The organism is Rothia sp. P6271 (assembly GCF_048512995.1).
GTDB lineage: Bacteria > Actinomycetota > Actinomycetes > Actinomycetales > Micrococcaceae > Rothia.
Genome location: NZ_JBLXXV010000001.1, coordinates 402,847 through 512,373 on the forward strand (window position 1 = coordinate 402,847; position 109,527 = coordinate 512,373).

97 protein-coding genes and 5 tRNA genes are annotated in these 109,527 nt (G+C 47.7%); 31 read left to right on the plus strand and 71 right to left on the minus strand.

Annotation, left to right across the window (positions count from 1 at the left end; all coding sequences use genetic code 11):
• Window positions 1–192: 192 nt before the first annotated feature.
• Window positions 193–789 (minus strand): TetR/AcrR family transcriptional regulator, encoded by a 597-nt coding sequence (locus ACN08X_RS01845; protein WP_419101021.1) that lies wholly within the window; start codon window positions 787–789, stop codon window positions 193–195.
• 148 nt (window positions 790–937) lie between these two features.
• On the opposite strand from ACN08X_RS01845, the gene ACN08X_RS01850 reads away from it, so the two are divergent.
• Window positions 938–1,555, plus strand: coding sequence for a GNAT family N-acetyltransferase (locus tag ACN08X_RS01850; protein WP_419101022.1), 618 nt, complete (start codon window positions 938–940; stop codon window positions 1,553–1,555).
• Here ACN08X_RS01850 and rlmC read toward each other — a convergent pair.
• From rlmC to ACN08X_RS01875, 5 genes are all read right to left on the minus strand, one after another.
• Complete coding sequence (rlmC, locus tag ACN08X_RS01855; protein ID WP_419107731.1) at window positions 1,528–2,703, minus strand: 23S rRNA (uracil(747)-C(5))-methyltransferase RlmC; 1,176 nt, start codon at window positions 2,701–2,703, stop codon at window positions 1,528–1,530. The genes ACN08X_RS01850 and rlmC overlap by 28 nt on opposite strands.
• Before the next feature lie 61 nt (window positions 2,704–2,764).
• Window positions 2,765–3,574 carry an oxidoreductase gene (locus ACN08X_RS01860; protein WP_419105711.1) on the minus strand — a complete coding sequence of 270 codons (810 nt, stop codon included), beginning with the start codon at window positions 3,572–3,574 and terminating at the stop codon, window positions 2,765–2,767.
• Window positions 3,575–3,765: 191 nt separating this feature from the next.
• Window positions 3,766–5,388, minus strand: coding sequence for a chaperonin GroEL (gene groL, locus ACN08X_RS01865; protein WP_419101025.1), 1,623 nt, complete (start codon window positions 5,386–5,388; stop codon window positions 3,766–3,768).
• A 265-nt stretch (window positions 5,389–5,653) separates the two neighbouring features.
• Window positions 5,654–6,202 carry a LytR C-terminal domain-containing protein gene (locus tag ACN08X_RS01870; RefSeq protein ID WP_419101026.1) on the minus strand — a complete coding sequence of 183 codons (549 nt, stop codon included), beginning with the start codon at window positions 6,200–6,202 and terminating at the stop codon, window positions 5,654–5,656.
• 117 nt (window positions 6,203–6,319) lie between these two features.
• Complete coding sequence (locus tag ACN08X_RS01875; RefSeq protein ID WP_419107732.1) at window positions 6,320–6,586, minus strand: DUF3263 domain-containing protein; 267 nt, start codon at window positions 6,584–6,586, stop codon at window positions 6,320–6,322.
• A 122-nt stretch (window positions 6,587–6,708) separates the two neighbouring features.
• Here ACN08X_RS01875 and ACN08X_RS01880 point away from each other — a divergent pair, with 122 nt between their 5' ends.
• Complete coding sequence (locus tag ACN08X_RS01880; RefSeq protein ID WP_419101028.1) at window positions 6,709–7,407, plus strand: uracil-DNA glycosylase; 699 nt, start codon at window positions 6,709–6,711, stop codon at window positions 7,405–7,407.
• A gap of 9 nt (window positions 7,408–7,416) precedes the next feature.
• On the opposite strand, the gene ACN08X_RS01885 is transcribed toward ACN08X_RS01880, so the two are convergent.
• The 9 genes from ACN08X_RS01885 to ACN08X_RS01925 all read right to left on the minus strand — a co-directional run bounded on the left by ACN08X_RS01885 (window position 7,417) and on the right by ACN08X_RS01925 (window position 16,782).
• The gene (locus tag ACN08X_RS01885) at window positions 7,417–9,471 is read right to left on the minus strand and encodes a threonine/serine ThrE exporter family protein (protein WP_419101029.1); all 2,055 of its coding nucleotides are present in this window, start codon (window positions 9,469–9,471) and stop codon (window positions 7,417–7,419) included.
• Window positions 9,472–9,576: 105 nt separating this feature from the next.
• Window positions 9,577–10,677 (minus strand): lipid II:glycine glycyltransferase FemX, encoded by a 1,101-nt coding sequence (locus ACN08X_RS01890; RefSeq protein WP_419101030.1) that lies wholly within the window; start codon window positions 10,675–10,677, stop codon window positions 9,577–9,579.
• A 219-nt stretch (window positions 10,678–10,896) separates the two neighbouring features.
• On the minus strand, window positions 10,897–11,175 hold the full coding sequence (locus ACN08X_RS01895) for an HPr family phosphocarrier protein (protein ID WP_419101031.1): 279 nt from the start codon (window positions 11,173–11,175) through the stop codon (window positions 10,897–10,899).
• Window positions 11,176–11,280: 105 nt separating this feature from the next.
• On the minus strand, window positions 11,281–12,981 hold the full coding sequence (gene ptsP, locus ACN08X_RS01900; protein WP_419101032.1) for a phosphoenolpyruvate--protein phosphotransferase: 1,701 nt from the start codon (window positions 12,979–12,981) through the stop codon (window positions 11,281–11,283).
• Window positions 12,982–13,197: 216 nt separating this feature from the next.
• Window positions 13,198–14,160: a 1-phosphofructokinase family hexose kinase gene (locus ACN08X_RS01905; RefSeq protein WP_419107733.1), complete on the minus strand. Its 963-nt coding sequence runs from the start codon at window positions 14,158–14,160 to the stop codon at window positions 13,198–13,200.
• Window positions 14,157–14,948 (minus strand): DeoR/GlpR family DNA-binding transcription regulator, encoded by a 792-nt coding sequence (locus ACN08X_RS01910; RefSeq protein ID WP_419101034.1) that lies wholly within the window; start codon window positions 14,946–14,948, stop codon window positions 14,157–14,159. Before ACN08X_RS01910 ends, ACN08X_RS01905 begins: the two co-directional genes overlap by 4 nt.
• 131 nt (window positions 14,949–15,079) lie before the next feature.
• Window positions 15,080–15,535 carry a VanZ family protein gene (locus tag ACN08X_RS01915; RefSeq protein ID WP_419107734.1) on the minus strand — a complete coding sequence of 152 codons (456 nt, stop codon included), beginning with the start codon at window positions 15,533–15,535 and terminating at the stop codon, window positions 15,080–15,082.
• 22 nt (window positions 15,536–15,557) lie between these two features.
• On the minus strand, window positions 15,558–16,154 hold the full coding sequence (locus tag ACN08X_RS01920) for a histidine phosphatase family protein (RefSeq protein ID WP_419107735.1): 597 nt from the start codon (window positions 16,152–16,154) through the stop codon (window positions 15,558–15,560).
• Window positions 16,155–16,191: 37 nt separating this feature from the next.
• Window positions 16,192–16,782 (minus strand): histidine phosphatase family protein, encoded by a 591-nt coding sequence (locus tag ACN08X_RS01925; RefSeq protein ID WP_419107736.1) that lies wholly within the window; start codon window positions 16,780–16,782, stop codon window positions 16,192–16,194.
• 111 nt (window positions 16,783–16,893) lie between these two features.
• Between ACN08X_RS01925 and ACN08X_RS01930 the strand changes: the two genes are divergently transcribed.
• Window positions 16,894–17,619: an HAD family hydrolase gene (locus ACN08X_RS01930; protein ID WP_419107737.1), complete on the plus strand. Its 726-nt coding sequence runs from the start codon at window positions 16,894–16,896 to the stop codon at window positions 17,617–17,619.
• Window positions 17,597–18,313, plus strand: coding sequence for a hypothetical protein (locus ACN08X_RS01935; RefSeq protein ID WP_419107738.1), 717 nt, complete (start codon window positions 17,597–17,599; stop codon window positions 18,311–18,313). Before ACN08X_RS01930 ends, ACN08X_RS01935 begins: the two co-directional genes overlap by 23 nt.
• Before the next feature lie 79 nt (window positions 18,314–18,392).
• Here the strand turns inward: ACN08X_RS01935 and ACN08X_RS01940 are convergent, their stop codons facing one another.
• From ACN08X_RS01940 to ACN08X_RS01955, 4 genes are all read right to left on the minus strand, one after another.
• A complete protein-coding gene (locus tag ACN08X_RS01940) occupies window positions 18,393–19,100 on the minus strand; it encodes a methionine ABC transporter permease (RefSeq protein ID WP_419107782.1) in 708 nt (235 codons plus the stop codon).
• Window positions 19,101–19,103: 3 nt separating this feature from the next.
• Entirely contained in the window at window positions 19,104–20,153 is a 1,050-nt protein-coding gene (locus tag ACN08X_RS01945) for a methionine ABC transporter ATP-binding protein (RefSeq protein WP_419107739.1), read from the minus strand.
• Window positions 20,154–20,287: 134 nt separating this feature from the next.
• Window positions 20,288–21,154, minus strand: coding sequence for a MetQ/NlpA family ABC transporter substrate-binding protein (locus ACN08X_RS01950; RefSeq protein ID WP_419101041.1), 867 nt, complete (start codon window positions 21,152–21,154; stop codon window positions 20,288–20,290).
• A gap of 221 nt (window positions 21,155–21,375) precedes the next feature.
• Window positions 21,376–23,094, minus strand: coding sequence for a long-chain-fatty-acid--CoA ligase (locus ACN08X_RS01955; protein WP_419101042.1), 1,719 nt, complete (start codon window positions 23,092–23,094; stop codon window positions 21,376–21,378).
• Between the two features lie 137 nt (window positions 23,095–23,231).
• Here ACN08X_RS01955 and ACN08X_RS01960 point away from each other — a divergent pair, with 137 nt between their 5' ends.
• The 5 genes from ACN08X_RS01960 to ACN08X_RS01980 all read left to right on the plus strand — a co-directional run bounded on the left by ACN08X_RS01960 (window position 23,232) and on the right by ACN08X_RS01980 (window position 27,769).
• Window positions 23,232–23,375, plus strand: coding sequence for a hypothetical protein (locus ACN08X_RS01960; RefSeq protein WP_419101043.1), 144 nt, complete (start codon window positions 23,232–23,234; stop codon window positions 23,373–23,375).
• A gap of 55 nt (window positions 23,376–23,430) precedes the next feature.
• Window positions 23,431–24,375 (plus strand): hypothetical protein, encoded by a 945-nt coding sequence (locus ACN08X_RS01965; RefSeq protein ID WP_419107740.1) that lies wholly within the window; start codon window positions 23,431–23,433, stop codon window positions 24,373–24,375.
• Between the two features lie 205 nt (window positions 24,376–24,580).
• On the plus strand, window positions 24,581–25,294 hold the full coding sequence (locus ACN08X_RS01970; protein ID WP_419101045.1) for a LuxR C-terminal-related transcriptional regulator: 714 nt from the start codon (window positions 24,581–24,583) through the stop codon (window positions 25,292–25,294).
• Between the two features lie 80 nt (window positions 25,295–25,374).
• Window positions 25,375–26,703 (plus strand): ATP-binding protein, encoded by a 1,329-nt coding sequence (locus tag ACN08X_RS01975; protein ID WP_419101046.1) that lies wholly within the window; start codon window positions 25,375–25,377, stop codon window positions 26,701–26,703.
• Window positions 26,696–27,769 (plus strand): hypothetical protein, encoded by a 1,074-nt coding sequence (locus ACN08X_RS01980; RefSeq protein WP_419107741.1) that lies wholly within the window; start codon window positions 26,696–26,698, stop codon window positions 27,767–27,769. Before ACN08X_RS01975 ends, ACN08X_RS01980 begins: the two co-directional genes overlap by 8 nt.
• A 550-nt stretch (window positions 27,770–28,319) precedes the next feature.
• Here the strand turns inward: ACN08X_RS01980 and ACN08X_RS01985 are convergent.
• The 6 genes from ACN08X_RS01985 to ACN08X_RS02010 all read right to left on the minus strand — a co-directional run bounded on the left by ACN08X_RS01985 (window position 28,320) and on the right by ACN08X_RS02010 (window position 35,721).
• Window positions 28,320–29,804: a dihydrolipoamide acetyltransferase family protein gene (locus ACN08X_RS01985; protein WP_419107742.1), complete on the minus strand. Its 1,485-nt coding sequence runs from the start codon at window positions 29,802–29,804 to the stop codon at window positions 28,320–28,322.
• A gap of 32 nt (window positions 29,805–29,836) precedes the next feature.
• Window positions 29,837–30,817: an alpha-ketoacid dehydrogenase subunit beta gene (locus ACN08X_RS01990; protein WP_419101049.1), complete on the minus strand. Its 981-nt coding sequence runs from the start codon at window positions 30,815–30,817 to the stop codon at window positions 29,837–29,839.
• 4 nt (window positions 30,818–30,821) lie between these two features.
• The gene (locus ACN08X_RS01995) at window positions 30,822–31,943 is read right to left on the minus strand and encodes a thiamine pyrophosphate-dependent enzyme (RefSeq protein ID WP_419101299.1); all 1,122 of its coding nucleotides are present in this window, start codon (window positions 31,941–31,943) and stop codon (window positions 30,822–30,824) included.
• Window positions 31,944–32,128: 185 nt separating this feature from the next.
• Window positions 32,129–33,289, minus strand: a complete 1,161-nt coding sequence (locus tag ACN08X_RS02000; protein WP_419105719.1) for a histidinol-phosphate transaminase — start codon at window positions 33,287–33,289, stop codon at window positions 32,129–32,131.
• An 89-nt stretch (window positions 33,290–33,378) separates the two neighbouring features.
• The gene (locus ACN08X_RS02005; RefSeq protein WP_419105720.1) at window positions 33,379–35,184 is read right to left on the minus strand and encodes a hypothetical protein; all 1,806 of its coding nucleotides are present in this window, start codon (window positions 35,182–35,184) and stop codon (window positions 33,379–33,381) included.
• A gap of 12 nt (window positions 35,185–35,196) precedes the next feature.
• Window positions 35,197–35,721 (minus strand): hypothetical protein, encoded by a 525-nt coding sequence (locus ACN08X_RS02010; RefSeq protein WP_419107743.1) that lies wholly within the window; start codon window positions 35,719–35,721, stop codon window positions 35,197–35,199.
• 255 nt (window positions 35,722–35,976) lie between these two features.
• Here ACN08X_RS02010 and purB point away from each other — a divergent pair, with 255 nt between their 5' ends.
• On the plus strand, window positions 35,977–37,416 hold the full coding sequence (gene purB, locus ACN08X_RS02015; protein WP_419107744.1) for an adenylosuccinate lyase: 1,440 nt from the start codon (window positions 35,977–35,979) through the stop codon (window positions 37,414–37,416).
• 93 nt (window positions 37,417–37,509) lie between these two features.
• Here purB and ACN08X_RS02020 read toward each other — a convergent pair whose 3' ends face one another.
• Window positions 37,510–38,310: a di- and tripeptidase gene (locus ACN08X_RS02020; RefSeq protein WP_419107745.1), complete on the minus strand. Its 801-nt coding sequence runs from the start codon at window positions 38,308–38,310 to the stop codon at window positions 37,510–37,512.
• 258 nt (window positions 38,311–38,568) lie between these two features.
• Here ACN08X_RS02020 and ACN08X_RS02025 point away from each other — a divergent pair, with 258 nt between their 5' ends.
• Window positions 38,569–39,492, plus strand: a complete 924-nt coding sequence (locus ACN08X_RS02025) for an EamA family transporter (protein ID WP_419107746.1) — start codon at window positions 38,569–38,571, stop codon at window positions 39,490–39,492.
• Here the strand turns inward: ACN08X_RS02025 and ACN08X_RS02030 are convergent.
• The 4 genes from ACN08X_RS02030 to ACN08X_RS02045 form a co-directional block, all read right to left on the minus strand.
• A complete protein-coding gene (locus ACN08X_RS02030) occupies window positions 39,487–40,239 on the minus strand; it encodes a spermidine synthase (protein ID WP_419107783.1) in 753 nt (250 codons plus the stop codon). The two genes, ACN08X_RS02025 and ACN08X_RS02030, sit on opposite strands and share 6 nt — an antisense overlap.
• Window positions 40,240–40,287: 48 nt before the next feature.
• The gene (locus tag ACN08X_RS02035; RefSeq protein WP_419107747.1) at window positions 40,288–41,226 is read right to left on the minus strand and encodes a cation diffusion facilitator family transporter; all 939 of its coding nucleotides are present in this window, start codon (window positions 41,224–41,226) and stop codon (window positions 40,288–40,290) included.
• Between the two features lie 90 nt (window positions 41,227–41,316).
• Entirely contained in the window at window positions 41,317–42,144 is an 828-nt protein-coding gene (locus ACN08X_RS02040; RefSeq protein ID WP_419107748.1) for a nitrilase-related carbon-nitrogen hydrolase, read from the minus strand.
• Window positions 42,145–42,170: 26 nt separating this feature from the next.
• Window positions 42,171–42,860: a DsbA family protein gene (locus ACN08X_RS02045; RefSeq protein ID WP_419107749.1), complete on the minus strand. Its 690-nt coding sequence runs from the start codon at window positions 42,858–42,860 to the stop codon at window positions 42,171–42,173.
• 161 nt (window positions 42,861–43,021) lie between these two features.
• On the opposite strand from ACN08X_RS02045, the gene ACN08X_RS02050 reads away from it, so the two are divergent.
• Window positions 43,022–43,093 (plus strand) — tRNA-Thr (locus ACN08X_RS02050).
• Window positions 43,094–43,328: 235 nt separating this feature from the next.
• Window positions 43,329–43,562, plus strand: coding sequence for a hypothetical protein (locus tag ACN08X_RS02055; protein ID WP_419101059.1), 234 nt, complete (start codon window positions 43,329–43,331; stop codon window positions 43,560–43,562).
• Between the two features lie 11 nt (window positions 43,563–43,573).
• On the opposite strand, the gene ACN08X_RS02060 is transcribed toward ACN08X_RS02055, so the two are convergent.
• Complete coding sequence (locus ACN08X_RS02060) at window positions 43,574–44,425, minus strand: HpcH/HpaI aldolase/citrate lyase family protein (RefSeq protein WP_419105725.1); 852 nt, start codon at window positions 44,423–44,425, stop codon at window positions 43,574–43,576.
• 244 nt (window positions 44,426–44,669) lie between these two features.
• On the opposite strand from ACN08X_RS02060, the gene ACN08X_RS02065 reads away from it, so the two are divergent.
• Complete coding sequence (locus ACN08X_RS02065; protein WP_419107750.1) at window positions 44,670–46,208, plus strand: MDR family MFS transporter; 1,539 nt, start codon at window positions 44,670–44,672, stop codon at window positions 46,206–46,208.
• A gap of 103 nt (window positions 46,209–46,311) precedes the next feature.
• On the opposite strand, the gene ACN08X_RS02070 is transcribed toward ACN08X_RS02065, so the two are convergent.
• The 3 genes from ACN08X_RS02070 to ACN08X_RS02080 form a co-directional block, all read right to left on the minus strand.
• The gene (locus tag ACN08X_RS02070; protein ID WP_419105727.1) at window positions 46,312–47,451 is read right to left on the minus strand and encodes an acyltransferase family protein; all 1,140 of its coding nucleotides are present in this window, start codon (window positions 47,449–47,451) and stop codon (window positions 46,312–46,314) included.
• Window positions 47,452–47,561: 110 nt separating this feature from the next.
• Window positions 47,562–48,812 (minus strand): chloride channel protein, encoded by a 1,251-nt coding sequence (locus ACN08X_RS02075; protein WP_419107751.1) that lies wholly within the window; start codon window positions 48,810–48,812, stop codon window positions 47,562–47,564.
• Between the two features lie 49 nt (window positions 48,813–48,861).
• The gene (locus ACN08X_RS02080) at window positions 48,862–49,380 is read right to left on the minus strand and encodes a dehydrogenase (protein WP_419105729.1); all 519 of its coding nucleotides are present in this window, start codon (window positions 49,378–49,380) and stop codon (window positions 48,862–48,864) included.
• 222 nt (window positions 49,381–49,602) lie between these two features.
• On the opposite strand from ACN08X_RS02080, the gene ACN08X_RS02085 reads away from it, so the two are divergent.
• Together ACN08X_RS02085 and ACN08X_RS02090 are read left to right on the plus strand one after the other, a co-directional pair.
• Window positions 49,603–49,693: transfer RNA gene (locus tag ACN08X_RS02085), tRNA-Ser, on the plus strand.
• A 168-nt stretch (window positions 49,694–49,861) separates the two neighbouring features.
• Window positions 49,862–49,953 (plus strand) — tRNA-Ser (locus tag ACN08X_RS02090).
• 63 nt (window positions 49,954–50,016) lie between these two features.
• Here ACN08X_RS02090 and ACN08X_RS02095 read toward each other — a convergent pair.
• The 10 genes from ACN08X_RS02095 to ACN08X_RS02140 all read right to left on the minus strand — a co-directional run bounded on the left by ACN08X_RS02095 (window position 50,017) and on the right by ACN08X_RS02140 (window position 61,132).
• Complete coding sequence (locus ACN08X_RS02095) at window positions 50,017–50,547, minus strand: SixA phosphatase family protein (RefSeq protein WP_419107752.1); 531 nt, start codon at window positions 50,545–50,547, stop codon at window positions 50,017–50,019.
• A gap of 21 nt (window positions 50,548–50,568) precedes the next feature.
• A complete protein-coding gene (locus ACN08X_RS02100) occupies window positions 50,569–51,357 on the minus strand; it encodes an alpha/beta fold hydrolase (RefSeq protein ID WP_419107753.1) in 789 nt (262 codons plus the stop codon).
• 87 nt (window positions 51,358–51,444) lie between these two features.
• Window positions 51,445–52,221 (minus strand): winged helix-turn-helix domain-containing protein, encoded by a 777-nt coding sequence (locus tag ACN08X_RS02105; RefSeq protein ID WP_419105731.1) that lies wholly within the window; start codon window positions 52,219–52,221, stop codon window positions 51,445–51,447.
• An 818-nt stretch (window positions 52,222–53,039) separates the two neighbouring features.
• Complete coding sequence (gene upp, locus ACN08X_RS02110; protein ID WP_419101068.1) at window positions 53,040–53,678, minus strand: uracil phosphoribosyltransferase; 639 nt, start codon at window positions 53,676–53,678, stop codon at window positions 53,040–53,042.
• Between the two features lie 149 nt (window positions 53,679–53,827).
• Window positions 53,828–53,915, minus strand: a tRNA-Ser gene (locus ACN08X_RS02115).
• A 93-nt stretch (window positions 53,916–54,008) separates the two neighbouring features.
• On the minus strand, window positions 54,009–54,662 hold the full coding sequence (locus ACN08X_RS02120) for a TetR/AcrR family transcriptional regulator (protein ID WP_419101069.1): 654 nt from the start codon (window positions 54,660–54,662) through the stop codon (window positions 54,009–54,011).
• A gap of 5 nt (window positions 54,663–54,667) precedes the next feature.
• Window positions 54,668–57,436 (minus strand): YhgE/Pip family protein, encoded by a 2,769-nt coding sequence (locus tag ACN08X_RS02125; protein WP_419107754.1) that lies wholly within the window; start codon window positions 57,434–57,436, stop codon window positions 54,668–54,670.
• Window positions 57,437–58,216 (minus strand): multidrug ABC transporter ATPase, encoded by a 780-nt coding sequence (locus ACN08X_RS02130; protein ID WP_419107755.1) that lies wholly within the window; start codon window positions 58,214–58,216, stop codon window positions 57,437–57,439.
• Between the two features lie 172 nt (window positions 58,217–58,388).
• Window positions 58,389–58,910, minus strand: a complete 522-nt coding sequence (gene tadA / locus ACN08X_RS02135) for a tRNA adenosine(34) deaminase TadA (protein WP_419105734.1) — start codon at window positions 58,908–58,910, stop codon at window positions 58,389–58,391.
• 26 nt (window positions 58,911–58,936) lie between these two features.
• The gene (locus tag ACN08X_RS02140) at window positions 58,937–61,132 is read right to left on the minus strand and encodes a RecQ family ATP-dependent DNA helicase (RefSeq protein ID WP_419107756.1); all 2,196 of its coding nucleotides are present in this window, start codon (window positions 61,130–61,132) and stop codon (window positions 58,937–58,939) included.
• Window positions 61,133–61,282: 150 nt separating this feature from the next.
• On the opposite strand from ACN08X_RS02140, the gene ACN08X_RS02145 reads away from it, so the two are divergent.
• A complete protein-coding gene (locus ACN08X_RS02145) occupies window positions 61,283–61,948 on the plus strand; it encodes a VTT domain-containing protein (protein ID WP_419101074.1) in 666 nt (221 codons plus the stop codon).
• 71 nt (window positions 61,949–62,019) lie between these two features.
• Here the strand turns inward: ACN08X_RS02145 and ACN08X_RS02150 are convergent, their stop codons facing one another.
• Entirely contained in the window at window positions 62,020–62,679 is a 660-nt protein-coding gene (locus ACN08X_RS02150; protein ID WP_419101075.1) for a heme oxygenase (biliverdin-producing), read from the minus strand.
• Window positions 62,680–62,876: 197 nt separating this feature from the next.
• Here ACN08X_RS02150 and ACN08X_RS02155 point away from each other — a divergent pair, with 197 nt between their 5' ends.
• From ACN08X_RS02155 to ACN08X_RS02180, 6 genes are all read left to right on the plus strand, one after another.
• Window positions 62,877–65,114 (plus strand): HtaA domain-containing protein, encoded by a 2,238-nt coding sequence (locus tag ACN08X_RS02155; RefSeq protein ID WP_419107757.1) that lies wholly within the window; start codon window positions 62,877–62,879, stop codon window positions 65,112–65,114.
• Window positions 65,115–65,218: 104 nt separating this feature from the next.
• On the plus strand, window positions 65,219–66,403 hold the full coding sequence (locus ACN08X_RS02160) for a heme/hemin ABC transporter substrate-binding protein (protein WP_419107758.1): 1,185 nt from the start codon (window positions 65,219–65,221) through the stop codon (window positions 66,401–66,403).
• Between the two features lie 44 nt (window positions 66,404–66,447).
• Window positions 66,448–67,440: a FecCD family ABC transporter permease gene (locus ACN08X_RS02165; protein ID WP_419107759.1), complete on the plus strand. Its 993-nt coding sequence runs from the start codon at window positions 66,448–66,450 to the stop codon at window positions 67,438–67,440.
• 1 nt (window position 67,441) lies between these two features.
• Window positions 67,442–68,212: a heme ABC transporter ATP-binding protein gene (locus ACN08X_RS02170; RefSeq protein ID WP_419107760.1), complete on the plus strand. Its 771-nt coding sequence runs from the start codon at window positions 67,442–67,444 to the stop codon at window positions 68,210–68,212.
• 207 nt (window positions 68,213–68,419) lie between these two features.
• Window positions 68,420–70,852: an HAD-IC family P-type ATPase gene (locus tag ACN08X_RS02175; protein WP_419107761.1), complete on the plus strand. Its 2,433-nt coding sequence runs from the start codon at window positions 68,420–68,422 to the stop codon at window positions 70,850–70,852.
• Between the two features lie 433 nt (window positions 70,853–71,285).
• Window positions 71,286–73,358 carry a glucose PTS transporter subunit IIA gene (locus tag ACN08X_RS02180; RefSeq protein WP_419101081.1) on the plus strand — a complete coding sequence of 691 codons (2,073 nt, stop codon included), beginning with the start codon at window positions 71,286–71,288 and terminating at the stop codon, window positions 73,356–73,358.
• A 99-nt stretch (window positions 73,359–73,457) separates the two neighbouring features.
• Here the strand turns inward: ACN08X_RS02180 and ACN08X_RS02185 are convergent, their stop codons facing one another.
• Both ACN08X_RS02185 and ACN08X_RS02190 read right to left on the minus strand, forming a co-directional pair.
• The gene (locus ACN08X_RS02185) at window positions 73,458–73,949 is read right to left on the minus strand and encodes a GNAT family N-acetyltransferase (RefSeq protein ID WP_419107762.1); all 492 of its coding nucleotides are present in this window, start codon (window positions 73,947–73,949) and stop codon (window positions 73,458–73,460) included.
• Between the two features lie 89 nt (window positions 73,950–74,038).
• A tRNA-Lys gene (locus tag ACN08X_RS02190) sits at window positions 74,039–74,111 on the minus strand.
• Window positions 74,112–74,255: 144 nt separating this feature from the next.
• Here ACN08X_RS02190 and ACN08X_RS02195 point away from each other — a divergent pair.
• From ACN08X_RS02195 to ACN08X_RS02205, 3 genes are all read left to right on the plus strand, one after another.
• Entirely contained in the window at window positions 74,256–74,975 is a 720-nt protein-coding gene (locus ACN08X_RS02195) for a histone acetyltransferase (RefSeq protein WP_419107763.1), read from the plus strand.
• Between the two features lie 261 nt (window positions 74,976–75,236).
• The gene (locus tag ACN08X_RS02200) at window positions 75,237–75,857 is read left to right on the plus strand and encodes a DUF47 family protein (RefSeq protein WP_419101084.1); all 621 of its coding nucleotides are present in this window, start codon (window positions 75,237–75,239) and stop codon (window positions 75,855–75,857) included.
• Between the two features lie 3 nt (window positions 75,858–75,860).
• Entirely contained in the window at window positions 75,861–76,874 is a 1,014-nt protein-coding gene (locus ACN08X_RS02205) for an inorganic phosphate transporter (protein WP_419101085.1), read from the plus strand.
• A gap of 116 nt (window positions 76,875–76,990) precedes the next feature.
• On the opposite strand, the gene pstB is transcribed toward ACN08X_RS02205, so the two are convergent.
• From pstB to pstS, 4 genes are read right to left on the minus strand one after another with little or no spacing between them, the layout of a single operon-like run.
• Entirely contained in the window at window positions 76,991–77,770 is a 780-nt protein-coding gene (pstB, locus tag ACN08X_RS02210) for a phosphate ABC transporter ATP-binding protein PstB (protein WP_419103132.1), read from the minus strand.
• Between the two features lie 40 nt (window positions 77,771–77,810).
• Complete coding sequence (gene pstA / locus ACN08X_RS02215) at window positions 77,811–78,914, minus strand: phosphate ABC transporter permease PstA (RefSeq protein WP_419101087.1); 1,104 nt, start codon at window positions 78,912–78,914, stop codon at window positions 77,811–77,813.
• A gap of 3 nt (window positions 78,915–78,917) precedes the next feature.
• Window positions 78,918–79,949 carry a phosphate ABC transporter permease subunit PstC gene (gene pstC, locus ACN08X_RS02220; protein WP_419101088.1) on the minus strand — a complete coding sequence of 344 codons (1,032 nt, stop codon included), beginning with the start codon at window positions 79,947–79,949 and terminating at the stop codon, window positions 78,918–78,920.
• Between the two features lie 39 nt (window positions 79,950–79,988).
• Window positions 79,989–81,101, minus strand: coding sequence for a phosphate ABC transporter substrate-binding protein PstS (pstS, locus tag ACN08X_RS02225; RefSeq protein WP_419101089.1), 1,113 nt, complete (start codon window positions 81,099–81,101; stop codon window positions 79,989–79,991).
• A gap of 206 nt (window positions 81,102–81,307) precedes the next feature.
• On the opposite strand from pstS, the gene ACN08X_RS02230 reads away from it, so the two are divergent.
• Genes ACN08X_RS02230 through disA form a run of 3 tightly spaced genes read left to right on the plus strand, consistent with a single transcriptional unit; the run spans window position 81,308 to window position 85,208 of the window.
• Window positions 81,308–82,633 (plus strand): FUSC family protein, encoded by a 1,326-nt coding sequence (locus tag ACN08X_RS02230; protein ID WP_419101090.1) that lies wholly within the window; start codon window positions 81,308–81,310, stop codon window positions 82,631–82,633.
• Window positions 82,634–82,681: 48 nt separating this feature from the next.
• Complete coding sequence (radA, locus tag ACN08X_RS02235) at window positions 82,682–84,094, plus strand: DNA repair protein RadA (RefSeq protein WP_419105748.1); 1,413 nt, start codon at window positions 82,682–82,684, stop codon at window positions 84,092–84,094.
• A gap of 37 nt (window positions 84,095–84,131) precedes the next feature.
• Window positions 84,132–85,208, plus strand: coding sequence for a DNA integrity scanning diadenylate cyclase DisA (disA, locus tag ACN08X_RS02240; RefSeq protein ID WP_419101092.1), 1,077 nt, complete (start codon window positions 84,132–84,134; stop codon window positions 85,206–85,208).
• 96 nt (window positions 85,209–85,304) lie between these two features.
• Here the strand turns inward: disA and ACN08X_RS02245 are convergent, their stop codons facing one another.
• Window positions 85,305–86,180 carry a hypothetical protein gene (locus tag ACN08X_RS02245; RefSeq protein WP_419107764.1) on the minus strand — a complete coding sequence of 292 codons (876 nt, stop codon included), beginning with the start codon at window positions 86,178–86,180 and terminating at the stop codon, window positions 85,305–85,307.
• A gap of 78 nt (window positions 86,181–86,258) precedes the next feature.
• Here ACN08X_RS02245 and ACN08X_RS02250 point away from each other — a divergent pair, with 78 nt between their 5' ends.
• Window positions 86,259–87,215: an A/G-specific adenine glycosylase gene (locus ACN08X_RS02250; RefSeq protein WP_419101094.1), complete on the plus strand. Its 957-nt coding sequence runs from the start codon at window positions 86,259–86,261 to the stop codon at window positions 87,213–87,215.
• Between the two features lie 238 nt (window positions 87,216–87,453).
• On the opposite strand, the gene ACN08X_RS02255 is transcribed toward ACN08X_RS02250, so the two are convergent.
• The 18 genes from ACN08X_RS02255 to ACN08X_RS02340 all read right to left on the minus strand — a co-directional run bounded on the left by ACN08X_RS02255 (window position 87,454) and on the right by ACN08X_RS02340 (window position 106,353).
• Window positions 87,454–90,021, minus strand: coding sequence for an ATP-dependent Clp protease ATP-binding subunit (locus ACN08X_RS02255; protein WP_419105750.1), 2,568 nt, complete (start codon window positions 90,019–90,021; stop codon window positions 87,454–87,456).
• 457 nt (window positions 90,022–90,478) lie between these two features.
• A complete protein-coding gene (locus ACN08X_RS02260; protein ID WP_419101096.1) occupies window positions 90,479–90,838 on the minus strand; it encodes a histone-like nucleoid-structuring protein Lsr2 in 360 nt (119 codons plus the stop codon).
• 174 nt (window positions 90,839–91,012) lie between these two features.
• On the minus strand, window positions 91,013–91,291 hold the full coding sequence (locus ACN08X_RS02265; RefSeq protein ID WP_419101097.1) for a hypothetical protein: 279 nt from the start codon (window positions 91,289–91,291) through the stop codon (window positions 91,013–91,015).
• A gap of 33 nt (window positions 91,292–91,324) precedes the next feature.
• Window positions 91,325–92,812: a lysine--tRNA ligase gene (gene lysS / locus ACN08X_RS02270; RefSeq protein WP_419103220.1), complete on the minus strand. Its 1,488-nt coding sequence runs from the start codon at window positions 92,810–92,812 to the stop codon at window positions 91,325–91,327.
• Between the two features lie 71 nt (window positions 92,813–92,883).
• Window positions 92,884–93,804: a pantoate--beta-alanine ligase gene (gene panC / locus ACN08X_RS02275; RefSeq protein ID WP_419101098.1), complete on the minus strand. Its 921-nt coding sequence runs from the start codon at window positions 93,802–93,804 to the stop codon at window positions 92,884–92,886.
• A 36-nt stretch (window positions 93,805–93,840) separates the two neighbouring features.
• Window positions 93,841–94,734: a Rossmann-like and DUF2520 domain-containing protein gene (locus tag ACN08X_RS02280; protein ID WP_419101099.1), complete on the minus strand. Its 894-nt coding sequence runs from the start codon at window positions 94,732–94,734 to the stop codon at window positions 93,841–93,843.
• Between the two features lie 50 nt (window positions 94,735–94,784).
• Window positions 94,785–96,368, minus strand: coding sequence for a PH domain-containing protein (locus ACN08X_RS02285; RefSeq protein ID WP_419107765.1), 1,584 nt, complete (start codon window positions 96,366–96,368; stop codon window positions 94,785–94,787).
• 2 nt (window positions 96,369–96,370) lie between these two features.
• Window positions 96,371–96,892: a PH domain-containing protein gene (locus ACN08X_RS02290; protein WP_419107766.1), complete on the minus strand. Its 522-nt coding sequence runs from the start codon at window positions 96,890–96,892 to the stop codon at window positions 96,371–96,373.
• A gap of 85 nt (window positions 96,893–96,977) precedes the next feature.
• Window positions 96,978–97,505: a DUF3180 domain-containing protein gene (locus tag ACN08X_RS02295; protein WP_419107767.1), complete on the minus strand. Its 528-nt coding sequence runs from the start codon at window positions 97,503–97,505 to the stop codon at window positions 96,978–96,980.
• A complete protein-coding gene (gene folK, locus ACN08X_RS02300) occupies window positions 97,502–98,008 on the minus strand; it encodes a 2-amino-4-hydroxy-6-hydroxymethyldihydropteridine diphosphokinase (protein ID WP_419101103.1) in 507 nt (168 codons plus the stop codon). The genes ACN08X_RS02295 and folK overlap by 4 nt, the downstream gene beginning before the upstream one ends.
• Window positions 98,005–98,418 (minus strand): dihydroneopterin aldolase, encoded by a 414-nt coding sequence (folB, locus tag ACN08X_RS02305; RefSeq protein ID WP_419101104.1) that lies wholly within the window; start codon window positions 98,416–98,418, stop codon window positions 98,005–98,007. The genes folK and folB overlap by 4 nt, the downstream gene beginning before the upstream one ends.
• Before the next feature lie 240 nt (window positions 98,419–98,658).
• Complete coding sequence (folP, locus tag ACN08X_RS02310) at window positions 98,659–99,531, minus strand: dihydropteroate synthase (protein WP_419107768.1); 873 nt, start codon at window positions 99,529–99,531, stop codon at window positions 98,659–98,661.
• 162 nt (window positions 99,532–99,693) lie between these two features.
• Complete coding sequence (gene folE, locus ACN08X_RS02315; RefSeq protein ID WP_419101106.1) at window positions 99,694–100,266, minus strand: GTP cyclohydrolase I FolE; 573 nt, start codon at window positions 100,264–100,266, stop codon at window positions 99,694–99,696.
• The gene (ftsH, locus tag ACN08X_RS02320) at window positions 100,266–102,398 is read right to left on the minus strand and encodes an ATP-dependent zinc metalloprotease FtsH (RefSeq protein ID WP_419101107.1); all 2,133 of its coding nucleotides are present in this window, start codon (window positions 102,396–102,398) and stop codon (window positions 100,266–100,268) included. Before ftsH ends, folE begins: the two co-directional genes overlap by 1 nt.
• A 218-nt stretch (window positions 102,399–102,616) precedes the next feature.
• Entirely contained in the window at window positions 102,617–103,168 is a 552-nt protein-coding gene (gene hpt / locus ACN08X_RS02325) for a hypoxanthine phosphoribosyltransferase (protein WP_419103153.1), read from the minus strand.
• 130 nt (window positions 103,169–103,298) lie between these two features.
• Window positions 103,299–104,474, minus strand: a complete 1,176-nt coding sequence (gene tilS, locus ACN08X_RS02330) for a tRNA lysidine(34) synthetase TilS (RefSeq protein ID WP_419107769.1) — start codon at window positions 104,472–104,474, stop codon at window positions 103,299–103,301.
• 3 nt (window positions 104,475–104,477) lie between these two features.
• Entirely contained in the window at window positions 104,478–105,596 is a 1,119-nt protein-coding gene (locus ACN08X_RS02335) for a zinc-dependent metalloprotease (RefSeq protein ID WP_419107770.1), read from the minus strand.
• A gap of 280 nt (window positions 105,597–105,876) precedes the next feature.
• Window positions 105,877–106,353, minus strand: a complete 477-nt coding sequence (locus ACN08X_RS02340) for an inorganic diphosphatase (RefSeq protein ID WP_419101111.1) — start codon at window positions 106,351–106,353, stop codon at window positions 105,877–105,879.
• Between the two features lie 182 nt (window positions 106,354–106,535).
• Between ACN08X_RS02340 and dacB the strand changes: the two genes are divergently transcribed.
• Window positions 106,536–107,924, plus strand: a complete 1,389-nt coding sequence (gene dacB / locus ACN08X_RS02345) for a D-alanyl-D-alanine carboxypeptidase/D-alanyl-D-alanine-endopeptidase (protein ID WP_419107771.1) — start codon at window positions 106,536–106,538, stop codon at window positions 107,922–107,924.
• Window positions 107,925–108,007: 83 nt separating this feature from the next.
• Here dacB and ACN08X_RS02350 read toward each other — a convergent pair whose 3' ends face one another.
• On the minus strand, window positions 108,008–109,153 hold the full coding sequence (locus tag ACN08X_RS02350) for a CAP domain-containing protein (RefSeq protein ID WP_419105760.1): 1,146 nt from the start codon (window positions 109,151–109,153) through the stop codon (window positions 108,008–108,010).
• Between the last annotated feature and the right edge of the window lie 374 nt (window positions 109,154–109,527).

The following is a 109,527-nucleotide window of genomic DNA, read 5'->3' on the forward strand; positions in this document are numbered from 1 at the left end:
AAGGGCTGAGAAAACCCCTCTACATGCTATTTAGGTTTACCTATGTTTTCAATACAGTAAACCTAAATCATGGTTCTTTACATGCTTCACCACCATATAAACAGGCTCACAGGAAGACAATCACGGCCTCATCAGTATTGACACTCACCATAGAGGAAAGAGACAAGAACCTCACGTACCAGAAGAAAGCTCTTATGGTTGAGATAACTCGTTGAGCAACTTATCGTAATGCGTATCAATAGTGGCAAGAGTCGACGTAATAATCTCAGCTGGAGTCTCATATCCTTGTTGAGCCCACATCGTAAATACAGCTAAGCAACCTTGCAGATGGTAATTAGCAAAAAGAGAGAGTTGTTGAGCTGGTACGACGTCTTTGAGAGAGCTCCAGAATATATCAATATATTCACGCTCTAACCTATTGCTCAGCACTTCAAAGAAGCTTCCAGTCCCACGTTGAGTCAAGAGCATCCGGCAGACTTCTTTATTACCCTGAATAAACTGCATAAACGCACCAAATACTTCACGGCTATTCATGTTTTTACCGTTGACAGGGTCTGGGTCAAGGATGCTACTAAGTTCTAGTAACGCAGTCTCTTGAATTTGTGAGTACAGTTCTGAAATGTCAGAATAGTGCGAGTAAAAAGTTGCACGATGAATATCAGCTTTCTCCGCTAGCTCACTAACAGTAATAGAGCTGAGCTTCTTATGCTGTAATAAATCCGCTAGGGCAAGGTATAACGCTGATTGAGTTTTACGTACTCGACGGTCAGATCGCTGAACTTTTTTCATTTTAATATCTCCAAAATCTATTTGGTAAACACTATACGGCGTATTGTCTACTATCCTACATAATAAGACCTCTTTGGTCATTGCGGATTTTCTCACACCCCACGTAGGGTTTGTACGTAGGCTCACCATGTCGAAACGGTAAGAACATATGATTGAATCGCTCAACAAAGCAGATAGACAAGCTATTGCTCAGCTCATCAGCGACAAATACCATCATTTTGTGCGTCGCCCATCCAGCACACCAGAAGAGCAACAAAGAGCTATACGCCTTATCATCCGAAGATTTAACCCCGAACAATCATTTAGTGTTCGCCGAGACGACAAAATCGTTGGATTCGCTGTTGTTGAGACCTCAGAATACCCTCACGCGCTAGCTATTCCTTATGCTTCAATCCGCAGAGAATTTTCCTATTTTAAAAGTATTCTCTTCTGGCTTGCTCTAAGAATATATCGTTCACGCAAAATAGAAATTGACGAATACAGCGCACGAATAGAAGTATTCCTTGTACACCGCGACTACCAACGCCAAGGCGTGGCTACTGAACTTCTGGAAAAGATTCAAGAATTCGCACAAGAAGAAGGAAAAACCTCACTCACCTTAGAAGTACCAGAGGACGATATCGAAGCCCACACCTTCTTCAACAAGGTAGGGTTCACAACACTCAGTTATCGGCGACTCACCCAGTTCTTTCACCGGCTCATACTCCCCACCGCACCTACAAAAACTTTTCAGCTACGCTATCCACTCGACGATTCAGAAGAATAATCTTGACGACGTAGCAGAACCATCACCTCATAATGCTGAGTATGAGCAAACATATCTAGCACCCTGCCTTGCACTGGCTGATAAGAGGGCATCTTCTGCAAATCTTTTATTAACGTCTTTGCATTACAGCTAGAGTACAGCACCGTATCAATACCAGATTGTTCTATCCACTGACAAAGAACCGCCCCGATACCGCGACGAGGAGGGTTCACCACCAACATCTCAGGTAAAGAGAACCCGCGTTTCTGGCTCTCAAGGGCAAAGGCTGTAGCGTCCATTGCCTCAAAATGAGTATTGTTAAGACCCATATCTGCCACCGTACGATGAGCGCTCTCAATAGCTTCAGCGCTAATCTCGATACCTGTCACACGGGCGTCTGACGACATTACTTGTGCTGCGTGTATAGCAAACCCACCCACGCCACAATAAAGATCCCATAGACTTGCTGGGTTACGCTCAGAAACCCATTCTTGTCCTTGACGATACAAGGTTGAAGCAACAGAAGAATTAGTTTGGAAGAAACTCTGTGGACGTAAATGCAAGGTGATATCGTTGGCCCTCATCGCAAGAGTCTGGGCAGAGCTAAGAATAATTTCTTCCTCACCTTCAACTCGTGCAATCGGTTCGCGTAAAAGATTGACAGAAAAAACCCGAAGCTGTGGTAAACGTTCTTGAAGCCACGGCAAAGAACGTTTGATGGGAACAATCAACTTTTTAGAACGCAGAACGCAACGCACCATCAGCTCCCCCGAAGAAGACGCTGTCATAAGAATATTTTTAAGCTCCCCTTTACGCGTTTTAATGTGATAGGGAGTTAGCTGAGCCCGAGTAATAAATTCTTTAAGAACAGGCATGGCTTTTAACAACGCAGGTTCGTAAAGAGGACATTGGCTCAGGTCAGTGCCTTGCCCAGAACCGCCGTCAACAATACCGAGCACTGGGTGATACGTCGTTCCAGATACCACTATTTTTGCTTTGTTTCGGAAATTTTTCTGTTGACTGGGAACAGCCTCGAGCCACTTAATCTGTGGGTATCCTGCCGCTAGTTCACGCATATGACGTTCTTTAGCGGAAAGTTGTTTTGGGTAAGGAATATCCAGTTCAGTGCACGAAAAGCATTGGTGAGTATCAAAATAGTGGCATTGCATAGCTCAACTATCCTACCGGAGTCCTGACCGTTTACTCAGATACGAGCTTTACCTCATCACGTTATTTCCCGCGAGCGAGTTTATCCCACAACCGGCTAGGCAACACAGAATGAGCCAAAAGAAGAGGACGCGCCCCAAAACCAGCAACATAACGAGTCCTCGGACGAGAAGCTGAGACAGCTTGTACCAACGCACGAGTAATCACCTGAGGATCAGAAGCCCACCGAGCATAAAGCTGACGCATCCGCTCTGCAGTCGCCCGAGCAGAATTCTCATAGGCTCCACCCTCAGCAACCCTCTCCAAATTCTCTATTGCCACATCACTCCACTGACTAGCAATAGCACCAGGCTCAATGAGCACCACCTCAATACCCAAGGGTCCAAGCTCCATACGCAAGCTATCACTGAGCCCTTCTAAAGCATATTTTGTAGCGTGATACCAACCACCAAATGAAGTGGTTAAACGTCCAGCAATAGAAGACACATTAATAATTCTTCCGCGCTTTGCTTCACGCATCGCAGGAAGAACAGCACGAGTAAAGGCAGCTAACCCAAAAACATTAACATCAAATTGGTGTCGAGCCTCGGCTAAGGAGACATCTTCAATCGCACCGTACATCCCATAGCCGGCATTATTGATGAGCACGTCAATACGGCCCGCTTCAGCTAGGACGAAATCCACCACTTTATTGATAGTTTCTTCATCCGTCACATCAGCATATAGTGGCGTCACACCGTATTGTTTCAGCGGCTCCATCAGCTGAACCCGCCGAGCCACAGCGTACACGCGATGCCCTTGCTGAGCTAAGCTCACTGCCGCGTCATATCCGATTCCGCTAGAAGCACCTGTAATAATGATGACTGCACTCATTGTTCTTCCTTCATCAATCCATCGTACGTTCAGAGTACTCTTTAATTCCCGCTTTTTCCTTCTCTAAGAGGAAGAAACCAGCCACAAGGTCTGAGGGTTTTCCCTTTCCCATGCTAAAAGACGGTGCCCCGATACCAGTAAAGTATCGGAGCACCGCCCTACAAAGAATTTTCAACATATCGTTGAAAAAATTACATCATGCCGCCCATACCAGGATCCATAGCAGGTGCAGCACCAGCAGGTTCAGGCTTGTTAGCAACAACAGCCTCAGTGGTCAAGAAGAGACCAGCGATAGAAGCAGCGTTCTGCAACGCAGAACGAGTCACCTTAACAGGGTCGTTGATGCCAGCAGCCATCAGGTCTTCGTACTCACCGGTTGCAGCGTTCAAACCGGTACCAGCAGGCAAACCGCGAACCTTATCAACAACAACACCGGGTTCTAGACCAGCGTTGGTCGCAATCTGCTTCAACGGTGCGTCGATAGCAACCTTGACGATATTTGCGCCAGTTGCCTCATCACCGGTGAGTTCAAGCTTCTCGAAGGCTTTAGTGCCAGCCTGAATCAAAGCAACGCCACCACCGGCGACAATGCCTTCTTCAACAGCTGCCTTTGCGTTACGAACAGCATCTTCAATGCGGTGCTTACGTTCTTTGAGTTCAACCTCAGTTGCAGCGCCAGCCTTGAGAACAGCAACGCCACCGGCAAGTTTAGCCAAGCGCTCCTGAAGCTTCTCGCGGTCATAATCAGAATCGGAGTTAGCAATCTCGCCACGAATCTGAGCTACGCGACCTTCAATAGCAGCTGCGTCGCCAGCACCTTCAATGATGGTGGTCTCGTCCTTAGTAACAACAACCTTACGTGCAGAGCCAAGAAGGTCAATAGTTGCTTGGTCCAAAGACAAACCGACTTCTTCGGTAATAACCTGTCCACCAGTCAAAATAGCGATATCTGCCATCTGAGCTTTACGACGGTCACCAAAGCCAGGAGCTTTGACAGCAACAGACTTGATAGAACCACGCATCTTGTTCAAAACCAGTAGTGCAAGAGCTTCGCCCTCAACGTCTTCTGCGATGATAAGAAGTGGCTTACCAGCCTGCATAACCTTCTCAAGAACAGGGACAAGATCTTTCACATTAGAGATCTTGGAGTTCACAATGAGAATATAAGGATCCTCAAGGACTGCTTCTTGACGGTCTGGGTCAGTGACGAAGTATCCGGAGAGGAATCCTTTATCAAAGCGCATACCTTCGGTGAGCTCAAGCTCTAGACCAAAAGTATTGGACTCTTCAACAGTGATGACGCCTTCTTTGCCGACCTTTTCCATGGCTTCTGCAATGAGCTTACCAATTTCGGTGTCGCCAGCAGAGATAGATGCGGTTGCAGCGATTTCTTCTTCAGTCTCAACTTCTTTAGCAGAAGAAAGAAGTTCAGCGGTAACTGCTTCAACAGCTTTCTCAATACCGCGCTTGAGGCTGAGAGGATCTGCACCAGCAGCAACGTTGCGGAGGCCTTCACGAACAAGTGCCTGAGCAAGAACAGTTGCAGTAGTGGTACCGTCACCAGCAACGTCATCGGTCTTTTTAGCAACTTCTTTGACCAGCTCTGCGCCGATCTTTTCGTATGGATCTTCGAGTTCGATTTCTTTAGCGATAGAAACGCCATCATTGGTAATCGTGGGAGCGCCCCAAGACTTTTCCAAAACAACGTTACGACCACGAGGTCCGAGAGTAACCTTCACAGCATCTGCTAGGGTATTCAGACCCTTTTCAAGGCCACGACGTGCCTCTTCTTCAAAAGCAATGAGCTTTGCCATTATGCTTAATCCCTCCTGGACTAAGAAAGTATTTTTCTCTCAGTTGTGCCCGCGACGGACGATGTTCTATAAGCCATGCTCTTCACAACTTATAAAGACATCTCACAAGATGAAAGTAGATATTCTCAAAGCTACCTACCGCGAATCTAGCACTAGGATTTAGCAGTCGGAGACTTTGAGTGCTAACAACAATTTTGACACCTCAAAGCACAGAGCGCAAACCTCTTGAAAGAACAAACACATTTAATCGCCCATAGCGCACAGATTACGGGGCAACGGCAGGAAGATAATCAGAGGCAAGAACAACATACAACGGGGAAGAACCAGAAGAACGCTCTTGAATATAACCAATACCTAACGCATCAGCCAAAGTATTAGCCTGTTGCTCATAACCGGCAGAATAAAACACTGTCGAAACATATACAGGCGTACCCTTCCAATTCTCTGTCACGGGCACAGGGTATCCTAAAGCCTCCACACGCTGAGTCAGTTCTGCAGCAGCACCCGTATAGGCCGAAGAGTTATAAACCTCAACCTTAATATCAGCAGGGTCAGTAGGAGCATAAGTTGGAGTCACAGCGCTTTCTGAAGCAGTAGCGCTCGCAGAGCCTGTTTCAGAAGCCACCGGAGAAAGAGTGCGTGGCTGAACCACAAACATTACTGCACCCACCAGAAGCGCAAGCGCACCAGCAACAACAATCAGAAGAGTCTGCCTCGTAGCATGAGCATTACCTAGAGGCTCACCACGATAAGCACCACGACGTTTTGAATTTTCAGGTACGTCGTCGAATTCATCATGAGGATACGAGTTCACATTAATCTCCGATAGCTACAAGCAATAGTTCTTCCATCTAGAGTACACAGGCTACAACCTAAAAACCCTTTTATTTTCCGTGGACTATCATCATAAAGAGCTCAAGACACCGAAAATTCAGGGCTTAGAATTGTCGCGTTGTTCCCTTAACCGACGCATCAACGCTGGTTCCTGAGCAATGACACGTGGAGAATCTATCAGTTCGTTAAGAATCTGATAATACGCTGTTGGATTTAATCCTAAACGTTCTCGAATCACTCGTTCTTTCGTCCCAGGATAACGCCAACGCTGCTTCTCTAAAGCAATCATCTTTTCTTCTTGTTCTGTTAGCCCTGTATCAGGAGTATGCTGAGGAGCGTACAACTCAGAAGTATCTTCGCACATATCACTCCCCCATCTTTCCTAACCCGGTATGATAAAAAATCCCATTGTATCTTATGTGTTCTGCCAAATAGCACACATATCATGACGCATAGCAACCATTCAAACGGTGAGAACGGAATCTCATGCCCGCTTTACCCCTTAAAGAAATTATGTCTCCAGACTGGGCTGAAGCCCTAGCCCCAGTAGAACACAATATCCGTGCCATGGGCGACTTTTTACGTCAAGAACACCAAGCTGGACGACGCACACTACCGCCGTCACAACAAATCTTCCGAGCCTTCCAAGAACCGCTAGCACAAGTTAAAGTCCTCATCATCGGACAAGACCCGTACCCCACCATAGGGCACGCCATGGGACTTTCTTTCTCTGTACACCCGCAAGTGCGCCCTATCCCACGTTCACTTCAAAATATTTACCGCGAACTATCCTCCGATATGAACATTACCCCGCCAGAACATGGTGACCTCAGCGCGTGGACGCAGCAAGGAGTACTTCTTCTCAACCGTGTACTTTCTGTTGGTGCAGGAGAAGCCGGATCTCATAGAAATAGAGGGTGGGAAAATATCACCAGCTGCGCAATTGAAGCTCTCGTCCAACGAAAACAGCCGCTTGTCGCCATACTGTGGGGACGAGATGCACGAAATACGAAAACTCTTATCTCACCCTACCCCTGTATCGAATCAGCACACCCATCACCTTTATCGGCATCACGCGGATTCTTTGGATCACGACCCTTCTCAAAAGCAAACGAATTGCTAGTTCAACAAGGAGCAGAGCCTATTGATTGGCGACTTCCGTCGTCAACACCTATAGCGCCCTAAAACGTTAGGCTAACGGTCAAAGACGGTTGTGGAAAGATCTTCTCGTTCACGCCCGAAACGTTGAATCAGCCACTGCATGAGGTAATGCCCCAACGCAACACCTGAAGCCATCGCAACAATAATTGCGGCAGCGGTGATAACGCCGGGCATTGAGTTGAGGGTGTCGGTCTCTACCGTAAAAGAGTACATACCTCGGAATAATGACAAACCAGGTAGGAGGAATGTTAGAGACGGAATCGCAAATATGGCTTGTGGGGCGTGCAGACGGTATGCCAAATATGTGCTGACCATACCAATAACGAAAGCTGCTACCGCCGTATTACCGCGCCCTGCACCTTCTCCCAAGAAAAAGGTGTACACGTGGTAAGTGCTCAGCCCGCTTAAAGTTACTAGCGCAATCCACCACAATGTTTTCAACCGTGCATGAGTTGTAATAGCAATAGCAAGGGTAGCGACTGTCATCCAGAAGATGTTATCGACGATAGTTGGTTTCGCAAAAACCGACTGCGATACGTCAATAGTGGTTGCCGTTGTAATCGATAAGACGGTTACACCGCTAGCGAGTCCCACAACAAGCCCCAAAAAAGACATACCTGTAGACACAAAACGACCCGCAGCAGTTACCGGAAAACCGTTAATCGCGTCTTGCACCGCCGACACTAACCTAAAGGTCGGTAAAAGCATGATGAGTCCGGCAGCAACAATGTGAGGACCAGAGACGTTCAACCCGATACTATGCAAGATTGAGCCGTCATCTGTAGCGTAAATCGCGACGAAGGTAATCACTGCAGCACAAGCAGCCATATTGAAGAAGCTAGGCATTCCCATTTTGTTCATGATTCGAGTAATAAAATGAACGATGACCCATACCATTGCAGATAACGCCGCAGCATAACCGCTACCACCAATACCCATGGTGAGTGTTCCAGCAGCAATAATATTTGCTAACCACACCACCATCGGTGAGTATGGTTTCTTTTGAGCGTTAATCGCATTTAATGTTTTTTCAGCTTCTTCACGGTCAATACCGCGGTGGGTAATTTTATGAATCAGACGGTATATATCAGCCAAAGAAGCATAATTATCAGAGGTGGAACGTACCACGCGCACCACAGTATGGCTGAAACGTTCTTCTTTGAGAGTACGACGTCTTGAATCAAGGATTTCTACATGACCGTCAACGTCAGAAACATAGTTGATAATCACTGATTGATTAGTGATATCCACTTCAACGTCTTCAAGCCCATACGCGGAGCAAACAGCGACAATAGCAGAATCCACATCCATGGCGTCAGCACCATAGTGAAACATCGTTTCAGCAAGGCGTAATGTAAAGTTCAGTACGTCTCGTGCTTGTTCTTTCTCTTGTACAAGCTTCTCACGATCACGTCGGGTCGATAATGAAAACTGGCGTTGAGCAATGCGACCTAAACCACGAATGGGTGCGGTCAAAGAAGGGTCTGCTCGAACAAAAGAACGTAAAGAAGAAGAAACCCAACCTCCCCTAGTGTTTTTAGGTTCGACTTTAGGGATAGACGTTGTTGCAGGGGATACAGAAGGGTAACTACCTTGTTGCATCCCTGTAGCAGAAATCGCTGATTGTTGCGTGGATACAAGAGGAATACCACTAGTTAGCGGGGCAATAGGTTCTTGTTCTGGTGTGCGTAACGGTTCAAAGGGGCTAGAAGCAGAAGACACCGCATGCTGGTCAGGTTGAATTCCCGTAGAGGCATCCCCAAAGGGGCTGTTGGGGGCAAGATTCTCAACCGGAGCAGAAGCAACAGCCGATATGTTCGGACTAAAAGGCGTCTGCTCAACTTGTTTATTCTCTAATGCCTGACGAAGAGCAGTATCTTGTACCCGGTCCAAAGAAATAGCAGGCATATTGCCCGGCATTTTGGTAGGGGTTTTCGTTTCAGGTCGCGATGTTCCAGCTCGAGGAAGTGAGACTGTTGCACCGAACGCTTGCGAGGTCGGTTGTTCTGGCGTTGCTTGGTCAAAGGCAGCGGCGGAGGGGTATGCCTTTTGCTGTAGCTGCTCATCCGAATGAGTGCTAAGAGACATTGCCACCTCCGCCGAGTTGCGTCAAAAGATTTGCCATCACGTCTTATTGTGCTGATGTGTTCTCGTTACACAAAATACAATACGTAGCTGGGCTTATCCTACGGTTTAGTAGAAAGGTTGCCCTGTTTTGCGAACCCAGAGACCACGCATAACCTTCTCAGCAAGACGATTCCATATGGTGTATTTTGCCGGAGAAAGAACATAATCCCAGACACCAACATAGTCAATGACGGTTTTTGTAAAGGATGTCTTAAAAAGACCTAAACCATAGTGATGGTGTTCTTTATTTTTGAGCTGATCTTTAGGCGGAGTACCGCAGAAGTCATAGCTCTTAATGTGGTATTCCTTCATGAGGTCCGTCAAAGCAGTCCACTGTACTTGATGTGAGTCGCCATATTGTTTACGACGAGGCTTAGAACCACCATCTTTATAGGTTCCTTTATCGCCATAACGAATAACGTAAGCACCGACAGAGGGTTCGCCGTCTTCATAGGTGAAGTAGAGGCGTCCTTGACCAGCTTTTTCAAAAGTTGTCCAGAAGTCACGGTAATACTCGTATGACCGGAGGTGGACATTTGCTGAGCCTTGTCCGACAGTGTCCATGAGCGCATACATGGTGCGCATATTCTCATCAGTAAGTTCGACACGTTCCACTTCGCAACCTTCACGAGCAGAACGACGAACGGCGTTACGCCCTCGAGAGTGAAGAGATTTAAGAACATCTTCTTCGCTCTTGTCAGTATCAAGGATGGCAGTAGAGTCGTTAGGCTGAATATTCCATGACTTAACCAGACCAGCTTTTGACAGGACGGCGTTGGTCTGTTCATCAGCGAGAATATCTGGCTCAATTTTAATCAGGAATACGCCAAGTTTATTCTCTTCTACGAAACGCTTACTTGCTTCAAGAATGGCAGGTACATCTTCTACGCTGTAGACGTCTGGGCCTTTAATCATGTACCAGACTTTTCCAAGTGCGGGCACACTTTTTTCAAGAATAAGGTTATAGCTGGTCAGTGAAGTTTCCGCACCTTCGACCTCTGTTGTACCTTCATATACGAGGTATAGAGGTTTCCAGCCGTGCTTAGCTTTTACTGATGCAAATGATGCTGACTGCAAGAGGTTTCCGCCATTGGGGTTAGCAATAACGTGCTCATCCCAGGTCGCTATTTCTTCTGCAGTGGCAAAACGCGCTGTAAATTCTCGCAAGGGCCTCAACTTCCACATCGGTGCAAGGTTTTTCTTGCACTTGTTCTTGTTTGTATCAAACTCTAAGTGTAACGACCTACGCCACCGGAATACAGCCTGACTTGATGTGACAGGAAGCATTTTCTGAGAAATAGGTGCTTAGCGTAGAACGTAATGTCATGACGATGCCCCGCCTCATACATTGCATACAAGACGGGGCATCGACAAATTGTTTAAAGACTACTCAGCGTCGTGGTCGGTCTCAAGAATCTTTACAAGAGATTCGAGAGCTTCCTCGGCGCCTTCGCCTTCTGCGCGAAGAACAACGCGGTCGCCGTGCTTTGCGCCAAGAGACATCAAAGACAAGATGGAAGCTGCGTCCATAGCCTCATCTGCTGGCTCACCTTCAGCGGCGATGGTTACCTCTACGGGAAGGTCGCCAGCTGCTTCTGCGAAGATAGCTGCTGGGCGTGCGTGCAGGCCAACACGGCTTGCGATGGTGGCGATACGTTCTGCCATGATTTTCTCCTTGAGATAAGAGTGCGGGAAAAGTTATCCCACTATCGAGTCTAGGACAGATTGGATAGGTTTTGCACTACCAAACCAGCCTATGTCGGTTTGTTTTTAGAGACCGAGTTCTTCAAGAACAGGGAGTTTCTTACGTGCTGCGTTTTTAGCTTCTGCAGAAGAGATCTGTGCCAAAGCGTCAGCCGCAATTTCTGCCGCTTGTTCTTTAGTAACGGAGCGAAGAACTGCTGCAACAGCTGCCATAGCACCAGCATTCATAGACAAGGTGTCTACGCCAAGTCCGACGAGAACAACAGCTAAGGCAGGATCTGATGCTGCTTCACCACACACCGAAACATATTTTTTGACGCCGTGGGTTTCTGATGCTTTACGTGCACCTTCAACGGTGAGCTTAATCATTTTCAAGACTGCAGGCTGCCATGGGTTGTTCAGGTGAGCAAGGTCGCCCAAAAGACGGTCTGCTGCCATGGTGTATTGGGTGAGGTCGTTGGTTCCGATGGAGATGAAATCAACTTCACCCAAAATAGCTTCAGCGTTTACGGCTGCAGCTGGGGTCTCTACCATGACACCTTTAGTTTTAATGCCGGCTTTGTCCAACATATTCTTGAACTTACGAGCTTCAGAGGTCGTTGAAATCATCGGCGCCATCACCCAGATGTCAGCTTCGGTCGCGTCAGAGGCACGCTTAATAGCTTTAAGCTGGCGCTCTAGAACACCGGGAACAGCGTTATCGGTGCGGAATCCGCGTACACCCAAGGCAGGGTTTTCTTCTTCTGTAACGTTCAAGAAGGGAAGGGGCTTATCTGCACCTGCGTCGAGGGTACGAACAACAATGTGTTGACCAGGGAAAGCATCGAAGACTGATTTGTAGGTCTCTGCCTGAGTCTCTTCACTTGGTTCGGTGTCGTTACCGAGGAAGCCAAATTCGGTGCGGAGTAGTCCAACGCCTTCAGCCTGTTTGCTAGCAGCCTTTTCTGCAGATTTTCCGTCACCAACGTTAGCGTAGAGGGGAACGTGGGTTCCGTCGGCTAGTTCACCCTTGCCAGTGAAGTCAGGTAGAGGCTTACGATTTGCATATTTAGCAGCTGCTTCTTCGTGTTCAGCAGTAGGGCTAGTCTCGATAATGCCTTCGTTGGAATCGATATATACCTTGGTTCCGTTAGGAATTTCGGTAACTCCCTTAGCAGCAACAACAGCAGGAAGGCCAAGTCCACGCGCCAAAATTGCGGTGTGTGCTTGAGGTCCACCGTCAGAAGTAATCAAGGCGATAACTTGAGAGGGGTCAAGAGTTGCAGTGTCGGCAGGAGCAAGATCTACAGCAGCCAAGATGAAAGGCTCATTTGATTTAGGTACGCCTGGTGCTTGCTGTCCGGTGAGTTCTGCCACGATACGAGCACGCACGTCATGAATGTCGGTAACGCGTTCTGCCATGTAACCACCGAGTGATTCCATCTGCCGAGCAAAGTCACTAGCAGCTTCCCAGATAGCACGTTCGGGGGCTAGGCCTTGTGCCTCTACCTTTTTAATAGCGCCTTTAAGGAGTGCGCGGTCAGTTGCCATCTGAGAAGTAGATTTGAGGACGGCTTTTCCATCTCGTCCTGCGCTTTCGGCACGCTCTAGAAGATCGGCTTTGACCGCCTGAGCTGCTTGCTGAATACGCTCAGCGGCTTGTTCTGCAGTTTCGCCTTCAGCTAGCGGCAAGCCTGCTTTAGGTTCTTTGATGGGGTCTGGCATCTGAAGTACCGGACCAATAACGCGACCGGCGTAAACGCCAACGCCTTTATAGGTAGTAGTCATGTAGAGTTCCTCTATTCCTTATGTATCGAAAATATCGCTATATCTTGCGTGTACGTTGAGCAATGCTCACGCCTTAGACAAGATTCCCTTTTTGTTTATAGTTGTGTAGACATCATCTAGAGCAGGCGAGCGCTCCTCCCTTATCAGAAATGATATTGGCTTCTTGAAACGTGGTTTTATGGTTTCAAGAAGTCACTACTTCAGGCCATAGAGAAACTAGAGGGTTATCTCTCGAACGCTCACGGCGTCGGTGCGAGTTTCTGCTACGGTCGAAACTTGAGTACCTGGTAGTGCTGCAGCAGCTGAGCCTTGAGCTACGGCTTGTACTAAACATTCCACGGGGGTTTTGCCGAGTTCGTGGGCGATTAGATAGCCGGCAAGGGCGCAATCCCCTGCTCCGACGGTGCTGCGGACTTTTACAGGTTCGTGTATGGCGTGCCATGCGGCTTCTCGTGTGACGAGAACAGCGCCATTGCTGCCGAGGGTGGCGAGGACGGTGTCGATGCCACGGTCGACTAGCTCTTTAGCTGTACGTGCGGTGAGTTCTGCGTCTTTTTCGAGGGATTCCCAGGCTTCTGGTGTGCCGACGAGTTCAGCGAGCTCTTGGGCGTTAGGTTTGATGAGGTTTGGCATTCCGTCTTGTCCGGTGACTGCGTCACGTAGGGCGGTACCGGATGTATCGACCGCGATGAGTGGGGCTTTTTCTCCTTGAGCTTCGCGAATAGCGCGACCGACTACTGCGTAGTAGTCGCTGGGAACACCCGAGGGTAGGGAGCCTGCAAGAACTAGCCATGAGGCGTCGTGAGTCTCTTTAATTAGGAGGCGTGTGAGTTGTTGTTGTGCCACGTCGTTGAGAGGTTCACCGGGAGCATTGATTTTGGTGGTGGTTCCGTCTGGTTCGACGATGGTGATATTTGAGCGTATGGGCGCGCCGATGGGCATGTTGGTGAAGTTGACGCCTTCTTCGCGTAGGCATCCTAGGACGGCGTCTTCGTCGTCGCCGGGAAGTATCGCGACGGTGTCGAAGCCAGATACTTTGAGGGCGCGGGCGATGTTGACGCCTTTTCCGCCGGGGTCGTCTACAGCGTGTTCAGCTCGTATGACTGCCCCTCGTTGGAGGACTCCGGGCAGTTCTACGGTACGGTCCATGCTTGGGTTAGCAGTTAATGTGATGATCATGCGATCAGTACCTCTACATTGGATTCTTCAAGTGCGGCAGCTAAATCACCGTCTGGAGCTTTATCGGTGATAAGGACGTCGATGTCTTCTAGCCCCGCAAAACGTACTAGTGATTCTCGTCCGAACTTTGCTGAGTCGCAGAGGAGTACCACTCGACGCGCAGATTTTACAATCGCGGTTTTGACGGTTCCTTCGTTAATTCCGGGGGTGCTGAGTCCGAAGTCTGCGTCTAGCCCGTTGACGCCGATAAAAGCGATATCGGGGCGGATGGAGGCAAAGTGTTCTGCAGTGCGTGAGCCGATGGCGGCCCACGTCATTTTTCGGACTTGGCCACCGATGAGGTCTAGAACGATGCCGTCAGCTTCAGCTAGTTTAACGGCGATGTGTAACGCATGAGTGATGATGAGACGGTCTGCCCCAGATTTGAGGCTGAAGTCTTCTGCTGCGATACAATCAGCGAGAATCTGTATCGTTGTTCCAGCGTCAAGAACGATAGCTCCGGCATCGGATTCTTGAAGGAGTTCGTATGCTTTGCGTGCGATACGGTTTTTTTCTGGATTGTTTTCTCGCTGGCGAGATGCGATAGAAGATTCTACGGAGGTAGATTGTTCTACGGTTACAGCACCGCCGTGGACTCGTCGTAGGCGTCCCTCAGCTTCGAGGGCTGCTAAGTCTCGGCGAACTGTTTCCATTGTGACTTCATAACGGCGCGCTAGTTCTGCGCCATTGACTCGACGCGCGGTGGCAACGAGCTTCGCGATTTCAGCGCGGCGTTCTTCAGCGAACATAAGAAAATCACCTTGTATTGTGGAAATGAATAAGCCTTGTGAATTTGATTTTATGTGGGTTTATGTTGTTTCGTCAATGCAATAAGAGACGAACCCACACAATAATATGTGTTGTTATTCTCTCACCCGAGTTAAGCCCTACGACGCAACCGATACGAGGAATACTTCAACGTTACCACCGCAAAGACCCAACCGAGGGAAGCTCCTAAAGTATTAGCAAGAATATCTAAGAAAGAACTTGTACGCTGTGGTAAAAACAACTGAATACACTCAATCGTACACGTTACCAAAAAACCCACAAGCGGCACGTAAGAACGGTATCGTCGCCGAACGAGTAAAGTACCCAGAAAACCTCCTGGCACAAATAAAATAACGTTACTCAACCATTCCACAGTCGAATACGTAAACCAAGACGGCAACCATCCCGCTTCGTGCGAGTGCGCTAAGAACTCAGCCAGCCATAAACCACCGCTATTATCATCAATATGCCTTGGCCAAAGGACGATAAAACCCAATACCAGAAGATATAGCCCAAAACTTAGCTGAGCTGCACGGTATAACAGCCGTTGTGCAGATGGAACAAACATCAAGACCTCGTACTCAAATACCCTATGGTTTACCCACCAGAAGAGGTTCGTTCTCTTCCGCCCAACGGAACAAGCCATCAAGAGGAATCTCCAGAGCCTGAGCATTAGGTACGGTTTCTTTCCATTCTTCTCCTCGAGAAGCAGTTAGCACACGACGAATCAGTGAACCGTGAGAGACCGCAATAATATGTTGTCCAGGATAGTCTGAGACAATCTGACGTAAAGTTTTGATACCGCGAACGTACACTGAACGTTCTGATTCGACTCCTTGATAAAAGGCGTCTGGTTCACGGCGAGCTTCAAAAGAAATATCTTGCCCTTCAGCCTCCCCATAATGACGTTCAACAAGGCCCTCATACGTTCTCGAAACCTCCACACCCAAATAGTTGCCAACAATTTGAGCGGTTTCTAAGGCTCTCGATAGCGGAGAAGACACTATCACATCACAACGAATGCCCTCCTGAGTTAGTTTCTGAGCGGTGTCGAGAGCTTGTTCACGACCAACTTCGTTCAGTTCAATATCGCTAGAGCCTTGCATGAGACTTTTTCTGTTCCAGTCTGTTTGCCCATGACGAATCATTAGCAAAGATCCCGTCAGAAGAGGCTCTACATCATGCATATTTTTTCCTTCGCGCGTTAGTAGGAGTATAAAAGTTCTATCCTTGATAAGACTCAAGGGTGTGAAGTGGCAGTTCAGTCACCGAAGCATTCTCGGGGATACTGTGTTCTTCACCAGTCAACGCCGTCATGATTTGAGCAATCCATAGACCATGGGCCACCACAATAATATGGCGGTTAGGATGCTTGGCAACGATCTCTTTAAGAGCGTTAATACCGCGCTGAATCATCTCAGAAAGAGGTTCAACGTCGGGGAATTGCTCTTGAATATCACGCCAGTGATATTCAGTTGCGACGAGCCCTTCCGCAGCACCGAAGGAACGTTCTTGAAGTCCTTCATGTGTACCAGAAATATCTAGGTTTAGATGCTCACCAATGATTTTTCCTGTCTCATAAGCGCGCGAAAGCGGAGAAGTGACGATTAGTTCCCAAGCAAACTCAGGAGTGTGTTCACGTATCTGTTGCTGGTAGTCAGTGAGATTTTGAGCGGCTACTTGTGCTTGCCCTCGGCCTGTATCATTCAACGGAATATCGCTACGGCCTTGAAAACGACGCTCAACATTCCACGCTGTTTGCCCGTGACGAATCAATACCATGCGAGCAGAAAAATCAGAAGATAAAGAACCCATGCCTCTTATTATCTCAAACTCTTAGAAGAAGCGAAGAGTTTGAAGTATAGAGATAAGGCACAGTTCTTGGTGTATCTTCCACCGACTTCATGAATATGAAACAATGAAGCTATGTTTACTCATTCTGTTGACCCCGCATGGTTTCCTACGTGTGCCGTCTTCGATTGTGATGGAATACTCATCGATTCTGAACGCAGCTGGAATGCCGTCCAAAAACAAATTTTCAAAGAGTACGGAACAGAGCTAACTCCCGATATTGAACGGCAATTAGTCGGGGCGGCAGCTCCCGCGGTCGCCCGCACCCTCGCAGATAAGACACTACCCAACGACGCCACCGAGACAGCAGCAGAAGAACACTACCAGAAAATTCTGCATCATTTGATGAGTGTAGAACACGATGTGATTCGTGATGGAGTTCAGCTCATACCAGGAGCTCGAGAAGTCATGGCATTACTAGCTGAAGTCATGCCGGTTGCGGTAGCTTCCAATAGCAGTCAAAAATTATTGACATACAAAGTCAATCACCACCAATATAGCCAGTACCTTCAAACATGGGTTGGTTCAGATGCGGTTGCTCAACCTAAACCAGCGCCCGATATGTATTTAGAAGCTATCCGTCGCCTCGGCGGAAACCCTGCAGACACCCTCACCTTTGAAGATTCCGCAACGGGAACACGTGCGGCTCAAACAGCTGGAACCGTCACCATGGTGTACACCCAAGATATTGAGCATGCTCCAGCAGCTCAGGGGCATTTCGATAGCTTCCGTGACGAAAAGTTCCTCACCCAAATTAAGCGATGGATAGAGCTATACCGTGAGCACCACCCCAACTCCTAAATCACCCCAACACAACGGGAAGTACGGTCTTCGCTTCGACCAAATGGACGAAGAAGAACTCGAGTATTACCGCGAATTCTGGGAGATACCGCAAACACCCGAAGATACCAACACCGTTGTATCTGAACAAAGACTTATCAACGCAAAAATGCGGATGGTTTCGGGGCTGAGCTTCACGGTCATTCTCATTGGATTGTTAAGCACCACATTGGGACTCCTGAGTTCCTATCTTGTTGCAATAGTCGCAGGGATTGTCATTGTCATCGTCGGGGCCACGATTTTAATGATGGCAAGACGCCGTTATACGAAGCTCCTTGGCACAAGCTATCGAACATTGCACATTCATCGACGCCATAAACGGTGGTTTCGTATCGCCCATGTTCTAGCAGTTCTTGGGGTGCTGTGCGCCATAGCAAGTATGAGCATCATTCCGAAGATTTTTGAGCATGAAGAGATTGCTCTTACCCGAAGCCACGTTGTCCTATGGAATGAGCTTTCATTGCTCTTTCTTCTGGTTGCAGCACTTATCTACGGTATTAACTTCTTATCGGTTTATACCCCTGTCGACGATGATGAAAGCATCATTCGCCCTACCGATTATGCGCAACAACGTCTAGCTCAAGATCTTGCAAAAGATAAAAAACGCCATGACGATGAAGATTTCTACGATTCATCATGGATTAGTGGACGATAACAAAAAGCACTGAACACGCTAGAAGGGGTGGGGTGAAACTCTTAGAGAGTTTCACCCCACCCCTTCTCTGTAACAAACCTTATCGGCGCATCACTTTACGAGCTAACGTGTTACCGACAAGCTGAATGAGCTGAACCAAAATGATAATGATAGCGACAACAGCCCATGTAATCGCATCGTTGAAACGCTGGTAACCATCGACCAAAGCGACTTTACCAAGACCGCCACCACCGATGTAACCGGCCATTGCAGACATATCAACCACACCGATGACTAAGAAGGTGTATCCAAGGATGAGAGGGCCAAGTGCTTCTGGCACCATGACGGTGAAAAGAATACGCATCTTGGATGCGCCCATAGCACGAGCTGCTTCAATCACACCAGGATCGATAGAAACCATGTTTTGTTCAACGATACGGGCAATAGCGAAAGACGCTGCAAAGCACATCGAGAAAATAGCAGCATTCACACCAAGGCGAGTGCCCACAACAATTGAGGTCAACGGCCCTAAAGCTGCCAGAAGGACGATAAAAGGGATAGGGCGAACAATATTAACAACGACGTTCAACAAGATGTTGATGGGTCGATTTGCCAGAATATTCCCTTGTCGTGTGGTGTACAGCAAAGCGCCAATTACTAACCCCACGAAACCAGCAATAATCATCGTAATCGAGACCATATAGATGGTGTCGAATAAGGCGGGAAAGAGTTTTTGGGGTAAGAATTTATCCCAGTCCACGTCATTAGCGGCAAGAAGAGTGCCATTAGCAGTTGTCAAAGCGCTCATCATTTAGCGAACCTCTCTTACGGCGGTAACGGTGGCAAGCTCAGCAACAACCGCATCAATACTTGTAACGTCCCCGACGAGTTCGAGGGTTAGGTTTCCGTAGCTTTTACCTTGTAGGGTTTCCATGCCACCTTGTACAAAGTTAAATTGCACCCCACGTGCGCTAAGGTTAGAAAGAATTTTACCGATACCGTAGTTTCCTTCTGTCACCTCGATGTTAATGAGGTATCCACGGTGTTGTCGGCACAGTTTCTTAGCGTAATTGCCACGTGGAGTTTGTTTAACGGTGGTGGCGACAAAGCGTCGAGCAACTTCTGTGCGAGGGTTTGAGAAAACGTCATAGACGTTACCGAGTTCTACCACTGCACCTTTTTCCATGACAGCAACACGGTCGGCGATGGTCGAAACAACGTCCATCTCATGTGTGATGACAACGACGGTAATTCCGAGTTCTTCATTAACTTTTTTGAGGAGAGCAAGTACTTCGTGAGTGGTCTCCGGATCTAGTGCAGATGTTGATTCGTCTGCTAATAAGAGAGAGGGCGATGTTGCGAGCGCACGCGCAATACCTACACGCTGTTTTTGTCCTCCGGAAAGCTGGTCAGGGTAGTTTTTCGCTTTGTCGCTGAGTCCCACAAATTCCAGCATTTGTTCGACTCGTTCACGGCGTTTTGCTTTATCCCATCCAGCAATTTTGAGGGGAAATTCGACGTTTGCTGCAACTGTTCGGGAGTTCATCAAATTAAATTGTTGGAAAATCATGCCGATGTTATGTCGAGCAACACGAATCTCAGATTCTTTTTTTCCAGAGATGGTGAATCCGTCAACGCTGAGGCTTCCAGAAGTGACGGTTTCTAATCCGTTGATTAGTCGGACGAGAGTTGATTTTCCGGCGCCAGAGTATCCGATGATGGCGAAGATTTCTCCACGCATAATCTCTAGTGAAACGTTGTTGACGGCGGTGACGGTGTTCTTTCCGACGGTAAATTGTTTGGTGACGCCGTCGAGAACAACCATGGGTGTGGGGTTCTCCTGCTGTGCTGCGGTACTCATACTGATGCTTTCGGGATGTTGTTCGTCTCTAGCTATGCTCTATACAAGGCAAAGCGGTAACTGATATTGCAATCTTTGGTAGGTCCTTAAGACTGCCATAAAAATCAGCTACCGCTTTACTTATGTGAGGAAGATTAGCTTTGACGTTTCTCGTCTTCTGCTTTCTTGAGTGCTTCACGAAGGTCTTTGACGTCGGTGTTTACTTCTACAGCAGTTCCTTCAGTGTCTTCTTGGACGACTGCCTGAACTTCTGGGGTGTGGAAAAGCTTGACGATTTCCTTATATTTTTCGTTGTCAGCGTTATCGGCTTTGGCAACAAATAGGTTGACGTAAGGCTTCGCGGAGTCATCGGCTGGGTCGTCTTGAGCTAAAGCGTCTTTGGGGTTGAGCTTTGCGTCGCGGATGAAGTCATTGTTGATTACTGATGCGTCAACAGATTCTAGAGAAAGTACTGTTTGTGCAGCGTCAACAGGAGTAATTTTAACCTTTGACTGTGCGGTGTCGACATTGTCAACGGAAGGGTTTTTCACGTCATCGGAGGTGAAGGTGACGAGGTTATTTTTCTTGAGAAGAAGTAGCGCTCGCGCTTCGTTGACGGTGTCATTGGGGATGGCGATTTCTGCGCCCTGAGGGATGTCGGCTACAGAAGTGTGTTTCTTGGAGAACAGTGCCATGGGGTAAATAACGGTGGGACCGACAATTTGGAGGTTGTCGTTTGCTTCGACGTTGTAGTTTGAGAGGTATGCGATGTGTTGGAACCAGTTGAGGTCGATATCGCCGTTATGTAGTGCGGGGTTGGGCTGAGTGTAGTCGGTGAACTCTTTGTATTCGATGTCGATGCCTTTATCGGCAGCTACTTCTTTGAGTTTTTCGTTGACGGGGTCTGCCCCGACAACTCCGATGGTGATTTTGTTGTCTTCTGCTGGGGTTTGAGTGGAACCGCATGCAGAGAGCCCGAAAGCTAGCGGTAGGAGAGCCAAAGTGGCAACAAATTTCTTCACGGCTATGAATCTTTCTGTTGTTGTGTGCTTGTTGTGCAACCACTTTTTGAGCAGAACCTTCTGGTAGCTCTACCGCTAATCAAGTGGTGTCCTCCTGTGTTTGGTAAGGAGGTAGTTATCATTCAAACATGATGGAGCGATGAGTGCGAACTCGTTACGTTACGAGGTCGTTTTTCATAGTTTTAACGAAAAGAAGCGCAATAATGTCACAAAACGTAATATTACTGTTCTCCGTATTTCTCTTCTAATTTCTTCCGCACTTCACGACGCAGGGTCTTACCCAACATGGAACGCGGTAAATCATCAACCTCAAAGATTTTGCGGGGCACTTTATACCGAGTAACAAGACCGTAGCAATGTTCACGCAGCTCATTTTCATCTATCGCGCAGCCCTCTACCGGCACTACTGCGGCGACAACCATCTCGCCGCCACCAGGCTGAGGCAGACCCACCACAGCAGCATCTTGAACCGAATCATGTTGACGTAAAGCGACCTCAACTTCAGTGGGTGAAACGTTGAAACCTCCCGTAATGATGACTTCTTTAATGCGGTCTACCACGTATAGGTAATAGTCTTCATCAAAAGTCACGATATCTCCGGTGCGTAACCACCCATCCGGAGTAATTGCTTTCATCGTTGCTTCTTCACGCTTCCAATACCCGCGAAAACGTTGTGGGCCTCTAACCCATAGTTCGCCTTCGTCCCCAAGGGCAACATCCTCTAAGGTTTCAGGATTCACTACCCGAATATCTACCCCAGGAAACGGCACACCAATAGATCCGGCTCGCCGAGTATCGTTGAGGGCGTTACAGGTCACCAGAGGAGCACACTCAGTGAGCCCGTACCCTTCAATAAGGTACCCGCCAGATTGTTCTTCCCATTCAGCAACAAGTTCTTTCGGTAAGTTCATCGCACCAGAGACGGCATACCGAATTCCCTTGAGGGAGAAATTTTGTTCCTTTGCACGGTCTAGTAAACGACGATAAACCGGAGGAACAGCAGGAAGAATCGTTGGCATAACTTTCTTCATTGCTTTGAGAATCAAGTCGATATCGACTGTTGGAAAAATCACGAGACGAGCTTGACAGACCACTGCAATCGTCAGCCCAAGTGTCATCCCGTAGGCGTGGAATAGGGGAAGTACCGAATAGATGACTTCATCATCCCCTGGCTGAATCCACTCTTCTCCCATACGCGCATTTGCTTCGCAGTTACGGTGCGTAAGCATTACGCCTTTGGGCTGTCCAGTAGTGCCTGAGGTGTAGAGCAACAGCGCTAAGTCATGAGCGGTTGGTCGATGATGTGAAGGGTCAATCGGAGAGTTTTTAAGGAGCGTTTTCCACGGCGTTGTTCCGCGAGCAGGTGCTGTAAGTTTTGCGCGGGAGGAACGAGCAGTCTTGAGCGGAAGTTTAAGAGCCGCACGCATATGCAAAGGCATGGCCTCTAACATGTTCACTGAATAGATACGTTGGGGGCGTACGTCAGCTGGCAAATTAGTCACGTTTGTTGCTGCTTTATCCCACACGATTGCGACTTTTGCTCGGTGGTCTTCGAACATATGACGGAGTTCAGCAGAGGTGTATAACGGGTTATGTTCTACTACCACAGCACCCAAACGCATCACCGCATAGAAAGCAACAATATGCTGAGGGCAGTTCGGAAGAATGAGAGCAACTCTATCCCCCTGATTCACGCCCGCCAGACGAAGCCCCTCAGCTACACAACGAATTTGTTCACCTAGTTCTGCATACGTTGTTGTGGCTCCAAAAAATTGTAAAGCAACCTTTTGAGGGACTTCACGCACTGCTTTTTCCATTAGATGACTTAGCGAAGTATCAGGAAGGTCCAAGTCATAAGAAACACCAGCACAATAGTTCTTGTACCAGGGACGATGAGCTAACGGAAAATCATTCTGAGCAGTGTTATTAGCTTTTTGCATACCTATGATTGTGCCACGAAAACCACTATGCGGGCATAACTCTCTCAGGGGAACATCCTTGAAGAGAGATACTTCATCTTTCTCTCCTGGGACAGTCTTTATACCATTTATGGCTATTCACTGACATACTTAGCTATATGGCTAAAAAACTTCCACCTATTACCGAAGAAGAGTTCAGTGAACTGATTCGTCATATCACAAAAAGAATGTTGATTGGTGGGGCTATTGCGATTCTGATTGGGGTTGCCATCATTGCAATAACCGCATTCTTTAACAGCTGATACAGCTTAGGTTTGAATAGCACACCCGTTGTCCACAAAGTCCAAGGCGCTGAAGATGAATAGAAATCATAGTTCGCAGAATCGTCCTGCCGGTCAAGACCCTTATCCGGCTGATGATGACGCCACTCGTATCATTCCCTCCTATGATGCTGGGTTCTACGACGATACCCCTACAGAGGTACTCTCTCATGAGGATGCGCCAACGCGCCCTTTTAATACTCGTAGCACGCAAAAGGGTTCCTCCTATGATTTTGACGCCCCCACTCAGGTGATAGGCGGAGCATCGAACTACCATCAACAAGGACACGGACACTATATGGAGGAACCTCCAACGGCTCCATTCAATCAGTATTCGGCTTCGGCTCCTCCGCAGAGGAACTCTTCGCAGCCTTCAGGTTCTCAGCCTCAAACAAGTCATGCTATTCACCCGAAGACTGGTATGCCGGTGCGCCTGATGCAGATGCAGTTATTACCGTGTTTCTTGGGTTGGATTGTTGGCTACACCCTTTTTGGTTTTCTTCTAAACTTCTATGACCTTGCAATATCGTTATTAGGGGATCGTTTCGGTTTAACATCCTCTTACGGTTCAGAACATACAAGCGCAATTCAGGCAATGTTAACAGCGTCTGAAAGCACTATGAGCAACATACAGTTATGGGTGGTAAGCACCGCATTGCTCTATGGTATTGCTTTTTCTTTTGCCGGTTATACGGCAACTCGTCTGACACGAGTTAGCCCGTTTAAACAGTCTTTGGGCATTATGCTTTGGCACGGTCTTTTCGTCGTCATCACGGTTATTTTCTCTTTTATTCCTGTGATCGCTCAGCCGTTCCATATCCCCTCGCTCACGCTATTATTTGCAGAGAATTTCCCGTATGGGTTCTTGCTATTTGCGGGGTCGGCTATCTGCATTTTTACGGGTTCGTTGTTGGGCTCTTTCTTTGGGCTAAGGTACGGCAAGCAGGTCGTTCAGGAGCAAGAACGTAACATAAGAGATTAAAATTTTTATTAGGCTTGCGAAGTATAAAATTTAGCACGTCTTATTAACTAAAGTTGTAAGATGTTACTACATCTAGCTGAACCTAGTTTTGGTTCACAAGAGCATAAAATAATTCATATATTTTAATGATCATTGAGGTGAACTGAACCCATATCCCACGCAGCGCGTGAATTGGCAGGAAACCAGAGTATCTAACGGGGAAAAAATGACTCTTACACGAGTAGCAATTGTCGATGACCATGAAGTCGTGCGCGAAGGTATGCGTGCAGTAGCAGAAAAAGCAGAAGCAGTTGAGCTTGTAGCAGCTTCCCCTACCGTCAATGACTTATTAGTAGCTTTAGGGCGCAACCCCCGTAACCCCAGCACTGCAGACCTTGGAAAAATTAAACGAGACTGCGATGTTGTACTTTTAGACCTGTCGCTCCAAGACCGTTCCCGTCCTAGCGAAAACGTGGAATTATTACGTCAAGCCGGAGTCAAAGTCCTCATTTTCTCCATCGGTGAGAACCCCGCACTGATTCGTGAAGCATTGAAGTCTGGCGCACTTGGCCTTGTCCGTAAATCTGAGCCTTTAGAACATGCACTAGCTGAGGCAAAAAATATTGCTGATGGTAAAGCTGTTGTCACTAAAGAACTCGCCGCAGCTATCGACGGAGACCACGAGTTCTCACGAGCAAATCTTTCTCCTCGAGAGCAAGAAACTTTGCGTCTATACGCTTCAGGATTCGCACAAGTACAGGTAGCACGCCGTATGGGTATCAAACAGTCTGCGGTTAAAACTAATATCGATCGCATTCGTGAAAAATACGCGCGCGTAGGCCGTCCTGCCCCCACGAAGATTGACCTCAGAATTCGTGCTATTGAAGATGGACTGGTCGACACCATGGAAGATATTAGCAGCGCAGAACGTTACTTCTAATCAGGTAAGTACCGCAAAACATAACTGCTATACTGTTCTCTGCATTAGTAGAGATCGTAGCCCCCACTATAGGAAATAGGTTGAATAGACTCAGAACTGGAGCTACAAAAGACCTGTCACGCTCCTTGCAACAGGGTTTTTCGCTCCGGACCTTATTCTCTGGGGAATCCCGACAGCACCGCACAGCCAATGACCTGGCGACGACCTATACTTTTGAGGTATTTTTTGCGCCCCTAGCAGTAGCTCTACTAGTACAAGGTCTTGCAATACCTAGTCACCATGTCATTGATTTTGCCCTCTGGCATATTATTTTCGCCTTATGTGTATTACTGCATTCTGCCAGTCTGATTTATCTGGGAATGCGCAAAGATGATTCGCCGAAGGTGGCTCTCTTACCCCCGTTGTTCATTGCCTACGCCGCATATCTGACCTGGCCGCTAGCAGTAACCCCTGAAACGAGCACTGCTCTCATGCCGTGGTGCCGTTTTCTTGGTCTTTACGGTCTCATCACACCCATCTGTCTAGGAAATTTCCGAACCGTTATTTATAACGTTATAGGACTTTCAGCAGCTCTTTTTGGCGGACTGATTTTTGCGTCTTATCGAGCGACATCAGAAATTCAATTAGATGAGGCTCTTGGACGAACAGTAACGTTTACGATAGCGGCGCTTATCCTCGGTACGATGTTCGCATATATCAAAGATTTTGCACGACGAACGGACTCCGTATATTCTGATGCACTCTCATCAAAACTTCAGCTTAACCGTTCAAAAGACCAGTCAAAAGACCTTCAAGAATTCGATAAGCTCGTCCACGATAATGTGATGGCAGCTCTCCTCGATGCCAGCCGTATGGCTGGACCGGTAGCAGATAGAACACGCACGCTTGCTCAACGAGCCATTAGTGTTCTTGAAGAAGAAGCCTATAAAGCTGAACCAAAGAGTTTTATCACCTTCCAAGAGCTCACCGAACAAATTGCCACAGGTGTATATCCTTGGAACACTCGTTTACGTTTCGTACCGGAAAAACGACAAACCTTCCCACGCGCTAATCCTAACAGCACCATACCAAACGACACTGCACGCGCTTTTACTCATGCCGTCACGGAGGCCGTCTCTAATAGTGCGCGACATTCTGGGACTCGAACGACCTTCATTAGTATTCGTACAGAACTGCGTAGACCGAAAAATTCCACGAAACGTGTCGATGAAGAGAAATCTTATATTTACTGCACCGTTAGCGATAAGGGGCAGGGCTTTGACCTTAAGAATCTTGATATTCGTCGCCTTGGTGTGCGCGTATCAATGATTCGTTCTATGGAAGAGGCTGGAGGGAGTGCAACTATTGAGTCAGCACATCATAGGGGCACGACCGTCACCATTCAATGGCCGAGTGATGACCATGCATAATACTCGTCAAATGTTCAATAAAAAATACCACAATATTACAAACGTTAAAAAGTATTATAATGCGCCGGCCTTCCGCGTCAGCTCACTAGCAATTTTTGTGCTTCTCTCTCTGGGATACCTTACATGGCATATATCATTAGCCGCTATCCCGCTCGGCAATGATGTAACCCTCATTGCATGCATTGTGTTGAACATGATTTTATTATTGTTCCCCACACAAAAAAGCATAAAACTCCCGCTCATTCTTTTACCAATCATCATGTTCGTTTCGATGCTTATTACGCAGTTAGCACTGAGCGACTTACCACATAACCTACGGCCTTTCTGGCTACTCTGGCCCGTTTCTGTCACCCTGATTACTTGCATTATTCTGGTGCTCCGGGAGCGCACCTATACTGCTGTTGCCATCTATATTATTTCGGCTTTATTAGTCGCTAAATGGCATCAAAATCTTTTTACCTCAACGCTCACCATTTTGGCAGAGTTCATCATTCCTGCATTTTTGATTAGAGCGGCATATATTTTCCGACAACAAATCGCTTCTATTGACAGCGTCCTCCGCCAAACAATACGACTCATTAAGCGTTTGCAATCTAATAACGCACAAGAACAAGATATTAGTAATATTGCCGCTCAACGAGTTCAAGAAGTACGAGCTTTGACCGAAGGCATGTTACACCGTATCGCATATAACGATGCTCCGATTACAGCTGAAGAAATTGATGACTTTCGTTTTACCGAGGCACAGCTGAGAGACACTATTCGTGGTCGATATATTGCGAATCGTTCCATTCTCGACGCTGCCCTTAAAGCTCGACGCAGAGGCGTCAAAGTGGATATTCTTGACGAGCGCGGTTGCTCACTCCCAGAAGCTGTTGAAAGCTCTCTGACTGAATGCGCACTTGATTTATTAGGCCGCGCAACAGGCGGAACTATCACGATTCGCGCTTTTCCAGCCAGCGACAAAGTTGCTGTCATGGTCGTTCATGATGGCAATGACGAAGATGACGAAAGCCCTTCAGCTATCGAGATTATGCAAGGAACTGGAGAAGTTATACAGTTCTAACAAGGCTGTTTCTCTCCTCTTCCCAAATAGCATATTTCCGAAGCCCCCATCGCCCATATGATGAATAACATACGATATCTTCTCGTAACGTGGAGTAAACGGCGCGAAAACAATACTTTGTAGGCTTATTTGCACTATAAAGTAAACAAGTTTAGGGACATACATTTTCAATACTTTTTGGAATAATTATTTTTATGTTGAGAGAAGTGGCAACCTCATCGGGAGGTACCAACATCTAAAAGTTCTCTGGGAATGTTGGGGGACGGACCCAGAAAATATTCAACATACAAGGTGTAACACCAGGTTCTTATCAACGAAGATTGAAGAATCTTTTTGACCGTTGAGAAAGTTCTTGGGGGAGAACATCTCAACAACTCATATAAGAACACTTGTCATTCTGGGTAGTTCGCACTCATCATGAGTACCGCAGAGAATCCAGAATATAAGGCTGGTAATACACCGCCTTGACGTAAGGCCCGCAGGTTCTCGTACCTGCGGGCCTTACGTTGAGAAGAAACTCTCCCTAAATATTAAAAATATCAACCTCTGACTATTCCAAGAGCAAAGCTGGCTCTTCCAAGATGGCAGCAACATCCGCCATAAAACGAGCAGATAAATCACCATCAACCACACGATGATCAAAAGACCCGCCAAGAGTCGTCACCCAACGAGGAATCACCTCACCATCAACCACCCACGGCTTTTGCTTAATCGTGCCAAAAGCAATAATGGCAACTTCTCCCGGATTAATAATCGGAGTTCCCGTATCAATACCCAAAGCACCAATATTCGTAATGGTCATCGTCCCCTGAGCCATCTCACTCGGCTGTGTTTTACCTTCACGTGCACGAACCGTTAACTCATGGAGTGCTACAGCAAGTTCCTTCAACGAAAGCTCTTGAGCATCCTTAATATTAGGAACCATCAAACCCCGCGGAGTCGCTGCAGCAATACCCAAATTCATAAAATGCTTAATAAGGATCTCTTGATCAGTCCATGTCGCATTCACTTGAGGATTTCGAGCAGCTGCCCAAATAACAGCCTTTGCCAAAATCAACAAAGGCGTCACCTTAACCCCCGCAAACTGCTCTGAAGTTTTAAGACGTTTCACAAACTCCATGGTGCGAGTAGCATCCACATCCACAAAAATAGAAACATGCGGAGACGTAAAGGCAGACTTCACCATAGCCTTAGCAGTAGCTTTACGAACACCACGTACTTTAATCCGTTCAATACGGTCGCCACCAGAGCCCTGCGGTATCCAAAAAGACTCAGGGAAAACTTGCTCCGTTGTCGAATCTTTTTCACGCAGATGAGCCACATAATTTAATAAATCATTCTTAGTCACCTGACCATGATTTCCAGTAGGAACAACATCCGCAAGGTTAACCCCCATATCCTGTGCAGCTTTACGCACCGGAGGTTTCGCCAACATCTGCGGACGAGGAATAGAACCCACCGGCTGGTTAGCAACCGGTTCCTTCTCTACAACAGGAAGACGTTTAAGCCCTTCTTCCCACAAAGCACTCGCTTTTTCTGTCAAGGCGCTCAACGACGCCCTCGAAAAACGTCGTTCGTGAGAATCTTCCTGAACCGAATCATCAGATACTTGAGGCTGAGCAGATAACGCAGGCTGATGCTTCACCCCATCTGCTACACGGCGTTTACGGGCACGACGCTTGATAGGGTCAGCTTTAGGCCCCGAACCAACCAAAGTACCCTGGACTGAACTGCCCTGAGCGTTATTGTCTTCAGCAGCTTCGTGAGAGTTCTGCCCCGTAGACTCAGAATCCTTTTCGGAAGACGAGATAGTAGCCAACGCAGCACCAACCTCAAGAGTTTGCCCCTCCTGAGCGTGCAACTCCTGAACCACACCCGCATAAGGGGATGAAAGTTCCACCACCGATTTAGCAGTCTCTACTTCAACCAGCACATCATTAATCGCAACAGTATCACCGCAGGAGACTTTCCACAGAAGAATCTCTGCTTCAGTGAGGCCCTCTCCCACATCGGGAAGTCTAAATACCTGAGACATCGTTTGTGTCCTTTCGTCTGAGGGAGATGGTTCTAATACAAGAACGAACGGTCAATAGCATCAAGAATGCGGTCAATACCGGGTAAAAATTCTTCTTCAGCTCTTGGTACCGGATAAGGCATATGAAAACCACCTACACGTAATACAGGAGCTTCTAGAGAGTAGAAGCACTGTTCTGTTACAGCAGCACTTAGCTCTGAAGATAATGACACAAAGGTACTCGCTTCTTGAACAATCACAGCACGCCCCGTCTTGTTCACAGAACCTGCAACCGTATCAACATCCAGCGGAGAGATAGAACGCAGGTCAATCACTTCAATATCGTGTCCATCGTCTAAAGCCGCTTCAGCTGCAGCTAAAGCAACCGGAACAAGAGCACCGTACGTGACCAAAGTCAGGTCTGTACCTTCTCGAAGTATCGCTGCATGGAACGGGTCATAATCATCTGCAGAAAAGTCGACATCCCCCTTGAGCCAGTAACGACGTTTAGGCTCCATAAAGATTACGGGGTCGGGGTGTTGGATACTCTTTCGAAGCATCCAATACGCATCATGTGAAGATGACGGAGCCACAACACGCAACCCCGGCGTATGAGCAAAATAAGCTTCTGGCGACTCTGAATGATGTTCAATAGCGCCCACTGCCCCACCATAAGGCAAACGAATGGTTACAGGAGCACTCAACTGACCAGTAGAGCGAGTACGGATCTTAGCAAGCTGAGTTGTTATCTGGTTAAACGCAGGAAAAACAAAACCATCGAATTGAATCTCTGGCACAGGGCGTAACCCGCTCATGGCCATACCAATAGAAGTACCGATAATTCCAGATTCTCCCAAGGGTGTATCTAATACCCGTTGTGGCCCAAAATCTTGGTAAAGACCATCCGTTACACGGAATACTCCCCCAAGCTTTCCCACATCTTCACCTAAAACAATCACCTCTTCACAAGCTGACATCTCATCAGATAAGGCACGAGTAATCGCTTTAGATAACGCTAAATTTTCGTAAGTCATGTGTTTAGTCCTCGTCCTCAAAACCTTCGACATATTCACGGTAGAATGCTCTATCTGCTTCTGTTTGTGCATGCGGTTGTGCATAGACGTTATCGAAGTTTTTCTCAAAATCTTCTGGCTCAGAATTGAGTGTGTAGTCTCGTACTCGTTGAGCTATCGTCGACGCTTCCTGCTGTACCTGTTCAAAAAAGGAATCTGCTACCGCATAGTAGTTTCGTAAATGCTTTTCTAAACGGATGAGAGGGTCTAGAGCTAAATATTCTTGGAGTTCTTGTTCTTCACGATATTTCGTAGGGTCATCAGCTGTTGTATGTGCACCTAAACGGTAGGTCTCTGCCTCAATCAAGACGGGGCCTTCTCCTGCCCGAATTTTTTCGAGAGCATAGCGGGTTGCTGCGACGACAGCTAAAACATCGTTGCCGTCTACTCGTAGCCCTTCGAAACCGTACCCTTGTGCTCTCGTTGCGATGGGCACACGCGACTGTGTTGTAAAAGGAACAGAAATAGCCCAACGGTTATTTTGCACGAAGAATAATACGGGAGCGTCGTAAGAGGCTGCGAAAACCATTGATTCATGAACGTCACCTTCGGTAGAGGAACCATCCCCGAAATAGACGGCAACTGCCGGTTGGGAAGAATCGCTCTGCAGTGAAGACAGACGTTTCAGGCCCATTGCGTAGCCAACAGCTTGAGGTACTTGAGCTGCAAGCACAACAGTATAGGGGTGAAAACGGTGCTTTTTGATATCCCACCCGCAGGTTCCAGAACCACGAAAAAACGGCATTAAATGTTCGAGAGGAATACCTCGAGAGAAAGCTAACGCATGCTCTCGATATGAAGGAACCACATAATCTTCGGATGATAGAGCAAACCCTGAGGCAACTTGAGCTGCTTCTTGTCCTCGGCTAGGAACCCATAGTGATAGTTGGCCTTGGCGTTGTAACGCGGTTGCTTCATCGTCGAAGCGACGAACAATCACCATTTGACGATAGAACTCTTGAAGTTCTTCTACCCCAATGTCTTTGACGTATTCACTGAACACTTCGTGTGAGGTTAGTTGAGCTGAAGCATCCATCAATTGGATCAACGGTGGAATATTGCTCGTACTGTGGTGACGTTCTACCATCGTTCCGCCTTCGTACAGATTAGTGGGTGTTACCTCCTTATACACTATTCCTCTTTGGTGGGAATACTCTGAATACTTGATGTTCTGCGTGTCCTTATTAAAGCGGTCTCACCAGTACAAATAAGCATTTTATGGGGTCATCAGAGCACTCCCACACAACGCTTCTTCACCGTCCTTAAAGGGGGCTAAAAATGTGTTCCTTCTGGGCGCTGAGGTGCATATTCAACCGATTCGCAGAGCGCAATCAAACGGTCGTTAGCTTCATCTTCTCCAATAGAAACACGAACCCCCTCGTGAGCAAAAGCACGCACAGATAAGGCACATGATTCAGCTCTTTGCGTAAAATCTGCAGTATTTTCACCAAGATTAAGCCACACAAAATTGGCTCGAGTCGTAGGAATCCACCACCCTAAATCCTGCAAAGCATGTACCACACGCTCACGTTCAGCAACGAGATGTCTCACGCGTTCCATCACCACGTCACGGTGTTTAATGGATGCAATTGCGGCTTGTTCAGCGATACTGCTCACCGCAAAAGGTGTTGCTGCAACTCTCAGATATTGTGTTAGCTGAGGATGAGAAATGGAGTATCCGACGCGTAAACCGGCAAGTCCTTGAGCTTTTGAGAATGTCCGCAAAATAATAACGTTTGGATAATCAGGATAAACCGATAGCCCGTTGACCGGAGGTTCTTCTCCCGCCATAACCGGCGAGGCCTCACAGAACTCAAAGTAGGCTTCGTCGATGACCACCACAATATGTGAAGGGACCCGATCTAAGAAGGAACGGAGCTGGTGTTCTGTAACAGATGGCCCAGTAGGGTTGTTCGGTGTGCAAACAAGAATGACACGAGTTTTCTCAGTGATAGCTTCGACCATCGCGTCTAAATCGTGTGCGCCCTCAGCAGTGAGAGGGACCTGAACACTCTTCGCCCCAGCTAACCCCACACAAATAGGATATGCCTCAAAAGAGCGCCAAGCATAAATCACCTCATCTGCACCACCCTCAGCAGATGTTCCAGCGAAGGTCGCAAGAATCTGATTGAGTGCACCGAGGCTACCAGCACCGGTTACGATATCGTCAGCAGGTACTCCGTGTTCCTCGGCGAGCGCGTAACGTAGTGAGCTACATAGGGGGTCGGGGTATCGGTGAGCTTGAGTGAAGTTCTCAAGAATATGCGCCACTTCTGGTACTGGCCCGAGAGGGTTCTCATTAGAAGAAAGTTTATATTGTTCAAGTCCAGGTACTGGTTGTGGTGCTTTACCAGCAGAATATTGGGGTAATTGGGAGAATACTGCCCGTGGAGAGGGCAGTTGAGTGTTGTTATCGCAAGAAGGATTGTTCATAGTTTCGAGTGTAGTTCTTTCTGTTTTTCTTTTACACCTCCGTCTTGTTCATCTATGTTGGGGTGTTGTTGAAGTGTTGACGTTTTGTCTTATCTTTTTGCAGGATGGTAGTCATACCAGTATTCGTTGAAGGGGTTTTCTTCTGGCGTTAGGTAGTCGTTGCTGATGTCTTCTATTTTTTGGTGGGTGCTCGCGATTTTTCCGGCTTCTCCAGGAAGGTTCTGGGCAATAGATGAAGCAAAATGTGCCCCAACATGTGTGCCTGTTCTTAGGTCGTGAGCAAGTATTTCGGGTTTGCTGAGGTTTCTGGGCAATGTGGATCCAGCAATAACCGACAGCTTGGTTTTATGCTGTTTTTTCGAGAACTTTTTCATCATAGGTAGAGGCTGGTGCGCTCGTGGATAGTTTTCGGTGCTGATACGGTATTGGCGGTATCCGTGTTCGGTCGGGGCATGACGGCTCACTAATCCGGCAAAATATGATGTACTTCCTTGCCATATGGGGTAATGTCCAAAAATTTGTGTTGTTTCTCGAATTTTTTGGGCACGTTCTTGGGTTTCTTGAGCACCGGTAGGAGTTTCTCTGTAGTGTGTCTCTAACATTGAGACGTTTGGGGTACGTGTGCTGTTGAGCGATGTTCCTTGGATACGGGTAACGCCGTCATCTTGGTCGGCAAGGACTTGTATGGGAATGTCTGTCGCTAGGGGCAAAGAACCGATGGGTGCGCCTTGAAGATATATTCCTTGTACATTGTGTTTTTTACGGAATTGTTGATGTGTTGATGCAACTGCAGCTATTGCTCCGCCTTGGCTAAATCCGGCTAAGTAGATGGGTGTATCTGATGGCAGGTTTGCCTGTTCTAAGGCAGTATCTAATAGTTGTAGTCCAGCAGAGCTTTCTTCCATCGGTGTTTCTGGTGAGTCTGTGACGGAGCTGAGGTTGCTGGCGATACCAAGAGGACCACCATGTAAGGTGATGCCATCTGTATCGGTTCCTGGGACGTAAGCAACTACACCGTGGAGGTGTCCTGATTCGTCTTGGATGTGTTGTAAAAAGACGCCGTCGTATTCGACGTTGATTCCTTCTTGGTGTTGTAACTCATCAATAGTGTTGACGCCAGAGGATATGATGTCCAAGTTATGTGCGTAATCAGCGGGGCTTTGAGGAATAACAAGTTGCTGTTCTATGTGTTCAAAGGTTGCGTTGTCAGAGGCATCGTATGTTTGCACTCCTGATAGGTTTAATGTTCTGAGGTATCCTCCACGGTGGAGTTTATCTTCAACATATTCTGTGGCAGTTCTACTGAGGGAGCTGATACCGTAAAGCTTCATTTTTTCTGCTCGACGACGGTTTGCGTATTCTTCACCGTTATATAGGTAGTCTCCCCAATACCCCATACCGAAGAAAATTCGTTGTCCTAAGAAACTCGTGATTGGACCAGCAACGGGCATCAGCGTTGTTGCGTCAGCAAGTGGACCGCCTGAGCTAAAGAGTGAGCCCATCCAATACATGGCTGCCGGTAGTTGGGTTTGGCAGGTGCGTAAAAGCTCCGTAGCAATGTAATCAGCTTGTTCGTAGGCGATACTTGTTTGTTCGAGACGAACGGCAAGGTCTAGTTGTTCACTGGCGCGCTGTGTGCTGCACTGAGATAGTTCTAGGATTTCTGTGCCCAGAGAAAGACCTTGAGGGTGTAGGGCAAGTAGCTTCATCACATCAGCAGATATGATGCTCAGTTCTTGCGCAACCTGTTGATTTATTTCGTGCGTGCGGTGTAGGTGTGTTGAGTATTCTTTGAGGCTTGTCGTGTCTACTCGCAGAAGGGTGGTGTGCCCTTCTCGGATATTTCTCATCACTGTAGCGTGAGATTCTTTCAACCTTATAAGAGAAGAAGTCATGATGGGGGCTTTCTACGAGTAGGTAGGCAGGAAGTTCATCAATGGGTGGTGAAGGAGAGACTCTAGAGCTATTTGAGTATTTCTAACGCTCTGTGTGTGGAGGATTTCGACACCGGTTATTGCAGCGTCGCTGTATCGGTGTGCTTCTATGATGGCGTGATCTACCGCAACGCCAGCAGCAGCGATAAGAGCGCTAAGTCTTTCTGCCTGTTGTGCTAGTTCTTCGCCAGCATGGATGAGGTTATGAGATTTTTCTTGAAGTTGATGTTCTAGATACTGTTGTGAGTGTTCTTCCTCTTCGATGAGCCGGTAAAAGTTTTTAGATGCGAGAGAGTCCCATTCCACCTGTGTTTTCAGCTGAAGGGTGCGTTGAATCTGTCGTTGATTTTCTTGTTGTTGGTCGAGGCGTTGGGCAAGTTGTTGTGTTTGTTCGCGGATGTGATGTCCAAGGTGAAAAAGTCCTTCAGCAGCAGGAGCACTTCGAGAAGTTCCTAAGCCATGCTGTTGTGCAAGAAGAAAAAGGTGTCGTTCTTCCATATCCATATGTATGGTCTCCTCAAAGGTGCGTTTCTCTGGTGTAGGTGTTCTAGAGATACGCTAAATGAACAGTAGCAGTGAAGGGGAAAGAGAAGAAAAATTGTGGATAATATCGAGGCAAATGATGTTCTAAGTCGTATTTTCCACAAGATTGAAAGACAAGGTTTCTTGAGTATGACGCAACAGTAACTGCGCTTTTGACCTTTTCTGAGTTATCTCAACCGCAACTGGCATATCCCATGACAGAATAGAAATATGTCTCAACCTGATCTTTGCATGACCCTACCCAATGGACGACGTAGCCTCACTGGCTCAGCTATCGCGTTAGGCCCACTGGATGGCCGTTATAAAACGGTAACAGAGTCTCTCGTCGATTACCTCTCAGAAGCGGCTCTTAACCGTGACCGTATCCACGTCGAAATAGAGTGGTTCATCTACCTCTGCAAAAATAGTGTGCTTCCGAGGCTTTCACCCCTCACCGAAGAACAAGAGCTCGCATTGCGTAGCATTGTCACCGAATTCTCTCCTGAGGATATTAACGAACTAGCGGAAATTGAAGCAACGACCGTCCACGACGTCAAAGCAGTAGAATATTTTATTGGTCGCCGCTTAGCAGCTATCGGGTTAGAACATCTAACTCCGCTCGTACATTTTGGGTGTACCTCAGAAGACATCAATAACCTTTCCTACGCTCTAGGTATTAAAGACGCCGTACACCACGTATGGATTCCACAAGCTGAAGAACTCATCACACAACTTCGCACCATGGCAGAAGATTCCGCTCATACTCCCATGTTGAGCCGAACCCATGGACAGCCAGCGACACCAAGTACCATAGGTAAAGAATTAGCAGTCTTCGCCTACCGTCTTAATCGCCATCTTAACGCCGTCAAAGAAGTGCAGTTTCTCGGCAAAATCAACGGTGCAACAGGTACTTTCTCTGCACATGTCGTTGCTGCACCTAACGCTTCGTGGCTTAAAATCTCCGAAGAGTTTGTCACTTCATTAGGGCTAAGCTGGAACCCGCTCACAACCCAAATTGAAAACCATGATTGGCAAGCAGAGCTATACCATGCCATGTCACGGTTCAATCAGGTGCTACACAACCTCTGCACCGATATCTGGAACTATATCTCTATCGGTTTCTTCCGTCAGATTCCTGTTGCCGGAGCAACAGGTTCTTCAACTATGCCGCATAAGGTCAATCCCATTCGCTTTGAAAATGCTGAAGCGAACCTTGAAATTGCGAATGCTCTTCTTGGCACGCTCAGCGCCACATTGATTCAATCACGCTGGCAACGAGACCTCACTGACTCATCCTCACAACGTAATATCGGTATTGCCTTTGGCCATTCTGTTCTAGCAATGTCTAACGTCGTCAAAGGACTCAAGCGTCTAGATGTTGCCGATGATGTGATGGCTCAAGACCTTGACCAGAACTGGGAGGTACTTGCTGAGGCCATCCAAATGGTCATGCGTGCCGAAGCGATCGCGGGTGTTGAAGGAATGGAAAACCCGTATGAACGCCTCAAAGAGCTCACCCGCGGACAACGTGTTGACGCTCAACGCCTCCAAGAATTTGTTGCCTCGTTAGGGTTAAGTGCGCAGGCCCAGCAGCGCCTATCCCAGCTCACCCCCGCACTGTACACCGGTATCGCACCCGACCTCGTACAGTTTATGAACCGTAGCAACTAAAAATAGTGGTATCAACGGCTGAGGGTTGCACACCTCGTTATGAGGTGTGCAACCCTCAGCTATATCTATGAAGCGATACGACCTACCCGAGAATTATTCTGCAATTTCTCCCTGAATAATTGAAGAATCTTTCTGCACCTGTTGTTGAGCCTGAACAGAATCTTCAAAACGTGGTGCTCGCTCTGCAAAAGAAAGCGAAGCAGGGAACATCGGTGGAGCCTCACCAAACGCTTCATGAGCTGCTTCAACAACTTTGCGTCCTAACGCCAAGTTAGCTCCACCGCCGACCACAGCACCAATACCAAAAGGTAAAGCACGGCCCAAAAGAGCGCCCGATTGGCGTGTTAAGAACCGTTTCACAAACATATTGCGGATAGTGCGTTCTACGCTAAAGAACTTCTGAGAATCTTTGCCCATCATCAGCCCCCACTTATTGGAGATACCGGCGGCCTTACCAGTCTGAGACATCAAAGTACTCATCAGAACAGCACCATCATCACCTAACATGATGCCCATGACCATGGCGCGTGCAGCTTCAGGGTTATCAACGTGTACACCGTGAAGCTCCGCTAACGCTTGTACATATAAGGCGGTACGTTCAAGATAGCCTCCTACCGCGAGAGCTGATAAACCAACAGAAGTTGCAGTTCCCACACCGGGAATAAAAGCTGAAGCACCTACAGCACCACCACCGATGGTGATATCACGTAGATAAATAGTCTCCAAACGTTTTGCAATTTGTGCCGGTGACTCTTCAGGATGGCGTTCGCGAACTCGCATCACCATCGACACCACCAAAGGACGCTGAATCCTCAAAATGGTATCAAGGCTTTTCGTCAACGCCGGTTTTGGTTTACCGTCAGTATCAAAAGGGTTCTTCATAGAATCAAACATGCTTTTAGTAAACCACCTTAGCTACTATTTTTCAGCTCAAAAACGCCTATTCGGCGCTAGCAGTCACCTGAACAAAAGTGTCCATAAAAGTTTTGTTTCCTCAGAACATCACCACACACCCCATAAACCTACATATTTCTTGTAATTACAAGGTTCTTCTGAACCGAAAACTTAACGCTAAAATAACTATTCTGCTGTTACACCCCATAACCGCAACCACGACCTCCCCCACTACCATCTGCCGAAAAGAAAGTAAATTTGTCTACATTACCGCTACGTACGATACGACCTTCTGCACACACCGCCGGAGTATGGCTCGTCTTAGGTTCTTGCTTCTCACTACAATTTGGCTCAGCCTTCGCCGTCCACCTCTTCCCTCACATTGGCGCATGGGGTGTGAGCCTCTTACGCCTAGGCTTCGCTTCACTCATCGTCTTAGCATTCATCCGGCCTAATGTTAGAGTATGGAACACCCAACAATGGAAAGCTACCATCCGCTTCGGCATCTCATTAGGTCTCATGAACGGGTTCTTCTATCAAGCAATCGCCCGCATCCCTCTCGGATTAGCGGTCGCTATCGAGTTCGTGGGCCCACTCGTCTTAGCCATCGTCCTCTCTCGACGACTCATCGACTTTCTTTGGGCGCTCCTTGCCGCCACAGGACTTATCATTCTCGGAGTAGACGCCCTGAACGACTCTTCACATGTTGAGCTGCTAGGCGTTCTCTACGCTCTAATTGCCGGCGGTTTCTGGGCGGCATACGTTATCACTAGCACCCGTTTAGGAGCCGTCATCCAAGGCAGTTCAGGACTCGCCGTAGGACTCTTCATTGCGACACTCACATTATTACCCGTAGGAGCAGCCGGCGCCAGCATCGTCTTAAACGACATCAAACTACTACTCTTTGCCTTAGCCACCGCACTATTCTCATCACTAGTTCCAGCAACCTGCGAATTCGCGGCACTGCGCAGAATACCCCAAAATACTTTCAGCATCCTCCTCAGCTTAGAACCAGCTATTGCGGCACTTGCCGGTTGGATACTGCTTGCGCAACATACGGGTCTCTACCGGTGGATTGCAATTATCCTCCTCGTTATAGCAAGTATCGGAATCACCGTCAGCTCCCGTTCAAAAGTTGTCGGGGCAAACGTCACCGTTCGCAGAAAAAGAAAAACCTCATAGGCTCTTCACAAAATCAGCAACCTGCCATGTATCTAAAACTGCACCAGGATGTGGCCCTGCAGCCTCTAAAAAGGCTCTACTCGACTCATCTAACACATGACGACTACCCACCAGAATCAAGTTGCCAGCCTGTTTCGCCGTCAGCATTGAACGTTCGCATAAACACCACACATGCTCAAATACCTCTAACATGTGTTGAGCTTGAGAAGCAAAGAAACTCAAACCGGAATCATCACCAACATTCACTAAAAGAACACCATCATCACTCAAAACACGTTGCGCTGATTCATAGAATCCGCGTTGCCGTAGATGTTCAGGAGCATCCCACCCCGAAAAAATATCGAGCACTATAGCGTCTACACCAGCTGGACTATCTAATAGTTGCGGTATCTGCGCTAACACCTCACGAGCATCAGCAACAACAGACTCACATTGCGTACCCGGCGGCAACGGAAGATGAGCGGTCACAAACTCAACGAGTTCTCGTTCAATATCAACAGCAACCTGAACCGAACCAGGACGTGTTGCTTGAACATAACGCACAAGAGTTAACGCACCAGCACCTAAATGGGCAATACGCAATGGCTCCCCAGCATCAGCAAGCACATCAATCACATTGCCAATACGACGAAGATACTCATAAAAAATAGTCTCCGGAGACAACAAGTTAACATGAGATTGCTCTGCAGCACCAAGACAAAGAATATACGACCCTTGATTCATCTCATCAGGAATAATACGGGCCATAAGCCCCGATGTTGATAGGCGAAGAGAAGGATAAGCCACCGAGAGTCCTTAAGGAAGATTTCGATAATGTTGCTCAGAACCAAACGATTCTGGTTCTAACTGAAAAGTAGAATGTTCGATACTAACATCAAAATGTTCTGCTACACAGGCTTGTAAATGACGCAAAATCTCAACACTATGACCCGAGGTAAAACATTCTTCTTCTAAAAGAATATGCGCTGTCAACACCGGTAAATCCGAAGAAATCTGAGAAACATGCAAATCATGTACCGCAACGACGTGTTCTTGAGATTCCAAATGTTTTTGTAATTCTTGAAGGTCAAGATTACGAGGAGTCGATTCCAAAAGAACCTCAAATGTATCGCGAAGAAGCAACAACGTCCGAGGAACAATCAGCACCCCAATACACAAAGCAACAACAGCATCTGCACCGTACCACCCCGTTGTGCTCATCACCACCGCAGACACAATAACAGCAACAGACCCCAGAGCATCATTAACAACTTCTAAGAAAGCAGCCCTCATATTAAAGTTCTGGTGATCACCACCGACCAAAATAGCAATCATCACAAGGTTGCCAATAAGACCAACAACACCAAAAATCAGCACTTCAGCGCTTGCGATAGGTTCTGGGGAGAAAAAGCGGCGTACTGCTTCAACAATGACGAGTGCCCCAACCCCCAATAGAATCGAGGCTTGGAACATTGCAGAGATAATTTCGACACGTTTCCAGCCCCATGTGCGACGGTGTGTGGAAGGCCGTAGTGCAAGCCGTGAAGCAATTAGAGCAACTGTCACACCTAGTGCATCGGTTAGTACGTGCACGGTATCCAAAAGAAGAGCTAAGGAACCGGTGAGAAAAGAACCAAAAAGTTGCGCGGCACAAAGCCCCCATGCAATGGCTGCAACGGCTAAAAGCTTACGGGGATTTGTCGAGGAATGAGAGTGATGATGTCCCTGATGAGAATGGTGTGAGTGTTCGCCCATAAATGTAGTTCTTTCCCGATAGTCTTAGGGAAAATATGCTATCACTTAGGGTACGAAGTGAGGAGAGGAAAAGTCTGAAATCACACCGTTTTAGAGATTGGTTTTGAGCTGGCGTTGTTGAAGCAGAGGGAGGTTCTCTCGGGTGCGGTTCACCTGCGTCAGGTCAATATTGACGACAGCTAGAGCAGAGGTTTCGCCCAGTTCACAGAGAATTTCTCCATGAGGTGCTATGGCACGAGAATAGCCGATACCGGTGGGCATGCCGGAGCTCGGTGTCGGTGATAGTGCTTGGTCTACAGCAATAACATATGAGCCGGTATCAAGAGCACGAGCGCTGGTCAGTGTCTGCCATTGTTCGCGTTTATGAGGGCCGTCTGCCCAAGATGCAGAGACGACCATACATTGTGCGCCGGCCGCTGCCAAATGCTGGTAGAGCTCGGGGAAACGTACATCGTAGCAAGTACTGAGCCCGATACGGACTCCTTCGACGGTAACGAGAGTTGGTTCTTTACCGGCGATGATATGTTCAGATTCGCGGTATCCTAGGGCATCGTATACGTGTATTTTTCGATAATATTGAAATCTTTGCTGATTATCCGAATTTTTCGTATTATCTAGGGGAAATGCGCAACTGAGTTGGTTATAAACTCGGTGGGCGTCTAAGGGTTCAGGGGCGAATCCGCCAGCAATGATGTGGATACCAAGTTCTTGCGCGAGCGCAGCGAGAGTTTGTTCCCATCGGTGGTGGTGGCGTTGAGTTTGAGCGCGGAGGTCTTCCCCAAAAGGCAACATCGTTGCTTCGGGGAAGACCACCAGCTGAGCACCTTGTTGTTGAGCTTGTTCAGCGTAGTCTCGAACTGTTGTGAGATTTTCAAAAATGTTCGGTGTTGAGTGTATCTGCGCTAAAGCTATTTTCATGGTGCGTTCTATTGTCCGCTGTTGTGTTATTCAGTGATGCCAGCAGCTTTTTTAAATTCTTTGACCATATCGGCTGCGTTGGTTGAGGAATTGACATTTTCAAGGACTTTTCCATCTAGCACGAAGCTTGGAGTTCCTCGTACTCCAATTTTTTTACCTTGTTCGAAGGACGCTTTGATGATTTCTTCTGTTTTGCTGGCAGAATAGTCCGTTTTGAATTGGTCTATGTTAAGGTCGAGTTCTTTAGCGTAGTCCGTAAATTTTTGGTAGGCAGCTTCTTCATTCTCAGATTCTTCCCACATCTTTTGTTCAGAGAAGACCTTTTCGGAGAAAGGGATGTATTTCTTCTGGTTTTGTACACAAATCATTGCACGTGCTGCAGAGATAGAGAAACGGTGCATAGGTAGTGGAAAGTTTTGAACGGTGACGTTGAGGATACCGTCGAGTTCTCCGGCTGCTTCAAGATAGGCGGGGTCAGCTTTTTTGCAGTAGGGGCACTGGTAATCGGTAAAGAGTGTGACGGTTGGTTTATCCTTGAGAACGGTATTGAGGTGGTATCCGTTGTCGTCTCGTACACCGGTGTCTACGGCTTTGGTGTTGCCGTGAGATGAGGCGGTGCTATCTGTTGTTCCGCAGGCGGTGAGTAGGAGTGTTGTAGCGGTGAAAGCGCTGACGCCAAAGAGAGCACGTCGGGTGTAAGGGGTATTTGTGTTCATGGTTGTTTCTCCGATTCTATGATGGTGCTATTACTAGAAAACCATAGTGTATTGGTGTTTCTTGAGCACGCACCGTCATGAGACACAAAATATTTGCTGTGAACTGGCGTAAGAACGGGTGTTCTGGTACAGTGTTTTTCGTTCACTTTAGGGTGGATTAGGCCTCCATAGCTCAGGGGTAGAGCATTTCCCTCGTAAAGAAAAGGTCGTCGGTTCAAATCCGACTGGGGGCTCGATATTCAGCGCTTTTACCATGGTCATGGTAAAAGCGCTGTTTCAGTTAACAGGCTTTCTTTTTCGTTGAACTATTCGTTGAGGTGTCGTTATTAGGTCTCTTTGAACTCTTTTTAATGCTTTCCCAAGAAAATATATGTTTACTTTGTGTGCCTCTAGATACAGTAACTATAAAGCGTTATTGTATTAGTACACTCGCTTTTAAAATTTTCTCATTTTGGAGGAAACTCTCTCATGCAACGGGAGCATTTCACATTCGATAAGCATCGAACAGGACTCCGTTATTCGCGCGGTTTTATCCTGCTCTTTTTAGTCGCACTCCTACCCTCAGCAGGTATCTGGTTCTTTTACCGTTCCCTTTTTCCCATAGATTCGTCTCTTGTAGGCACAGTAATCCTCACTATTGTTACAGCATTATCTTGGGCGTACCTCATCGGGTATGCAGATGACCGGCACACTGCAGGTTAACAGTTAAGGCGCTAATTACGCCACAATCCGTAAGTTTTCGCAAGTTCAGAAACTTTACGTGCACGCGCCAAACGTGGAAGGTATGAACCGTCTTTGGGAACTGCACCATTTGTTGATTCGGCTAACATTTCACGTGCCCATTGAATTTCTTCTTCACTAGGAGCAAGCGCAATATTAATAGTTTCTGCTTGCTGAGGGTCAAGAAGTAATTTTCCGGTCATACCGTGGCTTGAGGTCACAGCGCAGTCACTCATCAAAGAGCCACCGTGTTTACCTAGCGAAGGGCCGTCAATAGGACCAGGCAAGCCGCCAACACGTGACGCTAACACAAGTTGAGAACGCGCGTAGGATAAGGCAATAGGGTCATCCGAGACGCCTGTATCTCGACGAAAATCACCCACTCCGAAGGCTAGACGGAACGTCCCCGGTGCACGCGCAATATCTACCACGTTCACCATACCTAAGGCAGATTCCACTAATGCAATAACCGGTGTACCAGCTGGCATCATCATCGCAGTTCGAGTCACTTCATCGGGGTGCTCAGTTTCTGCCAACATGACTCCGCGTAGTCCTTTAACGTTGCTGAGTGCTTGAACGTCTTTCTTCCAGTGTTCTGTTCTCATGCCGTTGATTCTGGCCCAAGTACTGACTTCCCCATTGAGCAGTTCAACAATTTTTTCACGCGATTCGTCTTTAAAATCTTCAGGTGTCCCATCTTCAAGATCGATGAGGATGGAATCTGATTCTGACTCTAAAGCATTTGCGATATCTTCTTCAGAAGAAGCGGCTGAGACAAGTAACCAGCTGCGAGATAGGCGGGCAGGCAACGATGCGGCACGTTCATTGCGGTGAAAATGTGGCATGAGAGCTGTACTCCTAATGAGCCGATGATATTGTTCATCTCCAGTGTATAGATAGAGTCCTCAAGACTCCTAGAACTATGACGGTCTGAGAGCAGCTTTATCGAAAATCAATAGCCCTTGTCATATCCTCTAAAAATAGTTAAAACATCACATTTAAGATTCCTTACATCATAAGGTGTTTTATAGAACCTCGGAGTAGAGTGAATAGGTCGTAGCCTCGGCCTCTGAATATTTAGGAGTTTTAGTGCCTTCACCTGCATCACCTGATATACACGGTAGTTCTTCGTGGCTTGTTCCCGGTTCTCGTGAGCTACGCATGATTCTTATTGGACTGTTGTTAACGGTTCTTTTAGCTGCGCTAGATCAGACCATTGTTGCTACCGCATTGCCCACTATTGTTGGTGATTTAAACGGATTAGAGCATATTTCGTGGGTTATCACGGCATATATGATTTCTTCGACCATTACCTTACCCATTTACGGTAAGTTAGGTGACCTTTACGGACGAAAAACTCTCTTTCTATTTTCGGCGGTAGTTTTTCTTGTCGGTTCAGTGCTCTGTGGTGTGGCAGGGTCTATGTGGCAGCTTATTCTTTTCCGAGCAGTTCAAGGCATCGGTGGAGGTGGAATTTTTACAGGTGCAACAGCTATTCTTGCCGATGTGTTAGCGCCACGCGACCGTGGACGCTATATGGGCCTTATTGGGGCAGCTTTTGGTATTGCGTCTGTTGCCGGTCCTTTATTAGGTGGTTTCCTAACTGATGCACTGAGCTGGCGTTGGGTCTTCTACGTGAATCTTCCATTAGGTGCTCTTGCGTTGTTCTTTATCCTCAAGTTTTTGCATCTTGGTACACCAAAACACGCTACGCCGCCACGTATCGACTATCTCGGTATTATTCTGATGGTTATTGGTTCATCATCGCTTATTCTGGTGTCGAGCTGGGGCGGAACCGTGTACCCTTGGGGTTCTCCACAAATCATGGCTCTCATCGCCTTAGCGGTAGTCAGTGTTGCGCTCTTTATTGCGGTGGAGTTACGCGTTAAAGAACCGTTGATTCCTTTAGGTATTCTCAAAGACCCTAATGTGTGGGTTTGCGTTTTCATGGGAGTCGGTGTCTCTGCTGCGATGATGAGCGTGGGCGCGTACCTTCCGACATTTTTCCAAATGGTGTGGGGTGTTTCTGCAACTGTTGCTGGTCTGATGATTCTTCCTATGACTTTTGCTCAAGTTGCCGCCACAATCATTTCAGGTCGTCTAATTTCTGCTACAGGAAACTATAAGTTGTATCTTGTTGCTGGGCCGGCTTTGATTATTCCGGGGCTTTTTGGGTTTAGCCTTATCGACCAGCACACATCGTACCTATGGTTATCGGTGTTGATGGTCGTGATTTGTGTTGGTATCGGTTTTACGTTGCAGAATACTCTACTGGTTGTTCAAAATAGTGTTCCTCCACGTGATATTGGGGCAGGAACTTCTACAACAACATTTATCCGACAATTAGGGGCTTCTCTAGGAATTGCTGTTTCAGGGTCTTTATTTATTGGTAATCTCACGGCTTTTACACAACAACATTCTGCTCAGATGACAGCGCAGTCTCTCAACGCTCAACAACTCAGTTCGCTTACTCCACAGGTTTTGGCGTCTTTGCCGGAGACTGCTCAACAGCTAATTGCTGAAGCATTTTCTACGGCGATGCCTCCTATTTTCTTGTTCTCTATACCAGCGGTATTGTTGAGCTTTGTTCTCAGCTTTTTCATCCGACAGGTACCTCTACAAAAATAGGGGTTGAGAGATGTTCAACGGGCAGAATCTTCGCAAGGGAAGGTTCTGCCCATTTTTCTCGATGGATAGTCCGCTATATTTTCTAAAGTTTACGGGCTTTTTCTTATGCGCTTTTTTGCTGAGCTTTTGTATGTACGGACGCAAAATGCCGATCTTTATACCGTAACGCGGGAACTTCAATGCACCTATACATCAGGATGCCAAGAGTTAGACCGCTTGCTACGAGTGTTAGCACTAAGGCTGGGCGAGGAAGCATTTCAAGGTGTGGCTCAAGAAAATGGTAAAGAACATCGTGAGAGATATAGATGCTGTAGCTTGCTAGTCCTAAGAGCTGTAGGCCTTTCCACCGTAAAATATTCATCAGCTGCTCACCAAGTTTTTCACGAATCGCAACTTGCCCCCATAGAATCATCATGGCTGCGGCAATAGCTTGAATGGTGTAGCGAATTGTTTGGCGGAAGAACTCATCGCGAATGAGCAGAGACACAAGATATAGAAGCACGGCAAGAATCACGATTGTGTTACGCCCCATGAGAGGAACAGTTCTACCGTCACGGATTCTTCGCGTATTTCGGAACCGAGTACCAACGACACGGCGACCTTGAACTGCTGGAGTATTGCGGTAGGTAAAGAACCATAGTGCAACTAGCGTCCCTAGCGCAATAGCTTCAACACGAGTTCCTGTACCAAAGTAGATACGGTCTCCGGTGGCGTGGTGAAGGCTTAAATATATGCGAGAGCAGATTGAATAGATGATAGCGGTTGAGGCAATGCCTGCCACAATTTTTTTATAGTGTTTGCTTTTCACGGCGAAGAGCCAGATGAGTGCAAAGACAAGGTAGAACTGTTCTTCAATAGACAGGCTCCAGGTCACAACAGAACCGGGTAGAACTGCTACCTGTGAGTCTAGGTAACGCCAGTTGAAGAAGAAGAATATTTGTCCGAGGAAGTCGATGATATCGATTTTTCCGCCAAGGCTCATATAAATCAGCGTGGGGATAATTAACGCTAGGAGCATAGGTGGGAAGATTTTGATGAGACGTCGCATGTAGAATCCGCTGACGTCAAATCCTCCGGTTTGTTCTCGCTCTCTCAGAAGTAAGAATGTGATGATGAAGCCGGAGATGACGAAGAAAATGGTAACGCCAGAACCGCCAGGGACAAAGCTAAGACCTGCATGGGAAAATACGACGAGTAGGACGGCAAAAGCTCTCATAGCGTCGATGTGGGCGTAGCGGTTCATTGTTTCCTTTGAATTTGGGTTGATGTCAGCGGTGTTATTTGTCGTACCGTATCCATGAAACCATAGCTCAGAGGTTTTTCTTCTCTACTCTGTAGCCACATTAATGGCTACTAATGTGGCGGGTTGAGCCACGTGTTGTGTTGTATGTGCCGGTTGAGTATTTTTCCGAGGTATTCAGCGCCGATAGAGCACATGAGGAGCGGCGCCCATAACTCCATCGGCGCGTGGGTGAGTTCTATGGTAAATAGTGCCCCAAAAAGTGCTGATGATTCGCTAGCAGATAATAATGATGTCGCACCAAGGAGCATGAAGACCGGTAGTTGTTCGGGTGTTCCGGATGCGAGCGCGATATAGGCACCGATGCTTGCGCCAGTAGCTAACGCGGGTGTGAGGGTTCCGCCGGCGGCACCAGCTCGTAGGCTCAGAAGTGTGAGTAGCGGTTTGGTGATGGCGAGGATGAGGAAACTGCTGAGGGTAATTTTGTGGTGGAGTCCTTGTTCAATGATGAGGACACCGTTTCCTAGAATATTTGGCTGGTAGGTGGCGATGACTGCGGTGAGAAGCATGAGTGAGCATAGTTGTGCAGGTAGTTTCCACCAGTGGCGGGGGTGTTCTTTACGTATTTTTTGGATGATGTTTTGACTAATGATACGAAAGGTTGTGCCAAGTATTGCGCCGATAAGGATGGCTCCAATCACCCATATCCAGCTGGAATATTCGAGTTTGTATGTTGGTAGTTGGTAGTAGGGTGTGGCGCCGTAGATGGCTCTAGGGATGAGGACTGCAAGATAACTGATCGTTAGAGCGGCGAGGAGTTTGCTCCATTTTTTGGTGGAGGAAACGATGCTGATGGTGTAAGCGGCTCCAGCGTATGGGGTGTTGTAGACTGCCCCGAGTGCTGCACCGCAGGCGACGGCGGTAAGAAAGTTGCGTTCTTCTGGGGTGAAGTGTTGTGGGTGATAGAGACGGTGAGCGATGGTTGCTGCAAGTTGTCGAGGAGCGGCTTCTCTGCCGATGGAAGCTCCTGCGCCGACGAGGAATACTTGTGTGAAGGCGTCAATGGTTGTTCTGGTGAAGGGGTAGTGTTGCGCGCGTGTGGTGATGATGTCTTGGGTGCTAGGTAGGTTTTTTTGGCGTAGTTTCCACCAGCAGATTCCGCTGATGGCGCCAGCGGTTGCCATCATAATAGGTGTTAGGTGGGACACCTGTTGAGTTTTGCTGATGAGGTTTTCGATGAGGTGGAGGAATTCGGTCAGGAGCACGCCGATGATTCCAGCGCTAAGAGCAACGGTGAGGGCGGCGAGGGTGAGGAGTATGTATTTGCGCCGTGGGCTGGTGGGGTGTTGTGGGGTGTTGCTCATCGTGTTTTAGTTTAGACGTTTTGGGGTCTTTGATGAGTACTGGCAGTGTTTAGGCGGATGCACTAATTTTTTGTTGTGCGTATTCGTTGTGTCGTTGTGTTGTTTCGTAGTGTGCTTGTTGCAGGAGTTCTTCTGCACGTTCAATGTGTTCTCGTACGGTTTCGACACGTCGCATGACGATTTCTTGTCGGTTGCATTGGAATTCGCAGCTTCCGGCGCAACGTACCATGGCAAGGGCCTCTGCGCATAGTGCGACGGAGTTTCCGGCACGAGATAGACACCGATGAAGTTCTGAGTAGACGCCGCTGGGTGATGCGGGGATGTCGGTGCTGTTGCTGGGCGCTAGTTGTTGGGCGCGGGCTGCGATTGTTCGTACGCGTGGTAGTAGATCGGCTAGGGCGTTTGCTTCTGGAACGACGAGTTCAAGGGTTCCGTCGTCTGGTAGTTTTTCGAGGATTTGGTGGAATCTGTCGATTCCACGGTTGAAGCGGTCGTGTGCGCGTCTCCAGATTCCTTGACCGAGTTCTGCGTCGTTACGGCGTCCTTGTAAGAAGTCTTTGAGGCTCACGTTCTCCCCCTTTCATCTACTTCCTTTTTCTTAGGTTACCCTAAATTAATTTGCTGACACTATGTCAAACGCAACACTACGTTAAGAAGATTGAAAAATCACCTAGAGAGGGGCCGTTTTTGACTCGTGCACCTTCACGATTCATCTAATATTTTATGTTTTCTGACACAATGTCACCGTTAGATTTTGTATTCCTTTTGATTCTCTGATAGATTCTTCTACGGATGGTTGTCCGAGCGGCCGAAGGAGCTGGTCTTGAAAACCAGTAGGCGGTAACCCCGTCTCAAGGGTTCAAATCCCTTACCATCCGCCACGTAAAACCGTGTTTCTCATGAGTGGGAGACACGGTTTTTCTTTTAGGTTAAAGAACGGCTGGCTCTGACAACAGAATTATTTGACCACACCCCACAAAACAGCTAGTATGGTGAATGCTGTATTGCGGTTGAGTCAGATGTTGACGGGCTAAACACGATACGGTGTTGGAGACGTGCCAGAGCGGCCGAATGGACTTCACTGCTAATGAAGGGTCGGGGTTAAACTCGACCGGGGGTTCAAATCCCCCCGTCTCCGCCACATAAAAATCCCTGGGTGCTTTCATATGAAAGCACCCAGGGATTTTTATGTTCTCCTCAAAACTTAGAAAGTTCTAAAAGAAACTAGTCGCGCATCGTGATCTAATAGTTCAGACCAAGAAGTCTCCACCTCAAAGACCGCAATCGAAGAGGGCGGAAAACCATAAGAGATATCCATGAGTGATTCGTAGTCAGATGTTGAACTCATTAAATCCATTGCTGCATCTTGTACGCCCGGCAAGTGAGCCACTAACATCATTGAGCGAACAGAATCGGGGGTATTCTCAATACACTGACGCAGCATACGAGCTGGAGCGTTATAGAGCCTCTCGTCGAGGGAGGCAGTTGGGGCTTTTTCTCCGAGAGCTTCACATACCCATGTTGTTGTCTGCCGAGTGCGCAATGCAGCAGAAGAAACGATCATTTCGGGAAGAGTTCCTGTATGGTGCAGCCATTCGCCCGCGGTTCGGGCTTGAAGGTGCCCGCGAGAGGTGAGGGGGCGGTTGAAATCGTCCATACCCCAGTCAGCTTCAGCGTGACGCATCATAATCAGCGTTCGCGTGTCATCTGGTCTTTGTGAAAGTTCTTCAGCCATAAGCACCATCTTAGCCGGTCTCTAGCTTTGAGCTAGAAACTTTTTGAGGGCGTACACGGTCTCTTCCGGCTGGTCTGCGTGCACCCAGTGTCCAGCATTTTTAAACACAACTTTTTGCACACGTGGGAAGAGGCTCCTCATAACAGGGGTATCTTTTGATGTGATATATGGCGAGCGCCCTCCTGCAATCCATAGCACCGGTCGGTTGAAGGAAAGGTTGGGGTTTTGCCATCCCATAATTTTCGGCAGGTTTTCAAAGAGCATTTGTAAGTTGGGTTGCCAAGAGAATCCTTCTTCTGTACGAATGAGGTTTTGAAGTAAGAATCCTCGCACGCTAGAGTCTGGCACGGCTGGTGTTAGCATCCTATGGGCTTCGGCCCTCGTCGAGAATTCCTCGATAGGAAGTTTCAGAAGAGAGCCAAGCAGATGGGTAAAGTTTCCGTTAGAAGCTGAGGGTGCAATATCTAAGACTACGAGCTTTCGCACGAGTTCTGGATGTCTTAACGCTAAGAGCATTGCAACCTTTCCTCCCATGGAATGTCCAACGACATCAACAACGGGGGCGGGTTCGCCGTGGTATGCGCAGATAGCTTGTGCGACGCTATCTGCCATGTTGTTATAGTCGAAGGATTCTGTCCATGGAGAGTTTCCGTGGTTGGGAAGGTCGATGAGCAGAATTGTAAAGTCTTGTTCAAGGTTCTTTGCAATTGCGGTGAAATTTTTGCCACGTCCCATGAGTCCATGCAGAAAGACAATAGTTTTTGAGCCTGTTCCTAGAGACGTTATTGAAAGAGTTGGTGTGTCAGCCATAGTTTTTGTTTTTTCGTGTTTCTCTTTAAACCCGTATAGGCGCCTATTTTCTAGACGCCTACAGGGGTTTTTATGCTATACGTTAGTTTAGATAGAGTATTCGGGAGCGGCCCAAACAACAACTTCGGGGTGCTCATAGAATCGGTAGCCTTGTCCTCGTACAGTACGTACCGTGTTAGCAAGACGCCCCAATTTTGAACGGAGTCGGCGAATATGAACGTCGATAGTTCGTTCATTGGGTGTTTCTTCAGCATCTCGCCAGAGGCTTGCGAGTAGTTCTTCTCGCCCAACGGTGCGTGCACCGTTTTCAACGAGGTAGTTCAAGAGTTCAAATTCTTTGTAGGTGAGGTTGAGGACTTCCCCATCTAGGAATACTTCTCGACGGGATAGGTCAATAAGAACACCAACGGAGTGAGCGGGTTTGTGCTCTTGGGATGAGTATTGTGTCGAGGAGAATGGCTCAGGCTGGTGGTGCACGGCGGTTGGGTCGCCTAGTGCGTTGCGTACAACTTCAAGGTCTGTGCCTTCTGCGCCGGATGGTGCCAGCGCAACGGCTGCGTAGGAGTCAGCTTCTGGCACGATACCTCGGGTGTAGTCGCGTAGTTCTTGTACGATGCGTACGAGCGAGGTTCCGTTTGATGCTGCTGTTTCTTCAGAGAGCCCGACATAGATGACAAAACCGCGTGCTTCGCTCTCGGGGTGGTTGAGTTTTGCTGGTGGGTTGTCAATGTGAGGTGTTGTCATAGGACGCAGGCTTGCGGGGTGTTTGGGCATGTGACGTCCCTGAGTTAGGTTGGTCGCAGTGCGTTGAGTTGATACTCTGTTCCGCTGGGAGATATGGACGTATCCAGGTGCTCCGGACATTCTTTTTACCTGTCTTCTTGTGGTGGGATAAGAGCGCGCATCTAGGTGGTTGGTGCAGGATCTTCTGCTTTTTCACGTATGAGGCTCTTGATCGCTTTACCGTTTTATCGTTGTATGATTTCGTCGATAAATCAAGTAACATTCCTCTGTTTTTTGGACGTTTGAGGGAAAAATCTCAAGAAATGATGTCTATACAGGCTTGCTTTTTCTCATATTTTGATACATAAAAATTCGCAAATATTATTTTTTATACACAAACAACCTGTATTTTCGGGGCGTACACTTTTGTTTGATATACACCAACCAACAACACCGTGTAGCACTAGCGATTTGTCAAGACTAACCTCAACTTTTCTCCTTTTTCGTCCCTACTAACACCAAGATCAATAACCAGTCCCAAACTCACCCAGCCTAAACCACACAAGACCACACACCTCACAAAAAGCTCCCACCACCATCGCATTCTTCCAAGATTCACAACAAAGCATACGTACTAAATAGGTACACTAAGCCACCACCAACACCGAGCGACTCCAACATAACAACACCAAAACTCATCCATAAAGTGAGGAGCACTCCTTCATGCCAACACTTTCCCACATTTATCCCAAGAGTGTAGAAAAGAGCCTCTAAACACCACCCCAGCAACCCAAAATAATCTCACAAAAAATTACACTCAAACACTACGCAAAATATTAAACAACACGGTTTATACATTTTGTATGCAAATGGGGGTATAAGAGCGTGAACTCTTATACCCCCATTTAATAAGGTCAAAAATTTTTTAATGACGAAACGCCAGACGGTCCAATATCTGGCTACTGAGCAAGACCATATAGACGGTCACCAGCGTCGCCAAGACCAGGAACAATATACGCCTTATCGTTGAGACACTCATCTTCAGCAGCCAAGAACAAATCAACGTTCTCGAACCCATCAATGCCCTCACGTAAAGCAGCAATACCCTCAGGAGCGCCGATAATACACAAGCAAGTAATCTGCTCCGCACCACGAGCACGCAAGAACTTAATAGATTCGATCAACGTTCCACCCGTTGCAAGCATCGGATCAAGAACATACACCTGACGCCCCGACAGATCTTCAGGCAAACGCTCAGCATAGGTCACGATATCTAGAGTCTGCTCGTTACGAGCCATTCCTAAGAAACCAACCTCAGCAGTAGGAATCAAACGAGTCATACCCTCTAACATTCCCAAGCCAGCACGCAAGATAGGAACAACCAACGGACGTGGCTTCGTCAGAACCTTACCAGTTGTCGACGTAACAGGAGTGACAATCTCACGCTCTTCAGTACGAATAGTACGAGTCGCCTCATATGCCAAAAGTGTCACAATCTCTTCAACAAGCTGACGGAAAATTGGAGACGGTGTGTTCTTATCACGAAGAACAGAAATTTTATGTGAGACCAACGGATGGTCAAGGATGGTTAAACGCATACTCTCAAGCTACCATTTTCAGCCCAAAACTGTACCGCTGTCTCGACGAAAAACACAGGCTGTGAAAAAGATAATCACCACCGCACCACAAGGTCAGCATAAAAAGAGCCTCTCCACACTGACTTGCAGTATAGAGAGGCTCATCATCGCGGTGACGGAGGGATTTGAACCCTCGGTACGGGGTTACCGTACACAACATTTCGAGTGTTGCACCTTCGGCCGCTCGGACACGTCACCAACTGTGGCAAGTTTACCTGTTAATACCAAACATTCTCAACTTTTGAGCAGAAAAATTCGTCTCACACAGTTCCTCAACTCAAAATACACGTCCTAGTGCGCAATATAAGAATCAACCGTCAACATCACAGCACGAGTAGCGTCCTCAGAGGTACGCTCAGCAGCATGAATTTCACGGTCCATTGCAAGCATAAAAATAGACCCAAAAATAGAAATAGATACGGCCTCTGGATCTTGAGCATGGTCCACAGGGTAGCGAGTCCCAATCGCTTTGACCATATTTTCTAGTTCGCTCACCAAATCCTGACGAGTCTTCACAATCGCCTCAGACCAAGGTTCTTTACTGCGCCAAATCTCAGTAATCCACAAACGCGCAAAACCAGGATGCTCAGCCAAATATTCAAAAGCTTCCTTAATACCAGCCCTCATCGCCTCACGCGGATCAGACTTTTGAGACCCCTGTTGCACCCGAGTCTTCAAAAGCTGCGCACCATATTGAAGAAGCTGCTCAATCATCGTCTTTTTAGAACCAAAATTATAATAAACAGTTCCTTTAGAAACTCCAGCTTTAAGCGCTACTTCTTCCACCGTCGTCGCCTCAGCGCCCTTCTGGCTCATAATCTCCAAGGCAGCCTGAAAAAGCTTGAATTGCGTACGGTTAGTACGCCCCGGACGGCGCGTTACCGCAGCAACCGCAGGGGTAGGATACTGAAAATCTGAGACAGATTCATCTTGAGTATGAGACACCGACATTAAACTGCAATCTCCGGATTAAGTTTCTTCAAATTCCATGTGCGATTCTTATAGGTTCCAATAAACCCTAAGAATAAACCGAAAACACCCCATGCGGCGAGAACAAGTACATCACCTGTAATCGCACCATAATCAATTCCATAGGCCAGACGGCGTGTACCGCTGAGAGCATACCCCATCGGAAGGAACGAATGTAACCAACGAATAGACATAGGTAACGTTTCATAGGGCATCATACCGCCAGCAGTTACCAACTGTACAATAAGCACCACAAGCGCTAAAAGCTTACCAGGAGCAGATAACAAAGCTACAAAACCATAAATCACAGCGGTATAAACGCAAGAAACAAACGTTAAGAACAGCAACAAAAGCCACGGATGTTCCATCTTGAAACCAAGACCAAAATGTACCGCCAAGAACAACAAAAGGGTTTGTAATACGCCAAGAACAGCAAAAGGCCCCCAGCTACCAATAGCAATACGTAAGGTCGGAGCAGAAGACGCCAAAGCTCGCGTATTCTCCGGTCGTAGCGTCTGAACCAGCATCAAAGCGCCAATCCATAATGCCAACACAATAAAGAACGGCCCCATGCCTTCACCGTAAGTGCTTCCAGAAGCTAACGACGTCTCCTTAAGCTTGACAGGATGAGACATCACGTTCGCAATACGACGTTGCTCTTCCTCATTCAGTGAAGGGACTTTGTTCGTTCCCTCCTCTAGTCCTTCAGAGAGTTCTCCGGCACCATCTTGAAGCTTTTGAGTTCCCGAATGAATCTCTCCAGCACCCTGATCCAGTTTTGAGGCCCCGTTGTGAAGTTTCTGAGCACCAGAATGAACACGGTCAATTCCATCGTTGAGAGAATACTGCCCAGAAAGTGCTTGTTGCTCACCGTCAGCAAGCTGTTCAGCACCCTGAGCAAGCTCCCCCGCCCCCGAAGATAGGCGATGCGTTCCATGAGCAAGCTGCTCAGCACCATCAGATAATTTTTGTGAACCGTCAGAAAGCTGGTGTGTACCATCAGCGAGTGTCACAGTTCCTTGACTCAATTGAGAAGTACCTGCGACAAGGTCTTGAGCACCATGATGAAGTTTCTGAGCGCCCAAAGATAATTGGTGCATATTCTCAGAAACTTTTTGAGTACCATCAGCTACCTGTTGAGCACCTTGGAAACTCTTTTTTGCACCGTCAGCTAGTGAAACAGCACCAGTCTTAGCTTGTGTTGTAGCGCCTGCAAGCTTTTGAGCGCCTTGAGACAACTCATGAGTAGAAGAAAGTAATCTGTTGATATGTTCGCCAACCGTTGACGTTCCATTCTCACATAGAGAAGAAAATTCTGTCATTTGAGCAGATATACCTTGTAAGACGGCAGTGTTAAGGTCTGTCAAAACCGCCTTATTTTCTTCTGACCCTAAAAGTTCAAGCATCTGCTGTGCTTGTTCTGGAGTCAGAGTTCCCTCTTGAACAAGAGCTTGCAAACGCCGTTCAATGTTCTGGTGAAGTTGTGCTGTCACGTCATCTGTCAGCTGGTGAGCATAGTGAGCTACTTGCTCTTCTGAGGTAGGAGCCTGACACATGGCGTTAAGCCCCGAAGCTAGTTCAGGTAGTGGGGAATCTGCCAGAGTTTTGTCTAAGGTTGTGTTTCCCTCAGCTAAACGGGCGGCACCTTCGTCGATAGCTGTTATACCGTCTGCAAGTTTTTGCGCCCCCGTAGAGAGCGCTTCAGTACCGTTTGCTAATTTTTGTGCACCATCGTTGAGTCGTATAGTGCCTTGGTCTAGCTGTTGAGCACCATCTGAGAGCGTTTGAGTGCCCTGAGCCAGTTGTTGGGCTCCACCATCGAGTTTTAAGGCACCTGTTGCAAGTTTTTGTGCACCTTCAGCCGCTGATTCGAGGTGAGTGTTAAGCGTGTTTGCGCCATCGGCTAGACGAGAAGCCCCGTTCTGAGCGTCTTGCGTACCGTCTGAGAGTCGATGTGCGCCCTGAGCAAGTTTGGCAGATCCGTCCGCTAGTTTTTCTTGTCCAGTAAGAAGCTTAGTAGAACCGTCTTTGAGCTGTATTGTTCCGTCGCTCAGTTGTATTGTTCCGTTGTTGAGCGTGCTAGTTCCATCTTTGAGTTGCCCAACAGCATCGCTGAGAGTGATAGTTCCTTGGTCTAGTTGGTTGGCTCCATCGCTAGCTTCGTGCAGGTTTGAGTGAATGGTAGTGAAACTTGCGAGTAAGGCATTCGCTGTTTTATCGCCAACTTCCGATGCCACAGAGTCACGAACAGCTGTTCCAGCTTTTGCCACGATATTTGTCAGAATATAGTTGTTTGCATCGTTAGTAACTACTTCAATCCCCGCAGCTTGGGGGTCAATATCAGGAGTTTTGCCGTTTTCGTCGGGTACAAAAGACCCAGCAGATTGCAGTTTCTGAGAAAAATCTTGAGGAATAATTAGCGCAAAGTCGTAGACTCCTCGAGTGACATCTTCAACAGCTTGTTCTCGAGTTGATACTTTATGCCACGAAAAATTCGCTTTATCAAGGAGAGTTTTTTCGACGTCTTCTCCGATGTTTATGGTTTCGCCGTCTTGGGTGGTTCCACCGGAGTCGAGCATGACTAACGCACCAGGAACGTCATCTACAGAATCATAGGGGTCCCAGTTTGCGTATAGATATATTCCGCCATACAGCAAGGGAATACAAGCCATCGCCATGAGAACAAGTTTTGGCAGCATTCCTGCGGTGAGGCGTTTGAGTTCAGCGAGAGTAACTCTGAGGATGCTCATTTATTGTTGTTCACTCTCCTTTGCTGTATCAGGTTTATCTTGGGGAAGTTCGTGTTCTTTTTCTTCGTTCGAGAAGTTTGTTTCTGGATGTGAATCTTGTTCTTCGTGTGTTTTCACGTTTTCTTCGTTGAGGAGTTCATCGTGTGCGCTTCCTACCACGGCCTGTTTTCCGTCCCAGGTGGAGGAAATATGAGGGACAACAGCGACGACGGCACGGGGGCACTCTTCATTTTCAGCTAGTTGTAGAAGGTATGGTAGCCACATGCGTGTGTGGTTGAGGTGCCGTGAGGGGGTATCAAAAACGAGTAAGTCTGCGTGCTGATAATTGGCGGCAAGAGTGGTCATAAGGCGAATATTTTGTTCTCCGGTTACTTGTTCATTCCAGAGGTTATCGAGGTCTTCCAATCCGTGTTCTTTAAGCCATTTCCCAGAGCGTGGTCTGGTAAATGGCCCCATGGTGTAGCTCAGCATTTCTGATACGTAATCACGAACTCTCATATGGTTTTCTGGTTCGTTGATGTTCGGAGAGTCGATCAGTTCTGAACGACGACGAAGCTTTTTCATACTGGATTCTTCTCGGGAAGGCTTTTGAGGGTCTGTCCAAAGAATAGTTCCGCCAGAAGGTTTCATTCGCCCTGTGAGTGTTAGCGACAGCGCGGTTCTTTCGAGCTGGCTATCTGCTTGGATGAGGATGACTTCTCCGCGGTTGAGGGTGAAGCTTGTACGGCCAAAGAGCGCATTATGCCGCCCTTTGGCCCAGATGTTATCGACGATGAGCATATTCTTCTCCCCCTATGAGCCACGTATTCTTCTCTGTGAGAAAATCATAACTTGAACTCGTCGGTCAGTTTCGGTGTTTTGGTGTGAGATTTTCAACCAACTGCTGGCAGAAATATCACACCGAGTACTCAGCACTAGGGGTAACTTTCATGAACACCAGTCGTGAAGAACCTCAAAAGTGACCAGATGGACCGTGACTTTCTGAGCGTTTCTTTTCAAAAAAAGTTTTCATAAGAGATGCGCATTCTTCTTCTAAAACACCAGAATACACCTCAACAGAATGCGGGTATCTTCTATCACGCAGAACGTCATATAAGCTCCCTGCCGCCCCTGTTTTTTCTTCCCACGCGCCAAGAACAACAGTTGATATTCTGCTCAACAAAATTGCGCCAGCACACATAATGCACGGTTCAATCGTCACAACTAACGTGCAGTCCTCTAAACGCCACTGTCCACGTTGTTCGGCAGCTTCACGTAGAGCAATGATTTCAGCATGAGCGGTAGGGTCTTGGTTTTTTTCACGCTGGTTGTATCCACGACCAATAACACTTCCATCTGAAGTAACAACCAGAGCACCGATAGGCACATCTGAGCTTTCTAAAGCGTGCTCCGCTAAAACTAAAGCCTCTTGCATCCATTTATGATGGTCTTGCCGTTTAACGCCACGCGCATGAATATATTCTGTGTTACACATATAAACTACTCAAATACTATTTTTATCTAGGAAACAGCTAAAGCAAAAGGATAAACACTATGTGCTCCAGCCCGACGCAGCTGACGAGCAATAACCGTCATACTCCATCTAGAGTTCACACAATCAGAGACAAGAAGCACCCTCGGATGATGCGCCTGCAAAAAATCTTTCATCGAGTCAGGAACCACATAAGAGTTCCACACCCCTAAACAACGAAAAACAGAATTGCCTTGCTCATGCGAGGTTGGGTGCACCAGCTGCACATCTCCTAAATCTTTAAGGCGCCCTGTTTGAGCAAGACCACGAGCAAGAGAAGACGCTAAACGCGGACGACGTTCAGATGGAATCCCAATCACAACCTGAGGACGATTCTGCCAGTCCCATTGAGCAAGCACTTTCACGCAAGCTCTACCTAATTCAGTAGATATTTCACCATCTTCAGCATTTTCTTTAAATATCTCTCGTAGGACATTACCCCACCCAATATCGCTCAATCGTGCCAGTGCTCGACCTTCACAGGCGCGCTCTTCATCGGGAATTTTTGAGCCCTGCGGTATATCTACGTCATCTTCAGCAAAGATACTTTGTTCAAGAAGTTTTTTAAGTCCACTTGGCCACATGCGACGAGGCTCAATATGAACACCAACTTCGCCAAAACTTTGTTCAGCAATATGACGAGAAGTGGAGCTAACCTGTTGTGGATACCAAGTTCCTGAACAATTATCACAACGCCCACATTTCTTGGCAGTAGCGTCATCTAACTCTTGTGCCATGTAGACCATACGACATGAGGAAGTGTTAATGTACGAAACCATTGCTTCTTGCTCATGCTGACGCGTTTGCGCCACCTTTGCATAGCGCTCATGATCGTATTTCCATGGTGTTCCAGTTGCCACCCAACGTTGAGAAACTCGATATACGGCGCCTTCTACAGAAAGTACCTTTAAAAGAAGTTCGAGGTTGCTGCGACGAATATCAACCATAGTTTCTAACGCGCTAATAGTCATGGGTTGATTCTGTTGCCGAGCTACTTCTAAGGCAGAAAGAACAGCAGAACAATTTTCTTCAGTGGGCATAGAAGCAGTTGCAAAGTATTCCCAAATATCTTGGTCTTCTAATCCTGGTAACAACAAGACGTCTGCTTGTTGAGTGCCGCGTCCGGCACGACCGACTTGCTGATAGTAAGCAATGAGACTCGATGGAGCGCCACAGTGAATCACAAAACCCATATCTGGCTTATCGAAGCCCATACCTAACGCACTTGTGGCAACGAGAGCTTTAACCTTATTAGCTCGCAGTGATTCTTCTGCTTCGATACGTTCTTCAACCGACATCTTCCCGCTATATGGTTGCACAGCGTATCCGGCAGTTTTAAGAATCCGCGCAATATCTTCTGCAGCAGACACGGTGAGAGTGTAGATAATTCCGGAGCCGGTGAATGTCTTAAGGTGCTCAACAAGCCAAGCGATGCGCTCTGTCGGATCTTTCATCTGAAGAACCCCTAGCCGGAGGGAGTCACGAGAGAGAGGACCACGCAGAATGAAGATATCGGAGCTTTGTGGAGAAGAGTTTTTTAGCGTCTTGTGAGAGTAGTTAAGCTGTTCTGCAATGTCTTCTATCACTCGTTGGTTTGCAGTGGCTGTTGTTGCCAGTATAGGAGTAGTGGGCTTTAACTCTGCAATGATATTCCGAATACGTCGGTAATCTGGGCGAAAGTCATGCCCCCAGTCAGAGATGCAATGTGCTTCGTCAATAACGAGCAGCCCAAGGGATTCGACGATTTCTGGTAACCAGCGTTCGCAGAAGTCTGGATTGTTGAGACGTTCTGGCCCGATGAGGAGCACGTCTAGAGTGTTATCACGTAGTTGTTGTTGTATTTCATCCCAGTCAGTGACGTTTGATGAATTGATGGTGGCAGCTTTGACTCCAGCACGAGCGGCTGCTTGTACTTGGTCACGCATCAGAGCTAGTAGTGGAGAAATGATGAGAGCAGGACCTGCCCCATATGATCTCATCAGTAATGAGGCGATGAAATATACTGCAGATTTTCCCCATCCAGTACGTTCGATGACGAGGGCTCTACGACGATGTTGCACAAGAGCTTCGATAGCTTCGTACTGTCCGGGGTGGAAGGCTACGTCATTTTTTCCTGTGAGTTTTCTGAGAAGTTTTATTGCTTCTGTATGTAGCTCAGGCTGATGCGTCTGCGAGTAATTCGACATATCTTGTAGTCTACGGAAGCTTCTATGGATGCTAAAGCCTTTGAGAAGAGATGTAGGTAATCTTATGTTCTCGGCCTATACGGAGCTTTTACCTAGTAGAATCGGCAGGAGTTTACTTTCATTAGACCGTTATCAATAGGAAAGTTTTTTATGAGCCATCTTCTTTTGGCAGGTGTTCTTGACATGGTGCAGATGCCTATCGCGTTATTAGGTATAGATATCGAGAAGATTCTTGAGCAAGCTGGCCCATGGGCTTTGGCTGTGGTCACGTTGATTGTATTCATTGAATCTGGTGTGCTGTTCCCGTTCCTTCCGGGTGATTCTCTCCTCTTTACTCTCGGTCTTATTCACGTTCAGTTGGGCTTGAACCTTTGGGTTATGCTCTTGTGCTTGTGTATTGCTGCTGTTGCTGGTGACCAAATCGGTTATTATTTGGGGCATCGTTTTGGTCGTAGATTCTTTAGCGCCGATGCGAAGGTGTTGAACACTAAGAATCTTCATGCGGCAGAAAGTTTTTTTGAAAAGTATGGTGGCAAAGCACTGGTTCTTGCACGTTTTGTTCCTATTGTGCGTACTTTTGTTCCGTTAGCTGCAGGTATTGCGAAATATCGTTATCGTGATTTTGCGAAGTGGAATATTACCGGTGCGATTACGTGGGTCTTTACTCTTGTCTTTGCTGGTGTACTTTTAGGCGGTATTCCTTTTATCCGAGACAATGTTGAGGCTATCGTTATTGTGATTGTGGTTGCCTCTGTTCTTCCTGTCGGTGTGGAATATCTTCGGGAACGTCGTAAGGCTCGTCGCTCTTTCAAATAACAGTGGTCATACAGTAAAAGGTGGATATCTCCGGTGTTGGAGATATCCACCTTTTACTGTATGAGGCGAGATTAGTGAGATTCTTGTTCCATCAGTTCGCTGAAAAGTTCTGCGTTGTATTGGAAGCCACGGAGTGTTTCGTCAACGACGTTTTGACGTTCTTCTTCGCTCAGAGGTGCGTTATCAAGGAGAGTGCGGTATGAATCTTTGAAGATTTTAGGCTTGGGTAGCTCGTCGAAGCGATACATACTCAAGGCTTCTGAGCTAATTCCGTAGTGACGTCCCATCAGCACGGCTACTGCCTGCCCGCCGGAGAGGTCACCTAAGTAGCGTAGGTAGTGGTGCGAGAGGAAACGTTCTGGCGCTTGGGCACTTTCAAGGATGCGCTGAGCGTACTTGGTCGTTGCAGGCAGAGCTGGGTCGATAGTTTCTTGACCGAGTGCTTTGATATCGGCCCGGATTCGCTCGGTACGCGCTAGTTCTGGCTGGTTGAAGGGTTCAAGCATTTTGTTGCCGGCTTCTCGGTAGCCTTGGGCAACTTTTTCGAGGGCTTCGTACAGGTACACATATTGGTTGAGTAAACGCAGGTAGCTTTTTTCAGATAGTTCGCCCTTCATGAGTTTTGTCATGAATCCCGAGTGTTCTGCTGTTGAGTGCAGTTCTTCGCTTTCGCGTTTGAGTCGTGCTGAAAATTTTTCGGCGGGGATTTCTGTTGTTGCAGTGGCGTTCATGGTGTACTCCTGACATTTTAGTGACACGGTGTCACTAAATAACTTACTGACATAATGTCATTAAAATTCGTTTTATGCAAGCACGCGCTTCACAACAGATGATAAGGTTAGGGTAACTAAACATGTATGCAATTAGCGTACATTGTTGTAGCCTAATAGCATCATCCCTAAATAGCCATACCTTTCAGAGGAATATCATGCCGACACAACGCACAAAGCGCTCCTACGCTTTCTTGGCGACCGCAGCAATTGGCCTTTCCAGTTTCAGCACACTCCCCGCAACCCAAGCAGTCGAAACACCACCTGCAGCAAGCGAGCATATACAAGCCCAAAAGACTCTTGAAAACTCCACAATGACGTGGGGCGTCAAAGAATCTTTCCATAAATATGTCACCGGACCTATTGCCGCAGGAAACATCGAAGCAAGCGATGGAGCTTCCCTAAACGACCAACAAATTATCACGTGGGAACAGGGCCAAGGAGAATACTCCTTAAGCGCAAAAACTGGACACATAAATTTTGGAGGTGCTCTTCATTACACTGGACACCACGGTGTACTTGACATCTCACTCAAAGACTTCCAGCTCATCTTTAACGCTGATGGAACCGGAACTATCAAAGTTTCAGGAACATCTAAAGACATGACTGGAAACATCACAGACCTAGAAAACGTCGACTTTGCAAACGTTGTCTTGACACAACCATCTTTCAAAGACAACACCCTCACCTTCACAAACGCTAATGCAACGCTCACCGAAGATGGAGCGAAACTCTTTGCGAATTTCTATAAGGCTGGTACAGAACTTGACCCTCTGACTATCAGCGCACAGATTGCGCCAGAGCCTGCTGAGCCGACCGAGCCTGCTGAGCCGACCGAGCCTGCTGAGCCGACCGAGCCTGCTGAGCCGACCGAGCCTGCTGAGCCGACTAAGCCTGCTGAACCGACCAAGCCTGCTGAACCAACTCACGATTCCCTACAAAGTGTCGAATCAGCTCAAGCCACATGGGGCGTTAAAGAATCCTTTATCCACTACATCACCGAAGGTATCGCACAGGGAGAAATATCCCTCACCGACGTTGAAAACAACCAAAATGTTTTCGCCTTCACCAAAGTTAACGAATCAAAATCTGGATTCAACCCCCAAGAAAAAACCGGCGTGTTCGCATTTGACGGAGTCCTACGATTCACAGGACACCACGGAAAACTCGATATCACTATCTCCAACCTACAAATTCAGATACGCGAAGGATCCGGATACCTTGTTGCAGACATGAGCACCAAGTCAATGGACGGATCAACCACATCTGCACCTGCCGTGCACCTTGGAAACATCGATATCAGCTCTCTAAAAATAGAGAAAAATATCGTCTCACTCACCAACGCGCCAGTCTCACTCAGCACAGCAGGAGCACAAGCCTTTGGCGGATTCTACCAAGCTGGCACAGAGATGGCACCGCTAAACCTTCAAGCTCAATTAGGTGAGACCACAGACAACACGCTCTCCTACGACCGTGCAGAAAATCACCCAACTAAGCAGGATACCGAAGAAGAAAAACAAAGTTCACATTCTCAAGACTCTTCTGAACATCCAACCCAACAAGGGAATACAGCTACTCCTGAAACCACCACACCCAAGGGCAACTCTCATACACACGTATCACGTAACCCTTCTTCTGCTTCAGTAGCAACCTGTGTTCCAGTGCAAATCACCGAAACAGTACCTGGTAAAACCACTCAGGAAAGTACAGGAAAGAACATCATCTCAGCAGGTGTTCTTGACTGGGGACTTCGCACATCATTCCGCAATTACGTTGCCGGAGGAATTGCTCACGGCGGATGGAACCTTGACGGAGTTACCTACAATTCTGGTGCATTTACATGGTCCAACGGAACAGGAAATATTGAAGGAGCAAAAGGCACCATATCCTTCAACGGCTCCATTAACTTCCACGGACATGACGGAGTTCTCAACACAACGCTTTCTAACCTTCGTGTAGAAATCAACGGAAAACGCGGAACTCTCTACGCACACGTCAACGCGAACTCCATGGAAGGCAAAAACGTTGACTACGGAATCGTCGCTTTTGCTGATCTTGACCTTTCAAAGATGTCAATGAACGAGCAGAAGATTTCTGTTGTTTCTGCTCCAGCAGTACTCACCGCAGCTGGAGCAAAATCCTTCGCAGGCTACTATAACGCCGGCGAAACACTTGACCCCATCTCTTTCTCCGGAACTCTTACACCCGAAACAAAGAGCGTCACAGGTCAGCCCACAACAGTCACCCGAACTGCATACCGTGGAGCAGGATGCACAGCTGAACAACTCGCATACACCGGAACTTCCCAAACTGTTCCATTCCTCATTGCTGGTGGCGGAATGCTCACCCTCGGTGCAATGCTTCTTATCACAGCTCGTCGCCGACGCACAGCATAACCTCACAACGCTATCGTCGATAGCTTCAATCAAGCTGTTCGGGTAGATTACCCATCCGTTGTCTACCCGAACAGCTTTTTTAAAACCACAATTTTGGAGTTTCCATGCGCCCAACCATATCCTCTGCTTCCCTCTCTAACCCATTCCGCGCTGTTATCGTACTTTGTTTGATTCCTCTCCTATTCCTTCTCACTGGTTGTGGAGTAGGAACACTCAATAACTCTCAGCAAAGTTCATCATCACCATCATCTAACTCGTCAGCTCAGGCAGAATCTGAACATCTATCGGAGCTAGAACAAGGAACAAAATACCTCGAAGAACACGCATCAAAAAACCCCAAGGAACTAACTGGTACTGCAACAGCACAAAGCGTTGGAGCGGTGCTTCCTCTTGAAAACCCACAACAACCCCAGCTACCTGTAACAGTCACCGACCATCAAGGCACAGAAGTCACCGTAGAAAAAGCTGACAGAATTCTAGCCCTTGACCTGTACGGAACCCTTGCCGAGACAGTGCAAGGACTAGGCTTAGCTGACCATCTAGTCGGCCGCGTTACCTCAACAACAGAACCGTCGTTAGCACAACTTCCAGTTGTTACGCAGAACGGCCATGACCTCAACGCCGAAGCTATTATTGCTTTACATCCTGACGTAATTCTGATGGACACCACAAACGGCCCTCTAGAAATTACAGAACAGCTACGTAGTGCTGGACTGACCGTCGTACATTTTGACCCTAAACGTTCTTTACATACCATCAGTGAACAAATTACTGCCGTTGCGCACGCATTAGGTGTTCCTGAATCTGGAGAACGTCTCAACAAGCGAGTCAGTGCTGAGCTATCTCTCGTCCAAGAATCTATTGCGCGTGTAGCACCCAAGGAAGACTCACAAAAAGTATCCATGGCGTTCCTATACGTACGTGGTACAGCAGGAGTCTTCTTTGTTCTCGGTCAAGGTTCTGGAGCTGACGATCTAATTACCTCAGTTTCCGGTATTGATGCGGCCTCTGAAGGAGGCGCACAAGGAACAACTCCTGCAACATCTGAAGCCCTCGTTAAACTCAACCCCGATTTGATTCTCACCATGACTGGCGGATTAGAATCAACCGGAGGATATGAAGGATTTTTAGCTCGTCCTGGTGTCAGTGAAACAACTGCTGGTAAAAACCATCGCATTATTGATATGAACGACGGTCAGGTTCTCTCCTTTGGGCCTAATACTCCAGCCGTATTACTTTCCTTAGCTCAAGCAATTTATATTCCTGCACAGGAAGCGAAAACCTCCTAGTGTTCACCAGTTGGATTCAGCAAAGAAAAGTTACCCTAACGTTCATGACAATGTCGGCGCTCTTGATTGTTGTCGTGCTAACTTCTGCCGCTCTTGGCCAGTTTCAGGTACCTGTTACTGAAGTATTTTCTTCCATCTATCGACGATTCTTTGGGGGCTTAGACACCTTACAGCTCTCAGATGCCACGCTATGGAATATTCGTTTTCCCCGCATCCTTCTTGGAGTGCTTGTGGGTGCTGCTCTCGGTGTTTCTGGTGCTGTCATGCAATCAATTTTTGGTAATCCGTTAGCAGAACCAGGCGTTATTGGAATTTCTGCAGGAGCAGCCGTTGGAGCATGCACAGCTATCGTCTTTGGGTGGACGTTCCTTGGAATTTTTACTGTTCCAGTTTTTGCGTTTTGCGCGGCTTTACTCACCACAGCTTTGGTATATATCTTTTCTCGCTCACACGGTAAAGCTGAAGCTCTTTCGATGATTCTTGCCGGTGTCGCAATTACGGCAGTTGCAAATGCTCTGATTGCTTTAATGATTTTTATCGCAGATGACGCTTCTCGTGACCAGATTGTTTTTTGGCAGATGGGCTCACTCAACGGAGCAACATGGAAAGCAGTCTATACAGCTTTTCCTATTATTGTGATAGGTCTTGTCATTTGTGCATATATTGCTGCTGAGCTCAACCTATTAGCTTTAGGAGAAAGAGCTGCTCAACACGCAGGTGTTCACGTTGAACGTCTTCGTGTCGTCGCCATTATTGCAACAGCCTTATTAACGGGGGTTGCCGTTGCTTACGCTGGAATTATCGCTTTTGTAGGTCTTATTATTCCGCACGTATTACGCCTTATTTTAGGGCCGTCAAATATAGTGCTTTTACCAGCCTCGGCACTAGGCGGAGCATTATTAATTGCTTCTTCTGATTTAGCAGCACGCACTCTTGTTGCTTTTGCAGATTTACCTATTGGTATTTTTACAGCACTTGTTGGTGCCCCAACGTTCTTCCTCCTGTTACGAAGGACCATCAAAAAAGGACGTGTATAGCGTGCTCAATGTTCATAATGTTTCGGTCTCTATCGGGGCGAAAGACATCCTTTCAGAGGTTTCTTTTAAGGCTCATGCCGGTGAAGTAGTCGCTCTTATTGGGCCTAATGGTGCTGGTAAATCGACGCTTCTTTCAGCAATTTGTGCCGATATTTCGCTCAGTTCTGGGCAGGTAGAATTTAACGGTATTTCCTTATCGTCGTTATCGGCTCGTGAACTTGCTCAAAAGCGTGCTGTTCTTCTCCAAAAAACGGAAGTTTCTTTTCCGTATTCAGTAGAAGAGGTCGTTGCGATGGGGCGCACACCGTGGAAGGGCACATCTGCTGCTCAAGAAGATGAAGATATTATCCAACGGTGTATGCGCATTACTGAAGTTGAGCATATGGCGTTACGGGATATTACGACGCTCTCCGGTGGTGAGTCGGGTCGTGCTCATCTAGCACGTATTTTTGCTCAGAGTACGGAGCTCATTTTGCTCGATGAGCCGACAGCAGCATTGGATATTTTGCATCAAGAGCAGACTCTTAAAAATGCTCGTGCTTTTGCTCAGCAAGGCGCTACTGTTGTGGTGGTGTTGCATGATTTAGATGTTGCTGGAGCGTACGCTGATTCTATTGTGCTGTTAAATCGTGGCAAAGTTATTGCTCAAGGGTCTCCTGAGCAGGTGTGTACCTCTCAAAGGCTCAGCGAGGTTTATGGTCACCCTATTGAAGTGTTGCGTCATCCTTCAAATGGTAGGCTTCTGGTTCTTCCAGAACGGCATGAGTCCTAGATAAAGGTTCTTCCATCATTTTTCTTAGGATATATACCTCCTAGGGATGAGGTATTCTGACGCTTCTGTGGTTACTCTGATATAGAGTCGTCTTAGGCTGTATAGGTCGTATATTTTATTCATCATCATAATGGGGTTTATTTCGTGAAAAATACTGGTTCGGTATCAACTGATTCCACGTTAAGTACGCCCTCGTCTGAGGATCTTATGAAGAATGGGCTAAATGAGGTTCAGGTTGAGCAGCGTGTTCGCGCTGGCATGACGAATCATCAAGATCAGTCTTCTTCTCGTAGCACTTTGACGATTATTCGCACTCACTTATTTACCCTTTTTAACCTTGTTTTGGGTCTATGCGGTGTAGTTGTTATTGCTTTGGGACGTTGGCTTGACACCTTATTTCTTTTGGCAGCGATTGCCAACGTTGTTGTTGGTTTTATTCAAGAGTTCTCTGCCAAACGTAAACTTGATCAGATTGCATTATTGCGTCGTGATCCGGTGAGTGTCATTCGTTCGGGCTCTGTTGTTCAGCTTCCTATGGAACAACTTGTTGTCGATGATGTTGTATTGCTCAAACGCGGTGATCAGGTCCCTGCTGACGCGTTAGTGTTAAGTTCTGACGGATTAGATGTTGATGAGTCCATGCTTACTGGAGAGAACGATCCAGTTGCTAAACGTCCTAATGACAAGGTTTTGTCAGCTTCTTCTGTTGTGGGTGGAACTGGCCGTGTCCGTATTTATGCAGCAGGTACGTCATCTCACGCAGCGAAGTTAGCTCAAGAGGCTCGAAAGTTTAGCGTTATTCATTCTGAGCTTCGCGCCGGAATGGAACGCGTAGTTCGGTGGATTACCTATGCGTTAGTACCAATTATTGCAATTGTTCTTAACGGGCAGATGGTAGCTGCTGGTGGCTGGCGCTATGCTTTTGAGCATAATGTCTGGCAAGACGCCATTATCGTTGCGGTGTCTTCTATTGCTTCTATGATTCCTCAGGGGTTAGCCCTGATGACAACGATTTCTTTTGCGACTGCTGCAGTCAAGCTTGCTCAAGATGATGTTCTGATCCAAGAACAACCTGCCGTTGAAGTACTCGCTCGTGTTGACGTGGTGTGTTTTGATAAGACAGGCACTCTCACTGAAGGCGGCGTACGTTTTAATGAGCTCCTGCCGTTATCTGTTCAAACATCACAGGACGACTCTTCTTCTGCCCTGTCAGAGGCGGGGCAACAGGCTCTTGCGTGGTTTGGTGCTGATGAAAACGCTAATCCTACGGCAGCAGCTTTAGCTGACGGTTTCCGTGTTGTTCCGTCAAGCCCCGTACGCGGTGTTATTGCATTTTCGTCTGCATTACGGTTTTCTGCGGTGGAGTTTGATACTGGAGCGTGGATATTAGGCGCCCCTGAAGCTCTCTTAGAGGGTGGCTCTGCAGAAAGAGAGCGTGCTCAGCAACTTGCTTCTAGTGGATTGCGTACAATGGTGCTTGCCCATGCTTCATCTTTGGAGCGTGACGCAAAGGGTGATGTGTTACCTCGTATTCCCGCTGCGTTGAAGCCACTTTGTTTTGTAACGTTCCGCGAGCAAGTTCGTAAAGAAGCACCTGAGACGTTGGCGTATTTCCGGTCACAGGGAATTGATTTGAAAGTTCTTTCTGGTGATAATCCGCAGACTGTTGCGGCAGCAGCAAAGACTGCTGGTATGGATGTTTCTGCTGGTGCTATCGATACGTCCTTATTACCTGATGAAGGCCCTGAACTTACTGAAGCCGTGTTGAACCATGCTGTTTTTGGTCGTGTGAATCCTCAGCAGAAGAAGAATATGGTTCTTGCATTGCAAGAGCATGGTAAGACTGTTGCGATGACTGGTGACGGTATTAATGATGCGTTAGCTCTCAAGCATGCTGATTTAGGTATCGCCATGGGAAATGCTGCTCCAGCGACGAAGGCTGTTTCTCGTTTGGTTCTTTTGGATGGACGTTTTGACCGGTTACCGTCGGTGTTGGATGAGGGCCGAAAGATTATCGCCAATATTGAGCGTGTAACGAATCTCTTCCTGTCAAAGACAGCGTTTGCGATTTTATTGGGTATCACCTTGGGTATTTTGTGTTGGAAGTTCCCCTTCTTACCACGTCAGTATTCAACAGCTGATTTGTTGATTGTTGGTGGCCCAGCGTTCTTTATTACGATGTTCCCTAATACTCGTAAATATGTTTCGGGATTCTTGAATCGTGCATTGCATTATGCGATTCCTACCGCGGTGATTATTACGACGATGCTTGTTAGCGTTAATTTCTTAGGTCGTTCTTTGGGTAGCGCTGTTGTTGAAGAACAGATTCAGACGGCTACTTTTATCACGTTGACCATGATCGGTATTTATAACGTGACAACCGTTATACGTCCGTTGCGCTCATATCGTTTAGCGATGGTTGGGTTGCTCTATCTTGGTATGGTTGCAGCAATTCATGTTCCTCTCTTACATGAATATCATCAGTTTATGATGCCTCCGGCAGAGCTACATCTGTGGTCTGTTGTTCTTGGTGTTCTTGGCATTGTTCTTGTGGAAGTGAACCTACGTGTCCATCAGCGTTGGTTGCGTCGTTATCACCCTCAAGCTGTTGAAGCAGAACGTGCGGCTCGTCTCTCATAACGTTTCCAAAAATCAGTTTTGGTGTAAGAAGGATGGTCGTTTTAGACAAGTTTTTTAAGATATTTCCCTTGGAGATATTCCTCAAACGAAATATATACTTGTCAATTACGTTTTATGTAGATAGCTGTTATTTTCTGCGGGTATTGCAAGAAAACGCTCAGAGGGTGTAAAGTTACTGCCGAAAGCGCTTCTTCAAGCGTTTACTCATACCATCACAGGATTGTTACTGAGATAGCAGGCAAGACCTGAGTTACATTGTTCAACATCATCATTTTTAGATGCACTATTTGTTGAACCACCGGTTATATTACGGTAGCTCTCACAGCAGAGAACTACTTTCCAAAGTATTACTTTGAAAACTCGGTGAGGTGTAGCTCGGGTCTTTTATGTTTTCTCAGGACTTTCCGCACACACCAATCCAGAAGGAGTACCAGTGAACAACTCCGAGATGGGTGCCAAAATCCTCGAAGGTCTTGGCGGCCCAGAAAATATCTCGCACTTCACTCACTGTGCAACCCGTCTGCGCGTGACCCCTAAATCACGCTCAGCAATCAACACCGAAATGATCGAAAAGGTCCCCGGTGTTCTTTCCATCATCGAACAGTCCGGACAGACTCAAGTTGTTCTTGGCGACAAAGTCGAAGCTGTTTACAACGACATGCTCAAACTCCCCGGCATGAGTGCTATTGGAGAAGGCTCCAACCAGTCCTCCGCTGAAGGCGAGAAAAAAGCAAGCGTACTAACCCGCGTATTCGACGTTCTCTCCGATTCATTCCGCCCTGTTCTTTGGGCGTTGCTTGGCACCTCGATGATTTTGACCCTCATCGTATTCATGCAGCAAATTGGATATTTTGGCCAGTACGTTGACCTCACCGGCGAAACCGTAAACATCGACATCGTTAACGGACCTCGTCTAGCAGATCCAGAAGTTGCTGCAAAGATGCTCGATGAGTGGCGTCTCGCTTACCCCTTCTGGTTCCTCATGCTCGCTGCATCACTTTCTGTTTTGCAGTTCATGCCCATTATGATTGGCGCTACCGCAGCTAAGCGCCTTGGTGCAAACATGTGGGTTGGTGCAGCTATCCCTGCAGCACTCATGACCGGTGTATTCCAAGGCTTCAACAACATTGCAGTTGATGGCGTTGTCAACGTTCCATTCCTCGGGCTAGACCTTCCGCTATACGTTATGAACTACACCGGACAGATCTTCCCACCGCTCTTCGCTGCCGCACTTCTTGCTCCACTTGAGCGATTCCTCAAGCGCATTATTCCTACCATGCTCCACATGGTATTCGTGCCCATGATTTCTGTCATGGTTTTGGTTCCTGTTACTGCGTTCCTTGTTGGTCCTTTCGGTATCAAGTTCGCATTGGCTATTTCTGACGTCATCGGCGGAGTTAACGAAGTTGCTCCTTGGCTTGTTGGCGGCCTCATTGCAGGTCTCTACCTCTTCATGGTTCCACTTGGTCTACACTGGCCTTTGAACGCTGTGATGATTAACAACCTTCAGACCATCGGTACCGACTTCATTCAGTCCCCTATGGGCGCATACAACTTCGCAGTATTCGGTCTTGTTACCGGTGTTGCTATCCGTGCTAAGCAGAATAAAGAGCTTCGTCAGACTGCTGTTGGTGCAGCCGCTTCCGGTTTGCTCGGCGGTATTTCTGAGCCTTCCCTCTACGGTGTTGTGCTTCGCTACAAGCGCGTTATCCCCATCATCTTGGTTCCCGCTGTTATCGGTGGCGCAACCATCTCCGCTTTGGGTGTTAAGTCTTACGCCTTCGCGTTTACCTCCTTGCTATCTATCCCTGCAATGCAGCCTGCTGGCTACTACGTCATCGGTCTTGCTATCGCGTTCTTCGGCGCAATGGCTGGCGTTCTTGTCTTCGGCTACGAGTCCAAGACTCCTGCTACCGGCAAAGTAGCTGAGAAAGTAGCTGCTACCGCTGGTGCTGCTGCAGGCGCTGCCGGTGCCGCTGCTGGTGCTGTTGCAGATAAGGCTCAGGCTGCTACCTCTGCGGTTCAGGAAAACCTTCCTTGGGCTTCTGGTGAAGCAGTGGAGATTTCTTCCCCTCTTGAAGGCGAAGCTATCGCATTGTCTGAGGTTCCAGACCCCATCTTCGCAGCTGGTCAGCTCGGTAAGGGTGCAGCAGTTGTTCCTAGCGGAAACTCTGTTGTTGCTCCTGCTGCAGGCAAAGTTGCCGCCATCCCCGCTTCTCGCCACGCTATCGGCCTCAAACTCGATAACGGTGTAGAACTTCTCATTCACGTCGGTATCGACACCGTCAACCTCAACGGCGAAGGCTTCAACGTTCTCGTTGCTAAGGGTGACCGCGTCGAAGCTGGTCAAGAACTTCTTACCTTTGACCGCTCCGTCATTGAAAAAGCTGGCTACTCCCTCGTCACCCCCGTTCTTGTCACTAACACCGTCAAGTACGAAGACGTTGCAGGCGTAACTGGCGATGTAAACACCTCAAGCAAGTTGCTCTCTATCACCGCTAAATAAGGGATTCTTCCTTTTCTCAAAGTGCTGATATAAAAGGCTGGGTGTCTTGCCAAAGATTTTTGGTAAGACACCCAGCCTTTATCTATTGAAGGAATATTTTTATGGGCGAAGAGACAAAACTTTATGCACGTGTGGAATACCAGCTTCCATAAATTCTTCACCGTATTCTTCAAACTCTCGGTAGAGCGTATCTTTGAGATAAGACTGAGCTGTTAGTTCAATACGATCAGCTAAAGTATTTTCTTTAATCCAGCGAATACCTGTTTCTAGAATGGTGCGTCCAAGTCCCGTTCCTCGAGCTTTCTCGTGCACTGCGACCCTTCCAATCGTCCAAGCCCCAGGCATCAGTTCATGTGATTCATCGACGTATTTGCCACAGTCGAACATCCGGATATACGCCAAGATTGTTCCGTCATCGGCCTGATGAAACATGTGTATACAGTTAATATCTGTTTCGTCAGGGTCTGGTTCAGTAATTTTTTGCCCGCGGGTAAAAACTTCGGCTCTGGTGCAATAGATTCCGTGCAGTTCGCGAAGGGTTAGCTCATCAAAAGATTTGACCGTAAAGTCTGGTTCTTGGTCTTTAGCCATCGTAACCACCTTAGAATCTGTCATTGTGAATAAGTGACCATAAACGAAAACCCCGCTCTGGAATATATACCAGAACGGGGTTTTTGCGGTGCGCCCTGTGGGGCTCGAACCCACGACCCACGGATTAAAAGTCCGATGCTCTACCAACTGAGCTAAAGGCGCTCCACCAAGCTCAAACGAACTCAGCAGGTACTACTATACAGCAATTATCGAAAAAGTAAAAACTCCACAGAGAATATTTTTAACGCGATAAGGAGCACATTTAAACCCTCTCACCCTCAACACTAAAAAACCTAGAATATCCCTATGCCCCAAAACCCTCAGTCCAACAGAACACACCACCGCCCCGTAACATTCTCCACTGAGGTATTCGACCGTTACCCTGGTGGTTCAGACCCCCAAACAACCGCACAGGCAGCACACTATTCAGCGCATGCACTATTACAACAAGGAAGAAAAAATACCGACCCAAACATTACCCAAAAACTTGTCCACTTCACCGACACCTTCGGCTTAGAAACACTCGCAGAAATGTGGTCACAAGCGCCTGCTCTCTCTTTACCTGGCGCACTCTGGAGAATCTACCTCATTAGAGACACCGTCCACACACATACAACACAAATCGCGCACTACTATGCTCGCGGAATGGAACAAAACTGGCGTTCTTCCCTCATCGCAGGTGTAGCAGACCCACCCACCGAACAAGAAGTCGCAGAAACCACCAACACCATTCTCACCGGAGCCTACACCGGAGATTTCGACATAGCGTTAGAACGTTTCGCCGCATTCTGCGCTGTTATCGCAACAGGACAACGAGCTACCGCGCACACCATCGTCTCGGGAAAGAACTCCCCGACTCCCCCACATCAGACAACACTGCAATATCAACTACGCCCCAGCGCAGAAGTACAGACAGAAGCACGCAGAAGAGCAGAACAACTACACGCCAAAACTCAACAACTCCTCACAATCTCCCAAGATCTCGAACAAGCAGCACAATTATGGCGAGCAGGCACCCTCGAATAGACACCAACAACGCTATCTACACATGCAGCATCATCGGTATCGAACGTTTGACATCCTTAGCAAAAGAGAAGAAACTAGATATAGATGTCAGGCTGCTAATAGGTAGCCCCGGGCTCCAAAAATATAGCCGCTACGAGCGGCCTTCCGCCGAGAGGCGCTCCCAGCCTGACATCGCCTAAAACACTTCCCCAGAACGGCTCATCTGCCTGCATCACCACTACGCACATCATAAGTTTGCGGGGAACCACCCAAAGGAAAGCCGTGTTTGACTATTTATTCCTCTCTGAGAACTCCTCCCTCAAGTCTCTAGCAGAACTTTCACGAAAAGTTATCAACTCAGCAGACATGCTCTCAGAACTCGTGGGCTCCATAGAACAAGCAGACACCTCCAACATCCTCGATGAGATGTTCACACAAGAAGCACAAGCACAAGACCTCTTCTTTACCACCATGACACTCGTACGCAGCTCCTTCGCTGCTCCCCTACCTCGAGAAGACCTCTACACGCTAGCAAACCACCTGATGACAGCGGTAGAACGCCTCACCAGTGCCGCACATGTGCTTTCACTACACCGTATCGACAGGTTCCCCTCACATCTGACCACGATGCTCGACCTCATCCAACGAGAAGCCGTCCTAACAACAGCTGTTATCCCAAAACTCGAAGACCTCAAAGGACTCGACGAATACTGGATTGACATGCTACGCATCTCACGCCAAGCAACACGCACAGCAGAAATCTACAGTGCCGAACTTGTAGACCAAAATAACAGCCAACATTATATGAAGCACTTCCAATTCATTACAGAGCTCAAAGCTGTATCTGATTCCATGAGAGCAGTCTCCGCGCAAATTGGTCGCATCGTGGTACAGGAATCATAAATAGTGAGCATCATCCTGTTTATCCTCGCATTTTTAGGACTCACCGGCTATCTTTTCGTCACGGGATTCCATGATGCACCCAACGCCGCCGCCGTCCCCGTACGAACCCGCGCACTCACACCAAGAATAGCGTTACTTGTCGGCGCCTGCCTTAACTTCTTAGGAGTCCTCGCTGGTACAGCCATCCTCACAAGCCATCACTCACAATGGGTGAAGGTACCGCTTAACAATGTAGGTTTAGCCATCCTCCTCACAGCTTTCTTCGCTCAAATAGTATGGGGACTCATCACCTTTTGGCTTAGGATGCCATCCTCATCCACCCACGCTCTTTTTGGCGGACTCATTGGCGCAGTCTGGGCGGCAAACGAATCAAATATTGCGACCGTTAACCCGCTCACAGAGTCTTTTAAAAGCTTCATTCTTGTTCCGTTTCTGGTGCTTCCGGCCCTAGTATTTTTCCTCTCGTGGGCAACAGTTTTTCCTCTATCTCGCCTGACGTCTAAGGCATATCCGCGTGCAGTGCATAAGGTCTCACGCCACGCAATGTCGATGTCAAACTCAGCTATTTCTCTCATACACGGGATTCAAGTAGGACAACGAGCATTATTGTTCTTCTTATTAATGTGTCTATGCGCAGATATATCGCTCACCCCGTTATGGGTTATCGTGGCCATCCTCTTCTTTGCGCTAACCCTCGCAGCAGGAACCCTCGTGGGCGGATGGCGTATCGGGCACACCTTTGCACATAAAATGGTTCAAATCGACCCATTCCGTGGTGCAGTTGCACAGGGAACAACAGCAATAGCTCTCTTCTTATCTCAAGCTTTTCTACACACTCCCGTATCTTCATCTCATTTTGCCTCCGCCTCCGTGCTCGGCGCAGGCATCAATCAAAGATTCTCTTCTGTACGTCTTCCTATCACACTCAAGGTTATTTTGACATGGGTGGCAACAGTACCAGCGGCGTTCTGTATCGCCTCATTATTCTTCCTGCTACTCTCCCCAGCTCTCAAATAGCCTCAAAATCTTTGCATGAATTATTCATGCACACTCGTACTGCATCACATATACGATGAGGGGTGTAACGCATACACGCGTCACACCCCTCATCTTCTAACCGCAGAACTTCGGTCTTATCCGAAACGACCAAGAATATAATCTTCAGTTGCCTGCTCTTTCGGTCGGCTAAAGATCTCTCGAGTATCACCGTACTCAATCAGTTTTCCAGGCTTACCAGTTCCAGCAATATTAAAGAATGCGGTCTTATCTGAAATACGTGATGCTTGGTGCATATTGTGGGTCACGATCACCACGGTATAGTCTTCTTTCAGTTCATTAATCAAATCTTCTACCGCCAAAGTAGAGATAGGGTCTAACGCAGAACACGGTTCGTCCATCAAAATAACTTCAGGTTTGACGGCGATAGAACGAGCAATGCATAGACGTTGCTGCTGGCCGCCAGAAAGATCACCGCCCGGCTTATCAAGACGATCTTTGACCTCATTCCACAGGTTTGCGCCTTTCAAAGAAGTCTCTACTAGCTCATCCGCATCACTCTTAGAAATCTTACGATTATTGAGCTTCACCCCAGCAAGAACGTTCTCGCGGATAGACATCGTCGGGAACGGATTAGGACGCTGGAAAACCATACCAATCTTCGCACGAACTGCTACAGGATCAACTCCCTTACCATACAGATCATGCCCGTCAAGGCGAATACTTCCGGTAACGCGAGCACCGGCAATAACTTCGTGCATACGGTTCAACGTACGTAAGAACGTTGACTTACCGCAACCAGAAGGCCCAATAAAAGCAGTGACCGAGCGCGGTTCAATCGTCATATTGACATCTTCTACAGCAAGAAAATCACCGTAGTATACGTTGAGGTTTTCAACATCGATTCGCTGAGACAAAAGAGTTTCCTTAACTATTGCGAGTGGGAGAGAAAAAGTATTATGAGCGGCTTGTCTTCGGGGCAAAAACCTTTGCCACCAGTCGAGCAGCTAGGTTCAACACCATGACAATGACGATAAGTACAAGAGCAGCTGACCACGCTCGACCTTCAGAAACGGCAGCAGCGGTTGGGCTAGTTGGTGTCATCAACTGGTAGTAGATGTATGTTGGCAATGTTGCCATCCAACCGCCAAACGCATTCCAGTTGATGGAGGTGACAAACCCTGCAGTAACAAGAATTGGGGCAGTCTCACCAATGACGCGCGCAATTGCAAGAGTCACGCCGGAAGCAATACCAGAAATTGCGGTAGGAATAACAACTTTCATGATGGTGCGCCATTTACGAACGCCTAGCGCATATGCAGCTTCACGTAATTCGTTAGGAACAATACGAAGCATCTCTTCTGCGTTACGGACCACGGTAGGAACCATCAGAACTGATAAGGCTACAGCCGCAACAAAACCTGTTCTTTCAGAGGGGTTAGCTGTTGCGAACGCGAAGAATGATGCCGCAAAAAGACCAGCCACAATTGACGGGATACCTGTCATCACATCGACGAAGAAAGTAATTGCTTTTGCGAGGACACCACCTTTGGCGTATTCCACAAGGTAGATAGCCGTGAGCAAACCGACAGGAACCGACATCACTGTTGCGAGAAGAGTAATCTCTAATGTTCCTACTATCGCGTGGTAAATGCCTCCAAGTACGGCGCCTTCACCGCTTAATGCAGCGTTATCGTGAACACCTGTTACACCCTTCATCGAGGTGCTCAACAAATCAACCGATAGGTGAGGCAGACCTTTAGAAAGAACAACCCAAATCACCGAGGTCAATGGGATAAGAGCACCGATAAAAGCTCCAAGAACTAGGAACCGTGCTAAAGAATCCACTCCACGGCGTCGCCCTTCAACCATTCCCGTCACTATCGGAGCAGCAATGATGAAAGTTACCGCAGAAAAGATACCCCAGCTAATCCACGAAAATCCAAGAACAGAAGCGAGCGCCGCTCCTAGTAGTACCGATGAGGTGGCTACTGCTAGAGGCATCCAGCGTGGTGCTCGGTGGACTCCAAAATAATCAGATGATGATAATGCGATACTCATGAGTTATGCCTTCTTGCGGTAGCGGCTGACAATAAGTCGTGCTGCAATGTTGACGATGAGGGTGATGACGAAGAGCACCAAACCGGCTGCGATGAGTTCTGACATGCGTAAGCCATAAGCTTCAGGGAAGTTCAACGCAATGTCTGATGCGAAGGTTTGGTTTCCGGAGGAGATGATGGAGGCGGTGAGTGGACCTCCAGAGAGTACGAGGGTGACGGCCATGGTTTCGCCGAGTGCGCGTCCTAGTGCCAGCATGACGGAGGAGATAATTCCGGTTCGTGCAAAGGGAAGGACCGTCATACGAATCATTTCCCAGCGTGTTGCCCCTAAGCCTAGTGCTGCTTCTTGTTGCAATTTGGGGGTTTGGATGAAAAGTTCACGGCACATAGAGGTGATGATGGGCAGAATCATGATGCCAAGGACGACTCCTGCGGTGAGGATAGTTTTACCTGTTTGTGAGGTAGCCCCAGAGAAGATGGGCATCCATCCCATGTGTGTTCCGAGCCAGTCGTAGATAGGTACAACGTGTGGTGCGAGCACCATTGCTCCCCATGCGCCAAAGATGACGGACGGGATTGCGGTGAGCAGGTCGATGAGGTAGCTGACCGGTTTCGCAATTTTCTTTGGCGCGTAGTGGGAGATGTAGAGGGCAATACCGATGCCCATGGGTGTTGCGAGAAGTAGCGCTATGGCAGAGGCAATAAGCGTTCCAACTGCTAGCGGGTAGATATAAGACCAGAAGCTACCTTCGGTGAGTTCTGCTGCTGGGGCGGAGAAAACTGGTGCTGCTTGGATGATAAGAAATATCGCAACGGACGCAAGAACAGCGAGAATGAGGATTCCTGCGCTGAGTGATATTCCGGAGAAAATCTTGTCGGTGGCGGGGCTACCTGCATGCGTTGCCTGTGCGAACGGGTTGGGTGTTGCGCTGTGGGAGGGGTGTGAACCTTGGGGTAGGTTTGTCCCGTGTCCTGGAGTTTCAGAATAGTGTGTTTCTGTTGTTCCTGGAAGTGTGGACCGTATTTGGGTAGTCATGGATGCGCTCTATCTCGGTTCTGCGTTCGTTGCTGATATTTATTTCGCGACGGTGATGGATTCGACGGCTTTTTGTGCTTCGTCGCGTAGTGCTGGTGTGAGCGGTGCTGAAGATGCGGCGTTAGCAGCGTCTTGCTGTCCTTTTTCGGATACGACGTAGCTTTCGTAGGCTTTGACGAGGTCTACGGTGTTCTGGTCTTTATAGGTGGAGCATACGATGTGGTATGAGACGAGCACGATGGGGTACGCCCCATTTTCGTTGGGGGTACGGTTGATGTCGATGGACATATCGTGTTCGTTCATGGAGCCAACTCGTTCAGAAATTTCTACAGTTTTAGCGGCAGATTCTGGGGAGAGTTTGACGTAGTCCTCACCACTTTTGACGGATACTGTTCCGAGGGTTCCGATAGCTGATGCGTCGGCGTAGGTGATGGCGCCTTCAGTTGCTACGGTGGTGGAGACGACACCGGAGGTGCCTTTATTTGCTTCACCGGCGTATTCAGAAGGCCAGTTACCGTCAGCTTCTTTACCCCATGCTCCGTTTGAGGCGGCTTCGAGGTATTCGGTGAAGTTTTTGGTGGTGCCTGAGTCGTCAGAGCGGTGAACGACGGTGATGGTGGTGTCAGGAAGTTCTACGCCTTCATTTTGGGAAGTGATTGCGGTGTCGTTCCATTTGGTGATGTCGCCTTTGAAGATTTTTGCGATGGTTTCACCGTCGAGTTTGAGTTCTTTGATTCCCGGTACGTTGAAGGCAATTGCGATGGGTGAGATATATACGGGGATGTCGATGCCGCCTTCTGCACCGCAGACGGCTTTAGATGCTTCGTATTCTTCTTTGGACAGGTGGGCGTCAGAGCCGGCGAAGTTTGCTGCTCCTGCAAGGAATGCTTTACGTCCTGCGCCGGAGCCGTCAGGAGAGTATTGTACGTTTGCGCCACTGTGTTCTGCAGCGAAGCCACTTTCCCATGCGGTAATTGCTGCTTGTTGTGAGGATGCGCCAATACCGGTGAGCGTTCCACTGACGTTGCTTTGAGCGTTGGATGAGGAATCGTTGGTGGTTGTTTTGACGGCGTTATCAGATCCGCAAGCAGAAAGAGCGAGTAGTCCGATAAGGGCTAGGGAGCCGGTGCTTGCAAGAGCTTTTGCTTTCACGAATTGTCCTTTTCCGTATGTGAAGAAAATCTGAGATATTCTCTATCTCAGCTGTATGGGTAGACAGTTGAACAAGTGTCGGTAGCTGTCTCATACAGGTGTAACTCTAGGAGTGGAAAGTTTCTCATAATGAACACTTACGTAAACGGTTCCTTAACTCTGTGCGATTTTCTTGTTCTTTATGTTGAGCGCCTACACTAGAGAGCATGGGAGTTTCACACGCGTGGTCGCGTCTTGTACAGAGTTTTTGTGACTGGTTTATGTCCGGTATGAGAAGGGTTCGTGAGGGATTTTTTCAGTCTCTTCAGATTGTTGCTTCTGGTATCGGCGCTTATATTTTTGCTCAGCATGTGCTTGGGCATAGTGAACCAATTTTTGCGGCAACGGCAGCGATTGTTTCTTTAGGGTATGTACGCGGTGCTACTCATGCGCGGAGGATGTTAGAAGTAACTATCGGCGTGACGTTGGGTGTCATTATTGGTGATGCGTTGATGCTGGTTCTGGGACGCGGCATTTGGCAAGCTGCCGTGATTCTTCTGATTTCTATTTTGGTGGCACGTTTTCTTGATGATGGCATTATTTTTACTATTCAGATGGGTTTGCAATCCTGTCTGGTGGTTTTGATGACGCCCACGGTTGAGGGGCCTTTTTTGAGGAGTCTTGACGCGATTGTTGGTGGCGCTTTTGCTTTCTTGATGATGTTTCTTTTCCCGAAGGATCCTCGTGTTTCACCTCGTTGGAATTCTCAAAAGTTATTGGCAGCTTATAGTGATGTGCTCAAGGAATCTGCTGCAGCGATAGAAACATATGATTCTAAGGCTGCGTGGATGGCGTTGGCCAGTGCTCGTAGTTTACAGCCGTTGTATGCAACAGCAGATGGTGAAGTGGTAACGGCTAAGGGTATGGCTCAGTTATCGTGGTTAGGTCGCAGTCATCGACGTGAGTTATTGGAGTTATCTTCTACGTTGAATGCTGTTGATTTGGCAATTCGTAATACGCGGGTGTTGAATCGACGGATGGCTTCAACATTGGATCATGTGCAACTTTCTGAAAGCGCCATTATTTCTTTAACGACGGTGCTTTCTAAGTTGAGTGTTGCGGTGACCTTGTTAGGTGAGGCGGTTTCTCACCGTGAGGAGCATATCCGTTTGGATCTTAAAAGTCAGGCGGAACGTCATTTAGTGCGTATTGCTCAACAGCTTGATCCGGTATTAATGGGTGTTCGGACATTAGAGGCAGAGTCTTTAGTGTTGATGGTTCGTCCTCTTGTGGTTGATTTATTGGAGGCTACGGGCAAGTCTCATGATGAGGCGGTTCAGTGTTTGGTGCCGTTGACAGTTTCGATGACAAAGCATGCGCCACGCACTCAGCAGATTCCGGTGATTCCTCAAGATCCTCAGAAACAGCGTGAACTTTTAGAGCAGGCTCTTGAACAGTCTGAAGATTCTTCTACTAGTGGACGAGGTTTGTGTCCTGATGATACTCGTGCGTTGAATATTGTGTTGCGCTCTCAGCTCAGAGGGGATCAGTAGTGCCATGTTGGTAGGCTGTATGTTGAGTTTTAGTGTGGAGGGTCGTTGATGAGTGCTCGTAAGTCTTCTCGTTCTGCGAATACGTATCGTTGTGCTGAGTGTGGTTGGACAACTGCGAAGTGGGTGGGGCGTTGTGGTCAGTGTCAGCAGTGGGGAACGGTAGAAGAAATTCATGGTGCTGCTGTTGCTAAGACTGCTCCTGCTTCTGCGGTAGCTCAGCCGGCTCGTCCTATTGGGTCGGTTGATTCTACGGTTGCTCAGTATATGCCGACGAGTAATCCTGAGTTTGATCGGGTGCTTGGTGGTGGTCTTGTTCCTGGTGCGGTGATTTTGATGGCTGGTGAGCCAGGTGTCGGTAAGTCCACGTTGTTACTTGATATTGCGGCTCGTTTTGCGCGTGGTACGGGCTCTGATTCGTCGCATCGGGTGTTGTATATTACCGGTGAGGAGTCAGCGGCTCAGGTGAAATTGCGCGCTGATCGTATTGGTGCGGTGGCAGATACGCTGTTTTTGACGGCTGAGACGGATTTGAGTGTGGCTTTAGCTCATGTTGAGCAGGTGAATCCGGCACTCTTGATTGTTGATTCGGTGCAGACTCTTGCTTCTACTCAGGTGGAGGGAAGTGCCGGTGGTGTGACTCAGGTGCGTGAGGTTGCTGCTTCGTTGATTGCTGCAGCAAAGTCACGGAATATGTGCACTCTTCTTGTGGGTCATGTGACGAAAGAGGGCACGATAGCTGGCCCACGTCTTTTAGAGCATTTAGTTGATGTCGTGTGCCAGTGTGAAGGTGATAAACATTCGCAGATTCGTCTTTTGCGTGCTGTTAAAAATCGTTTTGGCCCAACCGATGAGGTCGGGTGTTTTGATATGCATGAGGACGGGATTGCGCCTGTTACTGATCCGTCGGGGCTTTTTGTGTCGAGGACGGCGCACCCTGTATCTGGTACGTGCGTTACGGTAACGATGGAGGGGCGTCGCCCACTATTGGCAGAGATTCAGGCGTTGTTGGATCAGTCTTCTACTGCTCAGCCCAGAAGGACGACGTCTGGGCTTGATCATTCTCGTATCGCGATGCTTTTGGCTGTACTTCAGAAGCGTGCAGGGTTTCATGTGGGTTCTTTAGATTGTTATATTTCGACCGTTGGTGGCGCAAAAATTGCTGAGCCAGCATCTGATTTAGCGGCGGTGATGGCTTTAGCGTCGGCTGCGCAAGATCAGCCTCTGCCGCGTAAGCTTGCTGTTTTTGGGGAGGTTGGGCTTGCTGGTGAGGTGCGTCCTGTTCCTGGTATTCGTCAGCGTATTGCTGAAGTTGCGCGCCTAGGTTTTACTCATGTCATTGTGCCGGCTTCTCCTACGGGCGTGGGTGAGGTTCCTGCTGGTGTGAGCGTTCGGGAGGTTATTTCTCTGAACGAAGCTTTAGCGTTGTTGTTCCCTGCTGAGAAGTCCTCTAAAACCTCCTAATTTAAGGTTTATGTTGTTACTGGCATAAGATGGTTTTGTGCAGTCTGTCTACAGTGAACGTCTTCTTAAAACTATTGCTCGTATTGCTCCTGGCACCGAGTTGCGTGAGGGGTTAGAGAGAATCCTTCGTGGTCGAACCGGCGCTCTCATTGTGCTCGGCAATGATAAGACGGTATCTCAAATATCTTCTGGCGGTTTTGCGATTCATACAGAGTTCTCTGCAACTCGGATTCGAGAGCTTGCAAAGATGGATGGCGCTATTATTTGTGATCGTGAGGCGACACAGCTCATCCATGCTGGTGTTCAGCTTTTACCTGACCCTAGTATTCCGACGCAGGAGTCTGGTACGCGTCATCGTACTGCTGAACGTGTTGCGGTCCAGACGGGTTTTCCGGTGATTTCGGTGAGCGCGTCCATGTCTCTTATTTCGGTGTATGTGGATGGTATCCGTTACACGGTGGAAGATTCTCAGGTGTTGATGAGCCGAGCTAATCAAGCGATTCAGACGTTGGAGTCTTATACGAAGCGTTTAGAGCAGGTTCTTCAGTCGTTGTCTTCTTTTGAGATTGAGTCGAGTGTTACGGTTCGTGATGTTGCGGCTACTTTGCAGCGTATGGAGATGGTGCGTCGTATTTGCACTGAAGTTGGGTTTTATGTGTTGGAACTGGGAGTTAGTGGTCGTCTCATTGCGTTGCAATTGGAGGAGCTGACTCGTCCGGATACTCCCGATGCTCGAGTGATTCTTCGTGATTATTTGCCGGCAGAAGGAACCCCTGACACTGATCAGGTTGAGCAGGCACTTACGCGTTTATATTCTCTTGATGATAGAGAACTTGTTGATTTTTCGATGATTGCAGATGCTATCGGTTTGGATGGGCAAAATTTGGATGTTTCGCTGTATCCGCGTGGGTATCGTCTGTTATCGGGGATTAAGTCTATGCCAGGGGCAGTTGCTTCTCGTATTGTTGAACAATTTGATGGTTTGCAGGGGCTGATGTCAGCTAGTCTCGATGATTTGCGTGCCGTTGATGGTATTGGTGAGCAACGTGCTCGTGTAATTCGTGAATCTCTTTCACGGATGGCAGAGGCATCTTTGCTTGAACAGTTCAGATAAAAATACGGCGTATTATTTTTCAGCGTTAAAGGTTGAGCGCCGACAATGTTTTCACATTGTCGGCGCTCAACACGTTAAACGTTAAGGTTTGAGGTGCTAGCCGGTAACGATGATACGAACAGGCTTAGAGTGTACACCGTTTACGCTTGCAGTAGCCCAGTAGTGTCCAGGTTGGATGGTGCGCTTGGTGCCACAACCGAGGACGTTCAAAGAACGGTCCCAAGTAATCACTTTAGTGTCGGTTGCGCCGGCAGCAATTTCTGTCGGGTCGATGGCAGCAGCGTTGCACTGTGCATAGTTGTATACCTGAGCAGGTCCAGAGATGATGTTGACGTCAACAGCTCCAGCGTTACCGCCAACGGTGCAAGGAGTTCCAGCTGTGTTGGTGTAGGTTACTGCCATAGCGGGGAACTGTCCGGCGCCGTAGGAGTTCTTATCGACAGTCAAAGAAACAGCCATATCTGCTGCGGAGCAAGCTGATACTACGGCAGGGCTTTGCTCTTCGGTAGGTTCAGCGGTAGCAGTCTCGGATGCAGCTGCATCTTCAGTGCGCTGTTCCTGAGTTGGTTCAGCTGCAGCAGTCTCTGCGGCTTCTGCAGATGCACTAGCTTGTGCGTCCTCTTCTTTTTTCTGCTCTTGAGCATTATCTGAAGCCTGCGCAGAAGCAGAATTATCTGCTTCGTCTTTATCTTTATCTTTGTCGCCGTCTTTATTGTCGGCGTGGGCAGACGCTGAAGCTCGGTCTGTAAAGTCGCTAAAAGGAGCAGCTGAAGAACTGGATGCTGCTGTTTGTGAAGCAGAAGCGTCTGTGTTCTTGGATGAGCCGCTGAGCGCTCTAACAATAGACACGAAACCCCAGATAAGAAGGATCAGCACGAGAAGAAGTGCTAAGAGTGCAAAAATACGACGTCGGATGTACACCTGCTGTGTAGGCTCGTCGCCGTGTGGATCTTCGAAACCATTTTGAGACATATATCTAGAATAGCGTGTATCGTGCCAGTTTTCTGCCCCTATTGGCTATGGATATGTTAAATCCTTTATGGTGTTCTTGTGGCTTCTGAGCATTTTCATTCATCACCATCGGCACAAGAACTCGCCGTCATCCACCAAAACATTATTTCGTGGTTCGAGAAGAACCAAAGAGACCTTCCGTGGCGTGCCCCGACACGCACGGGCTGGGAGGTGATGGTCAGTGAGTTCATGCTCCAACAAACCCCCGTCAAACGTGTGTTACCGGTTTGGGAATATTGGCTTGAACGGTGGAGTACACCGGCTGCTCTTGCGGCAGAAGATTCTGCAACTATTCTTAGGGCATGGGGACGGCTTGGGTATCCTCGGCGCGCTCTTCGTCTTCATGAAGCCGCAAAGACGATTGTTGAAAAACATTCTGGTGTCGTCCCTAAAAGTTACGAAGAGTTAGTGGCGCTACCCGGTGTTGGCTCATATACGGCTGCTGCTATTAGTGTTTTTGCCTTTGGTGGCAGAGCAACAGTTATCGACACTAATATTCGACGAGTTCATAGCAGACTTGTTTTGGCGAAAGCCTTACCGGGTAAATCTCTTACAGCAGCGCAAACTCGATTAGCGCAGTCACTCATGCCAGAATCTTTAGAGGACTCTGTTCAGTGGAATGCGGCAACAATGGAGCTTGGTGCTCTTATCTGCACTGCACGTACCCCGCAATGTCAGGTATGTCCGGTGCAGGAGCATTGTGCGTGGGTTCGCGCAGGAAAACCTCCAGCAGATTACACCCCTAAGGGGCAGACTTGGCACGGTACAGACCGTCAGCTACGAGGTGCTATTATGGCGGTTTTGCGTCAGGCACTCACACCTGTGCCACCAGAAATGTTCTTTGATGCTCATACGGTAAATCATCGCCCAGATATTTCTGAGGAGCTAACGCATTTACATCAGCTCAATAGTCCTTTTGAGCAGAAAGAACGGTGTCTATCTACGCTAGTTCATGACGGGTTAGCTCAAAGAACTTCATCGGGTCTGAGCCTTTAAAGAGTGAGGTGTTTTCCCTGCCTTGCATTACACGTTCACGCGATACATAACACAGGAATCTTAAACCAGCTAAAACCTCGGTTGCCTGCTCCAGCTTCTTTGGAGTGTTCTACTCTCACATATGGCTAGGCAGATACAGGAAACTAAACCTCCCTCCCCCTGTGCAGGGGAGGGAGGTTTACTAGTCATTGACTGCATCCATGGTTTCTTGAGAGCTGAGGTGCTCCCAGGAATGCCTCTACTCTTCTGTTTCGGAGCTTTGAGCGTGCTCAACGATTTCTTCAGCTTCTTCTTCTGCCTCGTGGGCGGAGAAGTCTACTGAGTCCTCAGATAGCTCGCTCATCGTGACGGAAGAGAACACAAATTTTGCGAGATCTCCTTCGCCCACCGTGTCGACCGTGATTTTTTCTCCCGGTTTGATTTCTCCAAAGAGAATCTTTTCAGAGAGAACATCTTCAATGTTCCGTTGCATCTCACGGCGGAGTGGGCGTGCACCCATTGCAGGATCGTATCCCTTTGTTGCCATCAGAATCTTCGCAGAGTTCGTCAGTTCAATGCTCATGTCCTGCTCCGCAAGACGCTGAGCTAAACGACCAGTGAACAGGTCCACAATCTGCAAGATTTCAGTCTCAGAAAGCTGCGGGAAGACGACGATGTCATCAACACGGTTCAAGAATTCTGGACGGAAATGCTCTTTGAGGCTTTCCATCACGCGTGCTTGCATCCGCTCATAGTCACCTTCAACATCTCCAACGCTTTGGAAACCGACAGGCACTTTACGTGCCATATCACGAGAACCAAGGTTAGTGGTCATGATGATAACAGTGTTCTTGAAGTCGACGACACGTCCTTGCGAATCTGTGAGGCGACCGTCTTCAAGAATCTGTAGAAGCGAGTTGAAAAGGTCGGCATGTGCTTTTTCAACCTCATCAAATAGAACAACAGAGAACGGCTTACGACGTACTTTCTCGGTGAGCTGTCCGCCTTCTTCAAAGCCCACATATCCGGGAGGTGCACCGAAGAGACGAGAAACGGTATGTTTCTCTTGGTACTCTGACATATCCAAGGTAATGAGTGCTGATTCATCGCCAAAGAGGAACTCTGCTAGAGCTTTAGCAAGCTCGGTTTTACCAACACCGGTAGGACCAGCAAAGATGAAAGAGCCTCCGGGACGGTTGGGGTCTTTGAGTCCAGCACGGGTTCGACGAATAGAACGAGAAAGAGCTTTAATAGCGTTCTTTTGTCCGACAACTCGTTTGTGGAGTTCATCTTCCATGGTGAGTAGGCGGCTGGTCTCTTCTTCAGTAATCTTGTAGACAGGAACGCCTGTTGCGTAGGCAAGAACTTCAGAAATCACGTCGGGAGTCACTTCACCGAATTCGTCTCCGCCTTCGCGCCATTTCTTTTCTGCCTCATCTTTTTTCTCGATGAGTTGTTGTTCGCGGTCACGAATCTCTGCTGCTTCTTCGAATTCAGAAGCGGCGATAGCAGCTTCTTTTTCTGCTTTGAGCTGTGCGATACGTTCTTCGAGGTTTTTAATCTCTGGTGGTGCAGTCATACGTTTGATACGTAGACGTGCACCCGCTTCGTCGATGAGGTCTACTGCCTTATCGGGGAGGAAACGGTCAGAGATGTACCGTGCAGAAAGGTTTACCGCTGATTCGATGGCTTCATCTGAGATGGTCACGCGGTGGTACGCTTCATACTTGTCGCGTACGCCTTTGAGAATTTCAATAGCCAAAGCTGGCGAAGGTTCATCTACCTGAATAGGTTGGAAACGACGTTCTAAGGCAGCATCTTTTTCGATGTGTTTGCGGTACTCATCCAAGGTGGTTGCGCCGATAGTTTGCAATTCGCCGCGAGCAAGCATGGGCTTGAGGATTGAGGCTGCGTCGATGGCGCCTTCTGCTGCACCAGCACCAACGAGAGTGTGGATTTCGTCGATGAAGAGGATGATGTCGCCACGGGTGCGAATTTCTTTGAGAACTTTTTTGAGTCGTTCTTCAAAATCTCCGCGATAGCGTGAACCAGCTACGAGAGAGCCGAGGTCGAGTGAGTAGAGGTGCTTGTCTTTGAGCGTTTCGGGAACGTCTCCGTGCACGATTGCTTGAGCAAGCCCTTCAACCACAGCAGTTTTACCGACACCGGGCTCACCGATAAGTACGGGGTTATTCTTAGTGCGGCGTGAAAGAATCTGCATGACGCGTTCCATCTCGCGGTGCCTACCGATGACCGGATCCATTTTGCCTTCGCGGGCAGCTGCGGTGAGGTTACGTCCGAATTGGTCGAGGATGGCAGAACCGGCAGGCGCACCTTCTTTGGAGTTTCCAGCACCAACGCCGGCAGTTTCTTTGCCTTCGTTGTTTCCGGAGTATCCTGCGATGAGGTCGGTAACAGTTTGACGTATTTTAGCGCCGTCTACGCCGAGTTTGGTAAGAACCTGATTTGCGACACCTTCATCGGCGCGCACAAGCCCCAAGAGGATGTGTTCGGTGCCAATGTATCCGTGGTTGAGCTGAATAGCTTCACGCATCGAAAGTTCTAGAACTTTCTTTGCCCGCGGGGTAAAAGGAATATGCCCGGATGGCGCTTGAGCACCAGGGCCGATGATGTCTTGAACTTGCTCTCGAACACTCGAGAGACTCACTCCTAGGGATTCTAGTGCACGCGCAGCGATACCTTCGCCTTCGTGGATAAGTCCCAATAGGATGTGTTCGGTACCGATGTAGTTGTGGTTTAGCATGCGCGCTTCTTCTTGCGCTAGAACCACTACGCGCCGAGCACGGTCGGTAAATCGTTCAAACATTGAACACTCCTCACAAAATATTACGTTATGCAAAACATTACGCGTATTTTTGTTCTTTCTGGGGGCTGTTCGCATGCGGTGAAAAGATGAGGATTCGTTAGGTTTCCTCTGCCGGAGGCGTTGAGGGTCTATGTGAAGTGTTAAAGTTTGGTAGTTCTGAGCTATCTGTTAGGCGCTTATCAATTTGTTAAAAAAGAAAATGAATACTATTGGTAACATTCATGAGCATTTAGTTTCTTTAAAAACTATTAAGATAAGAAAGCTTATAAAATAGTTTCAGTAGGAATACCGAGGATATATCAATACATACATATCCCCTAAAGTGTGGACTAGAAAAACATAAAAGAAGAACTTTATATATTTTCTCAAGAAAATACATAAAGACCTTAAAGATTTTGGGGCCTCCCAAACAGGAGGCCCCAAAATCTTTAAAAATCAGGTAAAAGATAGCAGGTTCTTAGAAATCGCCCTTAGTCTTCTGCTGAGCGTAGTATTTATCCTGAATATCCTGGTGGATACGACCGCGGTCAGAAACGTCATAACCGTTGTCTTTAGCCCATTTACGAATGGCAGCAGTCTCGGGATTACGCTTAGGCGCAGAAACAGAACGTGAACCAGCAGGACGGCCAGGAGTTCGCGCACCCTGCACACGACGTGCCTTCGCTGCGAAAGGACGCACAGCATCACGCAAGCGAGCTGCATTTGCGCTAGACAAGTCAATCTCGTACTGGCCACCATCAAGACCAAAACGCACAGTCTCCTCTGCGGGACCGCCGTCGAGGTCATCTTCAAGAATAATCTTTACCTTTTGAGCCATTACGTTTCTCCTGAGTTATCTAAACCGTAGCAAAGGACACCACTTAGAACAAAGAAAGAATTATTCTTCTCATTCTAAGAAACAGAATCCATACATTTATATACTATATATCCCTTAGAAGAATAGCAATAAATACGAATAAGGTGAAAAATAAATAGTGAAAAAACACTATTTTTATTTAACCTCAGTATCTTTTGACTCTCCCCCTCCAAAAGGATCACGAGTACCCTTTGAACTCTTCACATTCTCATACCATTGCTTTGCGTCTTCTTCAATCCCACGTGCAGTAGCTCGTTCCGTCCTATCAGCACGAGTAATCCAACGCAAAATGAAAAAGAGAACAATACCTGCCCCTAAAGAAGGCATAATCGCAATAAGATAATCCATCACCGAACTCATTTCCTCATGAAAACTTTTCTCTAGAATATCGTGCTTATACAAAACGTTGCCCACAGGAACTCCTGCAGGCAACGCTTTCACACAAGTTTAATCAGCTTCTGGCTTCATCAACGGGAACAAAATAGTGTCTCGAATACCAACATTCGTAAAGAGCATAATCAGACGATCCACACCAAGACCAATACCGCCCATTGGAGGAGCACCATACTCAAGAGCACGCAAGAAATCTTCATCCAACTGCATCGCTTCATCATCTCCACCAGCAGCAAGAAGAGATTGCTCCGTCAAACGCTCACGCTGAATTACCGGATCAATAAGCTCCGAGAAAGCAGTGCCACGTTCCATGCCACCAATAATCAAGTCCCAAGCCTCAATCAGCCCCGGCTTATCACGGTGAGGACGAGCCAACGGCTGAGCCGACGGCGGATAATCATACACAAAAGTAGGATTAAGCAACGTCGGTTCAACAATTTCACCAAAGAGCTCCACCACAAGTTTTTCAGCATCCCACTGAGGGTCTACAGAAATATCGTGCTTCTGAGCAATATCGCGAAGTACCTGAGCGGGAGTCTCCGGAGTAATCTCTACCCCAACAGCCTCAGACAGACCAGGATAGACTGCAACCCACTTCCATTCACCGCTCAAGTCAATAGTGCCTTTATCAGTTTCAATCTGGTAAATGCCTACAGCCTCAGCACAAGCCAAAATAATCTCACGCATACGCTCAGCCATCACAAACTGATCAGCATACGCTTCGTAGCATTCTAACGTTGTGAACTCTGGGCTGTGAGTAGAATCGACACCCTCATTACGGAAAACGCGCCCGATTTCATATACGCGCTCAATACCGCCAACCTGCGCACGTTTCAAGAAAAGCTCGGTAGCGATACGCAACGTCATATCTTGGTCAAACGCGTTCAGGTGTGTACCAAACGGACGCGCCGCAGCACCACCATGAATCAGCTGCAAGATAGGAGTCTCAACCTCAATATAGCCGTGCCCGTTTAGAACATCACGAATAGTTTGAGTAATTTTTGCACGCTTAATTACGAGCTCACGAGCCTCATCACGAACCATCAAATCGAGGTAACGCTGGCGGACACGAGTCTCGTCGTTCAGTTCCTTATGCAACGTTGGCATAGGGCGTAACGCCTTAGAAGCCATCTGCCAAGAATCAGCCATCACAGAAAGTTCACCGCGACGAGAAGAAATCACTTCACCATGAACAAAAACGTGGTCGCCAAGATCAACTAAAGCTTTCCAATCAGCAAGGGCTTCTTCGCCTACACCGGCAAGAGAAATCATCGCCTGAATACGAGTACCGTTACCCTGCTGTAAACTTGCAAAGCACAGCTTACCGGTATTACGCACAAACACGACACGCCCAGCGATACCCACAATATCGCCGGTAGTATCCTCAGCATTAAGCACACCGTCGTATTTTTCGCGGATAGCCTCAATAGTGGTCGTTACAGGCACACCCACGGGGTATGCTTCACGTCCTGAAGCAAGGATATCTGCACGTTTGCCCAAACGAATCTGCATCTGTTCAGACATATCTGCAATAACTGGCATTTCTGAAGAAACGCCCTTCTGATGATTAGTCACGTAAAAAACCTAACGTCTTTGAATATATAGCGGAAAAATTAGTTTAATTCCATGTTGTCAATGAGACGAGTCTGCCCCACATAGGCTGCCACGAGAGCCAAGACCTTTGATGAATCAGCTGCCGGAGGTTCAAAGGTTTCTGAATCAATTACTTCAAGATAATCTAAGCGCACACCTTCAACAGCGTCAATGCGTTCGCGAGCAGCGCTAATATCATCTTCAGTGAGCCCACGAGTAATCTGCTGTTCTCGAAGCATCGCTAATGTACGCGATAACACCAGCGCACGCTCACGATCTTCAGCACTCAAATATTGATTGCGAGAAGAAAGAGCTAAACCGTCATCAGCACGCACAATAGGCACCGGCTTAATCACAATATCGTGGTTAAAATCCTGAACCATACGCTGAATCAACGACACCTGTTGTGCGTCTTTACGACCAAAATATGCGTTGACAACATGATGACGAGCACTAGATTTAAGAATGTTAAAGAACTTATTGACAACCGTCAAAGCACCATCAAAATGCCCAGGACGTGTTTTACCTTCAAAAAGATTTCCGAGCTTCCCTGAAGACACCGTAATCAAGGGGGTGCCAGAAGGATACATTTGGTCGTTATCTGGGGCAAAAACAATATCGGCACCAGCTTCTTGAGCAACCTGAACATCTGATTCAAGGGTGCGTGGATATTTCTCGTAGTCTTCGCCAGGACCAAACTGTAAAGGATTGACAAAGACTGAGACCACAACAACATCATTTTGTTCGCGAGCGCGACGGATGAGCGTGGCGTGTCCTTCATGTAATGCGCCCATGGTTGCCACATAACCCAATGTTACGGGTGTTGCGGGTTGTTCTTCTGTTGCCTGCTGGTGAGCTTGTTCTTGGGCTCGTTCAAGTGCTGAACTGACGCTTTGGCGAAGTTCATCAACAGAACGAATAATTATTGGACTACTCGTCACGGGGTGAAAGATCCTTTCATCATGTGCACTAAAACGTTAGCGTTGTAAGGCGTCTAGGACGCGTTCAAGCTGTTCATCACTCAATGCGCCTCGCGCGTGAGCTCTCTGCGCGGTGGCTTGAGCTAACGCTACGTACGCTATTGAGATATCTTCAGAGTTCTCTTCTTGTGCATACTGGCTAAGTTCTTGTGCGTGTGTGTGTACCGTCTGGACATCGGCTCGAGCTACTGGTCCTGTGAGCGTATTTTCGCCAGAAGATAACACGTTATCTAACGCTGCTTGAAGGAGCGGACGTAAATAGTGTGCAGGTTGGGGAACCCCAATAGATTCGAGAATTTGTAGTGATTGTCCAGTAATGGTCACAAGGTGGTTTGCCACATGTGCCAATGCCGCGTGGTACAGTCCACGGTCTGTTTCTGCAATAGTTACCGGTTCAGCACCCATCTCAACGCTTAGTGCCTGAGCAATAGGTAGAAATGGTGCCGGCCCTGTTACTGCGCAACAAGTATCTTGTAAACGCGCTAGGTCCAGAGATAGCCCAGTGAAGGTCATGGCCGGATGAATTGCTAAACAAATTGCACCTTGTGCGGCAGCTGGTTCAAGAACCGAAATGCCGTGCATACCGGAGGTATGAAAAACGATTTGTCCGTTTTTCCAACCGACAGTATGCGCTATTCCTTCAACAACGGAAGTAATAGCATCATCAGGTACAGCAAGTAATACGACTTCAGCTTCTTGCACAATATCGGGGATGCTGCGAAGAGGAACACCAGGTAGTAGCATCTCAGCACGTTCGCGAGAAGCCTCTGAGATGGCATGTACCCCGACGATGGTATGTTGAGCGGCCCGTAGGGCGGCGCCGAGGACGGCACCTACCTTACCGGCAGATATCACACCAATTTTCATGCGGGCTGGTTGTGTAAAACTCACGGGTAACAGCTTACCCTAGTTGTTTCCTTAGATTCTGCCCTTATGCACACTTATCGGTAGACGTCACGATGAGTTTGCACAATTCTTTGGGCATCTTCGGCATGAATGTTCTTATTTGTGGCGGAAATAGGGCCCACAATAGTCCAAATGTTAACGGTGCGTGCCCCGTAATGTCGTTCTAAAGGTGAAGAGCGCACATCAACAGATTGGATAAACTGGTAGGGGATGATGGAAAGCTTGTAGTACAAGACACCGTCACGAAGGATGAAGTATTTATCGGTGAGGGTAAACCCTGCACGGCGGTACGATAGTGGACGTAGCCACCGGAGTTTTGCTACACGAGGACGAAAACCAGCCTCAGTGCCTCGAGTTCCATGAGCGTAGAGAAGCCATCGGCCTGTTACCCGTTCTTCATGGACGGGGAGAACCATGTCTAAGATTTTTTCGAGTTCTTCACCTGTTGCAAGAACAACTAATTCTTCCGTAATTTTTTTATCGTTCATCATGTCTTTGATGCCGTAGCCGGCGACGTTGATTACGACTTTGTACCAGTTCAAAGATCGCCAGAGAACGCTCTGATTAATCTGTAGCCCTTGGATTCTTGATACGGGTACGCTCTGGGTCACGGTATCGAATAATCCATAACGAATTTTAAGACCTTCAGGAGTATCTGCAATACGGAAATTATAGCGGCGGGCAAAAGTGTTAAATAGAGAGCTCGCAAAACCAAACAAAATGATGATGGACGTAATGTTTGAGAAGGAGAAAGAGTATCCACCGAGCTCTCTCAGATTAATTACTATGAAGATGAAAAGAATCAGAAGCTGGAACAGCACTTTCACGTCCAACAATAATGACGCGACAAGACGCTTGGGCGGAACTCTCAAAAGCTCTTGTTCTGAAGAATCCTCAACTGCCGTAGGCGTTGGGAGATTCTCCTGCTGTAAAAATTGTTGCAGTTTCTCTTCTTCCGAGAGCACTACGGTAGGTGAGTCTTCTGATTCTTCTCGTGTGGGCGCAGCATGCTGAGACTGCTTAACGTCCGTTATTCTTTGGAGCAAAGTCGAACGTAATTGTTGAGCATGTTGGTGTTTGAGGAATTTAATCGAAAGAGCACTACCGTCTCCGTCCGCTACGTCAACTGTCATTTCTGATAGACCAAAAAGACGAGCAAGGAATGGGGACGTAATATCGATGGACTGAATTTTGTTGATATTTGCTTTACGGTTCTTTTTAACGAGAACCCCCGTTTTAAGGTGAAAGAATTTTTCTCCAACAGCAAAGAATGTAAAGAACCAGCCAAGATACGTTACCCCATAATAAATCACCACAGATAACAGTGCCGGAACAAAAATTTTAGGGGTTGAAGTAATGAAAGTTAAAAAGTCTCGTAGAGACTCGAGCAAAGAAGTATCTGACTCTAAAAACCCCGATTCGAAGAGTTCTTTACCGGTAATCCATACGATCCACGCAAGAATAAACCAGCTTGAGGCAAGAGGACTCAGCGGGTGGGCACGTTTCCAATGAAGTTCTTCATCTGGTACTTGTTCGCTATTTTGAGGTTCGTCATGTGTGTTGTTCTTGGCATCATCGTGTCCAAGAGAAAAATTATGTTCTTGTGGTGTTTCGCTCATCGTTACTTCACCATCTGTTCTACGCCGTCTTGAGTCAGAATCTCTCGTATTTTTTCAGCTTCAGGTTGAGGAAGCCCCGGGATTTTTGCCTCTGTTCCAACAGAAGCTGTATGAAGCTCTAGAGAAGCGAGTTTAAAGATTCCTGACACGAGGCCAGAGGTGACGTCTACGTATTGCAAACGCCCATAAGGAACAGAGATGACTTTTCGCATCAAGATTCCTCGGGTGATAACGAGATGGCGTTCATCAAGGTGATACCCAATAGATTTGACGTAGCGAGGCGCCAGCAGAAGGTATGTCAGTTGTCCGAGGAAGAAAACGCCTAAGACTCCCAGAATAATAGGAAGTTTGAGGCCAGAGGAGAAGAACTCGTCTTCACGAAACATCCAGACAAGGCCTGCGACACTCATGATGACCAGCAGGAAGATGGCCCTATTGATAAGGACAATCTTCACATAGGAGGGTGATACTCGTATCCACGGCCGCTGCTCAATATCTTCTATTGTTGAGTTCTGTTGAGTCATGAGAAGGTACCTCATTTTCTAGTGGCCATAACTTTAACTACACACTATCGAAAAGTAACCTGCATCTCAACCTTCAAAATAGTTATTAAATATCATCCTGACGTGCATATCCACGGCTATCACGCTCAAGAATGTGCTCGTCTTTAGGGGCATGATCGTCAGAATCAGAAGGTGGTATTTTACACAGATGCTCTACCCAAACACCGACACCACATAAAAGCGCACCGGCAAGAACATCAACAATCGACGTTACCAGCGGAGGCCATGCGGCACGAAGAGTGAACATATACAACTGGTACGAAAGCAATGCGCTATGCCAGCCAGCAATCATCACACCCGTATAGGCGCTAGATTGAGCCAGCACAACAGTACGAGCTGCCAAAAGAGGGTTCATTCGCCCAGCATCAACCCGCCGGTCTTGCTGACGAAAACGTGATACCTGAACACCCAACCACATCAAGGGGGCACAAATTATCACTGAAACGAGAAGACTCGAAGGTGAAAGCATCAGCTCTGCGCCACCCCAACGCACACTCAGCGCATTAGCTAAGGCGCCAACCATAAAAGCACCAAGAAAAACACTGAGTAATACTCTCAGACGTAAAGACGTCATGCACAAACCACCGGTGCTTCACGAATTTCGCGGATACCATCACGGTCTTCAGCTTTTTGCGCTAACTCAGCAACCGGCACACCTTGTAGCTCGGCAGAAGGATCCATCCGCACCCACGGTTCAAGCACAAAAGCGCGTTCAGCGGCGCGAGGGTGAGGAATCGTCAAGTCGGTCTGACTCATCTGCATATTGCCGTATTCAATGATGTCAATGTCTAAGGTACGAGGCCCCCAGTGAACCTCGCGTGTACGGTGATGTTTAGACTCCACGCTCTGCGTGTACTCAAGCAACTCAAAAGGACGTAAATCAGTCTCAATTTGAATGACCAGATTCAAAAAATCAGGTTGCCCTTCAGGCCCGCCCACTGCAGCAGTTACCGCAACCGGAGAGATATTCTGTACAGAAATCTGAGGATGACTACACAAATCTGCGATACCTCTAATGAGGGTCTCTTCTCTATCCCCCATGTTTGAACCAAGAGCCAAGATAGCAGTTACGCTCATTTTTTCTCCCTGAAAATTGTCACCGAGACATCCGAGAAAGTCACCTCAATAGGAGCTTTCGGCTTATGTACGGTTATTTCAACGGCAAGAAGAGGGAAATGGTCTAACACTTCTTGCGCAATTTTTTCTGCCAACGTCTCAATCAAATCGACAGGTTCACCCATCACCACATCACGGATAGTTTCAGCAACTTCAGCATAATTTGCTGTATATGCAACATCATCGTCTGCAACAGCTCGCGAGAAATCTGTGAACATCGTAATATCAACAAAGAACGGCTGCCCAGTTTGCCGCTCACTATCAAGAACGCCGTGATACCCGACGCACCCAACACCATTGAGGGTGATACGGTCTGCGGTACGATACGCAGAGGGCACAGCTTGTTCTGTAATAGTGCGGTACTCCGTCACAATGTTCCTTTGTTCGGCAGTATGGGGTATTACCGTCTCCTATTATCCACTGTTCCTGAGCATGCTTAGTGTTGTTTGTCGCCACATTGAATACCATCAATATTTCAACGAAGACCCTCTTCCGCACCATTGCAAGGTTTTAGAGTTAAAAACCGAACTAAATGCGCTTGGAATAGAGGTTAAGCTCACACATGTTTTTAGGTCAAAAACACCTCATGTCGCTTCATCAATAGAAAAACATCACATTTCCGAAGAATAAGCTCTCACTTGTTGAACAACCGCAAGAGCGTCGGCGCTAGAGCGAACATCATGAACCCGCACACCCCACGCACCATTTAACGCCGCAATAACACTCAGCGCTGCCGTCGCCGCATCACGCTCATCAACAGTACGACCCCGAGGCTCAACACCCAGGCATTCAGCACGTTGACGATCTTCAGCCTCCAATAAACGCCCTAAAAAGCGCTTACGAGATCCAGCAATCAATAGCGGGTGCCCCAGCTCTTGAAACCGTGTCATCGACGCACATAACTGCCAATCTTGCATACCAACTTTTGCGAAACCTAAACCAGGATCAAGAATGATATTCTTCGACGCCACTCCCCCAGAAAGAAGACGATCAAGCAAAGAACGAAGCTCAAAAAACACTTCATCAACAACATCCTCATAGCTGGCGCAATCATTCATCGTCTCAGAAGTACCACGAGCATGAGTCAAAATATAAGGAACATCCAGTGACGCAACCGTATCAATCATCTGCTCCGAAAGATTCATTCCCGAAACATCATTAATAATGTCTGCACCAGCTTCAACCGCAACACGAGCCGTATCGGGGTTAAGCGTATCGACACTCAAAAAAGCAGGAATATCACGTAATTTCTCAAGAACAGGCAAAATACGGCGCTGTTCCTCAACACTTGAAATACGGGTAGAACCAGGTCGAGTTGATTCACCACCAATATCAATAATCGTGGCACCATCTTCAACCATACGGTATGCATGGTCTACTGCTTCTTGCAACGTATAGTGTTCACCACCATCCGAAAAAGAATCAGGAGTGACATTCAGAATACCCATCACATGAGTACCAGAAGAAGAAAACACAGAAGACACCACAACGCCCACTTTCTAAAAATTTATCGATAGCAACTAAAACATACAGACACCACAAGAATACGCACAAGTACACACCGCATAAGGGTGAGGGCACCTACGATATTTTCGTAGGTGCCCTCACCCTTGCATCGGCAGAAGATTCTTCACAGACTTCCGGAACTACGAGCAAGAACTATTAATCAAGCTCATCGCCTCAGCACGAGTTGCCTCAGCACGTAATTGACCGCGCACAGCACTCGTTACGGTCTTAGCGCCCGGCTTACGAACCCCGCGCATTGCCATACACATATGCTCAGCTTCTACAACAACAATTGCACCAGCTGGACGAAGATACCGCTCAATAGCATCCACAATCTCCGTCGTCATACGCTCTTGCACCTGCGGACGTTTAGCGAATAAGTCCACCGTACGAGCCAACTTTGAAAGACCCGTCACTTGCCCAGAATCTCCCGGAATATACCCCACATGCGCATGACCAAAAAACGGTACAAGATGATGCTCACACGTAGAGTAAAACGGGATATCCTTCACAAGCACTAGTTCTTTATGATCAATATCAAAAGTCGTCCCCAGAATATGGCCGGGTTCATCATGCAAACCAGAGAACATCTCTGCATAAGCGCGCCCCACTCGAGCAGGGGTATCGACAAGACCCTCACGATCAGGGTCTTCCCCAATCGCTAATAGAATCTCGCGAACAGCTGCTTCAATACGAGGCTGATCCACGGCCATTAGCGTGCACCACCCCAAGGACTCCCATCTGAACCGCGCGCATCACTATCATTTCCGCCCAGTCCAGGAGAAGGATGAACATCTGTCGCTGGTTTCTCAACCGGAGAAGAATCCGTATCAATCACAGGCTGTTGAACAATAGGCTCATTCTCTTGCGAATCTTCTGAAGAACCATCCACCTCACTAGGAGCCTTTACTGGGGGTAAAGAAGAAGGTTCACGAGTTGTTTTAGAGTACCAATGTGAACGCTCAGGACGTTTACGAACATCCTTGAAAATCTCTGCAATCTCTTTCTCAAGAAGAGTTTCTTTCTCAAGAAGAGCATAGGCAAGACGATCCAAAACATCACGGTTCTCAGTCAGAATCTCAAAGGCCTCATCATGGGCGTTCTCAAGCAAAGCAGCAACTTCTTGGTCTACCACATAAGCAAGTTCATCCGAGAAATTATTGCCTCCACCAGCGCCACCGCCAAGGAACGGATCAGACTCACGAGAAGCAAGACGAACAGAGCCGATACGTGAGCTCATGCCGTACTCAGTAACCATCTTACGAGCTGTTTCAGTAGCTTTTTGAATATCATTCGAAGCACCGGTAGAAGGATCATGGAAGACCACTTCTTCTGCTGCACGTCCGCCCATGGCGTAAGCCATCTGATCAAGTAGCTCATGACGAGTTGTCGAATATTTATCGTCCTCAGGCATCACCATGGTGTAGCCCAACGCACGCCCACGAGGAAGAATCGTAATCTTTGTTACCGGAGAAGAATTACGCAAAGCAGCCGCAACCAAGGCGTGTCCGCCTTCATGATAAGCGGTAACTTTTCGTTCATGTTCTTTCATAATGCGAGAAGAACGCTGAGGCCCAGCCATCACACGATCAATAGCCTCATCGATAGCACGCTCATCAATCACGTTTCCACCATCACGAGCTGTCAATAGCGCAGCCTCATTCATGACATTTGCGAGGTCGGCGCCGGTAAACCCAGGAGTTCGTTTCGCCACAGAAGACAGTTCCACGCGACGATCAATAGGTTTACCTGTAGCATGCACTTCAAGAATGCGTTGACGCCCCTTCAAATCAGGAGCATCCACTCCAACTTGACGGTCAAAACGACCCGGACGCAACAAAGCAGGGTCTAACACATCAGGTCGGTTCGTTGCAGCAATCACAATGATATTTGAGGTTCCGTCAAAACCATCCATCTCAACAAGAAGCTGGTTTAGAGTCTGCTCACGCTCATCGTTACCGCCACCCATGCCGACACCGCGTTGGCGGCCTACAGCGTCAATTTCGTCAACGAAAATGATGGCAGATTTATGGTTCTTAGCCTCTTTGAAGAGGTCTCGCACACGAGAAGCACCCACGCCCACGAACATCTCCACAAAGTCAGAACCAGAAATAGAGTAGAACGGGACTCCAGCTTCTCCAGCAACAGCTTTCGCAAGAAGAGTCTTACCGGTACCGGGAGGGCCATACAAGAGAACGCCCTTAGGAATTTTTGCGCCAAGACGAGTAAATTTCTCTGGTTCAGCAAGGAACTCACGCACTTCTTCAAGCTCCGCAAGAGCTTCATCAACACCGGCAACATCAGAGAACCGTACGGTCGGGTTGTCTTTATTGAATTTCTTTGCACGAGACTTCGAGAAGTTCATAATCTGAGAGCCGCCAGAACTGACTCGAGACATCAAGAACCAGAACAATAAAGCAATCAGAACAAAAGGTGCAAAGAACGTCAGTAACGAAGTAAACCAGTTACTCTGCACAGGCTGATCGGTGTAACTCTTCAGTTTTCCATTATCCACAGCCTGAACCACATCACCAGCGCGAGCATTTACGAAATAGAATGTGACATTCTTTCCGAGATTCTGCCCCTTAGGAGTGGAATAGTCGTCTTTAAGCTCTAAATCTACGCGCTGATCGCCATCATAGATTTTCGCGCTCACAGCTTTATCGTTCTTCAATAACTCTAAGCCGACATTCGTATCGACACGGTTTGAACCGTTAAACATCGAGGTAATCGAAAAAGTCGCGAAGATGGCTAAAGCGAGCACCACCCAGAACCATGGTCCTGAGATGAACTTGCTGAAGAACCCTTTATCTTCTTCTGGGTTCTTATTGGTTTTTTGCGCCAATGCGGTAATCCTCCAAATATGGGTGACTACCCGTCTAGTAGAAGCACGAGGCAACCACTATAGGGGCAGAGGTTATTCTGCACATTAATGTACAGGTGAAACCTGTTAAGTTCCCGTTCAGTCAGGTGCGTTCCCCTCAAGGCTAAAATTTTACGGTGCGAGCGAGCGTACTATTTTTACCTCGTTCGCACCGTATAAGAGGAGAATCTTAGGTGTATTTAGGAATAGACGTGCGGAGCTAAAGTCGCAATGCAGTCCAAGTTACGGTAGCGTTCTGCAAAGTCTAAACCGTAACCAATCACAAATTCAGGGTCGATATCCCAACCAACATATTTGCACTGAACATCAGTTTTAACGCATGTTGGTTTACGCAGAAGAGCACAGATTTCAACAGAGTTTGCACCACGAGAAATGAGGTTCTGTTGAAGCCACGCAAGAGTAAGCCCAGAATCAATAATGTCTTCGACAATCAGAACATCACGTCCAGTCAAGTCGGTGTCAAGGTCTTTGAGAATACGAACAACACCAGAAGACTTTGTTCCAGAACCATAAGAAGAAACAGCCATCCAGTCCATGGTGTAATGGGTACTCAATGCTCGTGAGAGGTCTGCAACCACCATAATTGCACCCTTGAGAACACCTACCAGCAGAACTTCTTTACCTGCGTAATCTTTATCAATCTGTGCAGCGAGTTCTTTAATCTTTGCGTCAATATCTTCTTTGGTGAAAAGAACGTGTTTGATATCGTCCTGTACGTCTTCTGCCTTCACGATTCCTCTAATCCTTTGTGATTAATATGGGGGCTGTAGAAAATTAGTGTACCGTCTAGCAGATAGCTGCGCTAAAGCAAACCGGCACCTAAACATGTTTTTCTCGGTATTCGTTCTTTAAGTATGGAGCTTACACGGTGGTGAGTAAAACAATAACCCCAGTTTCTTTCAAAAGAATCTCTTTTTTCTCTGCAGATGAACGAAGTTCCACTGTAACTTTCGCAGGTGGACGGCGACGGTAAGCACTCACCTTACCCGCCAACTGTATAGGGCCAGCAATAGTGTGACCGCACAAGAGTTCTCCTAATGCTTGTAAACGTTCAAAACTTGGATTTTCTCCGCCCAAAGAACGAACCGCCAAAGATAATACTCGATGCTGTAAAGCTGGATGTTCTTGACTCAACGCATAACGGTTAATCACTACGACACCCTGCATATTAGTCTCAGTAGGAAGGTTTAAAGATTCAACTCCACCTACCGCCGAGAGTTCAAGTTGTACCCTCGTAAACGCTCTTTCGGCTTCTTCTTCAAGATACTGTGCGTCAGGTCCGCTAATAGCAGCAGTACGAGCCAATGAGAGCGCAACAGAACCGCCTAGATGTTCTTCCAAAAAAGGAAGAATGCTATGACGGACCTTCGCTCTCATAAGTTTCTGGTCGAGGTTCGTAGGGTCATGCCACGGGTCTAAACCCTCAGCAACACAAATTTGTTCGACTTCATACCGACGTAAATTCAGCAGAGGACGGAGATAATTCACACCATGGTGAACACGCACCGGACTCATCCCGCCTAAAGATTTTGTGCCCGACCCTCGCGCTAAACCAAGAAGCACTGTCTCTGCCTGATCGTCTAACGTATGTGCGAGCATAATTCCTTGTGCACCAGTTTCTTTAACGGCATCTTCAAACGCCGCATATCGTGCAATACGTGCCGCCATTTCAGGTCCCTCATGGGCAGCGTCAACAGTAACAGAACGTACAAGCACCGGAGATAATCCCATATCACGGCATGTTTGTGCAGCCTGTACAGCGACTTCGTCAGAGCCTGCTTGAAGCTGATGATCAACAATTATTGCACCGATACGTATCTCACCACGACGCACGAAATGAGCGCTCAATGACGCTAACGCTAAAGAATCAGGGCCACCAGAACAACCCACCAAAAAAAGTGGAGGATTCTCTTGTGGACGCGCTTTACCTGAAGCGTGAATAAGTGTTTGTCCCAAAAAATGATTGATGTTTTGTTCAAGAAGGGTGCGAGCGCGTCCTACTGCCGGATGCAAACGTCCTCGTCGTCCGTTTTGCATCAGTTATTCTCCTACCCAAGGGATGACGTGCTCCGTTGACGCTAACACCCTATCAATCCACTCCTGAGGGTGATGTATTTCTTGCTCAGTAGGAAGATTCTCAGGGCGTTCCCAAATCATGTTGAAACGGTCCATGCCCTGAGCATCCACAATGTATTGAACGAATTTTTGTCCGTCTTTATATTGTTGAAGTTTTCGTTCCATGCCAAAGAGTTTTTGCACTACTTTGTGGAAGAAGGTGTGTGTTTGGCTGCGACGGTTAAACCGTTGGCGAATAGTTTTGATACTAGGAACTACTGATGCGTCAATAGAGTCCATGACAACGTTAGCGTGACCTTCAAGAAGACTCATGACGGCAGTAACTTTAGAAAGCGTCTTATGGGCAGAATCGTTCATCGTAAAAGAGGTCGGGTCTGAATCAGTAGAGCGAGAGTCTCCTAAAGAACTTTTGGCCGTATAGATTACGCGCCCAAAAAGTTCTTCAGTGTTCGACCCTAGATCTGAAGATAGGCGGTGTACTAGCTGAAGGATATACTCATCAAGCCATGGTGCAGCAGCAAACTGTACGCGGTGTGTTTGTTCGTGCAGGCATACCCACAGTCTAAAATCTTCGGGGTCAAGGTGAAGTTCTTCTTCTAAGGCAAGGATGTTAGGTGCTACGAGCATGAGCCGCCCACCGGAGGCCCCGTACCCGGCGCGGGCAGCATATGGTTCGTATTGTCCTAGTACTCGTGTAGAAAGATAAGCGAGCACGGCACCGACTTCAACTGCTGTTGCATAGTTGACTAAGGTTTTTTGGGTTTTTGTTAGTTTCTTCATCTTCTGCACAAGACGTGAAGAAGGTTCGGTGTTGAGCATTGTTGAGAATGCTTGCGTATTTGCTTGAGACCATGTGGGGCGGTCTATGACGAGAACCTGTGAATCTGTGAGTTGGTGGGCTACCTCAAGTTGAGTAATACGGTATACATGTTCAACGGACGCTAAAGCCGCATAACGGATACTTTCTACGGCACGAGTCATCTCTTGAACTGTTTTTTGAGGTCCAGCAGGTACGAGCTGAGCGGCAACCTGGGCTGCTGTATCCCAAGCTACGAGGTGAGAAAGAGTATTTTTTTGAGTCATTGTTCTTTACTCTATACCACAGTTTTCTCATCTTTCTTATCCTGCAGTTCTTCGCTGAGCACAAGTTTTGTGCTTCAAAAATGTTTATCATCGAGACATTTACTTGTGTTAGTTCTTTCTGCGGAAGGCGGTTGCGAGTCTGACAACATAGGCGTATTGGAAGGTTTTATGCGTCGTATATCCTCTATAAAAAAATAGACGTCATGGGCAAGAACATATATGTTCTTGCCCATGACGCCTCTAGGCTTTGATAAAGGTTGTTAAACCTTAAACCTGCGAATTATGCGTTGTGGCGGTCGATAGCTTCTTGAACCATTTTTTCTGCAGCTTCACGGCCTTCCCAGCCTTCGCCTTTAACCCATTTTCCGGATTCGAGGTCTTTATAACGTTCGAAGAAGTGCTGAATCTCTGCTTTGAGCTGTTCAGAGACATCTTCAAGTTCTTGGATGTGGTCATAGCGTTTATCGGCAGGGACACATAGTACTTTTGCGTCTCCGCCAGCTTCGTCAGTCATATTGAAAACTGCGATGGGACGAGCTTCAACCACTACGCCGGGGATAACGTCAACGTCGAGGATGACCATTGCGTCGAGAGGATCACCGTCTTCGCCAAGGGTGTTATCGAAGTATCCGTATGCGGTGGGGTACTGCATTGAGGTGAAAAGAACACGGTCAAGACGGAGACGTCCGGTTTCGTGATCGATTTCGTACTTTACGCGTGAACCGCGATTGATTTCGAGGGTGACGTCAAGTTCCATGATGTCTCCTTATATGTTGTGAGTTGGGGCGTACCTGTTGCAGGTACGTTTAGCATATCGGTGTACAGTCTAACCTAGACATGAGATATACCTGAGGTTTTACGGCTATTCTCTTATAGTCTAGCGTTCGTGACTTTTGCTGGTGAATAGTGTTGGGAGAATATATGAGTGGTGAGGAATCTATGTCTTCGTCAGAGACATCAAAGAAACGTCAATGGATATTACCTAGCGTTTTAGGTGTTGCAACGCTAAGTGTTGGGGCGTGGGCAATTCCTCACGTGCAGTCAGCCCATACTTTAGCTGATGGTGCAGCGTCTTCGTATGTTAGCCCTCAGCCTGTTCAGATTCCTTCTGCTGTTCATTCTTCAGTAGACTCTCAAACAGCGACTCTTACGCAAACTCTTGACCAGATTTTAGACTCTTTACCTGACGGTAATGTGACGGGACTGGTCGTGGATAAAGATTCTGGAGAGGTTCTTTATCAGCGTGGCTCTGAACAGCAGAGAGTTCCCGCATCTAACCTGAAGATTCTTGTTGATTATGCTCTTCTTGAACGAGTTGATCCAACAGAACGTTATGAAACAAGTGTTCGTCGTCAAAACGACGTTTTAACGCTCGTAGCAGGCGGGGACACACTTCTAGGAACTGGTTTATCGCGCCCTGATGATGTTGTAGGGCATGCTGGGCTACGAACACTTGCACAAGAGGTAGTTCAGGGCTTATCGCAGGGACCTTCACATTATCGTGTCAATCTTGATACGTCTATCTATCGTGGGCCTTCAGTTAATCCGGCGTGGGCGCAAGGAGATATTGATGCTGGCGAGGTCACTGCGGTGAGTCCTATAGCGTTTTATTCGCATTATTCTCCAGACGCTCAGGGGAATGCGTCTCATTCTCGACCGGCAGAAGCAGGGCAGGAAGTACACCGTTATTTTGTGTCTTTGCTGAACGAGTTAGGTGCGCAGAAGAACCTGAGCTTTTCTCTTGGGGAAGAGGAACCTGCCACCGAGAACTCAGAACGTATTGCGCAGGTTAGTTCTGCAACGGTTGCTGAACAGGCAGCGTATATGATGCAACATTCAGATAACATGTTGGCAGAGACTTTAGGGCGCAATCTTGCAGTTTCTTTAGGGCGTGAAGGGTCTTTTGAGCAGGCACGTGCTTCTATTCAAGAAACGTTAGAGCAGAACGGTATCGATACTGCAGGATTTCATCCGGTAGATATTTGTGGCCTTTCAGGTGAGAATAAGGTGACGAATAGAATGATTGTTCAGGTGCTTGAAGCCATTGCTGATTCGTCTGCCCACACGACATTGGCCTTGGACGGTTTTCCAGTTGCTGGTGGTTCAGGTACTTTAGCGTTACGTTTCAACTCTGCTGATACTCGACAAGCTCAGGGGTATGCGCGCGCAAAAACGGGGACGCTATATTCTGTTATTTCTCTATCGGGTTATGGGTATTCTGCCTCTGGTAAAACTTTGGTGTATTCGTTTATCACAAATGACATTACTCGTATTGACGGGGCTAAGGAAACGTTGGATCGTGCAGTTACTGCTCTGGTGCAACGCTAGGTGCGGTAAATATAAAGCTTTGGGTGTGAACCAATATTGGTTCACACCCAAAGCTTTATATGGATGAAGTTTTGTACTGTGTCTTAGCTTTTGAAGACGCGTACACGTCCTGTGCGTGAATGCCAGGCGATAGTGTAGCCTTTGCTGAAACGCTGGTGCACTTCAATACCGTGGCGATATTCGCCGGTGATGGGGTATCCGTATCCGCGTTCGTAGTCGTTGCGGCTCCATTCTGCGGAGATTGCACCGTATTCGAGGATGGGGTGCGCGCCGTAGCGTGGGTGCCACATAATTTTGGTGACGCGATTTCCTCGTTTGAATCGCTGGTATGCGCCGCCGCCGATGAGCCCGCCTGTTTCGTACATGAGGGGGTATCCTAGGACGTTTTCTTCACCGTGTCGTGCCCAGTACCGACCAATATCACCTTCAAAGTGCACTGGGTACGCGCCGGTGTCTGCGGTCCAAAGGAATTGGGAGATGTTGCCGTTTTTGCTGTAGTTCTGGTAGATACCGCCTTCGACGAGTCCACCTTTTTCGTTCATGATGGGGACGCCGAATCGAGCTTCGCCGCCGCCGTTACGGTAGCTTGCACCGATTCCGCCTTTGATGGCGTAGGTTGGCTGTGTGGATTGTGTTGCGACACGGCTTCCGCCAGCGATGGTGGGCTGGATGTCTGATGGTCCACGTCCACGTTCATAGCGGTAGATTCCGACGTTTCCGAGGACTCGCCAAGGGAGTCCTCGTCCGTTGCCGTAGCATAGTCCGATTCCGCAGGTGTTTGCTTGTGGAGCAAGAATTGCGGCGCGGTGCGGTGGTGAGCTCTTCCAGAATGCTAGAAGTTGGCTGATATCCCCATTGTAGGACAGTGCGATAACTTCGCGTACGAAATTGTATCCACGAACCTTAGGGTTGTACATAAATTGGGTGCCATGTGAGAAGTAGCCCTGAATGAATTGGCGACGAGCTTCTCCGTCCATTACGGTTGCAACGGTTGCTGAATGTTGCAGGGGTTGAAGACCGTATTGTGCGCGGTATTGGTTGATGAGGTTGAGTAGGCGCTGTGCATCTGCATTTCTGTATGCGGTGCTTACTCGTCGAATATCGCTATAGGCGGCTTGGGCAGCGGTGCTACCTAGCGCTGTTGCTCCGAGTCCCGCAAGAGCAATTTTTCCTACCTGGCGTCGGTTAGGAAGAAGACTCTTGAGTGAACTGAGTTCTGTATTTGACATGTCTTTCTCCGATGGCGATCTTTTGGAATGCTGTAATAACGGACAATGTGCGTACACAACTTTATAGAATCGTTATCAAATTCTATGGATATTTTATGGTTTTTTGTGATTTTTGTATCCATATCTTCGATAATTCACAGAATTCGAACACTGCTTAGTGTCTCTATATTTCAATTACAAATTGATGTTATCTGTGCGTTTTCTTGCACAAATACACAGATAGCTTAGTTTGCTGTTATGGCTAACGAAGGGCACATTTGAGATAAATTCACAGGTTTTGTTCGATAATTAGCTGAGTTTTCTTGGCGTTTCGTTCACCACTATTCACAGCTTTTCGAAAATCAATTCAGAATATGAGATATATTCGATTATTT

Bases quoted from the DNA above. Each gene is read 5' to 3' on its own strand.
- ACN08X_RS02020 (WP_419107745.1), bottom strand. From the start codon at position 38,310: ATGTTTGATTCTATGAAGAACCCTTTTGATACTGACGGTAAACCAAAA.
- ptsP (WP_419101032.1), bottom strand. From the start codon at position 12,981: ATGACTACTACCTATAAAGGCGTTGGCGTTTACGCCGGTCGCGTTATT.
- ACN08X_RS02075 (WP_419107751.1), bottom strand. From the start codon at position 48,812: ATGAGCAACACCCCACAACACCCCACCAGCCCACGGCGCAAATACATA.
- tilS (WP_419107769.1), bottom strand. From the start codon at position 104,474: ATGCAAAACGGACGACGAGGACGTTTGCATCCGGCAGTAGGACGCGCT.
- ACN08X_RS01880 (WP_419101028.1), top strand. From the start codon at position 6,709: ATGCCCGCTTTACCCCTTAAAGAAATTATGTCTCCAGACTGGGCTGAA.
- ACN08X_RS01845 (WP_419101021.1), bottom strand. From the start codon at position 789: ATGAAAAAAGTTCAGCGATCTGACCGTCGAGTACGTAAAACTCAATCA.
- ACN08X_RS02000 (WP_419105719.1), bottom strand. From the start codon at position 33,289: ATGAACAATCCTTCTTGCGATAACAACACTCAACTGCCCTCTCCACGG.
- ACN08X_RS01940 (WP_419107782.1), bottom strand. From the start codon at position 19,100: ATGAGCGCTTTGACAACTGCTAATGGCACTCTTCTTGCCGCTAATGAC.
- ACN08X_RS02045 (WP_419107749.1), bottom strand. From the start codon at position 42,860: ATGAACACAAATACCCCTTACACCCGACGTGCTCTCTTTGGCGTCAGC.
- ACN08X_RS02145 (WP_419101074.1), top strand. From the start codon at position 61,283: ATGAGCCATCTTCTTTTGGCAGGTGTTCTTGACATGGTGCAGATGCCT.
- ACN08X_RS02165 (WP_419107759.1), top strand. From the start codon at position 66,448: ATGACAATGTCGGCGCTCTTGATTGTTGTCGTGCTAACTTCTGCCGCT.
- ACN08X_RS01970 (WP_419101045.1), top strand. From the start codon at position 24,581: ATGACTCTTACACGAGTAGCAATTGTCGATGACCATGAAGTCGTGCGC.
- ACN08X_RS02070 (WP_419105727.1), bottom strand. From the start codon at position 47,451: ATGAACCGCTACGCCCACATCGACGCTATGAGAGCTTTTGCCGTCCTA.
- ACN08X_RS02140 (WP_419107756.1), bottom strand. From the start codon at position 61,132: ATGTCGAATTACTCGCAGACGCATCAGCCTGAGCTACATACAGAAGCA.
- ACN08X_RS02040 (WP_419107748.1), bottom strand. From the start codon at position 42,144: ATGAAAATAGCTTTAGCGCAGATACACTCAACACCGAACATTTTTGAA.
- ACN08X_RS02335 (WP_419107770.1), bottom strand. From the start codon at position 105,596: ATGACTCAAAAAAATACTCTTTCTCACCTCGTAGCTTGGGATACAGCA.
- ACN08X_RS01930 (WP_419107737.1), top strand. From the start codon at position 16,894: ATGTTTACTCATTCTGTTGACCCCGCATGGTTTCCTACGTGTGCCGTC.
- purB (WP_419107744.1), top strand. From the start codon at position 35,977: ATGTCTCAACCTGATCTTTGCATGACCCTACCCAATGGACGACGTAGC.
- pstA (WP_419101087.1), bottom strand. From the start codon at position 78,914: ATGAGTATCGCATTATCATCATCTGATTATTTTGGAGTCCACCGAGCA.
- ACN08X_RS01860 (WP_419105711.1), bottom strand. From the start codon at position 3,574: ATGAGTGCAGTCATCATTATTACAGGTGCTTCTAGCGGAATCGGATAT.
- lysS (WP_419103220.1), bottom strand. From the start codon at position 92,812: ATGCCAGTTATTGCAGATATGTCTGAACAGATGCAGATTCGTTTGGGC.
- ACN08X_RS02150 (WP_419101075.1), bottom strand. From the start codon at position 62,679: ATGAACGCCACTGCAACAACAGAAATCCCCGCCGAAAAATTTTCAGCA.
- ACN08X_RS02260 (WP_419101096.1), bottom strand. From the start codon at position 90,838: ATGGCTCAAAAGGTAAAGATTATTCTTGAAGATGACCTCGACGGCGGT.
- ACN08X_RS02030 (WP_419107783.1), bottom strand. From the start codon at position 40,239: ATGGCCCGTATTATTCCTGATGAGATGAATCAAGGGTCGTATATTCTT.
- ACN08X_RS02175 (WP_419107761.1), top strand. From the start codon at position 68,420: ATGAAGAATGGGCTAAATGAGGTTCAGGTTGAGCAGCGTGTTCGCGCT.
- ACN08X_RS01965 (WP_419107740.1), top strand. From the start codon at position 23,431: ATGAATAGAAATCATAGTTCGCAGAATCGTCCTGCCGGTCAAGACCCT.
- ACN08X_RS02255 (WP_419105750.1), bottom strand. From the start codon at position 90,021: ATGTTTGAACGATTTACCGACCGTGCTCGGCGCGTAGTGGTTCTAGCG.
- folE (WP_419101106.1), bottom strand. From the start codon at position 100,266: ATGGCCGTGGATCAGCCTCGTATTGAAGCAGCTGTTCGCGAGATTCTA.
- folK (WP_419101103.1), bottom strand. From the start codon at position 98,008: ATGAGCGTAACTGCTATCTTGGCTCTTGGTTCAAACATGGGGGATAGA.
- ACN08X_RS02100 (WP_419107753.1), bottom strand. From the start codon at position 51,357: ATGGCTGACACACCAACTCTTTCAATAACGTCTCTAGGAACAGGCTCA.
- ACN08X_RS02155 (WP_419107757.1), top strand. From the start codon at position 62,877: ATGCCGACACAACGCACAAAGCGCTCCTACGCTTTCTTGGCGACCGCA.
- ACN08X_RS01925 (WP_419107736.1), bottom strand. From the start codon at position 16,782: ATGGGTTCTTTATCTTCTGATTTTTCTGCTCGCATGGTATTGATTCGT.
- ACN08X_RS02290 (WP_419107766.1), bottom strand. From the start codon at position 96,892: ATGACTCAACAGAACTCAACAATAGAAGATATTGAGCAGCGGCCGTGG.
- ACN08X_RS02055 (WP_419101059.1), top strand. From the start codon at position 43,329: ATGCAACGGGAGCATTTCACATTCGATAAGCATCGAACAGGACTCCGT.
- ACN08X_RS02245 (WP_419107764.1), bottom strand. From the start codon at position 86,180: ATGTCTCAAAATGGTTTCGAAGATCCACACGGCGACGAGCCTACACAG.
- ACN08X_RS01885 (WP_419101029.1), bottom strand. From the start codon at position 9,471: ATGTCTCTTAGCACTCATTCGGATGAGCAGCTACAGCAAAAGGCATAC.
- ACN08X_RS01955 (WP_419101042.1), bottom strand. From the start codon at position 23,094: ATGCAAAAAGCTAATAACACTGCTCAGAATGATTTTCCGTTAGCTCAT.
- ACN08X_RS01875 (WP_419107732.1), bottom strand. From the start codon at position 6,586: ATGTGCGAAGATACTTCTGAGTTGTACGCTCCTCAGCATACTCCTGAT.
- ACN08X_RS01895 (WP_419101031.1), bottom strand. From the start codon at position 11,175: ATGGCAGAACGTATCGCCACCATCGCAAGCCGTGTTGGCCTGCACGCA.
- rlmC (WP_419107731.1), bottom strand. From the start codon at position 2,703: ATGCAATGCCACTATTTTGATACTCACCAATGCTTTTCGTGCACTGAA.
- ACN08X_RS02230 (WP_419101090.1), top strand. From the start codon at position 81,308: ATGGGAGTTTCACACGCGTGGTCGCGTCTTGTACAGAGTTTTTGTGAC.
- ACN08X_RS02295 (WP_419107767.1), bottom strand. From the start codon at position 97,505: ATGACGTCTTTACGTCTGAGAGTATTACTCAGTGTTTTTCTTGGTGCT.
- ACN08X_RS02105 (WP_419105731.1), bottom strand. From the start codon at position 52,221: ATGTCCGGAGCACCTGGATACGTCCATATCTCCCAGCGGAACAGAGTA.
- ACN08X_RS02125 (WP_419107754.1), bottom strand. From the start codon at position 57,436: ATGAGCATCCTCAGAGTTACTCTCGCTGAACTCAAACGCCTCACCGCA.
- radA (WP_419105748.1), top strand. From the start codon at position 82,682: ATGAGTGCTCGTAAGTCTTCTCGTTCTGCGAATACGTATCGTTGTGCT.
- ACN08X_RS02185 (WP_419107762.1), bottom strand. From the start codon at position 73,949: ATGGCTAAAGACCAAGAACCAGACTTTACGGTCAAATCTTTTGATGAG.
- ACN08X_RS02035 (WP_419107747.1), bottom strand. From the start codon at position 41,226: ATGGGCGAACACTCACACCATTCTCATCAGGGACATCATCACTCTCAT.
- ACN08X_RS01905 (WP_419107733.1), bottom strand. From the start codon at position 14,160: ATGATCATCACATTAACTGCTAACCCAAGCATGGACCGTACCGTAGAA.
- ACN08X_RS01920 (WP_419107735.1), bottom strand. From the start codon at position 16,154: ATGCATGATGTAGAGCCTCTTCTGACGGGATCTTTGCTAATGATTCGT.
- ACN08X_RS02095 (WP_419107752.1), bottom strand. From the start codon at position 50,547: ATGGCTGAAGAACTTTCACAAAGACCAGATGACACGCGAACGCTGATT.
- ACN08X_RS02130 (WP_419107755.1), bottom strand. From the start codon at position 58,216: ATGCTCATCGTCGATAACATCTGGGCCAAAGGGCGGCATAATGCGCTC.
- ACN08X_RS01980 (WP_419107741.1), top strand. From the start codon at position 26,696: ATGCATAATACTCGTCAAATGTTCAATAAAAAATACCACAATATTACA.
- ACN08X_RS01990 (WP_419101049.1), bottom strand. From the start codon at position 30,817: ATGACTTACGAAAATTTAGCGTTATCTAAAGCGATTACTCGTGCCTTA.
- ACN08X_RS01910 (WP_419101034.1), bottom strand. From the start codon at position 14,948: ATGTTCGCTGAAGAACGCCGCGCTGAAATCGCGAAGCTCGTTGCCACC.
- groL (WP_419101025.1), bottom strand. From the start codon at position 5,388: ATGGCAAAGCTCATTGCTTTTGAAGAAGAGGCACGTCGTGGCCTTGAA.
- ACN08X_RS01985 (WP_419107742.1), bottom strand. From the start codon at position 29,804: ATGTCTCAGGTATTTAGACTTCCCGATGTGGGAGAGGGCCTCACTGAA.
- ACN08X_RS01915 (WP_419107734.1), bottom strand. From the start codon at position 15,535: ATGTTTGTTCCATCTGCACAACGGCTGTTATACCGTGCAGCTCAGCTA.
- tadA (WP_419105734.1), bottom strand. From the start codon at position 58,910: ATGTGTAACACAGAATATATTCATGCGCGTGGCGTTAAACGGCAAGAC.
- dacB (WP_419107771.1), top strand. From the start codon at position 106,536: ATGTCTTCGTCAGAGACATCAAAGAAACGTCAATGGATATTACCTAGC.
- ACN08X_RS02340 (WP_419101111.1), bottom strand. From the start codon at position 106,353: ATGGAACTTGACGTCACCCTCGAAATCAATCGCGGTTCACGCGTAAAG.
- ACN08X_RS01960 (WP_419101043.1), top strand. From the start codon at position 23,232: ATGGCTAAAAAACTTCCACCTATTACCGAAGAAGAGTTCAGTGAACTG.
- ACN08X_RS01945 (WP_419107739.1), bottom strand. From the start codon at position 20,153: ATGAGTACCGCAGCACAGCAGGAGAACCCCACACCCATGGTTGTTCTC.
- pstC (WP_419101088.1), bottom strand. From the start codon at position 79,949: ATGACTACCCAAATACGGTCCACACTTCCAGGAACAACAGAAACACAC.
- ACN08X_RS01850 (WP_419101022.1), top strand. From the start codon at position 938: ATGATTGAATCGCTCAACAAAGCAGATAGACAAGCTATTGCTCAGCTC.
- ACN08X_RS02160 (WP_419107758.1), top strand. From the start codon at position 65,219: ATGCGCCCAACCATATCCTCTGCTTCCCTCTCTAACCCATTCCGCGCT.
- ACN08X_RS02195 (WP_419107763.1), top strand. From the start codon at position 74,256: ATGCCCCAAAACCCTCAGTCCAACAGAACACACCACCGCCCCGTAACA.
- upp (WP_419101068.1), bottom strand. From the start codon at position 53,678: ATGCGTTTAACCATCCTTGACCATCCGTTGGTCTCACATAAAATTTCT.
- ACN08X_RS02005 (WP_419105720.1), bottom strand. From the start codon at position 35,184: ATGACTTCTTCTCTTATAAGGTTGAAAGAATCTCACGCTACAGTGATG.
- ACN08X_RS02010 (WP_419107743.1), bottom strand. From the start codon at position 35,721: ATGGAAGAACGACACCTTTTTCTTCTTGCACAACAGCATGGCTTAGGA.
- ACN08X_RS02060 (WP_419105725.1), bottom strand. From the start codon at position 44,425: ATGCCACATTTTCACCGCAATGAACGTGCCGCATCGTTGCCTGCCCGC.
- ACN08X_RS02285 (WP_419107765.1), bottom strand. From the start codon at position 96,368: ATGAGCGAAACACCACAAGAACATAATTTTTCTCTTGGACACGATGAT.
- ACN08X_RS01995 (WP_419101299.1), bottom strand. From the start codon at position 31,943: ATGGTAGAACGTCACCACAGTACGAGCAATATTCCACCGTTGATCCAA.
- ACN08X_RS02350 (WP_419105760.1), bottom strand. From the start codon at position 109,153: ATGTCAAATACAGAACTCAGTTCACTCAAGAGTCTTCTTCCTAACCGA.